The 115,343-nt window shown below is 64.8% G+C and carries 99 protein-coding genes, 2 tRNA genes, 1 other RNA gene and 1 pseudogene (2 of these 103 cut by a window edge); 63 read left to right on the top strand and 40 right to left on the bottom strand.

The window, feature by feature from the left end; translation table 11 throughout:
* A pseudogene (locus H6935_09545) lies at positions 1–447 on the top strand (2,3-bisphosphoglycerate-dependent phosphoglycerate mutase) (it extends 192 nt beyond the left edge of the window).
* Positions 448–466: 19 nt separating this feature from the next.
* On the opposite strand, the gene H6935_09540 reads toward H6935_09545, so the two are convergent.
* The 3 genes from H6935_09540 to H6935_09530 form a co-directional block, all read right to left on the bottom strand.
* Positions 467–1,201, bottom strand: a complete 735-nt coding sequence (locus H6935_09540; protein MCP5278590.1) for a glutamine amidotransferase — start codon at positions 1,199–1,201, stop codon at positions 467–469.
* A gap of 135 nt (positions 1,202–1,336) precedes the next feature.
* Positions 1,337–1,615, bottom strand: coding sequence for a hypothetical protein (locus H6935_09535; GenBank protein ID MCP5278589.1), 279 nt, complete (start codon positions 1,613–1,615; stop codon positions 1,337–1,339).
* Positions 1,616–1,733: 118 nt separating this feature from the next.
* Positions 1,734–5,108: a transglutaminase family protein gene (locus tag H6935_09530; protein ID MCP5278588.1), complete on the bottom strand. Its 3,375-nt coding sequence runs from the start codon at positions 5,106–5,108 to the stop codon at positions 1,734–1,736.
* A gap of 200 nt (positions 5,109–5,308) precedes the next feature.
* On the opposite strand from H6935_09530, the gene H6935_09525 reads away from it, so the two are divergent.
* Together H6935_09525 and H6935_09520 are read left to right on the top strand one after the other, a co-directional pair.
* On the top strand, positions 5,309–6,226 hold the full coding sequence (locus H6935_09525) for an ABC transporter substrate-binding protein (GenBank protein ID MCP5278587.1): 918 nt from the start codon (positions 5,309–5,311) through the stop codon (positions 6,224–6,226).
* On the top strand, positions 6,223–9,447 hold the full coding sequence (locus tag H6935_09520) for an EAL domain-containing protein (GenBank protein MCP5278586.1): 3,225 nt from the start codon (positions 6,223–6,225) through the stop codon (positions 9,445–9,447). Before H6935_09525 ends, H6935_09520 begins: the two co-directional genes overlap by 4 nt.
* A gap of 9 nt (positions 9,448–9,456) precedes the next feature.
* On the opposite strand, the gene H6935_09515 is transcribed toward H6935_09520, so the two are convergent.
* Positions 9,457–10,242 carry a peptidase gene (locus H6935_09515; protein ID MCP5278585.1) on the bottom strand — a complete coding sequence of 262 codons (786 nt, stop codon included), beginning with the start codon at positions 10,240–10,242 and terminating at the stop codon, positions 9,457–9,459.
* Between the two features lie 243 nt (positions 10,243–10,485).
* Here H6935_09515 and H6935_09510 point away from each other — a divergent pair, with 243 nt between their 5' ends.
* The gene (locus H6935_09510; GenBank protein MCP5278584.1) at positions 10,486–11,028 is read left to right on the top strand and encodes a hypothetical protein; all 543 of its coding nucleotides are present in this window, start codon (positions 10,486–10,488) and stop codon (positions 11,026–11,028) included.
* A 123-nt stretch (positions 11,029–11,151) separates the two neighbouring features.
* Here H6935_09510 and queD read toward each other — a convergent pair whose 3' ends face one another.
* The 4 genes from queD to H6935_09490 all read right to left on the bottom strand — a co-directional run bounded on the left by queD (position 11,152) and on the right by H6935_09490 (position 15,668).
* On the bottom strand, positions 11,152–11,514 hold the full coding sequence (gene queD, locus H6935_09505; protein ID MCP5278583.1) for a 6-carboxytetrahydropterin synthase QueD: 363 nt from the start codon (positions 11,512–11,514) through the stop codon (positions 11,152–11,154).
* Between the two features lie 58 nt (positions 11,515–11,572).
* Positions 11,573–13,489 carry an EAL domain-containing protein gene (locus H6935_09500; protein ID MCP5278582.1) on the bottom strand — a complete coding sequence of 639 codons (1,917 nt, stop codon included), beginning with the start codon at positions 13,487–13,489 and terminating at the stop codon, positions 11,573–11,575.
* A 10-nt stretch (positions 13,490–13,499) separates the two neighbouring features.
* Positions 13,500–14,627 carry a redoxin domain-containing protein gene (locus H6935_09495; GenBank protein MCP5278581.1) on the bottom strand — a complete coding sequence of 376 codons (1,128 nt, stop codon included), beginning with the start codon at positions 14,625–14,627 and terminating at the stop codon, positions 13,500–13,502.
* A 153-nt stretch (positions 14,628–14,780) separates the two neighbouring features.
* Positions 14,781–15,668 (bottom strand): phosphoribulokinase, encoded by an 888-nt coding sequence (locus H6935_09490; protein MCP5278580.1) that lies wholly within the window; start codon positions 15,666–15,668, stop codon positions 14,781–14,783.
* Between the two features lie 154 nt (positions 15,669–15,822).
* Here H6935_09490 and H6935_09485 point away from each other — a divergent pair, with 154 nt between their 5' ends.
* Genes H6935_09485 through H6935_09455 form a run of 7 tightly spaced genes read left to right on the top strand, consistent with a single transcriptional unit; the run spans position 15,823 to position 22,924 of the window.
* A complete protein-coding gene (locus H6935_09485; GenBank protein ID MCP5278579.1) occupies positions 15,823–18,585 on the top strand; it encodes a leucine--tRNA ligase in 2,763 nt (920 codons plus the stop codon).
* 9 nt (positions 18,586–18,594) lie between these two features.
* The gene (locus tag H6935_09480) at positions 18,595–19,077 is read left to right on the top strand and encodes a lipoprotein B transmembrane (protein MCP5278578.1); all 483 of its coding nucleotides are present in this window, start codon (positions 18,595–18,597) and stop codon (positions 19,075–19,077) included.
* Complete coding sequence (locus H6935_09475) at positions 19,074–20,105, top strand: DNA polymerase III subunit delta (protein MCP5278577.1); 1,032 nt, start codon at positions 19,074–19,076, stop codon at positions 20,103–20,105. The genes H6935_09480 and H6935_09475 overlap by 4 nt, the downstream gene beginning before the upstream one ends.
* A 39-nt stretch (positions 20,106–20,144) precedes the next feature.
* Positions 20,145–21,416, top strand: a complete 1,272-nt coding sequence (locus H6935_09470; GenBank protein ID MCP5278576.1) for a glutamate-5-semialdehyde dehydrogenase — start codon at positions 20,145–20,147, stop codon at positions 21,414–21,416.
* Between the two features lie 20 nt (positions 21,417–21,436).
* The gene (gene nadD / locus H6935_09465) at positions 21,437–22,144 is read left to right on the top strand and encodes a nicotinate-nucleotide adenylyltransferase (protein MCP5278575.1); all 708 of its coding nucleotides are present in this window, start codon (positions 21,437–21,439) and stop codon (positions 22,142–22,144) included.
* Entirely contained in the window at positions 22,137–22,496 is a 360-nt protein-coding gene (rsfS, locus tag H6935_09460) for a ribosome silencing factor (protein MCP5278574.1), read from the top strand. Before nadD ends, rsfS begins: the two co-directional genes overlap by 8 nt.
* A 53-nt stretch (positions 22,497–22,549) precedes the next feature.
* Positions 22,550–22,924, top strand: coding sequence for a hypothetical protein (locus tag H6935_09455; protein ID MCP5278573.1), 375 nt, complete (start codon positions 22,550–22,552; stop codon positions 22,922–22,924).
* A 61-nt stretch (positions 22,925–22,985) separates the two neighbouring features.
* Here H6935_09455 and H6935_09450 read toward each other — a convergent pair.
* Positions 22,986–23,061, bottom strand: a tRNA-Glu gene (locus H6935_09450).
* A 42-nt stretch (positions 23,062–23,103) separates the two neighbouring features.
* Positions 23,104–23,179, bottom strand: a tRNA-Ala gene (locus tag H6935_09445).
* 85 nt (positions 23,180–23,264) lie between these two features.
* Here H6935_09445 and H6935_09440 point away from each other — a divergent pair.
* The 4 genes from H6935_09440 (at position 23,265) to rng (ending at position 26,857) form a co-directional block, all read left to right on the top strand.
* Complete coding sequence (locus H6935_09440; protein MCP5278572.1) at positions 23,265–24,203, top strand: TIGR04348 family glycosyltransferase; 939 nt, start codon at positions 23,265–23,267, stop codon at positions 24,201–24,203.
* Positions 24,200–24,667, top strand: coding sequence for a 23S rRNA (pseudouridine(1915)-N(3))-methyltransferase RlmH (gene rlmH, locus H6935_09435; GenBank protein MCP5278571.1), 468 nt, complete (start codon positions 24,200–24,202; stop codon positions 24,665–24,667). Before H6935_09440 ends, rlmH begins: the two co-directional genes overlap by 4 nt.
* A 62-nt stretch (positions 24,668–24,729) precedes the next feature.
* Positions 24,730–25,338: a septum formation inhibitor Maf gene (maf, locus tag H6935_09430; GenBank protein MCP5278570.1), complete on the top strand. Its 609-nt coding sequence runs from the start codon at positions 24,730–24,732 to the stop codon at positions 25,336–25,338.
* Positions 25,339–25,405: 67 nt separating this feature from the next.
* Positions 25,406–26,857: a ribonuclease G gene (rng, locus tag H6935_09425; protein MCP5278569.1), complete on the top strand. Its 1,452-nt coding sequence runs from the start codon at positions 25,406–25,408 to the stop codon at positions 26,855–26,857.
* Between the two features lie 18 nt (positions 26,858–26,875).
* Here the strand turns inward: rng and H6935_09420 are convergent, their stop codons facing one another.
* From H6935_09420 to H6935_09400, 5 genes are read right to left on the bottom strand one after another with little or no spacing between them, the layout of a single operon-like run.
* Positions 26,876–28,843 carry a dynamin family protein gene (locus H6935_09420; protein ID MCP5278568.1) on the bottom strand — a complete coding sequence of 656 codons (1,968 nt, stop codon included), beginning with the start codon at positions 28,841–28,843 and terminating at the stop codon, positions 26,876–26,878.
* Positions 28,844–28,865: 22 nt separating this feature from the next.
* Positions 28,866–29,162: a DUF167 domain-containing protein gene (locus tag H6935_09415; protein ID MCP5278567.1), complete on the bottom strand. Its 297-nt coding sequence runs from the start codon at positions 29,160–29,162 to the stop codon at positions 28,866–28,868.
* Positions 29,156–29,734, bottom strand: a complete 579-nt coding sequence (locus tag H6935_09410) for a YggT family protein (GenBank protein ID MCP5278566.1) — start codon at positions 29,732–29,734, stop codon at positions 29,156–29,158. The genes H6935_09415 and H6935_09410 overlap by 7 nt, the downstream gene beginning before the upstream one ends.
* Entirely contained in the window at positions 29,734–30,624 is an 891-nt protein-coding gene (locus H6935_09405) for a pyrroline-5-carboxylate reductase (GenBank protein MCP5278565.1), read from the bottom strand. The genes H6935_09410 and H6935_09405 overlap by 1 nt, the downstream gene beginning before the upstream one ends.
* Positions 30,621–31,325: a YggS family pyridoxal phosphate-dependent enzyme gene (locus H6935_09400; protein MCP5278564.1), complete on the bottom strand. Its 705-nt coding sequence runs from the start codon at positions 31,323–31,325 to the stop codon at positions 30,621–30,623. The genes H6935_09405 and H6935_09400 overlap by 4 nt, the downstream gene beginning before the upstream one ends.
* Positions 31,326–31,370: 45 nt before the next feature.
* On the opposite strand from H6935_09400, the gene H6935_09395 reads away from it, so the two are divergent.
* Together H6935_09395 and H6935_09390 are read left to right on the top strand one after the other, a co-directional pair.
* Positions 31,371–32,411: a type IV pilus twitching motility protein PilT gene (locus tag H6935_09395; protein ID MCP5278563.1), complete on the top strand. Its 1,041-nt coding sequence runs from the start codon at positions 31,371–31,373 to the stop codon at positions 32,409–32,411.
* 13 nt (positions 32,412–32,424) lie between these two features.
* On the top strand, positions 32,425–33,552 hold the full coding sequence (locus H6935_09390; GenBank protein ID MCP5278562.1) for a PilT/PilU family type 4a pilus ATPase: 1,128 nt from the start codon (positions 32,425–32,427) through the stop codon (positions 33,550–33,552).
* An 18-nt stretch (positions 33,553–33,570) separates the two neighbouring features.
* Here the strand turns inward: H6935_09390 and H6935_09385 are convergent, their stop codons facing one another.
* From H6935_09385 to H6935_09375, 3 genes are read right to left on the bottom strand one after another with little or no spacing between them, the layout of a single operon-like run.
* Complete coding sequence (locus tag H6935_09385; GenBank protein MCP5278561.1) at positions 33,571–34,296, bottom strand: DUF3530 family protein; 726 nt, start codon at positions 34,294–34,296, stop codon at positions 33,571–33,573.
* A 37-nt stretch (positions 34,297–34,333) separates the two neighbouring features.
* Positions 34,334–35,134 carry a sulfite exporter TauE/SafE family protein gene (locus tag H6935_09380; protein ID MCP5278560.1) on the bottom strand — a complete coding sequence of 267 codons (801 nt, stop codon included), beginning with the start codon at positions 35,132–35,134 and terminating at the stop codon, positions 34,334–34,336.
* Between the two features lie 3 nt (positions 35,135–35,137).
* Positions 35,138–35,590 carry an EVE domain-containing protein gene (locus tag H6935_09375; protein ID MCP5278559.1) on the bottom strand — a complete coding sequence of 151 codons (453 nt, stop codon included), beginning with the start codon at positions 35,588–35,590 and terminating at the stop codon, positions 35,138–35,140.
* Between the two features lie 180 nt (positions 35,591–35,770).
* Between H6935_09375 and H6935_09370 the strand changes: the two genes are divergently transcribed.
* From H6935_09370 to H6935_09330, 9 genes are all read left to right on the top strand, one after another.
* Entirely contained in the window at positions 35,771–37,102 is a 1,332-nt protein-coding gene (locus tag H6935_09370; protein MCP5278558.1) for a tyrosine-type recombinase/integrase, read from the top strand.
* Between the two features lie 287 nt (positions 37,103–37,389).
* Positions 37,390–38,037: a hypothetical protein gene (locus tag H6935_09365; protein MCP5278557.1), complete on the top strand. Its 648-nt coding sequence runs from the start codon at positions 37,390–37,392 to the stop codon at positions 38,035–38,037.
* 72 nt (positions 38,038–38,109) lie between these two features.
* Entirely contained in the window at positions 38,110–38,370 is a 261-nt protein-coding gene (locus H6935_09360) for an AlpA family phage regulatory protein (protein MCP5278556.1), read from the top strand.
* Between the two features lie 3 nt (positions 38,371–38,373).
* Positions 38,374–38,625, top strand: coding sequence for a hypothetical protein (locus tag H6935_09355; GenBank protein ID MCP5278555.1), 252 nt, complete (start codon positions 38,374–38,376; stop codon positions 38,623–38,625).
* Positions 38,622–41,129, top strand: coding sequence for a DUF3987 domain-containing protein (locus tag H6935_09350; protein ID MCP5278554.1), 2,508 nt, complete (start codon positions 38,622–38,624; stop codon positions 41,127–41,129). The genes H6935_09355 and H6935_09350 overlap by 4 nt, the downstream gene beginning before the upstream one ends.
* Positions 41,126–41,488 carry a hypothetical protein gene (locus H6935_09345; protein ID MCP5278553.1) on the top strand — a complete coding sequence of 121 codons (363 nt, stop codon included), beginning with the start codon at positions 41,126–41,128 and terminating at the stop codon, positions 41,486–41,488. The genes H6935_09350 and H6935_09345 overlap by 4 nt, the downstream gene beginning before the upstream one ends.
* A 12-nt stretch (positions 41,489–41,500) precedes the next feature.
* Positions 41,501–42,073, top strand: coding sequence for a hypothetical protein (locus H6935_09340; GenBank protein ID MCP5278552.1), 573 nt, complete (start codon positions 41,501–41,503; stop codon positions 42,071–42,073).
* 136 nt (positions 42,074–42,209) lie between these two features.
* Positions 42,210–42,473: a hypothetical protein gene (locus tag H6935_09335; GenBank protein MCP5278551.1), complete on the top strand. Its 264-nt coding sequence runs from the start codon at positions 42,210–42,212 to the stop codon at positions 42,471–42,473.
* A gap of 225 nt (positions 42,474–42,698) precedes the next feature.
* Positions 42,699–43,820, top strand: coding sequence for a hypothetical protein (locus H6935_09330; protein MCP5278550.1), 1,122 nt, complete (start codon positions 42,699–42,701; stop codon positions 43,818–43,820).
* A gap of 16 nt (positions 43,821–43,836) precedes the next feature.
* Here the strand turns inward: H6935_09330 and argB are convergent, their stop codons facing one another.
* Complete coding sequence (gene argB / locus H6935_09325; protein MCP5278549.1) at positions 43,837–44,724, bottom strand: acetylglutamate kinase; 888 nt, start codon at positions 44,722–44,724, stop codon at positions 43,837–43,839.
* A 102-nt stretch (positions 44,725–44,826) separates the two neighbouring features.
* Complete coding sequence (locus H6935_09320; GenBank protein ID MCP5278548.1) at positions 44,827–45,261, bottom strand: Hsp20/alpha crystallin family protein; 435 nt, start codon at positions 45,259–45,261, stop codon at positions 44,827–44,829.
* Between the two features lie 261 nt (positions 45,262–45,522).
* Between H6935_09320 and H6935_09315 the strand changes: the two genes are divergently transcribed.
* The 7 genes from H6935_09315 (at position 45,523) to H6935_09285 (ending at position 54,151) form a co-directional block, all read left to right on the top strand.
* Positions 45,523–45,897, top strand: a complete 375-nt coding sequence (locus H6935_09315; GenBank protein ID MCP5278547.1) for a hypothetical protein — start codon at positions 45,523–45,525, stop codon at positions 45,895–45,897.
* 15 nt (positions 45,898–45,912) lie between these two features.
* A complete protein-coding gene (locus H6935_09310) occupies positions 45,913–46,773 on the top strand; it encodes a DUF692 domain-containing protein (GenBank protein ID MCP5278546.1) in 861 nt (286 codons plus the stop codon).
* Entirely contained in the window at positions 46,773–47,525 is a 753-nt protein-coding gene (locus tag H6935_09305; GenBank protein MCP5278545.1) for a putative DNA-binding domain-containing protein, read from the top strand. The genes H6935_09310 and H6935_09305 overlap by 1 nt, the downstream gene beginning before the upstream one ends.
* Positions 47,526–47,709: 184 nt before the next feature.
* Positions 47,710–52,191 carry a glutamate synthase large subunit gene (gltB, locus tag H6935_09300; GenBank protein MCP5278544.1) on the top strand — a complete coding sequence of 1,494 codons (4,482 nt, stop codon included), beginning with the start codon at positions 47,710–47,712 and terminating at the stop codon, positions 52,189–52,191.
* A gap of 17 nt (positions 52,192–52,208) precedes the next feature.
* On the top strand, positions 52,209–52,433 hold the full coding sequence (locus H6935_09295; GenBank protein ID MCP5278543.1) for an addiction module protein: 225 nt from the start codon (positions 52,209–52,211) through the stop codon (positions 52,431–52,433).
* Complete coding sequence (locus tag H6935_09290) at positions 52,430–52,723, top strand: type II toxin-antitoxin system RelE/ParE family toxin (protein ID MCP5278542.1); 294 nt, start codon at positions 52,430–52,432, stop codon at positions 52,721–52,723. Before H6935_09295 ends, H6935_09290 begins: the two co-directional genes overlap by 4 nt.
* A gap of 12 nt (positions 52,724–52,735) precedes the next feature.
* Positions 52,736–54,151 (top strand): FAD-dependent oxidoreductase, encoded by a 1,416-nt coding sequence (locus H6935_09285; protein MCP5278541.1) that lies wholly within the window; start codon positions 52,736–52,738, stop codon positions 54,149–54,151.
* Between the two features lie 129 nt (positions 54,152–54,280).
* Here the strand turns inward: H6935_09285 and H6935_09280 are convergent, their stop codons facing one another.
* The 4 genes from H6935_09280 to H6935_09265 all read right to left on the bottom strand — a co-directional run bounded on the left by H6935_09280 (position 54,281) and on the right by H6935_09265 (position 58,995).
* On the bottom strand, positions 54,281–54,751 hold the full coding sequence (locus H6935_09280) for a TlpA family protein disulfide reductase (GenBank protein ID MCP5278540.1): 471 nt from the start codon (positions 54,749–54,751) through the stop codon (positions 54,281–54,283).
* Between the two features lie 74 nt (positions 54,752–54,825).
* Entirely contained in the window at positions 54,826–56,322 is a 1,497-nt protein-coding gene (locus H6935_09275) for a DUF302 domain-containing protein (protein MCP5278539.1), read from the bottom strand.
* A 352-nt stretch (positions 56,323–56,674) separates the two neighbouring features.
* Positions 56,675–58,546 carry a PAS domain-containing protein gene (locus H6935_09270; GenBank protein ID MCP5278538.1) on the bottom strand — a complete coding sequence of 624 codons (1,872 nt, stop codon included), beginning with the start codon at positions 58,544–58,546 and terminating at the stop codon, positions 56,675–56,677.
* 56 nt (positions 58,547–58,602) lie between these two features.
* On the bottom strand, positions 58,603–58,995 hold the full coding sequence (locus tag H6935_09265) for a rhodanese-like domain-containing protein (GenBank protein MCP5278537.1): 393 nt from the start codon (positions 58,993–58,995) through the stop codon (positions 58,603–58,605).
* Positions 58,996–59,219: 224 nt separating this feature from the next.
* On the opposite strand from H6935_09265, the gene H6935_09260 reads away from it, so the two are divergent.
* The 5 genes from H6935_09260 to H6935_09240 all read left to right on the top strand — a co-directional run bounded on the left by H6935_09260 (position 59,220) and on the right by H6935_09240 (position 64,829).
* Positions 59,220–59,372 carry a hypothetical protein gene (locus tag H6935_09260; GenBank protein ID MCP5278536.1) on the top strand — a complete coding sequence of 51 codons (153 nt, stop codon included), beginning with the start codon at positions 59,220–59,222 and terminating at the stop codon, positions 59,370–59,372.
* An 84-nt stretch (positions 59,373–59,456) separates the two neighbouring features.
* Positions 59,457–60,809, top strand: coding sequence for an MBL fold metallo-hydrolase (locus tag H6935_09255; GenBank protein ID MCP5278535.1), 1,353 nt, complete (start codon positions 59,457–59,459; stop codon positions 60,807–60,809).
* 198 nt (positions 60,810–61,007) lie between these two features.
* Positions 61,008–61,892: a hypothetical protein gene (locus H6935_09250; protein MCP5278534.1), complete on the top strand. Its 885-nt coding sequence runs from the start codon at positions 61,008–61,010 to the stop codon at positions 61,890–61,892.
* Positions 61,893–61,912: 20 nt separating this feature from the next.
* The gene (gene dctP, locus H6935_09245) at positions 61,913–62,908 is read left to right on the top strand and encodes a TRAP transporter substrate-binding protein DctP (GenBank protein MCP5278533.1); all 996 of its coding nucleotides are present in this window, start codon (positions 61,913–61,915) and stop codon (positions 62,906–62,908) included.
* A 112-nt stretch (positions 62,909–63,020) separates the two neighbouring features.
* Positions 63,021–64,829: a TRAP transporter large permease subunit gene (locus H6935_09240; protein ID MCP5278532.1), complete on the top strand. Its 1,809-nt coding sequence runs from the start codon at positions 63,021–63,023 to the stop codon at positions 64,827–64,829.
* A gap of 114 nt (positions 64,830–64,943) precedes the next feature.
* Here H6935_09240 and H6935_09235 read toward each other — a convergent pair whose 3' ends face one another.
* The 5 genes from H6935_09235 to H6935_09215 form a co-directional block, all read right to left on the bottom strand.
* Complete coding sequence (locus tag H6935_09235) at positions 64,944–65,696, bottom strand: ABC transporter permease (GenBank protein MCP5278531.1); 753 nt, start codon at positions 65,694–65,696, stop codon at positions 64,944–64,946.
* 108 nt (positions 65,697–65,804) lie between these two features.
* Positions 65,805–66,731, bottom strand: coding sequence for an ATP-binding cassette domain-containing protein (locus H6935_09230; GenBank protein ID MCP5278530.1), 927 nt, complete (start codon positions 66,729–66,731; stop codon positions 65,805–65,807).
* Positions 66,722–67,321, bottom strand: coding sequence for an alpha/beta hydrolase (locus tag H6935_09225; protein MCP5278529.1), 600 nt, complete (start codon positions 67,319–67,321; stop codon positions 66,722–66,724). Before H6935_09225 ends, H6935_09230 begins: the two co-directional genes overlap by 10 nt.
* 67 nt (positions 67,322–67,388) lie before the next feature.
* A complete protein-coding gene (locus H6935_09220) occupies positions 67,389–67,712 on the bottom strand; it encodes an NAD(P)H-dependent oxidoreductase subunit E (GenBank protein ID MCP5278528.1) in 324 nt (107 codons plus the stop codon).
* A gap of 21 nt (positions 67,713–67,733) precedes the next feature.
* Positions 67,734–68,087 carry a nucleotide pyrophosphohydrolase gene (locus tag H6935_09215; protein MCP5278527.1) on the bottom strand — a complete coding sequence of 118 codons (354 nt, stop codon included), beginning with the start codon at positions 68,085–68,087 and terminating at the stop codon, positions 67,734–67,736.
* Between the two features lie 139 nt (positions 68,088–68,226).
* On the opposite strand from H6935_09215, the gene H6935_09210 reads away from it, so the two are divergent.
* The gene (locus tag H6935_09210; protein ID MCP5278526.1) at positions 68,227–70,239 is read left to right on the top strand and encodes a HAMP domain-containing protein; all 2,013 of its coding nucleotides are present in this window, start codon (positions 68,227–68,229) and stop codon (positions 70,237–70,239) included.
* Here the strand turns inward: H6935_09210 and H6935_09205 are convergent.
* Both H6935_09205 and H6935_09200 read right to left on the bottom strand, forming a co-directional pair.
* Complete coding sequence (locus tag H6935_09205) at positions 70,229–70,783, bottom strand: NUDIX hydrolase (GenBank protein ID MCP5278525.1); 555 nt, start codon at positions 70,781–70,783, stop codon at positions 70,229–70,231. The two genes, H6935_09210 and H6935_09205, sit on opposite strands and share 11 nt — an antisense overlap.
* 31 nt (positions 70,784–70,814) lie before the next feature.
* On the bottom strand, positions 70,815–72,656 hold the full coding sequence (locus tag H6935_09200) for a hypothetical protein (protein MCP5278524.1): 1,842 nt from the start codon (positions 72,654–72,656) through the stop codon (positions 70,815–70,817).
* Positions 72,657–72,853: 197 nt separating this feature from the next.
* Here H6935_09200 and H6935_09195 point away from each other — a divergent pair, with 197 nt between their 5' ends.
* The 10 genes from H6935_09195 (at position 72,854) to H6935_09150 (ending at position 84,547) form a co-directional block, all read left to right on the top strand.
* A complete protein-coding gene (locus H6935_09195) occupies positions 72,854–74,221 on the top strand; it encodes a TrpB-like pyridoxal phosphate-dependent enzyme (GenBank protein MCP5278523.1) in 1,368 nt (455 codons plus the stop codon).
* A 291-nt stretch (positions 74,222–74,512) separates the two neighbouring features.
* On the top strand, positions 74,513–75,589 hold the full coding sequence (gene aroG / locus H6935_09190; GenBank protein ID MCP5278522.1) for a 3-deoxy-7-phosphoheptulonate synthase AroG: 1,077 nt from the start codon (positions 74,513–74,515) through the stop codon (positions 75,587–75,589).
* A 110-nt stretch (positions 75,590–75,699) separates the two neighbouring features.
* Positions 75,700–75,797, top strand: an RNA gene (gene ffs, locus H6935_09185) — signal recognition particle sRNA small type.
* A 65-nt stretch (positions 75,798–75,862) separates the two neighbouring features.
* The gene (gene dnaX / locus H6935_09180; protein MCP5278521.1) at positions 75,863–77,482 is read left to right on the top strand and encodes a DNA polymerase III subunit gamma/tau; all 1,620 of its coding nucleotides are present in this window, start codon (positions 75,863–75,865) and stop codon (positions 77,480–77,482) included.
* Between the two features lie 15 nt (positions 77,483–77,497).
* Entirely contained in the window at positions 77,498–77,845 is a 348-nt protein-coding gene (locus tag H6935_09175) for a YbaB/EbfC family nucleoid-associated protein (GenBank protein ID MCP5278520.1), read from the top strand.
* Positions 77,846–77,913: 68 nt separating this feature from the next.
* Positions 77,914–78,510: a recombination protein RecR gene (gene recR, locus H6935_09170; GenBank protein ID MCP5278519.1), complete on the top strand. Its 597-nt coding sequence runs from the start codon at positions 77,914–77,916 to the stop codon at positions 78,508–78,510.
* 22 nt (positions 78,511–78,532) lie between these two features.
* A complete protein-coding gene (locus H6935_09165; GenBank protein ID MCP5278518.1) occupies positions 78,533–80,059 on the top strand; it encodes an HDOD domain-containing protein in 1,527 nt (508 codons plus the stop codon).
* 7 nt (positions 80,060–80,066) lie between these two features.
* A complete protein-coding gene (gene purB / locus H6935_09160; GenBank protein MCP5278517.1) occupies positions 80,067–81,446 on the top strand; it encodes an adenylosuccinate lyase in 1,380 nt (459 codons plus the stop codon).
* Between the two features lie 4 nt (positions 81,447–81,450).
* On the top strand, positions 81,451–83,541 hold the full coding sequence (locus tag H6935_09155; protein ID MCP5278516.1) for an EAL domain-containing protein: 2,091 nt from the start codon (positions 81,451–81,453) through the stop codon (positions 83,539–83,541).
* A gap of 91 nt (positions 83,542–83,632) precedes the next feature.
* A complete protein-coding gene (locus tag H6935_09150) occupies positions 83,633–84,547 on the top strand; it encodes an OmpA family protein (protein ID MCP5278515.1) in 915 nt (304 codons plus the stop codon).
* A gap of 58 nt (positions 84,548–84,605) precedes the next feature.
* Here H6935_09150 and H6935_09145 read toward each other — a convergent pair whose 3' ends face one another.
* Complete coding sequence (locus H6935_09145; GenBank protein ID MCP5278514.1) at positions 84,606–85,880, bottom strand: aminotransferase class I/II-fold pyridoxal phosphate-dependent enzyme; 1,275 nt, start codon at positions 85,878–85,880, stop codon at positions 84,606–84,608.
* A 33-nt stretch (positions 85,881–85,913) separates the two neighbouring features.
* The gene (locus tag H6935_09140) at positions 85,914–88,559 is read right to left on the bottom strand and encodes a PD-(D/E)XK nuclease family protein (GenBank protein ID MCP5278513.1); all 2,646 of its coding nucleotides are present in this window, start codon (positions 88,557–88,559) and stop codon (positions 85,914–85,916) included.
* A 307-nt stretch (positions 88,560–88,866) separates the two neighbouring features.
* Here H6935_09140 and grxD point away from each other — a divergent pair, with 307 nt between their 5' ends.
* The 12 genes from grxD to H6935_09080 all read left to right on the top strand — a co-directional run bounded on the left by grxD (position 88,867) and on the right by H6935_09080 (position 104,811).
* Complete coding sequence (gene grxD, locus H6935_09135; GenBank protein ID MCP5278512.1) at positions 88,867–89,187, top strand: Grx4 family monothiol glutaredoxin; 321 nt, start codon at positions 88,867–88,869, stop codon at positions 89,185–89,187.
* Positions 89,188–89,550: 363 nt separating this feature from the next.
* Complete coding sequence (locus H6935_09130; GenBank protein ID MCP5278511.1) at positions 89,551–90,507, top strand: chemotaxis protein; 957 nt, start codon at positions 89,551–89,553, stop codon at positions 90,505–90,507.
* Between the two features lie 37 nt (positions 90,508–90,544).
* Positions 90,545–90,910 (top strand): response regulator, encoded by a 366-nt coding sequence (locus H6935_09125; GenBank protein MCP5278510.1) that lies wholly within the window; start codon positions 90,545–90,547, stop codon positions 90,908–90,910.
* A 91-nt stretch (positions 90,911–91,001) separates the two neighbouring features.
* On the top strand, positions 91,002–93,425 hold the full coding sequence (locus tag H6935_09120; GenBank protein ID MCP5278509.1) for a chemotaxis protein CheW: 2,424 nt from the start codon (positions 91,002–91,004) through the stop codon (positions 93,423–93,425).
* Positions 93,426–93,449: 24 nt separating this feature from the next.
* Positions 93,450–93,932 (top strand): chemotaxis protein CheW, encoded by a 483-nt coding sequence (locus H6935_09115; protein MCP5278508.1) that lies wholly within the window; start codon positions 93,450–93,452, stop codon positions 93,930–93,932.
* 12 nt (positions 93,933–93,944) lie between these two features.
* On the top strand, positions 93,945–97,130 hold the full coding sequence (locus H6935_09110; GenBank protein MCP5278507.1) for a PAS domain-containing protein: 3,186 nt from the start codon (positions 93,945–93,947) through the stop codon (positions 97,128–97,130).
* A gap of 44 nt (positions 97,131–97,174) precedes the next feature.
* Complete coding sequence (locus H6935_09105) at positions 97,175–100,000, top strand: Tar ligand binding domain-containing protein (protein ID MCP5278506.1); 2,826 nt, start codon at positions 97,175–97,177, stop codon at positions 99,998–100,000.
* 84 nt (positions 100,001–100,084) lie between these two features.
* Entirely contained in the window at positions 100,085–100,933 is an 849-nt protein-coding gene (locus H6935_09100; GenBank protein MCP5278505.1) for a chemotaxis protein CheR, read from the top strand.
* Positions 100,930–101,544, top strand: a complete 615-nt coding sequence (cheD, locus tag H6935_09095) for a chemoreceptor glutamine deamidase CheD (GenBank protein ID MCP5278504.1) — start codon at positions 100,930–100,932, stop codon at positions 101,542–101,544. The genes H6935_09100 and cheD overlap by 4 nt, the downstream gene beginning before the upstream one ends.
* A 58-nt stretch (positions 101,545–101,602) precedes the next feature.
* A complete protein-coding gene (locus H6935_09090) occupies positions 101,603–102,652 on the top strand; it encodes a chemotaxis response regulator protein-glutamate methylesterase (GenBank protein MCP5278503.1) in 1,050 nt (349 codons plus the stop codon).
* A 62-nt stretch (positions 102,653–102,714) separates the two neighbouring features.
* On the top strand, positions 102,715–103,023 hold the full coding sequence (locus tag H6935_09085) for an STAS domain-containing protein (GenBank protein ID MCP5278502.1): 309 nt from the start codon (positions 102,715–102,717) through the stop codon (positions 103,021–103,023).
* 30 nt (positions 103,024–103,053) lie between these two features.
* Complete coding sequence (locus H6935_09080) at positions 103,054–104,811, top strand: fused response regulator/phosphatase (GenBank protein ID MCP5278501.1); 1,758 nt, start codon at positions 103,054–103,056, stop codon at positions 104,809–104,811.
* A gap of 27 nt (positions 104,812–104,838) precedes the next feature.
* On the opposite strand, the gene H6935_09075 is transcribed toward H6935_09080, so the two are convergent.
* The 4 genes from H6935_09075 to H6935_09060 all read right to left on the bottom strand — a co-directional run bounded on the left by H6935_09075 (position 104,839) and on the right by H6935_09060 (position 108,699).
* Positions 104,839–106,050 carry a diguanylate cyclase gene (locus H6935_09075; GenBank protein MCP5278500.1) on the bottom strand — a complete coding sequence of 404 codons (1,212 nt, stop codon included), beginning with the start codon at positions 106,048–106,050 and terminating at the stop codon, positions 104,839–104,841.
* A gap of 151 nt (positions 106,051–106,201) precedes the next feature.
* Positions 106,202–107,926, bottom strand: a complete 1,725-nt coding sequence (ptsP, locus tag H6935_09070; GenBank protein MCP5278499.1) for a phosphoenolpyruvate--protein phosphotransferase — start codon at positions 107,924–107,926, stop codon at positions 106,202–106,204.
* 103 nt (positions 107,927–108,029) lie between these two features.
* Positions 108,030–108,299, bottom strand: a complete 270-nt coding sequence (locus tag H6935_09065) for an HPr family phosphocarrier protein (GenBank protein MCP5278498.1) — start codon at positions 108,297–108,299, stop codon at positions 108,030–108,032.
* Positions 108,292–108,699 carry a PTS fructose transporter subunit IIA gene (locus H6935_09060; GenBank protein MCP5278497.1) on the bottom strand — a complete coding sequence of 136 codons (408 nt, stop codon included), beginning with the start codon at positions 108,697–108,699 and terminating at the stop codon, positions 108,292–108,294. Before H6935_09060 ends, H6935_09065 begins: the two co-directional genes overlap by 8 nt.
* A 132-nt stretch (positions 108,700–108,831) precedes the next feature.
* Here H6935_09060 and H6935_09055 point away from each other — a divergent pair, with 132 nt between their 5' ends.
* Both H6935_09055 and H6935_09050 read left to right on the top strand, forming a co-directional pair.
* Positions 108,832–112,641 carry a DUF3683 domain-containing protein gene (locus tag H6935_09055; GenBank protein MCP5278496.1) on the top strand — a complete coding sequence of 1,270 codons (3,810 nt, stop codon included), beginning with the start codon at positions 108,832–108,834 and terminating at the stop codon, positions 112,639–112,641.
* Positions 112,641–113,057, top strand: coding sequence for an HIT family protein (locus H6935_09050; GenBank protein ID MCP5278495.1), 417 nt, complete (start codon positions 112,641–112,643; stop codon positions 113,055–113,057). The genes H6935_09055 and H6935_09050 overlap by 1 nt, the downstream gene beginning before the upstream one ends.
* Before the next feature lie 7 nt (positions 113,058–113,064).
* On the opposite strand, the gene phoR is transcribed toward H6935_09050, so the two are convergent.
* The 3 genes from phoR to H6935_09035 form a co-directional block, all read right to left on the bottom strand.
* Positions 113,065–114,393 carry a phosphate regulon sensor histidine kinase PhoR gene (gene phoR / locus H6935_09045; protein ID MCP5278494.1) on the bottom strand — a complete coding sequence of 443 codons (1,329 nt, stop codon included), beginning with the start codon at positions 114,391–114,393 and terminating at the stop codon, positions 113,065–113,067.
* A 32-nt stretch (positions 114,394–114,425) separates the two neighbouring features.
* Positions 114,426–115,127 carry a phosphate regulon transcriptional regulator PhoB gene (gene phoB / locus H6935_09040; protein ID MCP5278493.1) on the bottom strand — a complete coding sequence of 234 codons (702 nt, stop codon included), beginning with the start codon at positions 115,125–115,127 and terminating at the stop codon, positions 114,426–114,428.
* A 143-nt stretch (positions 115,128–115,270) separates the two neighbouring features.
* Positions 115,271–115,343 carry the 3' end of an ammonium transporter gene (locus tag H6935_09035; protein MCP5278492.1) on the bottom strand. Its footprint extends 1,352 nt past the window's final position, so only the last 73 of its 1,425 coding nucleotides appear in the window; its start codon lies beyond the right edge, outside the window; it ends in the stop codon at positions 115,271–115,273.

Genomic DNA, 115,343 nt, shown 5'->3' with positions numbered 1-115,343 from the left:
TACGGTGAAGAGCAGGTGCACCTGTGGCGTCGCGGCTATGGCACCCAGCCTCCTCCCCTGAGCACCACGTATCCCCGCCATCCCCGCTTCGATCCCCGCTATCGTGGCATGGCGGCCCATCACCTGCCCGCAGGTGTATCCCTGGCCGATACCCTGGTGCGGGTGGTGGAGGTTTGGGAGAAAAGCATCCTGCCCCGCCTGAAGAATGGCAAGAAGATCCTCATCGCGGCCCACGGCAATTCCCTGAGGGCACTCCTCAAGCATCTGGAGCACATTTCTGGCGAGGAGATCATGTAGTTGAACATCCCCGCGGGGATTCCCCTGGTGTATGAGTCCAACACGGTGTTCCATGTGGTGGCCCGCTACTATCTGGCCGACGACGAGACCGTCCAGGCCGCCACCCACGCAGTGGCACACCAGGCCTCGGTGGCCAACGCCGCGGGCTAGGCCTGGAGGTGAATGTTGCTCAGTCGTGCTCGCCCATCGTCAGGCGTGCAAAGCGGGCGGTGATGAGGGCGGCCTCGGGGGTTTCCCGCACCTCGGCCTGGATGGCGTCCCAGTCCTGTTTGGGCGCGTGGGGCTTGTCGGACCAGCGCTTGACGTAGGCGCGCATGGATTCCGCGTCAAATTCCGGATGGAACTGTACTCCCCAGGCCCGGGGGCCGACGCGGAAGGCGTGATGGGGTTCCCGCTCGCTGGAGGCCAGGTGCACGGCATTGGCCGGCAGGCGGCTGGCGGATTGCACGTGGCTGGCGTGGGCGGGGAACCTGGGGGGCAGGCCCTGGAACAGGGGGTCATCCAGTCCGGCCTCGGTTAGTGCGACGCAGACGGTGCCTACTTCAGGTTCCGGCTCCAGGTTGGCCACTTCGCCGCCCAGGGCCTGGGCCAGGAGCTGGTGGCCGTAGCAGATGCCCAGCACGGGCAATCCGGCGGGCACGGCCTGGCGCAGCCAGCCGGCCAGGGATTCGCTCCATTCCGCACGGTCGGTGACCATGGCGTGGGAGCCGGTGATGATGGCCCCGCAGAGGTTTTCCGGCGGTGGCGGGGCCTCGCCTTCGGCGACGGAAACGACCACGACATTTGTGCCGGCATCGCCCAGGCTGCGGCGGAGCCAGTCGTCGAAATCGCCCCGGGCCTGGGCCATGGCCGGCCAAGTGGAACCTGTCTTGAAGATGGCGAGGGGTTTCTGTCGCTTGCCCATGATCGGATTAATGCGGTTACGTCGACCATGGTACCGGCCTTGCGGCTGGAAGGGCCCGCACTATGGTGCGGGGGAGCGCTGGCGGTGCCGGGGGTGTGGCGGGGGAGCCATGCCCCCTGGCGAGGCGGGGGGCTGTTAGTTGGAGACCACCAGCTTCGGGCCGGCGTCCTTCTTCTTCAGGGTCCGTATCACGCTGGACAGCAGGGCCTCCACGTCGCCGGCGCTGAGCTCCGGGTAGGCGGACTGCAGGCGCTGCATCACCAGGTACATCATGGTGTCGTTGGCGGCGGACCGCTCCAGCACGGGTTTCAGCATGGCCATGGCGGTCTCGAAGCGCTCCCGCTGCTGGAGGTTTGTGCGGCGTTCCACAATGGGGGGGCGCTGGCGTGCCCCGCCGGTCTGCTTGGTGATCATGTGTTCTCCATCCATCGATAGTCGTTATTGGCCTCTTCCATGCTCCATGATGGGGCGTGTCGTCGCACCGGAAATGGAAGGGTAGCGAAGAATTATGACAGTACATTGATACTAAGCATTAACTTTTTGTTGTAACCCGCAGATCGAGAGTGCATGGGTATTCCCCCGCGGGTTCCTCCGTGGGGGGCAACATGGGGCCTACACGGCGGTTGTCGGGGAGGAAGCGGGACAGGGTGTCCAGCCAGGGGGGCGGGGTGAAACTGCCCTGGGTATGTCCCCACTGGTTGAAGCGGATGTGGCGGCGGGCCTCGGCCTCGTAGGCGTTGACCGGGAAGTGGTCGTAGCTGCGTCCGCCCGGGTGCATGACGTGGTAGGTGCAGCCCCCCACGGAGCGGTTGTTCCAGGTGTCCACCAGATCGAACACCAGGGGGGCGTGCACGCCGATGGTGGGGTGCAGGGCCGAGGGCGGCTGCCAGGCCCGGTAGCGTACCCCGGCCACGTATTCCCCATGGGCGCCAGTGTTGCGCAAGGGCACCCGGCGGCCGTTGCAGGCCACGACGTAGCGGCCGTCGGTCATGCCCGTGACCTTTACCTGCAGGCGCTCCACGGAGGAGTCCACGTAGCGGGCCGTACCCTGGCTGGTGGCCTCCTCCCCCAGTACCTGCCAGGGTTCGATGGCGGCCCGCAGTTCCAGTTCGATGTCGCCGAATTGCAGGGTGCCGTAGCGGGGGAAGCGGAATTCCAGGAAGGGTCCGAACCACTCCGCCTGGAAGGGATAGCCGGCATCGTTCAGCTCCTTCACCACCTCCTTTATGTCAGCCCACAGGTGGTGGGGCAGCATCCAGCGGTCGTGCAACGAAGTGCCCCAGCGCACCAGGGGCTTGTCGTAGGGCTGGGCCCAGAAACGGGCCACCAGGGCCCGCAGCAACAGCATCTGGGCCAGGCTCATGCGGGCATGGGGCGGCATTTCGAAGGCGCGGAACTCCACCAGGCCCAGGCGGCCCGTGGCGCTGTCCGGGGAATACAGCTTGTCGATGCAGAACTCGGCCCGGTGGGTATTGCCCGTGAGGTCGGTGAGCAGGTTGCGGAACAGCCGGTCGGCGATCCAGGGCTGGTCGGTGCCGCCTTTGGGCACTTGGCCGAAGGCTATTTCCAGTTCGTACAAGGCTTCCGGCCGGCCTTCGTCCGCCCGGGGGGCCTGGCTGGTGGGGCCCACGAACAGGCCGGAGAACAGATAGGACAGGCTGGGATGGTGCTGCCAGTAGGTGACCAGGCTTTGCAGCAGGTCGGGGCGCCGCAGGAAGGGGCTGTCCGCCGGACTGGCGGCGCCCAGGGTGATGTGGTTGCCGCCGCCGGTGCCGGTATGGCGGCCGTCCAGCATGAATTTTTCGGTACCCAGGCGGGATTGGCGCGCTTCTTCATACAGCACGGTGGTGCGGGCCACCAGTTCGTCCCAGGTGCGGGCGGGGTGGATGTTCACCTCGATGACGCCCGGGTCCGGGGTCACCAGCAGCTTTTCCAGACGGCCATCGCTGGGCGGAGGATAGCCTTCCACGGCCACGGGCAGGTTCAGGGCGTCGGCGGTGTGCTCGATGGCGGCGATGAGGTCCAGGGCGTGTTCCAGCCGGTACAGGGGCGGGATGAACACGTGCAGGCAGCCGCCCCGGGCCTCCACGCATACGGCGGTGTGGGGCACTTCCACCTTTGTGCGCTGGCGGTCGGCCGGGGGCTGCTGCTTCACCTCTGGATGCCACTGGGGTTCGGGCTGGATCTTGCTGTAGCGGGCCGCCACTTCGCCCTGATAGTCAGGCAGGGGCGGAGTCGGCGCGAAGGGGTCCGCTTCCGCTTCAACATCCCGTTCCTCCTCCGCCACCCAGGGCAGGGATTCGAGGGGCAGGCGCAGACCCAGGGGAGAGTCGCCGGGAACCAGATACAGGCGCTCACGGCGGAACAGCCAGGGGGCCGAATACCAACTCCCTTTGTTTCCGTCCCAGGCCAGGGGCAGGACATATCCCGTCGGGGTATCCAGGCCCTGCGAGAGCTTGTTCGCCAGGTTTCGCCGCCCCAGGCCATCCTTGAGCTTGGCCTTGGACGGATCCAGGTTGGCGGGGACCTCCGCCTCCTTGATCAGGTAGTGGGCGGCATCTTCAAAGGCCGGCTGGACGTAGTGGGGAAACAGGCCCAGGGTGCGGGCCAGGGTGTCGGCGAACAGCTTGGCCTCCTTCACACCGTGGCCGTAGTTGCGCCAGGCCTCGGCCAGCAGGCGTTCATTCTTCCACACCGGCACCCCGTCCTTGCGCCAGAACACCCCCAGGGCCCAGCGGGGCAGGGGTTCGCCCGGATACCACTTGCCCTGGGCCGTGTGCAGCAGGGCGCCGGGGGCGAAATGGTCCTTGAGGCGGCGCACCAGTACCTCGGCCCGCTCCCGCTTGTGCTCCCCCAGGGCGGCCGTGGTCCATTCCGGCGCGTTCATGTCGTCGATGGACACGAAGGTGGGCTCGCCCCCCTGGGTGAGGCGCACGTCCATCTCCTCCAGGCGCTGGTCCACCATCCGGCCCAGGGCCTGGATGTGGGTCCATTCCTCGTCGCTGTAGGGTTTGGTGACCCGGGGATCCTCCCGGAAGCGGGTGACGGTGTTGCTGTAGCTGAATTTCACCTCGCATTTGTCGGAAAGGCCGTCTATGGGAGCGGCGCTGGAGGGATGGGGGGTACAGGCCAGGGGGATGTGGCCTTCGCCGGCGAACAGGCCGGAGGTGGGGTCCAGGCCGATCCAGCCCGCGCCGGGCACGTAGACCTCGGCCCAGGCGTGGAGGTCGGTAAAGTCGTGGTCCGTGCCCGAGGGGCCGTCCAGGGATTCCTCGTCCGGCGTGAGCTGCACCAGGTAGCCGGATACGAAGCGGGCGGCCAGGCCCAGGTGGCGCAGGATCTGTACCAGCAGCCAGCCCGTGTCCCGGCAGGAGCCCAGGGCCTTGTCCAGGGTCTCCTCGCAGGTCTGCACCCCCGGGTCCAGGCGGATTGTGTAGGCGATGGCCTTCTGCAGCATCTGGTTCAGTTCCACGAGGAAATCGACGATGTGCTTGCGCTGCCGGGGGATGCCCGCCAGGTAGACGTCCAGCAGGGGGCCGTTCTCGTGCGCTTCAAGATAGGGCGCCAGTTCCTGTTTCAGTGCATCGGGATAGGTGAAGGGCCAGTGCTCGGCATACTCCTCGACGAAGAAGTCGAAGGGGTTGATCACCGTCAGGTCGGCGATGACCTCCACGTCCACCTTCAACTCCCGTGTCTTGTCCGGGAAGACCAGGCGCGCCAGCCAGTTGCCGAAGGGGTCCTGCTGCCAGTTGATGAAATGCTTCTGGGGCAGGACCTTGAGGCTGTAGGACTGGATGGGCGTGCGGCTGTGGACGGCGGGCCTCAAGCGGATGACGTGGGGGCTCAGGTTGACCGGCCGCGCAAAGCGGTACTGGGTGGTATGCCGGATGGCGACGTGGATGGACATGCGGTCTATGCCGTGGGGTGGGTGCCAGATATCGAGCAATGATCATGGCGGCCCAGGCGTGGGCCGGACATGGCGGTTTTCCCATGTTCAAGGTAGGTAAACGACACGTATCGTGCATAATCCGGGCGAAAAAATAATCCAGATCCATGCCTGCCAATTCATCGAGACGCCAATTCCTGATTGCCTCCGGAGGAGTGGCATTGACCTGCCTGTCCGGTTGTTCCGGCCGGGAGCCCTTGCTGCGCATCGCCAGCCATGATTGGCTGGGATACCAGCCCCTCTTCCTGGCGCGTGAACTTGGCTACCTGGACGAAGAACGTGCCCGTCTGGTGGAGATGCCCTCCGCCAGCTACAGCCTGCAGGCCCTCTCCGCGGGCAACGTGGAGGGTGCCGCCCTGACCCTGGATGAAGTTCTGTCCTCCCGGGCCGAGGGTCTGGACCTGAAGGTCGTGCTGGTGTTCGACGTGTCCGCCGGGGCTGACGTGCTGATGGCCCATGCCGGCATCGGTACACTGCAGGAACTGGCCGGCAAGCGCGTGGGCGTGGAATCCACCGCTGTGGGCGCTCTGATGCTCAGCGAGGTACTGCATGCTGCGGGCCTGGCTCCCTCCTCGGTAGAACTGTTATCTCTCACCGCGGACCAGCATTATTCCGCCTACGCCAGTGGCCAGGTGGACGCGGTGGTGACCTTCGAGCCCATGGCCACGCGCTTGCTGCAGGCAGGGGCCAGGCGGCTGTTCGACAGCAAGGCCGTTCCCGGCCGCATCGTGGATGTGCTGGCGGTGCGCGCCGAGGCCCTGGAGGCTTCGCCCCAGGCCCTGGCCGGTTTGCTGGCGGCCTATTTCCAGGCCCTCGGGTACCTGCACCAACGGCCGGACGATGCCGCGCGTCGCATGACTGCGCGGCTGGGGCTGGCGCCCGACGCGGTGATGTCGTCCCTGAAGGGGCTGCATTTGCCGGACCTGGCCGAAAACCACGGGTGGCTGGAGGGGGACCATTGCCGCCTGGACCAGAGTGCCGCGACCCTGGAGCAGGTCATGCGCGCGGCCCATTTGCTGGTCCGGCCAGTCAGCCTGGACGGCCTGTCCGAACCACGCTTCCTGCCGGCAGGCCCATGAGGACATCGGCCGGATACTCCCTGCGCTGGGCACTGCCGGTGGGGCTGTTGACCCTGATGCTGGCCATCATGGCCCTGTCCCTGGTGAATGCGTATTGGAACCACCAGGGCGTCCTGCTCACGGAAGCACGCCAGAGCCTGCTGACCGAAGCCCACCGTCTTGCGCGGTTGGCAGCCGATGAAGGCACCCTGGGCCGGGGCCGGGTTGCCACGGAGCTTTCCCTGGCGGGCGCGGACGCACGTGTCCGTCACGCCCTGTTGCTGGACCCATCCGGGCGCATCCTGGTGGCCCAGCGCAAGGAATGGGTCGGGCGCATGGCCGGCGACGTGGTCCCGTCACTGGATATGGGCCGGCTGGAGCAGGCATTGGGCAATTCCCAGCCGGAATACCTGGTGGTACCGGGGGGGGAGGGCATGGACGTTCTTCTTTCCCATGCCAGAGCGGCGGACCAGGGGGTGCTCCGCGGCCATGACCGGGGTGCCGTCTATCTGTCCTACGATCTGAGGGCCGACCGGGCGGAGATTCTGCGCATCGTGATCCGGGACAGGATTCCTGAACTGCTTGGAATCCTGTTCCTGACCTTCCTGCTTTACCGGCTCATTTCCCGCCACGTGGTGCGCCATCTGGCCCGGGTGGAAGCCGCCAGTCGCCGCCTGTCCCAGGGCGAAGACGGGGTCCGTGTTCCGGAGTCGGGCCCGTCGGAACTGGCGGGCCTGGCCCAATCCTTCAACGCCATGGCCAAGGCGGTGACCGACGCCCGCAGGGATCTGGAAGCCAGCGAGGAGCGCCTGGCCATCACCCTGCAGTCCATCGGCGACGCCCTCATCGCCACGGACCTGGAGGGGCGCGTGACCTTGATGAACCCGGTGGCCGAGGTGTTGACGGGGTGGTCCCGGGAACAGGCCTTGGGAAAACCGGTGGAGATGGTGTTTCCCATCGAGAACGCCCAGACCGGCGCTCCCGCCGAGATCCCCGTGGAAAGGGTCATCCGGGATGGCCTGGTGGTGGGTCTGGCCAACCATACGGTGCTGGTGAGCAGGGATGGAACGCGTTACCACATCGCCGACAGCGCGGCCCCCATCCGCCACCGGGATGGAGGTCTCCTGGGGGTGGTCATGGTGTTCCGGGACGTGTCCGAGGCCTATGCCCTGCGCCATGCCCTGGAGGAGAGTGAGCAGCACTTCCGCACCCTGGCCAACGCCGGCCAGGCTCTCATCTGGACTGCCGGCCTGGACAAGGGTTGCGACTATTTCAACGAGACCTGGTTGTGCTTCACGGGCCGCAGCCTGCAGCAGGAACTCGGTGACGGCTGGGCCGAAGGCGTGCATCCGGACGACCTGCAACGTTGCATGGAGACCTATCTAAAAGCCTTCGACCAGCGTCAGCCTTTCAACATGACATACCGCCTGCGTCGCCATGATGGCGAGTACCGGTGGATACTGGACGAAGGCACGCCTCGTTTCGACAGCCAGGGCCAGTTCATCGGATACGTGGGCCATTGCCTGGACGTGACCGAGCGTATGGATCTTGAGGCGGAGGCCCTGCGGGGCCGGGCCGAACTGGAAGCCCTGTTCCACGCCCTGCCGGACCTGTTCTTCCGCCTGTCGGGCGACGGCATGACCATCCTGGACTATCGTGCCCGGGACGACAGCGAATTGTTTCTATCTCCCACCCATTTCCTGGGCAGGGATCTGCACACGCTGATGCCCGCGGAAATGGTGGATCGCCATCGTGTTGCCCTGGCGGAGCTGCGTCAAACCGGACTTCCCACAAGTTATGAATACTTCCTGCCCATGGAAGACGGCATGCGCTGGTTCGAGGCACGCCTCAATACCCTGGGCCACGGCGACGGGGTGATCGCCCTGGTGCGGGATATCACCCCGCGCAAGGTCAGCGAGGAAACCGTCCACCGCTTGGCCTTCTTCGACGCCCTCACCGGCCTGCCCAACCGTCGTCTGTTCATGGACAGGCTGGTCCAGGCCCTGGCCGCCGCCCGCCGAACCCACCAGATGGGTGCGGTGCTGTTCGTGGACCTGGACCAGTTCAAGCAGGTGAATGACGCCCGGGGCCACTCGGTGGGCGACCAGCTCCTGCGCCAGGTGGCGGACCGACTCACCCACTATCTTCGGGAAGAGGACAGCGTGGCTCGTCTTGGGGGCGACGAGTTCGTCATTCTGCTGGTGAACCTGGCGGCGAACCAGGACGATGCGGCGCGCCTGGCCCGCAGCGTCGCCGACAAGGTGCGCGCCACCCTGGAAAGCCCCTTCGAGATCGATGGCCAGAGCTACAGCAGCGGGGCCAGCATAGGCATCACGGTGTTTCCCAAAGGGACCGAAACCGTCGACGACCTTCTGCGGGAGGCGGATACCGCCATGTATCGCGCCAAGGAGGCAGGCCGCAACGCCGTGCGCTACTTCGAACCGGCCATGCAGGAGGCCGTGGCGAACCGATATGCCCTGGAAAGGGACCTGCGGGAGGCCGTGACGGCGGGAAGCCTGGAAATGTATCTGCAGACCCAGGTGGACCGCGCCGGAAATCCCACCGGCGCAGAAGCACTGCTGCGCTGGTCACACCCCGGGCGTGGCCAGGTGCCCCCATCCAGCTTCATCCCCGTGGCGGAAGACTCGGGCCTCATCGTGCCCCTGGGGGAATGGGTGCTGCGCGAGGCCTGTCGCGCCATCGCCCGGCTGGAAGCGGCGGACTTGCCCATGCGCATCGCGGTCAACGTTAGCCCGCGCCAGTTCCGGCAGCCTGATTTCGTGCAGCGTGTAAGGGCCGTCCTGGCGGATACCGGCGCCGACCCCACCCGCCTGACCCTGGAAGTCACGGAGGGGCTGCTCATGGAGCACGCCCAAGATCCGGTGGCCCCCATGATGGAGTTGGCGGACATGGGTCTTCGCTTTTCCATCGACGATTTCGGCACGGGTTATTCCAGCCTGTCCTACCTGAAGCGGCTTCCCATCCATGAGATCAAGATCGACCGCAGCTTCGTGCGGGATGTGCCGGACGACCCCAACGACGCCGCCCTGGTCCGTACCATCCTTTCCGTGGCGGAGAACCTGCACCTGCATGTGGTGGCTGAAGGGGTGGAGACCAGGGCCCAGGCCGACTTCCTCATCGGCCATGGCTGCGAGCAGCTGCAAGGCTACCTCTACGGCCATCCCCTGCCCGGGGAGGGCTGGCTGGAGGAAATCCTGAAGACAGGCGGCACGGATTCCTGAGCCGGGTGCTCAGGATTGGGCCGGGAAGGGGAAGACCCGGGATTCTTCCGCCGCGTCCTGGCCTTCGCTTTTCTCCCACTCGAAACGGGGCAGGCTGGTCAGGGCCAGCAGCAGCCCCTCGTTCCACTTCTCGGCCAAGGACTTGGCGAAGGGATCATCCTCCGTCAGCACCAGCTTGCGGCCTTCGCTCAGGCTGTCCCGTTCATAGATGAGCAGTTCCACGGGGGGACCCACGGTGACGTTGCTGCGGATGGTGGAGTTCATGGACACCAGGGCGCAGCGGGCGCAGCGTTCAAGAAAAGTGTCTCGCTTGATCACCCGGTCCAGTATGGGCTTGCCGTACTTGGTCTCGCCGATCTGCAGGAAGGGATGCTCGTTCGACTCGTGGATATAGTTGCCCTGGGGATACACCATGAAGATTTCCGGTGGCTGTTCACCGATCTGGCCGCCGAAGATGAAGGTGGCCTCGAAACTGGTGTTGGCGAGATCCCGGCTGGCGTGGGTGCGCTGGACGTGGGTGCTGGCAATGCCGATGTAGTCGGCCGCCTCGTGCATGGAACCCACCGAAAGCAGGTTGGGCACCAGGCCGGACTTGATGTCGTCGTTGAGCTTCTTCACCACCGCCTGGGTGGTGGCCAGATTGCCGGCGGAAAGCAGCACGAACACCCGTTCGCCGGGCCAGACGAAACTGTGCATCTTGGAATAGACGCTGACGCAGTCCGTGCCCGCGTTGGTGCGGGAGTCGGAGCAGAAAACCAGGCCTTCGTTGACGTTGATGGCTACACAATATGTCACTGTTCCAGCCTCGATAGGCAATCATTTTTTTCGGATCTTACATCATGGAGTTGGCAGCTCCCCCATGGGAAGGTTGCCGAGGGTGTTACGGAAGGACAGGAGGGTTGCTACCCGAAAGGTTTGTGCGTGCATAGGGCCATGTTTTTCCATATCCCGCTCTGTTCTAACAACAAGGTTTTGTATATGTTTCCTGCCATGACTGAACAAGGTGTAACCAGGGCGCCAGGATCAAAGGGGAGTGACATGAGTGCTGACCAAGCTGAAACCTTTCCATTCATGGAAATTTCCATGGCCTGTTCAAATCTGCTGGCCATGGAGACTTTCTGGCAGGAAATGTTCGATGGCAAAGTGATTTTCCGGGGCAGGATGATGAGCCAGCCATACAGCCGGATGATCGCCTGCGGCATTACCTTTGCCTTCAGGGAAGATCCGGACTTCGTTCCACCGCCGGGCCCTGGCCAGGAATTCATGTTCAGAAACCACCTGGGCTTTCGGGTGCGTGACCTGGAAGCTGCCATTCGCCAATTGGAAGCGCGGGGCGCCAGGTTTGTCTTGACGCCAGATATTGTCCGTCAGCTTCAGCAGTCCAAGCAGGGGGATGGACGGAAGTTTCTTGAAACGGACTTTGTCGCTGCGCCACTCACGACCGAGCGGATTGCCGCAGGCGAATTCAAGATAGACGTGGCGATCATGGCGGGTCCAGACAACTTGTGGATCGAACTTAACCAGATCAAGGAACCGGGCGACACGGGCTGGTTTCCCTACGGCGAGTTGGGGAGCCAGTAAAGCCAGGGCCTGCTTCGGCTGTGATGCGTATCGCAACAGCCCGGAGTTGATCCGGCCAAAGCGGGGTTGGTGGTCGTGGCGCCTTACCCTTTCAGGGAGTTGGTGATCAAGGCAACGCCCTGATCAGGCGGCCGGTCCCGTGTAGATACACCCGGATGCCGAGGTTTCCATCACTACCACCTTGCTCAGGCCCGGCAAACCCGGCTTGAGCCGGTCCCACAGCCAAATGGCCAGGTGTTCGCTGGTGGGGTTTTCCAGGCCCTGGATGTCGTTGAGGCAACGGTGGTCCAGGACATCGTGCAGTGGCCGCCAGGCCCGCTGGATGTCGGCGAAATCCAAGACCCAGCCTAGTCGGGGATCCAGGGGGCCTGCCACGTGCACTTCGATTTGGAAGGAGTGGCCGTGGAGCCTCGCACAAGGGTGGCTCAGGGGCAGCTCGGGCAGGCGACGGGCGCATTCGAGGTGAAAGCGGTTGAAGATTTCCATGGTGATGCAGGGCAGTGGGACATGAACAATAATTTTCCCCCAAACGTGCCAGGGCGCATCACGCCTTTTCGCCCAGCACTGGACCGGTAAGGCCGTCCAGTCCCAATTCCACCAGCTTGTCCAGTTCGGCCTGGCTTTCCACGCCTTCCGCCAGAACTTTCATGCCGATCTTGTGGGCCGTGTCCCGCAGGCCTGCCAGGAAGGCCTGATTGCCTGGGCTGGCCTGGATGTCGCGGATGAAGCAGGCATCCACCTTGAGAAAGTCCAGGCCCAGGCCGTAGAGGTCGCCGATGCGGCTGAACTGATGGCCGTAATGACTCAGGCCCAGGCGGCAGCCCAGGGGCTTGAGCATGCGGGCCATCTCCCGCAGGCCGTCCAGGCGGCGGATAGCGCCGATTTCGTGGACATCCAGCCACAATCGGTCCAGCAGTTCGTGCCGTGACATCAAGGCTTCCAGGAGGCGGTCGCGGAAGGAGCTATCCGCCATGGAACGGGAGGACAGGTTGATCCAGCTTGCCTTGCCATCCTGTCCCGCCTCGAGCCGATCCAGGGCCAGGGAAATGGCGGCCAGGTCCAAGTCCGGGGCTAGGCCGATGCGTTCGGCCTGGGGCATGAAGCGGTAGGCTGGTAGCCAGTCTCCTTCGCCCGCCAGCCTTATGCGCAAATGGCATTCGCATTGGGGATTGCCCTCCAGTGAAATAGGTTGCTGGACCAGTTTCAGATGGTCGGGATGGGTCAGCACATGACGGAGAGCCTGACGCCAGTCCTCGGTATTCGTAGGCGTCGGGGCCTGACAGCAGGGCGGTGCCTCCCGAACGGCGTCGTGGCCTTCGCTTTCAGCCTCGGCCACGGCCTGGTCGACGCGTGCCAGCAGGTCGGATTGGAGTTCTCCGGGGTAGTAGGCGCCGAAACCGATGTAGGAAGATGCCACCCGGTCCGCATAGGGTTCCGCAAGTTCTCCCAGTTTGTCCTGCAGGGTTTCCAGCACCGAGCGGGTGTCGCACTCGGCGGTGAGCATGAGGGCAAAGTCGGCTCCCTTCAGGCGCGCGGCGAAGATGCCCGGGCATGCCGCGCCCATGGCGCCCAGGGTCTGGCTGATGCGTACCAGCAGGGCGTCGGCGGCCTCCCGCCCGAACTGGCGGTTGATATGTTCCAGCCGGGCCACGCGGATGATGGCCAGGCTGCCGCCGGGGCTGTCTTCGGAGGTGAGGGCCTTGGTCAGGTTGGCCATGAAGAACGACCGGTTGGCCAGGCCTGTGAGGGGGTCGAAGTTGGCCTGCCGGCGCAGGGTCTCGAAGCGTGCAGCGTCCTCCTGGAATTCCTGGCCCAGGCGCGTGACCATGTCGTTCATGGCGGAGGCGAGCTGGCGCAGTTCCGGCACCTCGGGCTCCGGGATGGTGGCGAACCGGCGCTGGGAGATGGCGTTGGCCTGGTCGATGACCGCGCGCATGGGCTTGCGGATGCGGCGCAGCACCAATGTGCCGAGGCCGCCACCCAGGAGACCCGCGGCCAGCATGACGCCACACAGGGACAGGGCGCCGTCCCACAGGTCACGGTACGCGAACCTGCTCTGGCTCATGAGGACGATGCTGCCCACCTGCTGCCAGCCGCTGCTGATCTGGGCCACGCCGGGGGCGGGCCGGATTGGAAGCAGCCGGATGAACCAGCGAGGCACCTCCGGGTCGGCCCCGGGGGCGATGCGTTCGACGATGCTGCGGCCCTGGGGGTCGTTGATCTGGATGTATTCGTATTGGCCGCTGTTGAACTGGGCCGTGACCGCCACCACCAGGCCGTCTGCTCCCAGGTCCTGCTGGCCCATGGCCAGGGCCAGGGCGGCGGCGTTGTCCCGGTTCTTGATGCTGAGCTGCTTCTCCAGGTAAATGCGGCCATTGAACAGCACGGCGAAAAGGCTGGCCGCCAGCGCGATGAGCATGCTGACGAGAATGGAGGCCCAGAGTTGGCGGTAGAGCGACATGGCGACTCTCCTATTCGAAGCCTTCCGCCTGGGCGCGCTGAAGGATCTGCTGCCACGGCGGCTGGTTGTAGGTGGAGGTTTCCGTCTGCACGAAGACGTTCTGGCTGTTGAAGCTGTACACGGGTCGCAGCTCGGTGCGCTGGGACGCGGGCCGGATTTCAGGGAAATGGTCGTCCAGCACCAGGGGGTCGCCGGTGGGGGTGGCGTAATAGGCCAGCACCATGTGCACCGGGTCCTTGCGCTTGCCGCTGGGGTCGTTCAGGCGGGCGTAGACCAGGCGCAGGCGTTCCACGGGGATGTCCACGCTCAACAGTGTGAAGTATTTGGCGATGGCGATGTCCTCGCTGTCGCCGCGGGCGGCGCCCAAGGTCTCAGACGGCGTTGCCCAATAGTCCTGGCGACCCCAGGCCTGGCGGTCTTCCATGTGGCGCACCCGGCGGTTGAAGAAATCGTTGACCTCCTTCAACTTGTCCGCGTCCTGGACCGCAGCCAGTCGCTGCCGCAGGGCCTGCCATTGCTTGAAGGCATTGCTGCCGGCGGAACCGAAGCGGCGAGTGAGGGCGGATTCGAACTTGCCCTGGTCCATGGCATAAGTGAGCTTCACCACGCTGCCAGGCTTTTCTTTGCGCCATTCGTCCATGAAAGCCAGCAACTGGCTCTTGCGCAGCTGGCCGGGAATGAACATGACGATTTCCCCCGTGGGGTCGTACAGATAGGACGTAGGAAAATAGTCCACCGGCCCGACCTGGCGATAGGGGCTGTTGGGGTCCCGCCGTGAACCACCGGCCACCTGGGCGTGATACTGCATGGCGTGCTGGTCCACCGCCTCGCGGATGTTGCCCTCGTCGCCGCCATAGTCCAGGCTCACACCGATGACCACCAGGTCGTCGCGCTTGTTCAGGCCATTCAGGGAGGGGATGCCGATGCGGCAGATGGGGCACCAGTAAGCCCAGAAATTGACCAGTACCCATTTGCCCCGGAAGTCTTCCAGCCGGACTGGACGGCCGTCCAGGTCGGTGAACTGAAACTGGATGGCCTTCCTGGGCTCCGCGATGGCCGAGGTGAAAGCGGATACCAGCACCAGAACCAGCAGTCCGGCGGCAAGCAATGAATAGAGTGGGCGCCCGACCTGTCTCATGCCCGAAATCGAACCTTTCCGCACCTTTTGTCGAAACCCGGGAAGCCGGACCGACATCACAATGATAGAGGGGCAGGGGGATTTTTTCCCGGCGTCGGCCCGAACAAAAAAAAGCCGGGCGTAGCCCGGCTTCATTTTCGCTGAATCGAAAAATCACTTCTTGGCGCCGGACACCAGATCATGGATGCGGGGTTCCAGGATCAATTCCATGGCGAAACCCATCTTGCCACCGGGCACGACGATGTTGTTGCGACGGGACATGAAGGAGTCCGGGATCATGTTCAGCAGGTAGGGGAAATCCACGCCCTTGGGATCGCGGAAACGGATGATGATGAAACTCTCGTCCGGGGTGGGAATGTCACGGGCGATGAAGGGGTTGGAGGTATCCACCGTGGGGACCCGCTGGAAGTTGATGTCCGTGCGGGAGAACTGGGGGGTGATGTAGTGCACGTAGTCGGGCATGCGGCGCAGGATGGTATCCACGATGACTTCGGCGGAGTAACCCCGCTCGGCACCATCGCGATGGATTTTCTGGATCCACTCCAGGTTCACCACGGGCACCACGCCGATGGCCAGGTCCACATACTGTGCCATGTCCACCTTGTCGGAGACCACCATGCCGTGCAGGCCCTCGTAGAACAGCAGGTCGGTGCCGCCGGGCATGTCTTCCCAGGGGGTGAACTCGCCCGGCTTCAGGTTGGTGCCCAGGCGCTTGTTCAGGGCGGCCGCTTCCTCGTCACTGTGGATGTAATAGCGTTTCTTGCCGCCGCCGGTCTCGCCGTAGGTCTTGAAGATGTTGGCCAGGCCTTCGAAATCGTTGGCCTCGGGACCGAAGTGGGAAAAGGACTTGTTGCCCTGGGCTTCGGCGGCCTGCATGGCGGCCTTGAATTCCACGCGACCAAGGCTGTGCATGCTGTCGCCCTCGACCACGGCGGCGTTCAGGTTCTCGCGCTTGAAAATGTGCTCGAAGGCACGCTTGACGGTAGTGGTGCCGGCACCGGAAGAGCCGGTGACGACGACGACGGGATGCTTCTTGGACATGTGGGATCTCCCCTGGGTCAGACGAAATTTCAAGAAAATATCCGTTGGAGTATATACGGCGCGTCCCGGGCCTGTCACCCGAAGGACGGCTATAATCCACCGCTCCTTCAAGCAGTTAGACCCATTCCAAGTTCGCCCCCGGATAGACACAGCCATGGACGCCCAATACCGCCCGGAGATCATCGAGCCGGAAGCCCAGCAGCACTGGGAAGAAAAACAGGCCTTCAAGGCCGTGGAAGTCACCACCAAGCCCAAGTACTACTGCCTGTCCATGTTCCCCTATCCCTCCGGGAAGCTGCACATGGGCCACGTGCGCAACTACACCATCGGCGACGTGCTGGCCCGTTACCACCGCATGAAGGGCTTCAACGTGCTGCAGCCCATGGGCTGGGACGCCTTCGGCCTGCCCGCCGAGAACGCGGCCATGGCCAACAACGTGGCCCCCGCTGGCTGGACCTACGCCAACATCGACTACATGCGCAGGCAGTTGAAGTCCCTGGGCCTGGCCATCGACTGGTCCCGGGAACTGGCCACCTGCAAGCCGGACTATTACCGCTGGGAGCAGTGGCTGTTCACCCGCCTGTTCGAGAAGGGCGTCATATACAAGAAGATGGCCACGGTGAATTGGGACCCGGTGGACCACACCGTGCTGGCCAACGAACAGGTCATCGACGGCAGGGGCTGGCGCTCCGGCGCCCTGGTGGAAAAGCGGGACATCCCCATGTACTTCTTCCGCATCACCGACTATGCGGAAGAGTTGCTGTCCGAACTGGACAGCCTGCCCGGCTGGCCCGAGCGGGTGAAAACCATGCAGCGGAACTGGATCGGCAAGAGCTTCGGGGTGGAGATCCACTTCCCCCTGAATGAGCGCCACCAGGCCGGCCAGTCGGGTGAAAACAGCGTCCTGAAAGTCTTCACCACCCGGGCCGACACCCTGTTCGGGGTGACCTACGTGGCCGTGGCCGCCGAGCACCCCCTGGCCCAGCAGGCCGCCGCCAACAATCCTGAACTGGCCGCCTTCATCCACGAATGCAAGCAGGGCAGCGTGGCCGAGGCCGACATGGCCACCATGGAAAAGAAGGGCATGGACACGGGCCTGAAGGTCTACCACCCCTTCACCAATGAGCCGGTCCCCGTGTGGGTGGCCAACTACGTGCTCATGGGCTACGGCGAGGGCGCGGTCATGGCGGTGCCGGCCCATGATGAGCGGGATTTTGCCTTTGCGAAGAAATATGGCCTCCCAATCAAGCAAGTTATTCGTACAGCTGATGAAGAGGCTAGAAGCGATATCCAGACAGAAATTGACAAAGGCGAGTGGAACGAAAATGGTCTTGAGCAGCTTCAAAAAGCTTTTAAAGACAAGACCTTTGATTCGGGTGAATGGAAGTTTTGGTACGCAGATGCTGGAACTCTGTTCGACTCCGGCGATTTCTCCGGCCGAACCTCCCAGGACGCCATCGAGAAGATCGCCCTGGTGCTGAAGAACCTGGGCCTGGGGGACCGGCGCACCACCTGGCGCCTGCGGGACTGGGGTATCAGCCGCCAGCGCTACTGGGGCTGCCCCATCCCCATCATCCACTGCCCCGCCTGCGGCGACGTGCCGGTGCCGGAAAAAGACCTGCCCGTGGCGCTGCCCGAGGACGTGAAGATCGATGTGGGGTCCCCCATCAAGAAGATGCCGTCCTTCTACGAGTGCGCCTGTCCAAAATGTGGTGGCAAGGCAGAGCGGGAAACGGACACCATGGACACCTTCGTGGAGTCCTCCTGGTACTACGCCCGCTACGCCTGTCCCGATCTGGACAAGGGCATGCTGGACGGCCGGGCCAACTACTGGCTACCGGTGGACCAGTACATCGGCGGCATCGAGCACGCCATCCTGCACCTCTTGTACGCCCGCTTCTTCCACAAGCTCATGCGCGACGAGGGCCTGGTGAGCGGCAACGAGCCCTTCGCCAACCTGCTCACCCAGGGCATGGTGGTGGCGGAGACCTATTACCGTGACCAGCCGGACGGAAAAAAGCAGTGGATCAACCCCGCCGACGTGGAAGTGGAGCGAAACGACAAGGGCCACATCGTTGCGGCCAAGTTGGTAGCCGACGGCCAGCCCGTGGTCATCGGCGGCGTGGAGAAGATGTCCAAGTCCAAGAACAATGGCGTCGACCCCCAGGCCCTCATCGACCAGTACGGCGCCGACACCGCCCGCCTGTTCATGATGTTCGCCGCCCCGCCGGAACAGTCCCTGGAGTGGTCCGATGCCGGCGTGGAGGGGGCCCACCGCTTCCTCAAGCGTTTGTGGTCTTTTGCGTACGAAAACGCGTCCTCAATTGCGCAACATGTCGCGCATGAGAAGAACCCTCCTGAGCAATACGTATTTGATTGGTCACAAGCAACCGATGAATTTTCGGCCGCCCGTCGTGACATTCACGAAAACCTTAAACAGGCAAACATTGATATCAGTAAGTGCCAGTTCAATACGGTAGTTGCATCATGCATGAAGATACTCAACACGCTTTATCGCTTGCCTGACCCGGCCCTTAAGCAAGGTGTTTCCGCTCCAGTATGGTTCATACCCCGAGTGGCCCTGCGTGCGGAGGGACTTAGCATTTTGATTCGCCTACTTTCACCAATTACGCCCCATGTCACGCAGCAGTTGTGGCGAGATATTGGCTTCGGGAATGACATCTTGTGTTCCCCCTGGCCCCAGGCGGACGAATCCGCCTTGGTGCAAAATGAGGTCGAACTCATGCTGCAGGTGAATGGCAAGCTGCGGGGCAAGTTCAAGGTGGCGGCGGATGCGTCCAGGGACGCCATCGAGCAGGCCGCCCTGGCCAGCCCGGAACTGCTGAAGCATCTGGACGGCAAGGCCCCCAAGAAGGTGGTGGTGGTGCCGGGTCGTCTGGTCAACGTGGTGGTGTAAGGAGCGAGGATGGCGCGATTAGTGGGGATTTTCCTGGCGTTCTTGACGGTCCTGCCGGCCGGCTGCGGCTTTCAGCTGAGGGGCGAGGCCCGGTTACCCTTCGCCAGTGCCTACGTGGATGCGCCCGAAGCTTCCGTGCTGGCGCCTTTCCTGCGCCAGGCCCTGGGGGCCCAGGGCAAACTCGCTGCCCAGGCCAAGGATGCGCCGGTTCGAATTCGTGTCCTGGACGAGCGGCGCGAAAAAAACATCCTCTCCCTATCCGGCGGCGGCAAGGTGCGGGAATACCGCCTTGTCTATAGCGTGACCCTGAAGGTGACGGATGGCACGGGCAATGAGTTGATCGCCCCCGTGGAACTGCAGCAGTTGCGGGAGTTTTCCTACGACGACGCCCTGATCCTGCCCAAGGAGGCCGAAGAGGCCAGCCTCAACCGGGCCATGGAGCAGGAGGTATTGCGCCAGGCCTTGCGACGTCTGTCCTACGTGAAGCGCTGATGCGTATTCGTGGAGACCAGCTGGCCAGTGCCCTGAAGGGGTCCCTGGCCCCCGTGTGGCTGGTGAGCGGCGACGAGCCCCTGCTGGTGGACGAGACCGTGGCCCGGATCAGGGCAGTTGCACTGGCCCAGGGCTACGACGAGCGCCAAAGCGCACAGTCCGAGCCCGGCTTCGACTGGCGGGCCTGGTCCGGCGGCTTCGATTCCCTGTCCCTGTTTGCCAGCCGCCGCTTGATTGAACTGCGCCTGCCCACGGGCAAGCCCGGGGTGGAGGGGGGCAAGGTGCTGGAGGCCTGGGCCCTGCAGCCGCCCGCCGACACCCTGCTGCTGGTGACCACGCCCCGTCTGGACAAGGCGGCCCTGGCGGTGAAATGGGTCAAGGCCATGGAAGGTGAGGGGGTGCTGGTGCAGACCTGGCCCCCCACCCTGGACCGCCTGCCGGACTGGATCGGCGAGCGCCTTGGACGTCACGGCCTGCAGGCAGATCGGGAGACCCTGGCCTGGCTCACGGCCCGGGTGGAGGGCAACCTGCTGGCCGCCCACCAGGAGATCGAGAAGCTGGCCCTCCTCCTGCCACCCGGCCCCCTGGACCTGGCCACGGCCCGGGCATCCGTGGCGGATGTGGCACGCTATGATGTGGGAGACCTGTCCGAGGCCTTCCTAAAGGCGGACGCGGCGCGTTTTTGCCGGATACTGGACGGACTGAAGGCGGAAGGCGAGGGCCTGCCCCTGGTGCTGGCGGTGTTCGGAGGCGAGGTGCGGACCCTGTACCGGCTGGCCGCCGGCCTCTCCCGGGGCGAACGGCTCCAGGGCCTCATGGCTGCCCTGCGGGTCTGGGAAAGCCGCCAGGGTCTGCTGGAACGGGCCCTGAAGCGGGCTGACCCCGCCCGCCTGGCCTGGGCCATGGGAGGACTGGCCCGTCTGGACCGTGCGGCCAAGGGCCTGCTCCGGGAAGATGCCTGGGATGAGTTGAAGCAATTGGGCCTGGTCCTCATGCAACGGGGCCGGGCGCCGGCATTTGTATCGTAGGCGGCCCCGCGTCGGGCCGCACTCGCGTTGGAGCACCAAATGGACATCAAAGCCTACATGACAACCCTGGGCCAGCAGGCCCGTGACGCCTCCGCGGCCATGGCCCGCGCGTCGACCCGCGCCAAGGACGAGGCCCTTTCCGAACTGGCCCGACTGCTGCGCGCCTCGGGCGCGGTCCTCGCCGAAGCCAATGCCAGGGACATTGCCGCCGCCGAGGCCGCCGGCCTGTCGGCCCCCATGGTGGACCGCCTGCGCCTCACCGAGAAAGTCATCGCCACCATGGCGGAAGGTTGTGAGCAGCTGGCCGCCATGCCAGACCCGGTGGGCGAAATCACCGGCATCAAGCGCCGTCCCACGGGCATCAGCGTCGGCCAGATGCGCGTGCCCCTGGGCGTGTTCGGCATGATCTATGAAAGCCGTCCCAACGTGACCATCGAGGCCGCGTCCCTGGCCGTAAAGAGCGGCAACGCCTGCATCCTGCGCGGCGGTTCGGAAGCCATCCAGTCCAACCTGGCCTTGTGGCAACTGGTGGGGCAGGCCCTGGAAAGCGCCGGGTTGCCGCGCACCGCCGTGCAACTGGTGGAAACCACCGACCGGGCCGCCGTGGGCGATCTCATCACCATGCCCGCTTATGTGGACGTCATCATCCCCCGGGGCGGCAAGGGCCTGATCGAGCGCATCACCAACGAGGCAAAGGTGCCGGTCATCAAGCACCTGGACGGCAACTGTCACACCTACGTCGATGCCGAGTTCGACATGGACAAGGCCCTGCGGGTTACCGAAAACGCCAAGACCCAGAAATACAGCCCCTGCAACGCCACCGAATCCCTGCTGGTGCACGAGCAGGCTGCCGCCGGCTTCCTGCCCCGTATCGGCGAGGTCTTTGCCGCCAAGGGGGTGGAGATGCGCTGCGACGCGGCGTCCAGGGCCATCCTGTCCGCCGTGTCAGGCGCCCGGCTGATCGATGCCACGGAAGAGGACTGGTACACCGAATATCTGGCGCCCATCATCAGCGTGAAGGTGGTGGCCAGCGTGGCGGAGGCCATCGCCCATATCAACAAGTACAGTTCCCACCACACGGATGCCATCCTCACCACCAACCACCCCAACGCCATGCAGTTCCTGCGCGAGGTGGATTCCAGCTCGGTCATGATCAACGCCTCCACCCGCTTCGCCGACGGCTTCGAATACGGTCTGGGAGCGGAGATCGGTATCTCCACCGACAAGATCCACGCCCGGGGCCCCGTGGGCCTGGAGGGCCTCACCAGCCAGAAATGGGTGGTGCTGGGAGACGGCCATGTCAGGGGGTGATGAGTGATGAGCGATGAGTGATGGGGAAAGGCGCTAAGACCGGGGGGAGCCCATACCCCATACCCCATCCCCCCTCCCCGCAGGCCGTCGGCCTGCTCGGCGGTACCTTCGACCCCATCCACTACGGCCACCTGCGACTGGCGGAGGAAATGGCCGAGTTGCTGGGCCTGGCCGAGGTGCGCATCCTGCCGGCGGGTCTGCCTCCCCACCGGCGCCAGCCCCGGGCCGCTGCCCACCACCGCCTGGAAATGGCACGGCGGGCCGTGACGGGAAATCCACGCTTCGTGCTGGACGAGCGGGAGATACAAAAGGCCAGCCCCAGCTACAGCGTGGAGACCCTCAAAGCCCTGCGCAAGGAGTTGCCTGGCGGCACGCCCCTGATCCTTTTCATGGGTGGCGATGCCTTCATGGGCCTTACCACCTGGCACCGCTGGGAGGAACTGCTGGACCTGGCCCATCTGGCAGTGGCCCATCGTCCTGGCTTCACCTCGGCGGTATGGGAGGACGCTTTGCCTGAGCCCCTGCGCAGGCTGCTGGCCACCCGCCGTTGTGAACAGCCTGGCGAACTGTCGGAAAAAACCGCCGGGCTGATCCATCTACATGCCATCACCCAGCTGGACATCTCAGCCAGCCAGATCCGGGAACGGGCTCTGCGGGGCAAGAGCCTGCGCTACCTGTTGCCGGACTCCGTCATCGATTACATCAACGAGCACCATTTATATGTCTGAACACCTCACTCCCGATCAACTGGTCAAGATCGCCGTCGCCGCCCTGGAGGATATCAAGGGCAAGGACATCACCGTCATCAACGTGAGCCACCTGACCTCCCTGTTCGACCGCATGATCATCGCCAGCGGCGATTCCACCCGCCAGGTGAAGTCCCTGGCGGACAATGTGCTGGAAAAGCTAAAGGCGGCCGGCGCGGACATCATCGGCACGGAAGGCGCCGAGGTAGGGGAATGGGTGCTGGTGGATGCCAGCAGCCTGGTGGTGCACGTCATGCACCCCGCCGTTCGGGCCCACTACAACCTCGAGGAACTATGGGGCGCCGCCCAGCATGCCCGCCAGGCAGCCAGGTAGCCCACTGAAAGGAAGAGGCCATGCAGGACGAATTGAAGCCCCAAGCCCAACTGATGCCCCGGGACGGCATGGTCACGATGACCCATGTGATGTACGGCCTCCATGCCTTCAGCGCACTCACCGGCCTGGTCAGCGCCGCTTTCATCGTCACCGCATTTCTCAGCGGCTGGCCGTCCATCATCGCGGTGGTGCTGAATTACATCAACCAGCGTGAGGTGCGGGGCACCTATCTGGAGTCCCACTTCCGCTGGCAATTGCGCACCTTCTGGTATGCCCTGCTGTGGGTGGTCATCGCCATGGCCCTGGCCTTCACCCTCATCGGCATCCCCGTGGCCGTGGCCCTCATGCTGGTTGTGGGAATCTGGGTGCTGTACCGCCTGGTCCGGGGCTGGAGCGCCCTGGCAGGAGAGAGGCCCATGGAACCCTGAGCCTCAGTCGGAGGAGGCACAAAAGAAAACGGCTTGCATCGCTGCAAGCCGTTGATTTGTCTGGCGTCCCCACGGGGATTCGAACCCCGGTTACCGCCGTGAAAGGGCGATGTCCTAGGCCTCTAGACGATAGGGACTTATGAGGCCGAAAGCCCGGATTTCCGTGCTTTCTCGATTCCTGGTGGAGGTAAGCGGGATCGAACCGCTGACCTCTTGCATGCCATGCAAGCGCTCTCCCAGCTGAGCTATACCCCCACACGAGAGTCGCGCATTTTATTGAGGGTTTATCGCCTTGTAAAGAGGGAAATCGCGCTTCTGCTTAATGCACTATAGTCGCGTCATGCGTATCGCCCTGATCAGTCCTTACTTGCCCCGGGGCCGCAACGGCAACGCGCATACAGCCGTGCGGTGGAGGGCGTTCTTACGCCGGGACGGACATCGCGTGGATACGGCGATGGAATGTGATGGTTCCCCCGTCCAGGCCATGGTCGCCCTTCACGCACGCCGCAGCCATGCGTCCATCGCCAGATTCGCCCGGGCCCATCCGGACAGTCCCCTGATCCTGGTGCTCACCGGAACGGACCTGTACCGCGACATCCGTTTCGACGTGGATGCCCAACTCTCCCTGAAGCTGGCCCATAGGCTGATGGTTCTGCAGGAGGAGGGCGTGGCAGAAATCCCGCAGGCCTACCACCACAAGACAGTGGTGGTTTTTCAGTCTGCGCCCACCTTGGTGCCCCAGCCCCGGCCGGTGCGGCATTTCAGCGTGGGTGTGGTGGCCCACCTGCGGGACGAGAAGGATCCCTTCCGCGCCGTTCTGGCCTTGCGGCATCTGCCCCCACCCCGCCGCATCCACGCCTGGCATGTGGAGGGTGAGTTGCAGCCCGGCCTGGATTTGGAAGCAGATGCCCTGGATCGCCTGGAATTTCGCTGGAAGTGGCTGGGTGGGCGTCCCCATGGCCAGACCCGACGCCGCATCGCCCGCAGCCACCTGCTGGTGGTGCCTTCCCGCATGGAGGGGGGCGCCAATGTCATTTGCGAGGCGGTCACGCTTGCCACGTCTGTCCTGGCGTCGGATGTACCAGGCAACGTGGGCATGCTGGGCCGGGACTACGCGGGCTATTTTCCCGTGGGTGACGATCGTGCCCTGGCAGGGCTGATGCATCGCGCCAAAACGGATGCCGGATTCTATGAACTACTGGCCCGCCAATGCGCCATCCGCGCACCCTTGTTCGCCCCGGAGCGGGAAGCGGCCGCCGTGCAGGCCCTGGTGCCATGAAACTCACCCTGCTGGCGGTGGGGGACAAGATGCCCGCATGGGCGGAGGACGCCACCACGGAGTATCTGAAGCGCCTGCCGCGGGAGGCGCGCATGGTCTTGGTGACGGTGAAGCCGGAGAAGCGCGCAGGCCAGTCTGCTGACGCCATCAAGCAGGCGGAGGCTGCGCGCTTGCTGGAGAAGGTGCCGGCGGCCAGCCGCCTGGTGGCCCTGGACGAGCATGGCAGGCAGGTCAGCACCCGGGAACTGGCGGATCTGCTTGAGCGCTGGCTGGAGTCCGGCAAGGACACGGTGCTGGTCATCGGTGGTGCCGATGGCCTGGCGCCGGGGTTGCTGGAGCGCGCGGAAACCAGTCTGGCCCTGTCCCGCCTGACGCTCCCCCACGCCATGGCCCGGGTACTGGTGGCGGAACAGGTCTATCGGGCCATGAGCCTGCTGCACAACCATCCCTATCATCGGGATTGAGTCCACCCTGCGGTCGGGTGGTGAACGTAAAGCGGATGGAAAAATGTCGGACAATACCGGTCATGTCCCGCAATCTGTACCTCGCCTCCCAAAGTCCGCGCCGCCTGGATTTGCTGCGCCAGGTGGGCCTGAGCCCCATGGTGCTGCCACTGCGCGCCAGCCCGGAGCGTGCAGACGTGGACGAAACTCCACTGGCGGACGAGCCAGGCATCGATTACGTGCAGCGCCTGGCGCGCATGAAGGTGAAGGCGGGGATGCTGGCCCAGCAGGCACGCCATCTGCCCGCGTGGCCCATTCTGGCAGCGGACACCACCGTGACCCTGGACGGCCGTATCCTGGGAAAGCCCGGAGACGCGGAGGAAGCCGTCGCCATGCTGCGCCTCTATGCCGGACGCACCCATACGGTGCTGACCGCCGTGGCCGTTGCCTACCAGGGGCGGATCAGGGTGGGGCTCAGCGAGAGTCAAGTCACTTTCAAGACCCTGACCGAGGCGGAGATCGCCGCCTATGTGGCCAGCGGCGAGCCCTTCGACAAGGCGGGCGGCTATGGCATCCAGGGTCGCGCGGCCATCTTCATAGAGCACCTCTCGGGCAGTTATTCCGGGGTCATGGGCCTGCCCCTTCACGAGACCGCAGAGTTGCTGCGGGAGGTGGGTTTCGAGGTTTTTTGAAGGGAAGTGGGGAGCGGGAAGTGGGGAGCGGCTCCCCATTTCCCACTATCCATTACCCATGAATGCCATGAGCGAAGAGATTCTCATCAACGTGACGCCCCAGGAAACCCGGGTGGCGGTGATCTACCTGGGCGCGGTCCAGGAACTGCACATCGAGCGCAGTACCCAGAGGGGGATGGTGGGCAATGTCTACCTGGGAAAGGTGTCCCGGGTGTTGCCCGGCATGCAGTCGGCCTTCGTGGATATCGGCCTGGACCGGGCGGCGTTCCTCCACGTGGGGGACATCATAGAGGCCCGTTGCGACAACTGCCCGCGTCCCATAGAAAAGGTGTTGCACGAAGGCCAGAGCATCCTGGTGCAGGTCATCAAGGATCCCATCGGCGCCAAGGGAGCACGGCTTTCCACCCAGATCAGCATGGCGGGGCGCTTTCTGGTGTACCTGCCCCAGGAGACTCGCATCGGCATTTCCCAGAAGATCGAGGACGAGGCGGAACGGGAACTCCTGCGCGAACGCCTGAACCGTGTACTGCCTGAGAACGGCAAAGGGGGGTTCATCATTCGCACCATGGCCAACATGGCGGAGGAATCCGAACTGGCGGCCGACGTGGAATACCTGCACGCCCTGTGGGATGCCATCCAGGCACGTTCCGAGAATACGGCCGCCCCGGCAGCCATTTACCAGGAACTGGACCTGGCCCACCGGGTGCTGAGGGATTTTTCCAGCGATGAAACCGACCGCATCCTGGTGGACTCCCGGGAGACCTATGCCCGCATGAAGGGCTTCGCCGAGGAATTCACCCGCAACGTGGCGGAAAAGGTGAGCCATTACGTGGCGGAGCGTCCCCTGTTCGACCTCTATGGCGTGGAGGACGAGATCGAGAAGGCCCTGGGGCGGCGCGTGGACCTGAAGTCCGGCGGTTACCTGATCGTGGACCAGACAGAGGCCCTGACCACCATCGACGTGAACACCGGCGGCTTCGTCTCCGGGCGCAGTTTCGACGAGACCATCTTCAAGACCAACCTGGAGGCGGCCCAGGCCATCGCCCGCCAGCTGCGCCTGCGCAACCTGGGCGGCATCATCATCCTGGACTTCATCGACATGGACAGCGCGGAACACAAGGAGGCCGTGCTGGGGGAACTGACCAAGGCCCTGGCCCGGGACCGCACTCGCATGACCATCAACGGGTTTACCTCTCTGGGCCTGGTGGAGATGACCCGTAAACGTACCCGTGAAAGCCTGAGCCACGTGCTGTGCGAGGCCTGCCCCACCTGCCAGGGCCGGGGCCAGATCAAGACCGCCCAGACCACCTGCTACGAGATCCTGCGGGGCCTGATCCGGGAGGCTCGCCAGTTCAACGCCAAGGAGTACCGCATCCTGGCCTCCCAGGCCGTGATCGACCTGTTTCTGGACGAGGAGTCCCAAAGCCTGGCCCAGCTGTCTGACTTCATCGGCAAGCCGATTTCGCTGCAGGTGGAAAGCCTGTTCACCCAGGAGCAGTACGACATCATCCTGCTCTAGGGCGGGTAAGCCCGGGAATCAGGCTGCCTTGACGGGGGCGGGCGTGCCCAGCTGCTCCAGGGGGCGAACCGGCAGGCCGGTGAGGATGGAGAATTCCTTGACGATGGCCTCGATGGATTCCAGCTGGTGTCGCAGCTTGATGATCTCGTTGTTCACCAGGGCGCTGCGCTCCTGCAGGGAACCCAGGTTGGCGTGCACCTTGTTGAGGTTCTCCAGGCGGCGCTCCAGTTGGGACTTGTGCTCATGGATGCGGGCCACGATGGGGTCCAGGGTGAGGCGCAGCCAGGTTTCCGTCTCGATCTGCACCTGCTGGAACACCAGGCGGGCCTGAGCCACCAGGGCGATGTAGAACTTCTTAATCATGAATCGCTTTTCCAGCATGATGTTGAGGGGGTCGGCGCAGAATTCCTCCGTGCTCACCATCAATTCGTCCAGTCGGGCGCGGTAGCGGTTCAGTTTCAGCAGAGGCGGCACCGCCTCCTCCAGACCATGGACTTCGTGGAAGCGATGGTAGGCCGTGTTGAGCAGCTGGGTGATGGCGGCGCACTGCTTGTTGGCGAAATCGAATTCCGCGCCCATGCGCTGGATCAGGGTCTGCATGCCCTTGATCAGGCTGGCGGTGGTCCAGCTGCCGCTGATGGTCAGCATGGACTCCTCGATGATCTTTTCCAGGCGCTGCTCTTCCAGGTGGGTGAGGAGCTCCTGGCCCTGCTCGCCGATGATCTTGCGCGTGACGTTGAAGTTGCGCATGGTCACGTCATAGTTCTGCTTGTCCGCCAGCATCTTCTCCCGCAGCTGACCGATGATCTGCTGGTTCTTGCCGGACAGGGCCTGCAGGTCTTGCAGGCTCTGGTGGGCGGTCATGAGGCGGTGGTAGGCCGTTTCCCGTGCCTCGTTGATGAGGGGGCCCATCTCCCTGATCACCGACTCGCGCATGATCTTTTCCCGGGAGGGGATGATCTCCCGGGCCAGCAGCACTTCCAGGGCCTGGATGCCTGAACGCTTGAGCAGATCGTCGTCGCCGCGCACCTTGCCCACCAGGGCCTTCTGGGCAGATATGGCCAGCACGCTGGAGGGGGAGATGTTCAGCTGGGTGGCTGTGGATTCGATCTGACGCTGTATGGTGCGGCCGATGTCCTCGGGGCTCTTGAGGTCGTCCCAGAGCATGTCGATCTTGTTCAGCACCGCGTAGTGCTGGCCAGCGTGCTTGGACACCAGCTTGTTCCAGATCTCGTAGTCCGACTGGGTCACCCCCGTGTCCGTGGCCAGCAGGAACAGCAGGGCGTGGGCATTGGGGATGGCGGACAGGGTCAGTTCCGGTTCCGCGCCCATGGCGTTCAGGCCCGGGGTGTCCAGGATGGCCAGGCCGGATTCCAGCAAGGGGTGGGGGTAGTTGATCATGGCGTAGCGCCAGGCGGGGATTTCCACCCGGTCCTGGTCCTTCACCATGTAGGACAGGTTGGGGTCGTTCTCGTCCCAAAGCCCCAGGGCCCGGGCCTCCACCTTGAACACCACCTTTGTCTCGGCCAGCTTGCGCAGGGCGGAGGTCATGGCATTGGGGTCCGTCACGTCCAGCTTGACGGTGTTCCACTCCACCGGCAGCCGCTTCAGGGCCGTGATGCTGTCGTCCCGGAAGCGGGTCTCGATGGGCAGCAGACGGATGTAGGGTTCGGTGCCCGGCTCGTAATAGATCTCCGTGGGACACATGGTGGTGCGACCAGCGTCCGAAGGCAGCAGGCGCTGCTTGAAGTCGGAGAAGAACAGGGCATTGATGAGTTCCGTCTTGCCCCGGCTGAATTCCGCCACGAAGGCCAGCATCAGCCGGTCCCGCTTCAGGTTCTCGCTCAGGTCGAAGATGCGCAGCAACAGGTCGGGTTCAAACTCGGTGTGGCTTTCGATCCAGTCCTTGAAGTCGCTGATGATCTTGACGAGACGGTCGCGCCGGTTCTTATACCGGGAGATCCCGCTTTCCAGCCCGAAATTCATGAACTCTCTCCCACCCTGACTTTCACAGTCGTCCAGTCAAAATTGCTGCTACAGCATCCACCGGCAATGGAGTTTCCAATACTTTCCGGCGGGATTTGTCACCGCGAAGGATTTTAACCTCCCGTAGCGGAACGCCAAGGGTCCCGGCGATGAATTTCAGCAGTGCGGCATTGGCGGCGCCTTCCACTGCGCGAGCGGGTATCCTCACCTTCAGGGCATCGCCGTGCAGGCCCACGACCTCGCCATGGGCGGCTCCGGGCTGAATGTGCACGGTGATTTCCGTGCCCTGAGGCGTGGCGCGCAGGCAGGGAATCACCACACCAGGGCACGGGCCAGGCGTTCCAGCGTGGCCACGGGCGCCACAAGGAGCAACTGGATGGCGATGAGGGCGGCCAGGGGCGTCAAGTCCACGCCTCCTATGGGGGGGATGAGCCTCTGGAAGGGGGCCAGTACGGGGCGGGACAGGGCGTAGAACACGGGGGCGTGGGGCGAGAAGGGGTTCACCCAGGAGAGGATGGCCTGAAGGACGATGAGCCCCATGAGTACGTAGAGGCCTAGACGCAATGACGCCACCAGGCCAAGAGCCAGGAACCCGGGCACCACCTTGGTGCCCGCGGCGGCGAAGGGGTAGCTCATGAGCCAGTGGATGGCCACCACGGCCAGGATTTTGGTAACCAGCAGCAGCAGCAGGCTGGCCCAGTCCATGCCAAAGAATCCCGGCACCGCCCGCCGTAACGGGCGCACGGCGAAATCCGTCACTTTCATCAGGAATTGGGAGAAGGGGTTATGCACGGGTACCCGGGCCCATTGCATCCAGAAGCGCAGGAAGAAGGCGCAGGCCAACAGGTCCAGGCCGGTGCGGATCAAAAACTGCAAGGCATCCGTCAGCATCAAGTTCGCCCCCAGGTCAGAGATGCGCCCGGCCCGCCCCCCGAGGGGGACAAGAAAACTTGGGACTGCCCTTCGTTTTCTTGAGAGTTCCCCAGCTGGTCGCCCATCTCCCGGGCACGTTCCGCCGCCGCCCGGGCGGCCTGGAGTATGGCGGCGTGGACCCCTCCCTCCACCAGGGCCTGGATGCCCCGTTCGGTGGTGCCACCCTTGGAGGTGACCCGGGCCCGGAGCTCCGCCGGGGCTGCCGGATCCTGCACGGCCAAAGTGGCTGCCCCCAGGAAGGTCTGCAGCGTCAGTTGGCGGGCCACCTGGGGTGTCAGGCCAAGTTCGATGCCCGCTTGTTCCAGGGCCTCGATGAAATAGAACACATAGGCGGGGCCGCTGCCAGAAAGGGCCGTGACGGCGTCGATCTGGGATTCTTCCTCCACCCAGACCACCATGCCCACGGCCTCCATGACCTGGCTGGCCCAGTCCCGCTGAGCGGCGCTCGTGCCGGGGAGGCCAAACAGCCCCGTGGCCCCTTCCCCCACCAGAGCCGGGGTGTTTGGCATGGCCCGGGCCACGGCGGCGTGGCCCTTGAGCCAGCGGCTGATGTCCGCCGCACGCACGCCTGCAGCCACGGAAAGCACCAGTTGGCGCGCTTGCAGGGTGGGCAGGACGGTCAGTGCTTCCTTGAGTTGCTGGGGTTTCACCGCGAGGACGATGACGTCGGCATCCAGGCACGCTGCCGCGCTTTCCTCGACCCCGATGCCGAATTCCCGGATCAACCAGGCCCGCCGCCCGGCGATGGGCTCGGCCACGGTAATGTCGCTGGCCATGAAGCCTTTGCGCAGCAGGCCGCCCACGATGGCGGCTGCCATGTTGCCGCCGCCTATGAATCCAAGTTTCATGTTGCTGCATCCTTTGTATATTGACGCGTGCCGAAAATGGCCGTGCCCACTCGCACCAGGGTGGACCCCTCGGCGATGGCCGTTTCCAGGTCGGCGGACATGCCCATGGAGAGGGTGTCCAGTTCCAGTCCTGCCCCACGGGCCTGGGCCAGCAGGTCCGCCAGGCACCGGAACCTGGCATGTTGTACAGCCGGATCGGGCGAAGGTTCCGGAATCGCCATGAAGCCCCGCAGGCGAAGGTTCTGCAAGCCTGCCACCTGCCGGGCCAGGTCCAGGGCCCCCCGGGGGGGCACGCCGTGCTTGCTGGCCTCGCCGCTGACGTTCACCTGGATGCAGGCCTGCAGGGGGGGCTGGTGCCCTGGTCGCTGCTCCGAGAGACGCCGGGCGATTTTCAGGCTTTCCACGCCATGAACCCACTGGAAACGCTCCGCCACTGGGCGGGTCTTGTTGCTTTGCAGGGGCCCGATGAAATGCCATTCGATGGACAGGTCGGCCAGATTGTCCATCTTGCCCACGGCTTCCTGCACGTAGCTCTCGCCAAAGCAGCGCTGGCCCGCATCCCAGGCCTCCCGGATGGCCGTTGCGGGAAAGGTCTTGCTAACCGCCAGCAGAGTCGCGCAGGATGCATCCCTGGCGGCCTGCCTGCACGCGCCCGATATGCGGTTCTGGCAAGCTTGCAAGGCGGCGGCGATTGCGCCCATAATGGGCTGAACTCCCTACAAAATCACGTAAGTCAGGGAATTATAATGGAAATTTCCGAGCTTCTTGCCTTCTCGGTCAAGAACAAAGCGTCCGATTTGCACCTCTCCGCGGGCCTGCCTCCCATGATCCGGGTGCACGGCGATATCCGTCGCATCAACGTGCCCGCGCTTTCCAACCAGGAAGTGCGCGCCATGGTGTACGACATCATGAGCGATGCCCAGCGCAAGGTGTACGAGGAGTTCCTGGAGGTGGACTTCTCCTTCGAACTGAGGGACGTGGCCCGGTTCCGGGTGAACGCTTTCAACCAGGAACGGGGCGCAGGTGCCGTGTTCCGGACCATTCCCAGCGTGGTGCTCACCCTGGAGGAACTGGAGGCGCCCAGGATCTTCAAGGAAATCTCCGAAAACCCCCGGGGTCTGGTCATCGTCACCGGCCCCACGGGCTCCGGCAAGTCCACCACCCTGGCGGCCATGGTGGACTACGTCAACGAGAACCAGTTCAGCCACATCCTCACCATCGAGGACCCCATCGAATTCGTGCACAAGAGCAAGAAGTGCCTGATCAACCAGCGGGAGGTGGGCCCCCATACCCACGGCTTCGCCCAGGCCCTGCGCTCCGCCCTGCGGGAGGATCCGGACGTGATCCTGGTGGGCGAGATGCGGGACCTGGAAACCATCCGCCTGGCCCTCACGGCGGCCGAGACCGGCCACCTGGTGTTCGGCACTCTGCACACCTCGTCGGCCGCCAAGACCATCGACCGGGTGGTGGACGTGTTTCCGGCGGCGGAAAAGGAAATGGTGCGCTCCATGCTGTCCGAATCCATCCGGGCGGTCATTTCCCAGACCCTGCTCAAACGCAAGGACGGCAGCGGTCGGGTGGCAGTGCACGAGATCATGATCGGCACCCCCGCCATCCGAAACCTCATCCGGGAAAACAAGATCGCCCAGATGTATTCCTCCATCCAGACCGGGCAGAACCTGGGCATGCAGACCCTGGACCAGGGCTTGACGGAACTGGTGCGGCGCAACGTTATCTCGGCCCAGGATGCCCGGGCGGTGGCCGTCAACAAGGACGCGTTCTTCTAGGCGTGGGGTCCGTATGAATACCCTTGAGAATGTTCACGAGTGGCTGCGTTTCATGGTGGCGCGCAAGGCGTCCGACCTGTTCCTGACGGCGGGATTCCCTCCGGCCATCAAGCTGAACGGGAAGGTGACGCCCATCTCCAAGCAGACCTTCACTCCCACGGATACCTTGCTGTTGTCCAAGGCCCTGATGACAGAGCGGCAGCAGAAGGATTTCGATGCCACCCATGAATGCAACTTCGCCATCCATGTGGGTGACGTGGGCCGTTTCCGGGTGAACGTCTTCATGCAGCAGACCCGGGTGGGCGTGGTGCTGCGCCACATCAACACGCAAATCCCCATGCTGGAAGAACTGCATTTGCCCATGAACCTGCGGGACATCACCATGATGCCCAGGGGCCTGGTCATCGTCACGGGGGCCACGGGTTCGGGCAAGTCCACCACCCTGGCGGCCATGGTGGGCTATCGCAACCAGCACTCCCAGGACCACATCGTCTCGGTGGAAGACCCCATCGAATACGTGCACGAGCACGGCAAGAGCATCATCACCCAGCGGGAAGTGGGCATGGATACCGAGAGCTGGGAATCCGCCCTGAAGAACACCCTGCGCCAGGCCCCGGACGTGATCATGATCGGCGAGATCCGGGACCGGGACACCATGCAGTACGCCATGACCTACGCGGAAACCGGCCACCTCTGCTTCTCCACCATCCACGCCAACAACGCCAACCAGACCCTGGACCGCATTCTCAGCTTCTTCCCCAAGGAAAGGCGGGAGCAGTTGCTGTTGGATCTCTCCCTGAACCTGCGGGCGGTCATTTCCCAACGGCTGCTGCCACGGCTGGACGGCAAGGGGAGGGTGCCGGCGGTGGAGATCATGCTCAACTCGCCCCTGATCTCCGACCTGATCCTCCAGGGCCGCCTGGACGAGATCAAGGACATCATGACCCGGTCCCGGGACCTGGGCATGCAGACCTTCGATCAGGCCCTGTTCGACCTGTTTGCCAAGGGCGACGTCAAGGCCGAGGACGCCCTGCGCAACGCTGATTCCTTCAACGACCTGCGCCTGAAGATCAAACTCCACATCAAGGGCGAAAAGGGGGATGCCCCCTTGTCAGGCCTGGACCACCTGGGCCTGGTTTGATCCGGGCCGCAGGTCCGATTACAGGTTTTTCCCCAGATAGGCGTTCACGGCTTCCAGCAGTTCCGCGTCCTGGCCGGTGAAGAAATGGTCTGCATTGGGCAGGCGCTGCTGGGCGGAGCCCGGTTGCTTCAGCCCGGGAGCCCGCGTCCTGGCGTTCTGCAGCACCCCGGGCAGGTCGTTCTGGCCATAGAGGTCCAGCACGGGCAGTTTCAACTTGTTCCAGTCCTCGGCACCCGGGGAGGATAGGGCCACCCAGGTCTTGACGGCGTCGTCCGGCTTGCCGCTCAGGTAGCGGTAACTCATGCGGCAGCCCAGGCTGTGGGAGACGATGGCGACCTTCCCGTAGCCTTTCTGCTTCAGGAAGGACGTGGCCTTGGCAAGGCGTCCCGCCGCATCATCGAAGGTGGGGGCGTAGGCCTCGGCCTTGGCGTCCGCCGCCAGCACCGGGAACTGTATTGACAGGGTGGTGTAGCCCTTCTCCGCCAGGCTCTGGCGCAGCATGCCGATGAGACCCCAGTCCGGGTGCACGCCGATGCCGTGGCCCAGGATGACGGCTCCCTTGGCGTTGGGGGCCTCCGTGTAGATGCCCAGGAACCTGTGGTCCTTCTCGCCTTCCAGCCAGACCGGGTCGCCCACCAGCACGGCGGGCAGGATTTCGTCCGCCCACTTCTGCTCCCGGGCGTAATCGCTGGCCACGGCAAGCCCGGTCAGCAGCAGGCCCAACAACAGGGCAATCCAACGCATGGTTTTTCTCCTATTCAGGGGGTGGAGAATTGTCGCCTCAGGAAAACCAGACGCTATAGGTCATCCGTACCGCCAGCAGGTACAGCAGGCCGGCGAAAATCTTCTTCAGCCTTGCCACCGGCAGGCGGTGGGCCAGCCTGGCCCCCAGGGGCGCAGTCAGGCCGCTGCCCAAGGCAATGCCCAGGAAGGCGGGCAGGTAGACGAAGCCCAGGCTCCAGGGGGGCAGCCCCGCCGCAGCCTGGCCGGAAAGCATGTAGCCCGCCATGCCCGCCAGGGCGATAGGCAGGCCGATGGCCGCCGAAGTGCCGATGGCCCGGTGCAGGCCCACGTTGCACCAGGTCTGGAAGGGCACTGACATCGTGCCGCCGCCGATGCCCACCCAGCTGGAAACCAGGCCGATGATGCTCCCCGCCAGGGTCATGCCGGCTGGGCCGGGCAGTCCTCGCTGTGGTTTCGGCCGGAAGCCCAGGAGCATCTGGGTGGCGGCATAGAGCAGGAAGGCAATGAAGAACAGCTTCAGGTTCCGGTCCGGCATAAGCACCGCCATTCCCCCGCCCAGGAGGGTGCCCAGGAGGATGCCCGGGGTGATGCGGCGTACCAGCAGCCAGTCCACGGCGCCATGGGCATGGTGGGCGCGCATGCTGGACACGGCGGTGGGTACGATGACCGCCAGGGAGGTACCCAGGGCCAGGTGGATGTTGAAGTCCGCAGTGAAGCCCTGCTGGGCATAGGCCCAGGTGAGCACCGGCACCATCACCAGCCCGCCGCCCACGCCCAGCAGGCCGGCGATCACGCCGGTCACCAGGCCCAGGGCCAGGTAGGCCAGCAGCCATTCCACTTGTTAACCCAGCTTCTTCAGGATGAAGTTCCACTCGTCCGGGTCCACCGGGGTGATGGACAGGCGGTTGCCCTTGGCCAGGATGCGCATGTTGGCCAACTCCGGGTACTGGCGCAGCTCGGCGATGGGCATGAGCCGGGTCTTTTTCCTGAATTTCACCTCCACGTTGAACCAGCGGGGATTCTCCCGGGTTGCCTTGGAGTCGAAGTATTTGCCCTCCTTCTCGAACTGGGTCTCGTCCGGGTAGGCGGCTACGGAGACCTCGGCGAGGCCGGCGATACCAGGCTCGTCACAGGAGGAGTGGTAGAACAGCACCTTGTCGCCCACCCGCATCTGGTCACGCATGAAATTGCGGGCCTGGTAGTTGCGCACGCCGAACCAGGCCACGTGGCCCTCCCGGTGCAAATCGTCGATGCTGAATTCCGATGGTTCGGATTTCATCAACCAATAACGCATAAGTAATCTACTCCGATCTATTCAAGTCTATAAAATCAACGTCATACAGTTATGGGCGGGGTTTTTGTGTCTTGTGAAGTCCCACCCAATTTCATACAATCCCACCCAGAAACCCACCCAAAACCCCACCCAGATAAGTCCCACCCAAGCTTTTCAAAAGTCCTCACCAAGGAGAACCAAATGGGCAAAACCGCATCGGCCACATACGACAAGGCCCTCCCGAATTTGAAGGGGGATCGGATGCTGGGGGATGGGGATGGGCTGTTCATGCGCATCCGCCCCCATGGGACGAAAACCTGGGTCATTGAGTACGAGCTTATGGGCCGGCGGACAAAGTACACCATTGGCCAGTATGACCGGGACGGCGCTCCCGGCGCCAGCCTGGAAGACTGGCTACGACATGGCCGCCAGTCCCTTACCCAGGCCCGCGCCATCGCCGGGGAATGGCGGGCGATGCGCAAGGCGGGCCATGACCCGGTGGCAGCATGGGAAGACAAGCTGGCCCAGGAACGGGCGGAGGAAGACGCCAGGAAGACCGCCGAAGCGGCCGAGATCGCGGCGCCTACCGTCGCCAAGGCCGTCGAGGTCTTCATGGAGAAGATCATGGACGGCAAGAAAAGCGCGGGCGCCATCCGCTACCGGCTGGATCGGCTGGCCGCCTTCATCGGTGACAAGAAAATCCGCGACGTCACCCGCCAAGACCTGTTGGACGCCCTGGACAAGATCGCGGAAGGGCACCACGAAGGCCGCACCGCCAAGCTGATGGCCGGTGAAGTCCTGGCCCAGGCCCGGCGGCTCTGGCGCTTCGCCCTGGTGCGGGAATGGGTCACGGGCAACCCCCTGGAAGGCGTCACGCGGCGGGATATGGACGCCTCCCCCAGGAAGCGGGAGACCACCCTGCGCATGGATGAACTGGCGGCCCTGTGGCGGGTGCTGGAAGACCCCCGCCGCTGCAAGTCCGATCCCGTCACCATCGCCGCCTTGAAGCTGCTGATCCTGACGGGGCAGCGGGAAAACGAGGTTTGCGGCGCGGCCTGGGCCGAATTCGACCTGGCCGGGGGGCTCTGGCGCCTCCCGGCGGAGCGCACCAAGAAACAGCGCGCCCATCTGGTCCACCTGGCGCCCCAGGCGGTGGCGGTACTCCAAGACCTGAAAAGGCTCACGGGCGAAGAGCGATTCGTCTTTGCTTCCCCCCTGCGCAAGGATCAGCCCATCTTCGGAAGGTCCGTCAACAATGCCTTGCTGACGCTGTTCAAGCGCGGCGTCCTGCCTGGCGTCACGCCCTGCCACGTCCATGATTTGCGTCGCAGCCTGATAACCCGCCTGCCCGACCTGGGTTTCGAGGCCTTCGTGGGGCACAAGATCGCCAACCATGTCTTGCCCGGCGTCCTGGCCCATTACAACCACGCGGAATATCTGGACCTGCGAGAGGCCGCCTTGAAGGCCTGGGCGAAGCGAATCGAGGCCCAGGGGAGAGGGGGGAACGTGGTGCCACTGCACAGGGCGGCATGATGCGAGACCCGAAAAACCTTGCGAATCCTGCGAATCCCGCGAAAGTCCGCATGGCGACTGGGTTCCGGCGTGCGAATCCTGTGCGAATCGCTTGCGAATCTGTGAGTTGAGGCGCGGCGACTTGGCTCCCGCGTCGTAGGAGCTGGGCACTTTTCCGGTTGCAGGCCCATCGCAACGAGAACCGGAGCTTTACGGGGGCGGCTAGGTTTGGCCGCCGAAAACCGGGGACCCTCAACCCGGAACGCCGCCCCCACCTTCTTTTGGGGGCTGGCGCATGAGGGGCGCAAATGGATCTGATATCAGACCCGGACCGATTCGAGGATGCCATTCGCGCGCTTCGCGAATTGGCTGCGGAAGGGCAGGCGTACAGGCGCGGCGGCTCGCTGGATCACCTGCTTGAAGGGCTGATCGGCGCGGCGCTTTCCGAGTTTGGCCCCGACAAATTCGACATGCCCAGGCGCGCCGGAGACCTGGCCGACGCCGATGGAATCCGTCACCTGCTGGCCGACTACGGCCCCGCGTTTCTGAATGCCCGAGAGGAAGCGGCCGCGAGCTTGGCCCTCAAGCTGTTCCTGGCGCGGGACTTCCTGAAACTGGGATTCGGCCTTCCGGATGAAACCATCCGCGAGATCGAGGGAACGGGCCGAACGCTGCTTTCCTGGCGTCAGGATAGCCGGGTCCACACCCTGGAACCGCTTGCGGAACGGGGCCAGGCCGAGCTTGATCGGCTGGCAGATATGCGCGAAAGGGCCGCCGGAGAAAGCACCATCTATTCCGAACAGGCCAAAGAGGACTGGCGCGCACATGACACAGACCAGACCCCCAAGGCGGCGCGCAAACTCAATCAAGCGGATCGAATCCGGTCTGTTCTGACGAAGTTCAAGCTGCCGGAGTCAGCGTATCGAACCGTTTCGCGGGCATTGTTTGGGAGATAGTTTGACAGCGCTCTAAGCCTGTCAAAAAGGGGGCAGGCAGGATGCGGGCACACTGTTCAGCAGGAGCCCAGCATGTCCCGTAAGACACTCTCCCCCGCCACCCTGGTCCATCTTGAGAAGCACGGCCAGGCCCGCGCCGTCACCCTCCCCGCTACCGGCTTCGTCAGGCTCTCCACCATCCTGCAAATCCTGCCCATCGGGCGCAGCACATGGTGGCACTGGGTAAAGACTGGAAAGGCCCCGGCCGGCGTCAAGATCGGCGCCAATACCACGGCCTGGACGGTGGAATCCATCCGCGAGCTTCTCGCCCAATACCAGCATCCCAAGGCCTGAGCCATGGCCCGCCGTACCAAGGTGGCGGCCGCCTGCGTCGTCTGTGCCGCGAAGATTCCCCCTGGTAGCCATACGGGCGGGGACGTCTCCATCACCATCAACCTTCTGACCGCCGGCAAGGCGACAATTCAGGCGCCCATCTGCATGGCGTGCGCCGATGTCGGGGCCGCCGATCCATCCAAGGCCATGGCCATCCTCATCCGCGCCGGGCGCGGCGTGCTGGGACTGGAAAAGCGGGACAAGCTGCTTTCATGAGCGCCCCCGACCTGTACGGCGCTTTGCGCAAGGCTTGCGACGAGGTGGGCATCGTCTTCAAGCCGGTCCCCACCGATGGCCGTTGGCATGAAACCGATATCGAGGGCGACCGGCGCGGCAAGGGCGATGGGCGAATCAAGCTCTTCGCCGATGGCCAGGGCGGGACTGTCGCCAACTGGAAGACCGGCGGACCTGTGACTTTCTTTGTGGACGATGGCCGCGAGCTGTCCGACGCGGAACGCCAGGAGCGGGAGCGCAAGCGGCGCGAGGCCATCCGCCAGGCGGAACAGGCAGAGGCCCGGCGCCGGGAGGAAGCCGCGAAAAAGTCCCTAGCCTGCTGGAAGGCGGGCAGCCAGGTAGGCGAAGCCCACCCCTACCTGGGCCGAAAGGGCGTGCAACCCACCGCCACCCTACGCGAGATCGAGGCCACCCGCGCGGCGGGGCTGCTGGGCTACACACCCAAGGCCGAAGGCCAGCCGTTAACCGGCCGCCTACTGCTGGCCCCGGTGAAGATCGGCGGCAAGCTCACCAGCTTGGAAATGATCGACGAGACCGGCCGTAAAAGCGCCCTGGCCGGCGGCGCCAAGGCGGGCGGATTCTGGGCAACTGAGGCCCTGCCAAAAGGCGACGGCGAAGGCGTCACCATCCTGATCGGGGAAGGGGTTTCCACCTGTTTATCGGCCAGCCAGGCGACGGGCCACCTTGCCATGGCCGCCCTGAGCTGCAACAACCTGGGCGCCGTGGCCCAGGCCATGCGCGCGCGCTACCCGAAAGCCCGGCTCTGCATCCTGGCGGACCTGGGCAACGGCCAGGAGCACGCCGAACACGCCGCGCGCCTGGTGGGCGGCGCCCTGGCCCTGCCCGACTTCGGACCCGAACGGCCGGAGGGGGCGACGGACTTCAATGATTTGCACCAGCTTGGGGGCGCCGAGGCCGTCGCGGGCCAAATAGGCCTCGCTTTGGCCCAGGTGAATACCAAAGCCCCACCCCAGCCCAAAAAAACGAACCTGGGCGATTCTGGAAGGCCGTTCATCAAGACCCAGGAACGCCGGCTGGAGTTTCGGCCATTGCAGCGGGAGATTGACCCCGCCACCCGCTACCCGGCGGAGGCCCTGGGCGAGCTGCTGGGCGGCGCTGCACGCGTCCTGCATGAAACCGTGCGCGCGCCCCTGGCCATATGCGCCCAAAGCGTGCTGGGCGCGGCGGCCCTGGCCGTGCAAGCCCATGCAGACGTGAAGCTGGATGGCCGGCGCATTCCCCTATCGCTGTTCCTGGCCAGCCTGGCGGAGAGCGGAGACCGCAAAAGCGCGGTGGATCGCCTGGCCCTCTACCCCGTCTTGAGGCGCGAGAAGCGCCTGATCGACGAATACGAGCCCCGGCGCCGGGACTACGACCGCGAGCTGGATGCCTGGAAGGCTTCCCGCGCCGATGCCCTGCGCAGCGGCGGCAAAGAGCGGAACAAGGCCGCCATTGCCCACGCCCTGGCGGAGGTAGGCGACGAACCCGAACCACCCCTGGCGCCGGTCCTGTTGTGTGGCGAGCCCACGCTCGAAGGCCTGGCGAAGCTGCTGATGGTGGGCCAGCCCAGCATGGGCCTGTTCAGCGCGGAAGGCGGGCAGTTCATCGGCGGGCATGGCATGAACGCGGATAACGCCCTCAAGACGTCGGCCGGACTCTCTTCCCTTTGGGATGGCACCCCCCTGGACCGTGTGCGCGCGGGGGATGGCGCTTCCAAGCTCTACGGCCGGCGCGTATCCGCCCACCTGATGATGCAACCCCGTGTGGCGGCGGCCCTGCTGGGGTCCGAACTGATCAACGAACAAGGGCTGTTGGCCCGGTTCCTGATTTGCCAGCCCGATAGCCTGGCCGGTAGCCGGGCGTATGTGGAGGGCAACCCCGAAGACGCCCCGGAGATCAGGACCTATACCGGCCGCCTGCTGACGCTGTTGGAAGCGCCCCTTCCCATTGGCGAGGGCGCGCGCAATGAGCTGGCGCCCCGAGACCTGCCCCTATCCCCACCCGCCCGGCGGCTCTGGATCGAGTTCCACAACGCGGTGGAAGTTGAGTTGGTGGGCGAGTTCGCCCCCATCAAGGCCTTCGCCGCCAAGGCCGCCGAACATGTGTTGCGCCTGGCCGGCGTGCTGGCCCTGGTGGAAGACCTGGGGGCGGCGGAGATTGACGAAGAAACCCTGGGCCGGGCAATCGTGCTGGGCCAGTTCTACCTGGCGGAGGCCTTGCGCCTGGTGGGCAGCGCCCAGGCGGACCCGGAGCTGATGGCCGCCCAGCGGCTCTATGACTGGCTGATCCAGCACGGCAAAGGATCCATAACCCTGGTGGAAATCTACCGCAACGGCCCCGCCCACGTGCGAAGCGCATCGCGGGCGCGGGAGCTGTTGCGGGTGTTGGAACTGCATGGCCACGTTTCCGCCTTGCCCGGCGGCCTGGAGTACGAAGGCACCACACGCCGCGAAGCCTATCGCGTGCATCGGGAGGGCGAGGCATGAAATTCCGCTTCCAGCCCGCCACGCCCCCCGGATTCGCACAGGATTCGCAGACATTCGCAAAAGATTCGCACGCTGAAACCCAGTCGCCATGCGGACTTTCGCGGGATTCGCAGGATTCGCAAGGTTTTTCGGGCGCGCACACGGCAAATGCCCTTTCCCCGATGTTCAAGGTCCGCATTCTCAGGATGGCGGAACGCTGGGGCTATTCCGCCGAAGAGCTGAATCAAGCCCTGGCCCTGGCCAGGACAGACCCCGAAGGCTGGCTGAAAGTAGTCGAGGCCGATGAAGCCCTGGGCTTCGACCCCAAAGAATTGCCCGCGCCTTGCGGGCATACATCGCCCGCAAGGGCCTTCACTTGAGAGAGGACTCACATGAAAAATATCGGCATCCGCCAGCTGGACACACACCCGCAAGTTGCCGCTCTGTTGGAAAGAGAGCGTGCCCTGATGATTGAAGCGCATACCCTGCGAATCGCCCTGCCCCCGCTGAGCCCGGCGGAGCTACGCCAGAGAGAAGCCAGCGCCCTGCTGGGCGACGAACAGCAGCCCAGCGCCATGACCCCGGCCGAGCGGGATGAGCGCCTTCGCACGATCCAGGCTGCCCTCGGGCTGTTGCGGGACCGGCTTGCGACGGCGCGCCAGGCCGCGCGGGGAGAGATTAGAGCCGAGTTCAAGTTGCCTGAGCTGGCCAGGCGCCAACGCCATGCCGTAGCCCTTGCCCTGCAAGCGTTATGCAGCAGGTTGCAGGAAGCCCAGGACCTGCAGGACGAGATCGAATTTTGTGAGGTCGGGGATTTCAGCACGTGGCCGGGCGGCGACAAGGGGTTCTATGCAAGCTGTCTGCAGCGGCTCGCTCGTCTGGGGGAGACCGGGGTCCCTGTTGACCTGAGCCTGGAGCAGCTGCACGTGGCCGGGATAGTGGTACAGGCGGAGACGTTTGTTTGACGTGCGTGGAGGGCGGCCGGGGGGGCGCGGAAAGTCTATGACCCATGCGCCCGCGACCGCTCCCTCCCTTTCGCTCGCAACACCGCGAAATGGGTAGGGGGGAGGGGGGGGAGAAATTCACTTCATAGGAGAAATCATGTCGAACTGCATCAAGTGCAATGCCGAACTTCCCAAGATCGAAGGGCCTGGCCGCCCTAAGGGCTACTGTTCCACTGCCTGCCGAAGGGCGGCTGAGCATGAAGTCCGCCGCCTGGATCGCCGCATAGACGAACTGGAGAGCCGCCTTAGCTACATCCGCACAGGCGGCTTTGCCCTGCCCGGCGAGGTGGATAGGGTCAGCGCCGAATTGCAGCGCCTGGAACGCCGTATGCTCATGCTGATGGGTACAGAAGTTTCATAGTCCCACCCAAAACCCCACCCAAGCGGCCGCCGTATCTAGGCACGTAAGAGCGGGGATGCGCCAAAAGCCAGTAACCATGCGGCTTACAAGCCTGCTAGGCTGATAGATCAATTTTCATCAACCAGTAACGCATGTTGTTCCTTTGTAAAAAACGCCGGCGCATAATCCGACAAAATTGCTCAACAATTCAAGGAGCCGGCCATGGGCGCCTCGTGTATGACAGACTTGAACCTGGGGGCCATCGTCAACGCCGTGCAGACAAATTGTCACATCTCCGATGCCCAGTTTGCCGGCGATCTGACCATGTGCACCTTCCTTTTGAAGATGCGTGAACTCTACCGCTGGGAAAACGACCTGGGCTTCACCCAGGAAATGCCCAAGGCTGCCATTGGCGACTGGATGAACGAGCGGGAAAAGCTTTGGGAAGGTGTCGAGACCTCGCCCTATGTGCCGCTGCCAATGCCCGGCGGCGAGATGGACCCTTTCGAAGTGGAGGCCATCAACCTCACCCTGGCCCCCATGGGCTACATCTACTCCGGCGGCTACGGCCGGGCCTGCAAGCCCCACTTTTTCCTTGCAAACCTGCTGCATCGGGAGGAACGGCATGGTTTCCAGGTCTACGTGTCCGATTGCGAATACGCCCGGGACCTGGACGCCCCCCCGGGCATGATGCTGGAACATGTCACCACCCCCGGCACCTCCCTTCGGTCGGCCCCGCCCCCCGGGGGTGGCGGAAAACACTTGGGGCGACCCGGCGTGTTTTCCGCCAGCATCTTCGTGCGCACCGAGGCCCTGCGCCGCTGGCTGTGGGAACGCTTCGAAGAATGGACCTGGAACAAACGCAACGCGGCCCTTGGCCGTGCACTGGCCTGCTACGACTTCGCACGTGAGACGGAACAGGCCCTGGATGCCATGACGGGTGTGGAAACCGAGTCCGTCATCCTGCACGAGATCGGCGAGGCCCGGGTGGGGGCTGAACTGGGCGAGCCCTGGTCTGCCATGCTGGCGGACCTGATGCGATCCCGGGCGGAGATCATGGCCCGGGCCGTGCGGGACATCTACGCGGATTGCCTGTCCACCCTTCCGGGCCTGCTGGAGCGGGGCGAACCGGCGGCAATCCACTTCTATTTCGCCAACTTCATCGGCATGCGACGCAAGCTGTTCCCGGAACTGGCCGTAGCCTACGAACACTGGGTACAGGAGGGAGGCCTGGCACCCCTGCGCCAGGTTGCGGAATCTGGCCGGCAGCAGTGGCTGGACAAGGCCATGGCCATCCTGGACCTGCATCGGGGCCGGGGCGATTCCGCCGGCAAGGCCATCGAGGCCCTGCTGGAAGCCGCCCACTAAGCGTTCGGGAGGTTGTTCAGGAAGACTTGATCAGGGTGCCCACGCCCTGGTCGGTCATGATCTCCAGCAACAGGGCGTGTTCCACCCGGCCGTCGATGATGTGCACGTTGGGCACGCCGCTGTTGGCCGCGTCCAGGGCAGAGGCGATCTTGGGCAGCATGCCGCCGGACAGGGTGCCGTCCGCCACCAGTTCGTCGATCTTCCTGGGGGTCAGCCCGGTAAGCAGGTTACCTTCCTTGTCCAGCACGCCGGGGGTGTTGGTGAGCAGCACCAGTTTCTCCGCCTTCAGCACTTCCGCCAGCTTGCCCGCCACCACGTCGGCGTTGATGTTGTAGGTCTCGCCCTCTTCCCCCACGCCGATCGGGGCGATGACGGGAATGAAGTCGCCGGAGTCCAGGAAGGCGATCAAGGAAGGGTCGATCTTGGTGATCTGGCCCACCTGGCCGATGTCGATCACGTCCCCGGGCTTCTCCCTGGATTCCATCATCAGCTTCCTGGCGCGGATGAAGCGGCCATCCTTGCCCGTGAGGCCCACGGCCTTGCCGCCGGCCTGGTTGATGAGGTTCACCACCTCTTTGTTCACCTGTCCGCCCAGCACCATTTCCACCACTTCCATGGTCTCGGCGTCGGTGACGCGCATGCCCTGGATGAATTCCCCCTTCTTGCCCACTCTTTTAAGCAGGTCCTCGATCTGGGGGCCGCCGCCGTGGACCACCACCGGATTCAGGCCCACCAGCTTGAGCAGCACCACGTCCCGGGCGAAGGCCGCCTTCAGGGTGGGGTCGGTCATGGCGTTGCCGCCGTATTTGATGACCACGGTCTTGTCCCAGAAACGCTGGATGTAGGGCAGGGCCTCGGCAATGACCTTGGCTTTGGTGGCGGGGGAGAGGTCGGCGATGGACATGACGTGTTCCCGAGTGGCAAACGCCGGAATTCTACCCGGCCGCGGGTGAGATGAAGAAAGGGCGGCCAAGGCCGCCCTTCGGGAGTTTCGGGAAATTACCTGCTAGTGGACGCTCACCCTGCGTGCCGCGGCCTCGGCCTTCTTGGGCAGCATCAACTCAAGCACGCCGTCCTTGAAAGTGGCGTTGGCAGCTTTCTCGTCCACTTCATGATCCAGCGCGAAGCTGCGGGACATCCGCCCGTGGAAGCGTTCGCTGCGCAGGACCTTTTCGCCCTCCTTCTCCTCGCTGGTCTTCTTCACCTCGGCGGAGATGGAAACCATGTTGCCGTCGATGGTCACCTGGATGTCTTCCTTGCTCACCCCCGGCATCTCGGCGTGCACGGTATAGGTCTTCTCGTCCTCCTTCATGTCCATGCGGATGGATTGCATATCGGGCAATTCCTTGGGCCAGCGCATGGGCCTGACCCAATAACCTTTCATCAGGTCATCGAAAAGCTCGTCCATGGCGAATGGATCGCGTCTGACGATATTGCTCATCTCAACCTCCTTTCCTCTTGTCTTCTCCAGGCAAGATGCATTTTCACTTTCAATATGGACCACATCGAGCACGATGCAAGAGATACTCAAGACAATCGTATCTTATTAATTCATAAACAAAAATTTACTTGCCGGGCATTGTTGCGATCCCTAAATTTCAAACCGCCGATACCCACGGAACACCTTCAGCGACACCTGCAAGCAACCCCAAGGGCCATCGCAAAAAGCACAAAATCCTGAATGACATCGAGAGGAACGACCATGAAACGCAATCAAAAAACCGCCCTGACCCTGGCCCTGGGTTCCGCCCTGGCCGCCACCCTGGCTGCCGCTCCTGCTGCCGCGGAGAATCCCTTTGGTTCCCAGTCCATGGGCAAGGGCTACATGGTGGCCGCCATGGACGGCAAGTGCGGTGGCGCCAAGGCCAAGGATGGTAAATGCGGCGAGGGCAAGTGCGGTGGCGCCAAGGCCAAGGACGGCAAGTGCGGCGAGGGCAAGTGCGGTGGCGCCAAGGCCAAGGACGGCAAGTGCGGCGAGGGCAAGTGCGGCGGCGCCAAGGCCAAGGACGGCAAATGTGGCGGCGCCAAAGCCAAGGATGGCAAGTGCGGTGAGGGCAAATGCGGTGGCAAGAAGTAAACGGATGAGCCTGTCATGACCCACCCGCGCCAACCACAGGGCGCGGGGCTCGGATTCCGGCGCGACCTGATTCCCGAACTCAAGGTCGCGCTGGACTCCGGCCTCCCCAAGGTCATCGATTTCTTCGAGCTGGCGCCCGAGAACTGGATCGACCAGGGCGGACGTCACGCCCGGGACCTGCGCGCCTTCACCGAGCGGGTGCCCTTCGTCTGCCATGGGCTGTCCCTGTCCCTGGGGGGCATGACGCCCCTGGACCAGGTGCTGCTGAAGAAGATCAAGACATTCATGGCCGACCACGGCATCACTTTGTATACGGAACACCTGTCCTACTGTTCCGACCACGGCCACCTGTATGACCTCATGCCCATACCGGCCACCTGGGAGGCGGTGAAATACGTGGCGGGCCGTATCCGCCAGACCCAGGACATCCTGGGCCAGCGCATCGCCATCGAGAACGCCAGTTATTACGTGGCCGCCCCCATCAACGAGATGAGCGAGCCGGAATTCGTCAACGCCGTGCTGGCGGAGGCGGACTGCTGGCTGCACCTGGACGTGAACAACGTCTATGTGAACAGCGTCAACTTCGGTTTCGACCCGGTGGCCTACCTGAAGCGGATGCCTGCCGAACGCATCGTCTATATGCACATGGCCGGCCATTACCAGGAAGCCGAGGACCTGATCATCGACACCCACGGCGCCGACGTCATCGATCCCGTCTGGCAGCTCCTGGAAACCGCCTATGACCTGTTGGGCGTCCATGCCACCTGCCTGGAGCGGGATTTCAACATTCCTCCCCTGGCCGAACTGCTGCCCGAGGTGGAGCGCATCGCCGCCATCCAGCGGGCCTGTAAACCCAAAGCCCAGGCCGTGGCCTAATGGACTTCCAACGCTACCAGCGCGCCTTCACCGCCCGCATCCGGGATCCCAAGGCCAACGATCGCCCCCAGGGCGCACCACCCAAGCGCATGAAGGTGTACGAGGAACTCCTCTACAACAACCTGGAAGGCTTCCTGCTGGCCTGCTTCCCCGTGTGCCGCAAGATTCTGGGCGTGCGGCGCTGGAACCGGCTGGTGCGGGCCTATTTCCGCGAGCACACCAGCCACTCTCCATATTTCCGTCAAATACCCGAGGAATTCCTGAAATACCTCCAGGACGAGTGGACGCGCCCCGAGGATTACCCCCCCTTCCTGCCGGAACTGGCCCACTACGAATGGGTGGAACTGGAGTTGGATACCTCTGACAAGGACCGGAGCTTGCCTGCCCACGACCCTGTGGGAGACCTGCTGGCGGGAAGTCCCCTGGTAAACCCCGTGTTGCGGGTACTGGCCTACCGCTGGCCCGTGCAGCGACTGTCTGTGCGTTTCAAGCCTGAAGAACCTCCCCTGGAGCCCACTTTCCTGGCGGCATGGCGGGACAGGGGCCTGGACATCCGCTTCAGCCAGCTCACCCCGGCCACGGCCCGGTTCCTCAATCTGCTCCAGGAGCATCCCGGGTTGACGGGAGAACAGGCGCTTCAGCAGTTGGCAAGGGAACTCCAGCACCCCGATCCGGACGCCTTGCGGGCCTACGGCCAGGCTTTGCTCAAGGGCTGGGGCAGTGATGGCATTTTGCTGGGCACCCTCAGCTAAGTCCTTGGTCACAAAAGCACTATTGCCATTGCTGTTGGCGATGCATGGGCCTTCGCGATAAAATCCCCGCCCTTTGTCTAAATGCATGAACGAAAAAGGCGTACCCAAGCGCCGCGTTGCGGTATCTGCCCCCCTGGGGGGCAAGAATACTTGGGGCGGCCCTAAGTATTCTTGAGAGATCGCGATGGATGACCGTCAGCGCCGCCTTTGCGGCACGCTCTACAGCCCGGATTTCGAGCAGGACAGCTGCGGCTTCGGCCTCATTGCCCAGCTGGACAACCAGCCCTCCCACAAGCTGGTGCGGAACGCTATTTCCTCCCTGGCCTGCATGACCCACCGGGGCGCCGTGGCGGCGGATGGCAAATCCGGTGACGGCTGCGGCCTGCTGTTCAAGATGCCCGAGGACTTCCTGCGCACCGTGGCGGAGGAGGCGGGCATCCGGCTGGCCCCCCGCTTCGCCGCCGGCCTGGTGTTCCTGAACCAGGACCCCGCCCTGGCCCGGCGCGCCCGGGACCTGCTGCTCCAGGAACTCCATGCCGAGGGCCTGGAACCTGCCGGTTTCCGCCCGGTGCCCACGGACAACTCCGCTCTGGGTGAATACGCCCTCAAGAGCCTGCCGGTCATCGAGCAGCTGTTCGTCAACTGCCCGGATGCCATCGATGCCGATATCTTCGAGCGCAAGCTGTATATCGCCCGCCGCCGGGTGGAGAAGGCCGTCGCCGGCGCGGATTCCACCTTCTATATGCCCACCCTGTCCGGCCGGGTCATTTCCTACAAGGGCCTGGTGATGCCGGCCTGGCTGCCGGTGTTCTACCCGGACCTGAACGACGCGCGCTTCGAGTCCGCCCTGGCCGTGTTCCACCAGCGCTTTTCCACCAACACCTGGCCCGAGTGGCGCCTGGCCCAGCCCTTCCGCTACCTGGCCCACAACGGCGAGATCAACACCGTGCAGGGCAACCGCAACTGGTCCCGCGCCCGGGAGCAGAAGTTCCAGAGCCCCCTGATCCCCAACATGGACGACGTGCGGCCCATGGTGGGCTTCAACGGTTCCGACTCCATGAGCTTCGACAACATGCTGGAAGGACTGCTCATGGGCGGCGCCGGTCTGTTCCGCGCCATGCGCATGATGGTGCCGCCGGCCTGGCAGAACGTCACCAACATGGACCCGGACCTGCGGGCCTTCTACGAATACAACTCCATGCACATGGAGCCCTGGGACGGCCCCGCCGGCATCGTCATGACCGACGGCCGCTACGGTGTGTGCATGCTGGACCGCAACGGCCTGCGGCCCGCGCGCTACGTGATCACCAGGGACCGCTTTGTCACCATCGCCTCGGAGGTGGGCGTGTGGGACTACGGCGGACCCGACAACATCGTCGCCAAGGGCCGCGTGCGCCCCGGCCAGATGGTGGCCGCCGACCTGGAGACCGGCCGGTTCCTTCTGCCCGAGGACATCGACAACCAGCTCAAGTCAGCCCGGCCCTACCGGGAATGGCTCAAGGCCCACGGCAAGCGGGTCGAGTTCGGCCTGGAGCAGGATACCGGCTACCCGGCCATGGATGCCGCCAGCGTCGCCATGCACCAGAAGCTGTTCAATGTCAGCTTCGAGGAACTGGATCAGGTGCTGCGCGTGCTGGCCGAGGACGGCCAGGAGGCGGTGGGCTCCATGGGTGATGACACGCCGATGGCCGTTTTGAGCCAGAAGGTGCGCTCCCCCTTCGACTACCTGCGCCAGCAGTTCGCCCAGGTGACCAACCCGCCCATCGACCCGATCCGCGAGGCCATCGTGATGAGCCTGAACACCGTGTTCGGGCGCGAGCGGAACCTGTTCGAGGAGACGCCGCAACACGCGCACCGCATGGAACTGAACAGCCCGGTGCTGTCCCACGACGCCTTCAAGGCGGTGACCACCAGCAGCGATCCGGCCTATGCCGTGATCTATTTCGACCTGCAATATGACCCGGCCGCCACCGACCTCAAGGCGGCCCTGGAGAAGCTGGCCGCCGACGCGGTGGCCGCCGTGCGCTCCGGCAAGGTGGTGGTGGTGCTGAGCGACCGCATGATCGAGCGCCACCTGCTGCCCATCCCCGCGTTGTTCGCCACCGGCGCCGTGCACCATGCCCTGATCCATGCCGGCCTGCGCTGCGACGCCAACATCGTGGTCAAGACCGGCGCCGCCCGGGACCCGCACCAGATCGCCGCCCTCATCGGCTACGGCGCCACCGCCGTTTACCCCTACCTGGCCTACCAGTCCATCCTGGAGATGGTGCGCAGCGGCGAGGTCAGGCTGGCGCCGGAAAAGGCCCTGCACAACTACCGCAAAGGCATCGACAAAGGCCTGCTCAAGGTCATGTCCAAGATGGGCATCTCCGCCATCGCAAGCTACCGGGGCGCCCAGCTGTTCGAAGTGGTGGGCATGCACGAGGAGGTGGTGGACCTGTGCCTGAAGGGCAGCGTGTCCCGGGTGTCCGGCGCCAACTTCGCCGACTTCGAGGCGGACCAGAAGCAGCTGGCCCGGACCGCCTTCAATCCCCTGAAGGCCATCCCCGCCGGCGGCCTGCTGAAATTCATGCACGGCGAGGAATACCACGCCTACAACCCGGACGTGGTGCAGGAGTTGCAGAAGGCCGTGCAGACCGGTTCCTACGACGCCTACAAGCAATACGCCGCCACGGTGAACAACCGCCCCGTGGCCATGTTCCGCGACCTGATGAAACTGAAGCTGGCGGACCAGCCCCTGGCCGTGGACGACGTGGAGCCCATCGAGGCCATCCTCAAGCGCTTCGACTCCGCCGGCATGTCCCTGGGTGCCCTCTCCCCCGAGGCCCACGAGGCCCTGGCGGAAGGCATGAACCGCATCGGCGGCCGTTCCAACTCCGGCGAGGGCGGCGAGGACCCGGCCCGCTACGGCACGGTGAAGATGTCCAAGATCAAGCAGGTGGCCTCGGGCCGCTTCGGCGTCACCGCCCACTACCTGGTGAACGCCGAGGTCCTGCAAATCAAGATCGCCCAGGGCGCCAAGCCCGGCGAGGGTGGCCAGCTGCCCGGCAAGAAGGTGGAGCCCCACATCGCCAGGCTGCGCTGCACCAAGCCCGGCATCTCCCTGATCTCGCCGCCGCCCCACCACGACATCTATTCCATCGAGGACCTGGCCCAGCTCATCTTCGACCTGAAGCAGGTGAACCCGGAGGCCCTGGTGTCGGTGAAGCTGGTGGCCGAGCCCGGCGTGGGCACCATCGCCGCCGGTGTGGCCAAGGCCTATGCCGACCTCATCACCATCTCCGGCTATGACGGCGGCACCGGCGCCAGCCCCCTGACCTCCGTGAAATACGCCGGCACCCCCTGGGAGCTGGGCCTCACCGAGGCCCAGCAGGTGCTGCGCGCCAACGGCCTGCGCGGCCGGGTGCGGGTGCAGACCGACGGCGGCCTGAAGACCGGCCTGGACGTGGTCAAGGCCGCCATCCTGGGGGCCGAGTCCTTCGGCTTTGGCACCGCGCCGATGATCGCGCTGGGCTGCAAGTACCTGCGCATCTGCCACCTGAACAACTGCGCCACCGGCATCGCCACCCAGGACGCCCGCCTGCGCAAGCAGTTCTTCATCGGCCTGCCGGACATGGTCATCAACTACTTCACCTTCGTCGCCCGGGAGACCCGGGAGTGGATGGCCGCCCTGGGCATCAGCCGCTTCGAGGACCTCATCGGCCGCACCGACCTGCTGGACCTGCTGCCCGGCCAAGATGGTCAACTAAGCGACAAACAGGGCAAGCTCAAGCTGGGCGTGCTGCTCTCCCAGGGCGGCATCGATGCCGCCGAGCCCCGCTTCTGCGTCGAAGCCCGCAATCCCTCCTTCGACAAGGGCGAGCTGGCCGAGCAGATGGTCAGGGACGCACTGCCGGGCATCAAGGGCAAGACCCCCCAGCGCCTGGAATACGCGGTGCGCAACGTCAACCGTTCCATCGGCGCCCGCCTGTCCGGCGAGATCGCCAAGGCACACGGCGCCGAGGGCCTGCCCCCCGACTGCCTGCACATCAAGCTCAACGGCTCCGCCGGCCAGAGCTTCGGCGTGTGGAACCACAAGGGCCTGACCATGGAGATCGAGGGCGACGCCAACGACTACGTGGGCAAGGGCATGTCCGGCGGCCGGCTCATCGTCTACCCGCCCAAGGTCTCGTCCTTCGAGGCCCACAAGGCCAGCATCATCGGCAACACCTGCCTGTACGGCGCCACCGGCGGCGAACTCTACGCCGCGGGCATGGCGGGTGAGCGCTTCGGCGTGCGCAACTCCGGCGCCCTGGCGGTGGTGGAGGGCGTGGGCGAACACTGCTGCGAATACATGACGGGCGGCTGCATCATCGTCCTCGGCAACACCGGCCTCAACGTCGGCGCCGGCATGACCGGCGGCTTCGCCCTGGTCTACGACGAGGGTGATCAAACCAGCGGCCACTTCGCCGACAAGATCAACAACGAACTGGTGGACATCAACCGCATCAACGACGAGAAAACCGGCGAACACCGCGCCTTCCTGCGCGAGAAGCTGGAGAAGCACCTGCTCTACACCGGCTCCGCCCGGGCGCGCTGGATGCTGGAGCACTTCGACGACGTGGTGAACCGGTTCTGGCTGGTGAAGCCCAAGGCTTTGACGCTAGATAGTTTGTTGAAGGACTGAAAGTAATGGAGGTTGAGATGGGCCCGATAACCATTGAGCAGCTCAAACAGCTTTCCTATGCGGAAAAAATCCAGTTGGTGGAAGACCTTTGGGACGCCATCGCGGCCGAAGCAGCCTCACAGCCGGTCAGCGATGAGGTCAAGGCGGAAATGCAGCGCCGTTTGGCGGAACACCGAGCGCACCCCGGAACGTCAATGCCTTGGGATGCTGCCAAGGCGGAACTGGAACGTCGGTTTTCATGAAACTGTTGTTCCGTCCCGAGGCGGTTGAGGAACTGGCCGAGATTCGTGCCTGGTACGAGTCCCAGGGCCGTGGTCTGGGGAATGACTTCATGCGTTCGATTGAAGTGGCCTTGGCGCAGATCGCCCGTTTTCCATCCGCTGCCTCTGGGGTGCAAGGTGATGTGCGGCGGACCTTGGTGCGAAAGTTTCCTTATTCACTTTTTCACGCAGTCGAAGGCGACTTCGTGGTCATTTTGGGTTGCATACACCAGCACCGGGCCCCTATCCACTGGCCCCAGCTGGACCATTAATCAGGAATTCCCATGTCCGACGTATTCCAATTCCTCAACATCGCCCGCCGGGACGGCGACAAGACCCCGGCCGAGGTGCGCAAGGTCGAATTCAAGGAAATCTACGCCCCCTTCGGCGCCGACCAGGCCCGGGAACAGGCCGGCCGCTGCCTGGCCTGCGGCAACCCCTACTGCGAGTGGCGGTGCCCGGTGCACAACTACATCCCCAACTGGCTCAAGCTGGTGGATGAAGGCCGCCTGTTCGAGGCCGCCGAGCTGTCCCACCAGACCAACTCCCTGCCCGAGGTCTGCGGCCGGGTCTGTCCCCAGGACCGCCTGTGCGAAGGCGCCTGCACCCTCAACCAGGTGGCGGCCGGGGCCGTCACCATCGGCGCCGTGGAGAAATACATCAGCGACACCGCCTTCGCCCAGGGCTGGCGCCCGGACATGAGCAAGGTGGTGCCCACCGGCAAAAGGGTCGCCGTCATCGGCGCCGGCCCCGCCGGCCTGGGGGCCGCCGATGTGCTGGCCCGCAACGGCGTGCAGGCGGTGGTCTTCGACCGCTATCCGGAAATCGGCGGCCTGCTCACCTTCGGTATCCCCGAGTTCAAGATGGAAAAAAGCGTCATGGTGCGCCGCCGGGAGATCTTCGAGGGCATGGGCATCGAGTTCCGCCTGAACACCGAGGTGGGCAAGGACATCACCATGGAGCAGCTCGTGGCGGAGTTCGATGCCGTGTTCCTGGGCATGGGCACCTACACCTACATGCAGGCCGGCATCCCCGGCGAGGACCTGCCCGGCGTGATGCCCGCGCTGCCCTTCCTCATCTCCAACATCAACCACTGTCTGAGCCTTCCCCAGGCGGAGTTCATCGACATGAAGGGCCTCGGGGTGGTGGTGCTGGGCGGTGGCGATACGGCCATGGACTGCAACCGCACTTCCATCCGCCAGGGCGCCGCCAGCGTCACCTGTGCCTACCGCCGGGACGAGGCCAACATGCCCGGCTCCAAGCGGGAAGTGGCCAACGCCAAGGAAGAGGGCGTGCAGTTCCTGTGGAACCGCCAGCCGGTGGAGATCGTGGGTAATGGCAAGGTGGAAGGCATCAAGCTGGTCACCACCGAGCTGGGCGCCCCCGATGCCCGGGGCCGCCGCACCCCCGTGGTCATCGAAGGCTCCGAGGAGATCATCCCCTGCGACCGCGTGGTGGTGGCCTTCGGCTTCCGCCCCAATCCCCAGCCCTGGTTCGCCGACCTGGGCATCACCACCGACCAGGGCGGCCGCGTTGTTGTCAACAGTGTGGCCAAGGACCAGAAGTATGCCTACCAGACGGCCAATGCGAAGGTGTTTGCAGGTGGCGACATGGTGCGGGGCTCCGACCTGGTGGTCACTGCAGTGTACGAAGGCCGCGAAGCGGCCAAGGGCATGCTGGAGTTCCTTGGCGTCTGGTAAGCCGGTTTTTCCCCGTTATCTGGTGAACGGGCCTCGCCTATGCGCGGGGTTCGTTTTTTATGTCCCCCTCTCCATCGTGCGGGACGAGCGGGGACGGTTGCGGTAGCAGAGGCAGTTTCCGCCCTGCCTTCACTTTCCACGTTGCGCTGAGATGTAATCCTCAAGGTCCTGACGCGACACCAGCCCCACTTCGCCTGCGACTGTCTTTCCCGTGGGGTCGATGATGTAGGTGGTGGGCAGGGCCGGCACGGGGCCGAGGGGGGTACGGCGCTCCGGCGCGCTTTGCAGCACGGGGTAGGGGATGTGCTGCCTGGCAACGAATTCCTTCAGGTCCTTCCTGTCAATGGCCTCGAAGTTGATGCCCACCACGACGATGTTTCGATTGCCACGCCTTTCGTGCAGGGCGGCCAGGTCAGGCAGTTCCTTGCGGCAGGTGCCGCACCAGGTGGCCCAGTAATTCACCACCACCCATTTGCCCCGATATTGGTCCAGGGACTGCATGCGGCCGTCGAGGTCCGGCAGGACGTAGTCGATGGCCTGAGCCTGGTTTCCAAGGCCCAGCAGGAGGGCGGCAATCAATCCGGGAAGACACTTGTTCATGGGCTCGCGCGCCAAAAAAACTCCCTGACGGATGCTTGCCTGCCAGGGAGCGGAGGAAAGACAGGCAGGCCAGCTCAGGGTAGCATGTCGTAGCTGATCTGCTCGCCGGGATTCAGGGCGATGCCAGCATTGACGCTCAGCGCGGCCGCTACGATCTTCTGCAGGTCATCCATGATGTTGCCCGGGATGGACGCGAAGTTGAGCTTCTCTACCTCGGAGATGTCGGCGAACAAGGCATTCAGCATGAAGTGGGGGTCCAGATAGCTGACCACCAGCGTCTCCGTGCTGCCGTTGCCGTCCCGGTCGACGATCTGCACGGTGATCTCGCAGGGCAGGGCGGTCACGTGGTGCAGGCCGGTGCTCATAGCCATCTTGGCGTACTTGGGCGAGCAGGCCTCGATGACATGGTTGTTTCCGGGCAGGGTCAATGGGGTGGCGCGGGCCGAACGCCAGCTCGAGCCGGGGCTGAGGATGCTGTCCAGGGGGGCGCCATCGACAAGTGTCGGATGCGTGCCTTCGTCCGGCTGCCCATGGATGCTCATGGTGTTGATGATGGCCTGGGTCACCGCCGTGGAGTTGGCCGCCGTGAAGGCGGTGCCGTCGGCCTTGGTGTAGCCGACATGCTTGTAGGGCGACTGGTAGGGCGAATCGGCCACCACCTCCAGCACCTGGTCCATGCTCCTGTATTTCGGTCCGAGCTGCTGGTCGACGGCCTTGGTCTTGGCATCGAACGCGTTCATGGCATGCAGCACCACCGCGCGGATCTCCGCTTTCACCTGGGGCGGCAGGGCGGTGATCGCCTCGGCGAAGGCCGGGTCGGTCATGTCGTCGCTGGACAGCACGTCGGTGAAGAACAGCGAGAAGATGGCGTTCGGGTCGAGCATGTCCACGTAGATGTGCTCGTCGTCGTTCCAGATGGCGACCTCGCAGGGCAAGGCGGGGGTGTGACTGTAGCCGTTGACCACCTTCTTGGTGCCGACGATGGAGGCGACACCCAGGGCCTGCTTGGCGTAGTGCTCGTTGCAGAAATCCAGCACGCTGGCCTTCTTGGTGTTGGCCGGGGTCACCGTGCCGGTGGTCATGTAGGTGATGTCGTTGGGGTCGATGGGCTCGGGGGAGGGGATTTCAATGATGGCCTTCTTGATTTCATCGTCGGTGCAGGACCAGCTCTTGCGGCAGTTCGCCGAAGTGCCGCCCAGCACCCAGTCGTCGCCTTTGATGACATCCATGCTCAGCTCGGCCGAGTCCCTGTAGCGGGCGACATAGTCGGCCAGCGCCAGGGCCGCCGCCTTGCCTTTGGCATAGGTGGCCTTGTGGTCCACCTCGCCGTAGGCATCCCGCACCACCGGCAGCCTCGCTACCCGGTTGAAGGGGGTGATGGTCGCAAAACCGTCGTTGCCATAGGCATTCGCATGGGCATGTCCATACGCATAGGCATGGCCCTTGCCGGCGAATGCGGGCTGCATGCCCATGGTCATGGCCAGTCCCAGGGCCGCCCCGCCGTACAGGGCCTTTCTGATCCAGCCGTTGATGGGGGCCTCAGCCGTTCTGTTCACGAATCCACGCTTCATTCTTCTGTCTCCAGGGTTGGTTGACGTCACTTCGAGACGGCCGATGCCGGGTTTTCCGGCTGATGCCGATCCCCGCCATTCCCGACCGGGATACGCCGTCCGGTGTGGTCATTTCCGCCTTGGCGAGCCAGCGAACAAGATGGCCGGCAACCCGTATCCGCCATCAAAACTAACAGCCCGACGGTGGAGCGCCAGTCCCTTGTTCGTCGATATTCGTAAGCTTCCGGAAGAAATAATTTCCAATAGAATCAGATTGATGCAAGCGCGCGCGGGTGCATTTCAACGAAAACCGACGCAGGCCGCGGACGAGATGCCCGGGGAGGAGGGGGGGACAGCGCGGCAGGAGGGGGGGTCAGTCCCCGGAGGGCCGGATACCCGAGACAAGCAGGCGGAAATCGTTCAGGGCCTGCTGCAGCTTCTTGCGCTCCAGGCTCGACCTGCGGCCGAGCTGCTTGAGTACGAACTCGGCGGTATCGATGACGCGCTGGGTGCGGGGGTTTCTGGGACAGGTCTCCAGGTTCAGGTACTTGTCCAGGGTCCGGGTGGTGGGCGTCGACTTGTCAATGTAGACCGGCCAGATCCGGCTCTCCTCGGCCAGGTCGATCTTGCTCTTGTCCAGGTCGTGCTCCCAGCAGGCCAGGGCGCAGAGCATGAGGTTGACCGCCTGCTCGCGGATGGCCGGGCGTTCGGTGCCTGTTTCCGCGCTTTCGCCGCCGGCCGGGACGGCGCCGGCGACGGCCGGCACGTGGCCCGGCGAGTTGCGGGTCAGCTCCAGCAAGCTGTTGAGGGATTCCTCCACCGCATTCATGCGCTGCTCGTTGCGCTGGAAGCTGGTGACGACCTCCTCCGCGGAGAGAAATCTGCCCAGGCCCTCCGTGGCATTCACCACGATGGCATAGCCATGACCGCCCTGCACATGCAGGGGGCGGACCACCGCATCCCGCTCCAGGCGGCCGCCGTCCTTGCGGATGCAGGTGAGGCGTGCCTGCAGGCTGCTCCCTGCCGATGCGCCGGCAAGGCCGGCCTCCCGCAGCATGCCGGCGATGTCCTCGACGAACAGGTCGCCCAGGTCCAGGTCGCCGATTTCGTCAGGCGCATAGCCGAACACCGCCGCCGCACCGCGGTTGAAATACACCGCTTCCTGATCGTTGCCGAAGCACAGGATGGCGCTGTCATCCAGGTCAAGCAGCCGTTCCAGGTCGCTTGTCCGCTGCCGAACCTGTTGCGCCATGGCATTGAAGGTCTCGGCGAGGACGGAAAAATCCCGCAGGCCGCTCTTGTTCACGGTCAGGTCGAGCTTCCCGGCGGCCATCTGCTTCATGTCCCGCACCATGCGTCGGACCGGCACGAAGAGGAAGCGGTTGAACAGCCAAAGGGCGAAAAGCAGGGTGCCGAAGGTCAGCAGCAGGAAGCCACTGATGGTGAAGATGCGCGCCTTCTCCATTTGCGCGTTGAGCTTGCCGACATCCTCGTAGCCTACGATCTTGAAGGCGGGCAAGCCGTCCGAAGCATGCAGCATGTATTCGATGGGCAGGTGGCTGTCCGCAAGGTGTTGCGTACCGGCAAGGATGGGCTGGCCGCGAGGCGTGAATATGCTGATGGGCGTGCGGGTGATGGTGCCGATGTCCGGCAGGTTGAAGGCCGGGTTGATGATGATTTCCAGGTAACCCACCAGGCGCAGGCCACCGATGGGCACGAGGGTGGAATGCAACGGCCCCTGGGGTGAAATCCAGATCGCATCTATGGCCTTCAGACGCTCGACGCCGGAACGCCCCGCCAGGTCCTGTGCCAGATGCGCGGCGAGCTTTCCATCCAGGCCGATGATGCCTTTCGTGCTCTCGGCGACTGGCCTCAGATTGAGATCGTGGATGCGGATCTTCTCCAGGTTGATGTTGGCAAAGCCCACGAAACCATTGATGAATGGATCGTCCAGCAGCCTCACCAGGCGGTCGTGGCCGCCGGGCCTGCCTGCATCACGGAGGCCCTGGATCACCTCCTCGCTATGGGCCAGGCGCATGCCCAGGTCGAAGGTATGGCCCCTGACGGACTTGAGCATTTCCTGGGAGGCCACCTCAATGACCCGGGACAGGCTGTTGACCTGGGCGTCCAGGGCCGCCTGGCGGAAGTAGCTGCCGGCCCACAGGGAAAGGACGCTGGCCACGATGCCGATCATCAAGATGATGATCACCGTGACGGAACGGATGGACAGGGTCTCAATGTGCATGGGGGAATGGGCGCGCCTTGCCGCGGGGCCTGGCTGTCATTGTTTTCATGCAGGGTTCAATCCGTGATGACCGGCAGGCGCTTGTCGGTCCATTCCTTCCAGCCGCCGCGGAACCAGAATACATTCCTGTAGCCCCAGTCCATGGCCTTGCGGATGGCATCGGAGCTGCGCAGGCAGCGAATGCCGTTGCAGTAGAAAATGATGGGGGCGGTCTTGTCGGGCACGAGGCGCTCCAGGTCCTCCCGCCGCATGGCGGTGTTCAGCAGGTTGGCGGCCCCCTCGATATGGCCCTTGCCGTATTCGGACTTCTTGCGTGCGTCGATGATCACCAGTTCAGGACGGGACAGGGTCAGCTCCACCACCTGTTCGGCGGTAACGATGACGGCCCCCGGCACGCCTTCCGGGGCATAGGGTTTTTCGGCGGCGAAGAGGCTGGACGAAAGCAGCATGAGCAGGCCAAGCAGAAACCCGAGTCTGGATCGTTGCGGGCGATTCCACGGTTGGCTCAGTTTGGATGGCAAGGCATTACCCTCATCGCCGGGTCAAAATGGGTGCCAATGATGCGACAGGCTGGGGGAATCGCCAAACGGCGGGGTGACAGGGGCCCCCCACGCAAGCGAGGGTGGATCAGCTTGTGCTTTGGCCAATGGCGCGGTTGTCACGTAAGGCTGGAATGTTCAATGGGGGCGCCCCCCATGCCCGGGGCCGCCGCACCCCCGTGGTGATCGAAGGCTCCGAGGAGATCATCCCCTGCGATCGCGTGGTGGTGGCCTTCGGCTTCCGCCCCAATCCCCAGCCCTGGTTCGCCGACCTGGGCATCTGGTAAGCCGCTGGTAACGCCCTACCATTCCGCGCCGCCACTGGGCGGCGTAGCCTTGGCCGTCCCGGTGCAGATGGCAAGGCAGTTCCCATGAAATCGCTTCTTCTTCTGTTGTGCTGTCTGCTGGCCGCCGCCTCCGCCAAGGCCCAGAACCTGGCGGCCGTGCAATATCCCATCCCCGAAGCCCCACCCCTTTCCCAGGCCGCCCAGGCGGTGCTGGACGACGTCATGGCCCGGGTGCCCCAACTGGATACGGCGGGCCTGGCAGCCCAGTTGAAGGAACGGCCGGATACCATGGTGATCGACGTGCGCATGCCCCAGGAGCTGGCCATCCTGGGTGGCCGCATCGACGCTCCCCGCTTCGCTAACCTGGTGCGGGGCTGGCTGGAGTTCCAGGTCGAGACCGCCGTGCCCGACAGGAACACCCCCATCGTGGTGTATTGCGGCGTCAGCCAGCGCAGCCCGTTGGCCGCCGAGACCCTCATCAAGCTGGGCTACACCGACGTGAGAAACTATCGGGACGGTTTCTTCAACTGGAAGCGGGCCGGGCTGCCCATCGTGCCCACGGACGCCGCGCCTGCCTCCTTCCTCTATGACCTCCCCCGGGAAGTGGCCCCCGGTGTCTGGTCCGCCATTGGCGCCACCGCCCCCGGCACCTACGAGAATTCAGGCCACAACAACAACCTCTCCTTCGTGATCACCGAGGCGGGCGTGGTGGTGGTGAACGCCGGCGACAACTACCTGCTGGCCCAAAGCCTCCACGACGAGATCAGGAAGCGGACCGACAAGCCGGTTAAGTACGTGGTGCTGGAAAACGGCCAGGGCCACGCCATGCTGGGTTCCAGCTACTGGAAGGAACAGGGCGCAAAGATCGTCGCCCACCGTGATACCGCCAGGTACATGGAAAAGAACGGATACGAGGCCCTGGCCGGCATGCGCGCCCGCCTGCGGGACAAGGCCTGGCGCACGGAGTTCGTCATGCCCGACATGGTCTACGACGACCAGCTGGACCTCTCCATGGGCGGCGTGAAGATCGAGGTGCTGCACCTGGGCAACGCCCACCACCACGGCGATACCATGGTCTGGCTGCCGCAGAAGAAGCTGGTCATCGCCGGCGACACCGCCTTCCACGTGCGCATGCCCCCCATCTTCGAGGACACCGACACCGCCCGCTGGATTCGCATCTGGGACCGGTTCGAGGCCCTGGGTGCCGAGACCGTCATCCCCGGCCACGGCGGCCCCACCGACATGGCCACGGTCACCAAATGGACCCGGGGCTACCTGGTCCACCTGCGCGCCCGCATCGCCGAGGTCATCGAGAAGGGCGGCACCCTGGAGGACGCCTACAAGGTGGACCAGTCCGCCTACCTGCACCTGCATACGGCGGACGAATTGGCTCGCCTCAATGCCGGGCGGGTGTTCCGGTCCATGGAGTTCGAATAGGGGGCGGGCTGACCGGGTTTCCCTCTCCTTCTCCAGCGGGACTGGGGAAGGAGTCGGTTTTGGGTTTGCCAGGCGGTTAGAGCGCAAGCCCAGGGCGATTGGCCGGAGAGGCCGGGGGCTCGAGTCGTTCCAACGTCATGCCGCTGTAAAGAAGGCCGGTTAGATTGCCACGTTTTTGGCCTCGGCTTGAACGGCGACATGAACGATTGGCTGCGCGGCGCCCTTGTAGTCTCGGTGATACTGCTCCTGGCCGCCTGCTCCCCCCGTCAGATGGTCATGGGCCACCTGGCCGACGGCCTGGCCACACAGGGCCAGCAGACAGAAGACGACCTGGACCTGGCCCGCGAAGCCAGCGCCTTTTATCTCAAGCTGTCGGAGTCGGTGCTGCGCGAACGGCCGGGGCACGCGGCCCTGGCGGAATCCGTGGCCGCCGGCTTCACCCAGTACGCCTATGCCTTCGTCGCCTTCGAGGCGGACCGGGTGGAGGAACGGGACGTGGCCGAGGCGGAGCGTTTGCGCCAGCGGGCGGCCCGCTTGTACCGTCGCGCCCACCGGCATGGGATGACGGCCCTGGAACAGGCCCACCCCGGCTTGCGCGCGGCGTTGGCCGGCGACCCCGCCGGCTGGCCGAAACTGGACCGGGAGGACGCCGGGCTGGCCTACTGGGCGGCGGCCGCCTGGGGCGGCTGGATTTCCCTCGGCAAGGACAACCCCGATCTGGTGGCCGACCTGCCCCTGGCGGCGCGGCTGGCCCGCCTTGCCTGGCAGGCTGATCCGGAATGGGGCCAAGGCAGCCTGACCAGCCTGCTGGCCACCTTCGAGGCGGCACGACCCGGCGGCGACCGCAAACAGGGCCTGGCCTGGTTCGATCAGGCCATCGCCCAGGCCAATGGCAAATCCGCCGGGCCGCTGCTGGCCAAGGCCGAAGGCCACGCCCTGCCCCTGGGGGACCGGGCGCTGTTCGAGTCCCTGTTGCAGGCAGCCCTGGCCATCCCCGATGCGGGCGATGGCAATTCCCTGCAAAACCAGGTTGTGCGGAAACGTGCACGCTGGCTGCTGGAAAAATCTCCCGACCTGTTCTGATACCCCATCGAGGCATTCCCATGCGTTTCTTCACCCTGCTGCTGGCCGCCCTGTTGATCGCCGGAGAGGCCCTGGCCGCCAGCCCCTTGCGCATCGGCACCCTGGCGCCGAAAAACTCCCTCTATCACCGTCAGCTCATGGAACTGGGCGAGGCCTGGCGCAAGGCGGAAGGCGGCGGCAAGTATCTCGTATATCCGGACGGCAGTCAGGGTGGGGAAGTCGACATGGTCCGCCGCATGCGCATCGGCCAGTTGCAGGGTGGCCTGCTCTCGGTGGCCGGTCTGGAGGCCATCGAACCGTCCATCGCCGCCTTGCAGCTCATGCCCCTGATGTTCCGCGGCTGGGACGAGGTGGACCACGTCCGGGAAAAACTCCGTGCCGACATGGAAAAACGCTTCCTGGACAAGGGGTTCGTCATCCTGGCCTGGGGCGACGCCGGCTGGGTGCGCTTCTTCACCAAGCAACCCGCCGCCTCGCCCAGGGACTTCCTGGGCATGAAATTCTTCGCCTGGGGCAGCGAAGCGGCGCAGCAGGAGATCATGAAGAGCCTGGGCTACACCCCGGTGCCCCTGGAGGTGTCCGACATCCTGCCGGCCATCCAGACCGGCATGATCAACGCCGTGCCGTCCACCCCCTACTTCGCCCTGGCAACCCAGATCTACACCAGCGCCCCCTACATGCTGGATCTCAACTGGGCCCCCATCGTCGGCGCCCTGGTGGTAACCCGCAAGGCGTGGGAGTCCATGAGCCCGGCCGCCCAGACGGCGGTGAGGGAGGCCGGCGCCCGCGCCGGCGACAAGATCCGCGCCCAGGCACGCAAGGAGGTGGATGAAGCGGTGGCGGCCATGCAGAAACGGGGCCTGACCGTGACCCGGCCCACGCCCCAGCAACTGCAGGCATGGCAAAAGCTGGCCGACGAGCTGCATCCCCGCATCCGGGGCAGGCTGGTCCCGGAGGAGACCTTCGACGCCGTGGTGGGGCACTTGAAGGCCTACCGGGCGGGCAAGGGGAAGTAAGCCTGGCGCAAGCCCCCCCTGCCCATGGCGATGGTTGGGAGCCGGCGGGCCGGGATGCGCGGCGTCTTGCCTGGCCGGCCATGAGTACCGCAAACCTGTTTCCCGAGCCCCCATGTACACAGCCCTGACCCGCTTCGACGCCATCCTCGCCGGTGGCGCCCTGGCCCTCATGCTGATCATCCCCGTGGTGGAGATCGTCCTGCGGCCGCTGTTCGGCCGGGGGGTCGAGAACGCGCCGGTCCTGGTTCAGCACCTGGGGCTCGTGCTGGCCATGTTCGGCGCCCTGGTGGCGGAGCGGGGCGGGCATCTGACTTCCCTGGGCGCGGGCCTGGCCGCCGCCGAGCATCCCCATCTCCGCCGTTTTGCCCAGGTCTTTGCCGGCGCCAGTTCGGCCCTGATCTGCGGCCTGCTGGCCCAGGCAAGCTGGACCTTCGTGGCCAGCGAGATGGAAGCGCCCCATGCCCTGGCCTACGGCATCCCTGGCTGGATCATCCAGGCGGCCATGCCGGCGGGTTTCATCCTGCTGGGGCTGAAGATCGGCTCCCGTCTGGCCGAGACGCCCGCCTGGCGCATACCGCCCGCCCTGCTGCTGCCCCTGGCCGGCTGGCTGCTCGCCGGCCATTTCGACGGCGAAACCCTCCACCTCTGGCCCTTCGTCCTCTGGCTGGCGCTGATCCTGTTCTGCGGCGCCCCCATCTTCGCCGTGCTGGGCGGCCTGGCCCTGGCCCTGTTCTGGCAGGAAGGCCAACCCCTGGCGGCCGTACCGCTGAGCCACTACCAGATCACGGTGAATCCTTCCCTGCCGGCCCTGCCGCTCTTCACCCTGGCCGGCCTCATCTTCGCCCGCACCGGGGCGGCGGTCCGGCTCGGCACGCTGTTCACCACCCTGTTCGGCGGCGGTGCCCTGGGCACGGCGGTGGCGGGCGCCGTCCTGTGTTCCTTCTTCACCGCCCTGACCGGCGGCAGCGGTGTCACCATCCTGGCCCTGGGCGGCCTGCTGCTGCCCCTGCTGACCCGGGCGGGGTTTGCGGAAAAGCGGGGCATCGGCCTGGTCACCAGCGCCAGCGCCCTGGGCGTGCTGCTGGCCCCCTCCGTGCCCCTCATCATGTACGCCATCATCGCCCGGGTTCCCATCAACACCATGTTCCTGGCCGGCGTGCTGCCGGCCCTGGTCATGGTGGCCTTTCTGCTCCTGGCGGGGGGCTTCCTGCGCCGGGACGGCCTGGCGCCAGTCGAACCGGTCGAACCGGCGCGACGGACTTCCCGTCGCGCGGCGGCCTGGGCCGCCAAGTGGGAGCTGCTGGCCCCCGTGGTGGCCATCGGTTCACTGGTGAGCGGTCTCGCCACCCCCATGGAAAGCGCCGCCCTCACCGCCGCCTATGCCCTCTTCACCCAGAGCGTGGCCCATCGCGAACTGGACCTCCGGGGCCTGGGGCTCGCCCTGGCGGAATGCGTGCAGGTCATCGGCGGCATCATGCTCATCCTGGGCATGGCCCTGGGGCTGACCAATTTCCTGGTGGATGCGGGCATCCCCGACCTGGCGGTGGAATGGGTCCAGTCCGTGCTGCCCAACAAGTACGCCTTCCTGGTGGCCCTGGTGGTTTTCCTGATCGCCGCCGGCGCCCTCATGGAAATCTACGCCGCCATCGTGGTCCTCGTCCCCCTGTTGCTGCCGGTGGCCCTGGCCTACGGCATCGATCCGATCCACTTCGGCATCATCTTCCTGGCCACCCTGGAAATCGCCTTTCTCTTCCCCCCGGCGGGACTGAACATCTATTTCGCCTCCGCCATGTTCCGCAAGCCCTTGCGCTACGTAGCTGTCTCCGTGCTGCCGGCGGTGGGCGCCATGTTCCTGGGCGCACTGACCATCTCCCTGCTGCCCTTCCTGTCCACCTGGCTGCCCGGGCTGCTGGGTCAGTAGCCGCCGCTGTTTCAATACCAGCTTGGGTGGCATCGCCGAATCGGCGTACCTGGGCCATCAACCGCCGCTGGAATCACCCCTGCCCCCCTTTGGTAAAGGGGGATAAGGCAACGATCAGCGCAGCAGCCGCCGCCGCGTCAGCACCAGCGACGCGCCAAACCCCGCCACCCCGTAAGCCACCAGCACCACACCGTGCCACAAGGGCTTCTCCGGCCAGTGCCCCAGCACCAGCGGCCGGGCCAGCTCGATGGCGTGGGTGAGGGGCAGCCAGGCGGCGGCCGTGGCCAGCCAGCCGGGCAGGGCGGTGGGGGGGTAGAAGACACCGCCCAGCAGCACCATGGGGGTGATGGCCAGGGTGAAGTAGTAGAGGAAGAAGTCGTAGTTGGGGGAGATGGCGTTGACGGCGAGCCCCAGGCCGGCGAAGCAGAAGCCGGTGAGCAGGACCACGGGGATGAGGGCCAGGCTCAGGACGAAATCCCCCTGCAAACCCAGCACCCAGATGACCAGCATGATGGCGGCGCCGGAAAGCATGCTCTTGAAGGTGGCCCAGGCCAGTTCCCCCAGCAGCACGTCCTTCAGGCCCAGGGGGGTGTTGAGGATGGCCTCCCAGGTTTTCTGCACGTGCATGCGGGAGAAGGCGGAGTAGAGGGTCTCGAAGGTGGCGCTGTTCATGACGCTGTAGCACAGCATGCCGGCGGCCAGGAAGTTGAGGTAGGGCACGCCGTCCACCTGTTGCAGCAGGCCCCCCAGGCCGTAGCCCAGGCCCAGCATGTAGAGCATGGGGTCGGCCAGGTTGCCCAGCAGGGAAGGGCCCGCCAGCTTCTTCCACACCTTGAAGTTGCGCAGCCAGACGGGGAACCAGTTCATGGGCGCTGCCTCCGCGCCTGGCGGTCATTCCGGCTTTCGCCGGAATCCAGAAGATCAAAATCCCTGGACCCCGGCTTTCGTCGGGGTGATGGGTTGGGTATGGGGGACTCAGTCACGCAAATCCCTCCCGGTGAGCTTGAGGAACACGTCTTCCAGGTTGGCGGGCCGATGCAGGTAGCGCAGGCCGGCGGCCCGGGCGGTGTCGCCTTCCAGGTCCGCCACCACGGCCTGGGGGTCGTCCGTGTAGCAGAACAGGGTTTCCCCCGCGGTCTCGCAGCGGCGGCAGAAGCGGGAGGCGCATGTGTTCCATTCCAGCAGGCCCTCGCCGAAGACCTCCACCACGTGGGGTTCGATGTGGGTGGCGATGAGTTCCCGGGGCGTGCCCTGGGCGATGATGCGCCCCTGGTCCATGACGCTGATGACGTCGCACAGGCGCTCCGCCTCCTCCATGAAGTGGGTGGTGAGCAGCAGGGTCTTGCCCTGGGCGATGAGCCGGCGCAGGCCCTGCCAGATGAGGTGCCGGGCCTGGGGGTCCAGGCCGGTGGTGGGCTCGTCCAGGAAGACGAGCTCCGGGTCGTTGATGAGGGCCCGGGCCAGGGTGAGGCGGCGCTTCATGCCGCCGGACAGGTTGGCGATGGGGGCGTCGGCCTTGGCCTCCAGGCCGGCGAAGGCCAGGAGGGCGGGGATGCGGGCGGCCATCTCGGCCCGTTTCAGGCCGAAGTAGCGGCCGTAGGTGAGCAGGTTCTCCCGCACGGTGAAGTCCGGGTCCAGGCTGTCGGCCTGGGGCACCACCCCTACACGCCGCCGGGCGGCGGCGCCCTCCGCCGGCATGGGGTGGCCCATGAGATGGATGTCGCCCGCGTCCGCGCCGACGAGGCCCAGGGACAGGCGCAGGGTGGTGGTCTTGCCGGCGCCGTTGGGGCCCAGCAGGCCGTGGCAGCGGCCGGGGGCCAGTTCCAGGTCCAGGCCGTCCACCACGGCGGTGGCGCCGTAGCGCTTGGTGAGGCGGCGGATGGAGAGGGGGGCTAACGGCACAGGCTTTCAACCAGGGCCTGGAGGGGCTTCAGCCTGCCGTGGAAGAAATGCCCCGCCCCCTCGATCTCGTGCAAGGGGATGCCGTGGGCATGGGCATATTTCCTGACGGCGGCGATGGGGATCAGCTCGTCCTCCACGCCGTGGATGATGTGGGCGGAGATGGCGGGGCCGGCGAAGTCGTACATGGTGACCGCCGGGCCCACCATGATGAGGCGCTCGGCATTCAATTCCGCCGCGACCCGATGTTGCACGTAAGCGCCGAAGGAGAAGCCCAGAAGGGTCCAGGGCAAGCCAGGGTAGTGGGGGGCGATGCTGGCGGCCAGGCCCAGCAGGTCCTCGGTCTCGCCGATGCCGTGGTCAAAGGTTCCCTCGCTCTCCCCCACGCCGCGGAAGTTGGGGCGGATAGCCACCAGGCCCCGGTTCACCGCGGCCCTGGCCAGGGTCCAGGCCACCTTGTTGTCCAGGCTGCCGCCATGGAGGGGGTGAGGATGGGCGATGAGGGCCAGTCCCCGGCGGCCTTCCTCCGGGTCCTCGATGACGGTCTCGATCCTGCCGACCGGGAGCTTGATGCGCAGCTTGTGGCGTTTCATATGGGTGTGCAGGGTATGGATGCCTTGTTCCCTCACCCCATCCCTTTCCCGGGGGGAGAGGGAGGGACTAGATCTTCAGCCGCTCCACCACCTTGCCGTCCCGCAGGTGGGACTCCAGGATCTCGTCGATGTCCGCCTCGTCCACGTAGGTGTACCAGGTGGCGTCCGGGTAGACCACGCACACGGGGCCCTGGTCGCAGCGGTCCATGCAGCCGGCCCGGTTCACCCGGCAGTCGCCCCCCTTGCCGTGCAGGCCGAGCTTCTTGGCCTTCTTCTTGGCGTGTTCGAACAGGGCCTCGGCGTTGTGGTCGGCGCAGCAGGCGCCGCCGTCCTCCCGCTGGTTCAGGCAGAAGAACAGGTGGTGGCGGTAGTAGGGCTTTGGGTCGCTCATGGTGGGGTCGGGATCGGTGGGTCAGAGTTCGTGGGACTTCGCGCAGGAACCCTTGGCCTTCTCCACGGGGTACTTGCGCGCATTGATGGCCAGCTTGTCCTCGGCGGCCTGGAGGAGATCGATGTCCAGGCAGTTGGCCAGGCTCACCAGGTAGATGAGCACGTCCGCCATTTCCTGGCGCACGGCCTCCCGCTTGGGCTCCGGCAGTTGAAGGCTTTGCTCCGGGGTGAGCCACTGGAAGGGTTCCAGCAGTTCCGCCGCTTCCACGATGAGGGCGGCGGTGAGGTTCTTGGGGTCGTGATACTGGTGCCAGTCCCGCTCGCGGCCGAATTGCCGCACGGCGGCGGAAAGATCTTCGAGGGTGCTGATCGGCATGACGGAGGAGGGCAGGGCGAAACCGTCGGCATGTTACCACCCGGACCCGGCGGCCGCTGTCCGGCCTGCGGTGCGGGCGGCCTCAAGTTGCGATGGTTTTGTCCGATAAAGGCCCATTGTCCGTGGCCATGAGACCACCATGCTGAAGCCCATCATCGCCCTGCTAAACCGCCTGAGTTTTTCCGGGAAATTTCTGTTGACGGTGGGAATAGCCCTGATCCCCATCCTCTATCTCCTGGCCATGGCCATTCCCAACCTGATCCAGGCCTATGCCATCGCTGACCGGGAGGTGAAGGGCATCAGCTTCCTGCAGACCATGCAGCCCGCCCTCATCGCCACCCAGAAACACCGGGGGCTGTCCAATGCCTGGCTGTCCGGCGATGCCGCCGCGGAACCCAAGGTGCGCAAGGCGGCGGCGGACATGCAGGCGGCCCTGGTGGCGTTGAACGCCCGCGCCGCGGAGAATGTCAATGCCTTCGGCGAGGCGGAGGGCATCAAGACCATCGGCGAGCAATGGTCGCCCCTGGCGGCCCAGGGGGCGGATACGCCGGCGCCCCAGAGCTTCGCCACCCACACGAAGCTGGTGGACCACATCCTCGACCTGGCCCAGGACATGGCCTTCCGTTCCGGCCTGACCCTGGACCCGGAGGCGGACAGCTTTTATCTCCAGGACAGCATCGTCAACCAGGCCTGGCCCCTGATCGAGCTGCTGGGCAAGACCCGGGGCAAGACCGCCGGCATCCTGGCGCGCAAGGCCATCACCCCGGACGAGAAGGCCCAGGTGACTGCTCTCACGGCCCAGATCCGGGTGTATGCGAAAAACCTGGCCAACAACCTGGCCTATGCCATGGAGGTCAACCCCAGCCTGCGGGAGCGCCTGGCGCCTTTGAGCGAGGCCATGCAGGAAGAGGTGCGGCGCGGCGTGGAACTGACCATGAGCGAGGCGGTGGCGGAAGGCTTTACCCTGCCCAGCACCGAATATTTCGCCGCCGCCACCCGGCCCATCGACGCGGCCATCCAGTTTACTGACGTCGCCACAAAAGCCCTCACCCACATTCTGGAAGGGCGCAAGCAGTCCAACCGCGAGCACATGGTGTTCAGCATCGCCCTCACCCTGGTCATGCTGGGCCTCACGGGCTACATCGTCTTGGGCATGCACGCGGGTATCCTCCAGGCCGTGGGGGAGGTGAACCTCACCTCCACCGCCCTGGCCGCCGGCGATTTGAGCCGCCCCGCCCGGGTGGCCAGCCGGGATGAGCTGGGGCGTATCGCCACCGACGTGAACCGGGCCCGGGAGGCCCTGGCCCAACTGATCCAGAGCGCCAAGGACGCGGCCGACCAGGTGGACATCGCCTCCCATGAGGTGGCCGCCGGCTCCAATCTCATCGCCCAGGCCACCACCCGGCAAAGCGAGGCGATTTCCTCGGCGGCAGCTTCGGTGGAGGAACTGACCGTATCCGTGTCCCACACCGCGGACCAGACCCAGGACGCCAACGCCACCGCCGATGAGGCGGGACGCATGTCCGACCAGGGCCAGAGCGTGGCCAACGAGGCCAGCCGGGAAATGATCGTCATCGCCCAGGCGGTGCGGGACGCGGCCCGGCAGATCGAGGGCCTCAACGTCCGCGCCGACGAGATCAGCGGCATCGTCCAGGTGATCAAGGACATCGCCGACCAGACCAACCTGCTGGCCCTGAATGCCGCCATCGAGGCGGCCCGGGCCGGGGAGCAGGGCCGGGGCTTCGCCGTGGTGGCGGACGAGGTGCGCAAGCTGGCGGAGCGCACCTCCGGCGCCACCACCCAGATCACCGGCATGATCAGCGCCATCCAGCAGGAGACCCGCCAGGCGGTCACCAACATGGATGCCAGCAGCCAGCGGGCCGAGGTGGGGGAGCGCAGCGTGGGCGAGACCGCCCGGGTGCTTACCGATATCCATGGCGCGGCGGAACTGGTGCGGGAAAAGGTGGACGAGATCGCCAGCGCCTCCAGGGAACAGCGCATCGCCAGCACGGAGATCGCCCAGAACGTGGAACGCATCGCCCAGATGGTGGAGGAAAACAGCGCTTCCTCCGAGCAGGTGTCCACCACCGCCGCCCACCTGGGGGACCTGGCGGCGCGCCTCAAGTCGGAGCTGGATCAGTTCAAGGTTTGAGTGCTGTCAGGGCGAAGCGCTCGTACCACAGCAGGCCCATCACGGTCTTGGCCTCGTCGATGCGGCCGTCGCCGATCATGGCGATGGCCTCCGGGAGGGGCACCCGCAGGATCTCCAGGAATTCGTCCTCGTCCATGTTCTCGCCGCTGTATTCCAGGCCCTCCGCCAGGAAATAAACCAGGCGCTCGTTGGCGTAGCCGATGCAGGGGTAGAAGGTGGGCAGCTCCGACCAGCTTTGGGCCAGGTAGCCCGTTTCCTCCTGGAGTTCCCGCCGGGCGCAGGCCAGTTCGGTTTCGTCCGGGTCGAACTTGCCGGCGGGCAGTTCGATGAAGTCCCGCCGCAGGGGATAGCGGTGCTGGCGCTCCAGCAGGATGTCGCCGTTCTCGAACACCGGGATGATCACCGCCGCGCCGGGGTGGACGATGTATTCCCGGGTGGATTCGGCGCCGTCCGGCAGGCGCACCCGGTCTTTCTTCACGTGCAGCAGGCGGCCCCGGTATTCGTCGCGGGAGTCCAGGGTGTGTTCTGTGAGGTCGGCTTTCATGACGGAGGCACGGGCGGAAGCGGAAGGGGTCTCATTTTCCCTTATTCCGGCGGCCTCCTGTCACTGGCGGTTGCGCCACCGGCCGGAAGGCACGACCTTCACCCCGCAGGAAGCGGATGAAGAACTCGAACAGCACCAGGCGGGTGGTCTGCACGAACACCAGCAGCCCCTCCAGGGCCAGGGCGAAGAGGTTGCCCAGCACCATGACCAACCACCAGCCCCAGGAGCAGTCCGTGGCCTCGGCCAGGGTGAGCACGGCCTGGGAAAGGGCGGCGTGGCCCAGGGCGAAGGCCCCCACCCGCAGGAAGGACAGGGTGTTGATGCTCAGCTCGAAGATCCCCAGCAGCAGGTCTCCCACCAGGATGGGCAGGGCGGCGCGCCGCCCACCGGCAGGGGCCTGATGAATTCCGGCGCCGAGGAACTGCAGGGCGGCTGCTCCGGCCAGCAGGAAGGCGGGGGGATAAACCAGACCCAGCAGGACGGCCAGGTACAGCACCGCCATGGCCCCTTCTTTCCAGAACCATGGACGCCCCTCGCCTCGCCAGTGGGCCTGGACGCCGGCGAAGACCAGTCCCAGCAACATCAGCAGGGCGCCGAAGACCATGGGGATGGCCAGCACCAGCAGGGGCGCATCCAGGGGGGGCTGCCATAGCGGCGGGATCAGGTCGTGAAGGCCGAACACATCCCCGGCAAGCAGGCCGAAGATCATCGCCGATATGCCACAGGGGATGAGGAACCTGACCTTGGGCCAGCGTGGCGAGAGGGCCAGGGCGGCCACGGCCAGCACCAGGCCATGGCCCAAGTCGGGGAACATGTAGCCGAACAGCAGGGGCACCACCAGGGCCAGCAGGCCCGTGGGGTCCACCTCCTGACGCCCCGGCGGGCCCAGCATCTCCACCAGGGGCCGGAAGGGCTGGGCCCACCAGTCGGCGGCGCTGGCCACGGGTGGGGCCGCCTTGGCCGGGGGCCGGGGGCTGCGGATGATGGCCTGGATGCCCGCTTTGGCCAGGGCGTCCCGCAAGGCATCCGGCCGGACCGTGGTCCAGCCGCAGATCCGGTTGAGCGGGCCGGCTCCCAGGGTGTCGGGGGCATGGTTCAGGTACCACCGCAGGGTGCCCACGTCCGCCCTGTCCTGGGCCACCTGGACTTCCTCCCGGAGGGTGCGCAGCTCAATCTTGCGATGGGCCAGCTCCCGGTGGGCGTCCGCCAGGCGGTGCTGCAATGCCCGGCGCTGGTCCTCCGGCCCGCCGGCCAGCCAGGCGGGGATCGCGATCTGCTCGCAGCCGTGCTCCACCGCCAGTTGGCGTATCAGGTGGCGTTTCTCCGGGAGCCCCGCCACGTAGAGGAAATCCCAGTCCTGGCCGTGCAACACCTCCTCGACTCCTTCCCTGGGCAAGGGAACCTGGGCCGCCTGCTTGGGACAGGCAAAAAGGCATTTGCACAGGAACCGGGATTTGCTGAACACCCGGTCAAGATCCACCGCGTCCCGGGCCATGGCCTCCACGCACTCCCGCAGCAGCATCAGGTGGTGGATTTCGGCCTCCAACTGGTCCATGCGGACATGGGCCAGATCCACCCTGTCGCACCAGTGCCGCAAGCGATGCAGGGCCTGGTTGGCAAGGTGGATGGGATCACCCACCAGGTGGGAGGCCTGGGCACCGATGTGGGGCATGTCCGCCCCATGGGCCCTGGCCAGATGATGGAACTGGTCCACGAAGTAGCGCAGCCTGGACGTTTCCGTGGCGTCCACGGGGCGGGGGTAGGTCTCCAGTTCCACCGCGCCCGTGCGGGCCAGCACCTCCACACCCTGCACCGTCTGACTGCGGGGCAGGTAGGTTTCGAACCAGCGGGCCTGGGCGGGGCGGAGGGGCATATGGATATTGTGTATCTCCTGGTTTCATCTTGGCATATCGGCCCAGGGACTGCTCTACCCTGTCCTGGGTCATGTATTTGACTGCCCTGGAAAGGTAGGATGCCAACTTTCGCCGCTGATTCAAGTTGTGCCAGGGCCGCTGTCGGACGGTCCGGGCACGACTTGAAACCTGAACTGACCACTAGGAGAACCTGACCATGCCCCAGACCAAGATCCTGCTGGACGAGAGCGACATCCCCACCCATTGGTACAACGTGGTGGCGGACATGCCCAACAAGCCGGCGCCTCCCCTGGGGCCGGACGGCAAGCCCGTGGGCCCGGAGGCCCTGGCGGCAATCTTCCCCATGACCTTGATCGAGCAGGAAGTCTCCGCCGAGCGCTGGATTCCCATTCCCGAGCCGGTGCGGGAGGCCTACCGCATGTACCGGCCCAGCCCCCTGTTCCGCGCCCACAAGCTGGAAGCGGCCCTGGGCACCCCGGCGAAGATCTATTACAAGTACGAGGGTGTCTCACCGGCCGGCTCCCACAAGGTCAACACCTCCATCGCCCAGGCCTATTACAACGCCCAGGCGGGCATCAAGCGCCTGGCCACCGAGACCGGCGCTGGCCAGTGGGGCTGTTCCCTGGCCCTGGCCGGGCAGATGTTCGGCATCGACGTGCGCGTCTACATGGTGAAGGTGTCCTACAACCAGAAGCCCTACCGCCGCTCCATGATGCAGACCTGGGGCGCCGAGGTGTTCGCCAGCCCCACACCCAACACCGTGTCCGGCCGCAAGATCCTGGAACTGGACCCGGAATCCAACGGCAGCCTGGGCATTGCCATCTCCGAGGCCGTGGAAGAGGCCGCCAATCGGCCCGACACCAACTACGCCCTGGGGTCCGTGCTGAACCACGTCTGCCACCACCAGACCGTCATCGGCCTGGAAGCCAAGAAGCAGTTCGAGAAGGTCGGCGACTACCCGGACATGGTGTTCGCCTGTTGCGGCGGTGGCTCCAACTTCGCCGGCACGGCCTTCCCCTTCCTGGCGGACAAGGCGGCGGGGGATGCCAAGGCCCGGAACACGCGCCTGGTGGCGGCGGAGCCTACCTCCTGCCCCACCCTCACCAAGGGCCACTATGCTTATGACTTCGGCGACGCGGTGGGCCTGACCCCCCTGATGCTCATGTACACCCTGGGCCACGACTTCATGCCCCCGGGCATCCATGCCGGCGGCCTGCGCTACCACGGCGACTCGCCCCTGGTGTCCCAGCTCTACCACGAGAAGCTGATCGAGGCGGTGGCCGTGCCCCAGGTGGCCACCTTCGAGGCCGGCGTGGCCTTCGCCCGGGCCGAGGGCATCATTCCCGCGCCGGAGTCCTGCCACGCCATCCGCGCCTGCATGGACGAGGCCCTGCGCTGCAAGGAAACCGGCGAGCCCAGGACCCTGTTCTTCAACCTCTCCGGCCATGGCCACTTCGACATGTCCTCCTACGACCGCTATTTCTCCGGCCAGCTGGAGGATTACGCCTATCCGGAACACGAGATCGAGGCGGCCCTGCATCGCCTGCCGAAGGTGGCTGCCTGAAATTCAGGTTTTGGCTGGGCTCTCAAGTCGTTCGCTGGGCCGACCCAAGAACGACTTGGCCCCCTCGGGGGGCGGCAACGACCGAAGAGAGATGGCGGGGGCCGTGCCATGTCAGCCAAGGTCTGATAGCATCCTGCCCCATGAATACCACTGCGCGCTATTTTCGATTTAGCCAACCCCTCCTCCCGGCGGTTGGGAAGCACGCGCGCAGTTAATCGACGTTGTCCCCGAAAAACCGCCAGCCTGGCGGTTTTTTTGTTTGGGCTGGCACCACGACAGGAGTAGTGAACCATGACGGGCTACCGTACCGATGACACCCGGATCGAACAGGGCGATGAACTGCTGGCCCCCATGCAGGTCATGCGCGAGCTGAAGGCCTCGGAGACGGCCCTCAAGACCACTTTCGACGGGCGCAAGCAGATACATGACGTGCTGCGGGGTGCCGACGACCGTCTGGTGGTCATCGTCGGGCCCTGCTCCATCCACGACACCAGGGCGGCCATGGAGTACGCCCACAAGCTCAAGGCCCTGGCGACGGAACTGGCCCGGGAACTGGTGGTGGTCATGCGGGTGTACTTCGAGAAACCCCGCACCACCGTGGGCTGGAAGGGGCTCATCAACGATCCCCACCTGAACGAGAGCTTCGACATCAACGAGGGCCTGCGCCTGGCCCGCAAGCTGCTCCTGGAGATCAACGAGCAGGGCCTGCCCTGCGGCACCGAGTTCCTGGACCTGATCTCGCCCCAGTACATCGCCGACCTGGTGTCCTGGGGGGCTATCGGCGCCCGCACCACGGAATCCCAGTCCCATCGCCAGCTGGCCTCGGGCCTGTCCTGTCCCGTGGGCTTCAAGAACGGCACCGATGGCAACATCCGTATCGCCGTGGATGCCATCAAGGCCGCCAACGCCCCCCACCACTTCGTGTCCATCACCAAGTCCGGCCATGTGGCGGTGTTCAGGACCGCCGGCAACGAGGACTGCCACGTGATCCTGCGGGGGGGCAAGAAACCCAACTTCGATGCCGAGAGCGTCAGCCAGGTATGTACCGACCTGGCCGCCGCCGGTTTGCGCCCCCAGGTGATGATCGACCTGTCCCACGCCAACTCCAGCAAGCAGTTCGAGCGCCAGATCGAGGTGGGCCAGGACGTGGCCCGGCAGATCGCTGCCGGCGACGAGCGCATCATGGGGGTGATGATCGAAAGCCACCTGAGCCCGGGGCGCCAGGACCTGGTGCCTGGAAAGCCCCTGGCCTACGGCCAGTCCATCACCGACGCCTGCATCGGCTGGGATGCCACCGAGCCTCTGCTGCGGGAACTGGCAGCGGCAGTCCAGGCGCGCAGGCTGGCGGAGCCCCGGAGAGACGAGTGACGTGAGCCCCCGGCGCTGACCCTCGGTCTGCGCTGCCCCCGAGGGGGCAAGCCGTCCTTGGGGCGGCCCAGCGGACGACTTGGCGGCCCTGCTCGTGTAGAATCCGGGGCGGCGGGCCTCCCCGCATGGTCAAGCCGTGAATCTGGTCAGGTCCGGAAGGAAGCAGCCACAGCGGTCCATGCCAGTGCCGGGGGTCAGGCTCGCCACCTCATTCATATCGCCCAGTACGCACCCGTTGAGACCCCGCATGACCAGACTGGCCTTGTTCGCCTGATGAGCCATCAAGTCCTTGCCCGCAAATGGCGGCCCCGCACCTTTGAGCAACTGGTGGGCCAGGAGCATGTGGTGCGCGCCCTGTCCAATGCCCTGACCCAGGGGCGCCTGCATCACGCCTACCTGTTCACCGGCACCCGGGGGGTGGGCAAGACCACCCTGGCCCGCATCCTGGCCAAGTGCCTGAACTGCGAGAGCAGCGATACGCCCACCGCCCAGCCCTGCGGCCAGTGCGGCGCCTGCACCCAGATCGACAGCGGCCGCTTCGTGGACCTGATCGAGCTGGACGCCGCCTCCAACACCGGCGTGGACAACATGCGGGAGATTCTGGAGAACGCCCAGTACGCCCCCACCGCCGGGCGCTACAAGGTCTACATCATCGACGAAGTGCACATGCTCTCCCGCAATGCCTTCAACGCCATGTTGAAGACCCTGGAGGAGCCCCCGGGCCACGTCATCTTCATCCTGGCCACCACGGACCCCCAGAAGGTGCCAGTGACGGTACTGTCCCGCTGCCTGCAGTTCAACCTGAAGCAGATGCCCCCCGGCCATGTATCAGGTCACCTGAAGCACGTGCTGGAGGCGGAAGGGGTGGAGTTCGATACCGGCGCCCTGCACCTGCTGGCCCGGGCGGCCGCCGGCAGCATGCGGGACGCCCTATCCCTCACGGACCAGGCCATCGCCTACGGCCAGGGGGCCTTGAAGGAGGAGGAGGTGCGGGGCATGCTGGGGGTCATAGACCAGGCCTACCTGCTGCCCATCCTTTTTGCTCTCGCCGACGGCGACGGCCCCCGGTTGATGAAGGAGGCGGACGAACTGGCGGCCCGGGGCTTCTCCTTCGACGCGGCCCTCCAGGATCTGGCGGGCCTGCTGCACCAGATCGCCCTGGCCCAGACCGTGCCCGAGGCGGTGGACGAGGACGCCCCCGAGCGGGAACGCCTGTTCGAGCTGGCCAGGAGCCTGGACCCGGAGACTGTTCAGGTCCAATACCAGATCGCCACCCTGGGGCGCCGGGACCTGGAATGGGCCCCGGATGAATTCGCCGGTTTCTCCATGACCCTGCTGCGCATGCTGGCCTTCATGCCGGGAGAGCCCCCTTCCGTGCCGCCGCCGGGCAGGCGCTCAGGCAATGAAAGCCGTCCAGCTGCGGGGGGCGCGGCCGCCCCTCACCCCGGGGCGGCTGCCAAGGTGCATGCCGTCCCGGCCAGCCCAGTGGCGGCCAACGAGCCCCTGGAGGGCTTCGACGGCAACTGGCGCCGCCTGGCCGAAGGCCTGCCGGGCCTGGTGCGCCAGTTGGCCATGCAATGCGAACTGGCCGGGTACGACCCGCGCAGCCTGCGCCTGCGGCTGCCGGAAGGACAGAAAACATTGCTGGCCGGTTTCGGCGACAAGCTCAAGGCCGCATTGGCGGAACGCCTGGGGGCAGGCGTGCGGGTGGACATCGAAGTGGTGGAGCAGGTCGGCGAGGCCTCTCCCGCGGCCCTTCGCGCCCGGGAACAGGCCAATCAGCAGAGCGAGGCGGAAGCGGCCATCCGCGCCGATCCCTTCGTGCAGACCCTCGTGCGGGAGTGCGAGGCCTCCATCAACAACATTCGCCCCCTGACGGGCACCGGCAACTAGGAACAGGACAGAGACATGATCAAAGGCGGAATGGGCGGCATCGGCAACCTGATGAAGCAGGCCCAGCAGATGCAGGAAAATATGCAGAAGATGCAGGCCAGGATCGCGGAAATGGAGGTGGAAGGCGCCTCCGGCGCGGGGCTGGTGAAGGTGGTCATGACCGGCAAGCACGACGTGAAGCGGGTCACCATCGATCCCAGCCTCCTGGCCGATAGCGGTGACGACGCGAAGGAGATGCTGGAGGACCTCGTCGCGGCAGCCATGAACGACGCGGTGCGCAAGGTGGAGGATATGGTGCAGGAGAAGATGGCCGGCGTTACCGCGGGCCTGCCCCTGCCTCCAGGCTTCAAGCTACCCTTTTAATATGGGATGGGGGATGAGGGATGGGTGATGAGAAACCCCATCCATCATTCCCCATTCATCCTTCCCGAATGCTTCTTCCTTCCTCCCTCGACGCCCTCATCGACGCCCTGCGGGTGCTGCCCAGCGTGGGCCCCAAGTCTGCGGCGCGTATGGCCTATCATCTGCTGCAACGCAACCGCCCAGGCGCCGCCCGCCTGGCGGGTGCCCTGACCAACGCCCTGGAGCGCCTGCACCACTGCCAGCGCTGCAACAACTTCTCCGAAGCCCCGGTGTGCGACCTGTGTCGCAACCCCCGGCGGGACCCGCGCACCCTGTGCGTGGTGGAAATGCCGGCCGATCTCAACCGCCTGGAAGAGACCCAGGCCTATCGGGGCCTGTACTTCGTGCTCATGGGGCGGCTGTCGCCCCTGGACGGGGTTGGGCCCCGGGACATCGGCCTGGAGCAACTCATCTCCCGGGCCCAGGACGGGGAGACGGAGGAGGTAATCCTCGCCACCAACTTCACGGCTGAAGGGGAGGCCACGGCCCATTACGCCGGCGAGATTCTGAAGGCCAAGGGACTGAAGGTCAGCCGCATCGCCCGGGGGCTGCCGGCGGGCGGTGAACTGGAGCACGTGGACGGCATGACCATCGCCCAGGCCCTGCAGGATCGCAGGCCTGCCTGAACGTGCCCAGGGCAAACACGAGATGAGCACGGATACCGCACTGGAAACCCTGCTTCAGCGCATGAACCAGGGGGGGGATTTCCCCGCCCTGTCCCATACCATCAGCGAGCTCAACAAGGCGGTCAGCGACGAGAACGGCCACTCCAGCGCCCTGACCGAGATCATCCTGCGGGACGTGTCCCTCACCAACAAGCTGCTGCGCCTGGTGAACGCGGCCTACTACGGCTCCTTCAGCGTGCAGCCCATCAGCACCATCTCCCGCGCCGTGGTCATCCTGGGTCTGGATGCGGTACGGGACGCGGCGATCTCCCTGCTGCTGTTCGAGCACCTGGAGAACCACGCCCAGGCGGAAGAGCTCAAGGCGGAGGCGGTGGACAGCTTCTTCTGCGGCACCCTGGGACGCATGCTGGCTTCCAGCGCCGGCGTGCGTGACAGCGAGGAAGCCTTCATCAGCGCCCTGTTCCGCAATCTGGGGCGGCTCATGGCGCGCTTTCATTTCTACGAAGAAACCGTGCAGGTCGCTGAACGCATGGAGGCGGACCAGCTCAGCGAAGCGGCGGCGGCAAGGGTGGTGCTGGGGGTGGACTACGAGCAGCTGGGCCTGGCCATCGCCAAGCAATGGCACTTCGCCCCCAACATCCTGCATGCCATCACGCCCGTCGGCGAGGGCCCCGTGCGGGCGGCGAGCTCCCTGGACGGGCGTCTGAGGGTGGTGGCCAACCTGGCCCAGGAACTGCACCAGACCTATGCCAGGAACCTGCCGCCTGACCAGCAGCGGCAGGCCATCAACGCCTTGTGCGAGCGCTACAAGGACGCCGCCAAGGTGAGCGTGGAGTCCCTGGCTGAGACGGCCCACAAGGCCGCCCAAACGGTGCAGCGGGAAGCCCACATCATCCGTACGGACGCCAGGCGCAGCCCCTTGATGCAGCGCCTGCTCAAGCCTGGCCAGGCGGAGCAGGAAGCGGCGGCGGGGCAGGAAGCCGGGGAGGAGGAGGAGGTCATGGCAGGGCTCGACACCTCCCGGGAAGGGGAGTCCATGGACCCCACCAGCATCCTGGCCCAGGGCATGCAGGACCTCACCAGCCTGATCCTGGGGGAATACCAGCTCTCCGACGTGCTTAAGATGGTGGCGGAACTGTTCTACCGCAGCGGCAGCTTCGACCGGGTCCTCGTCAGCACCCTGGACCGGGGCAGCCAGTGCCTGCTGGGGCGTGTGGCCTTCGGGCCCAATGCGGAGGCGCTGCGCCGGGCCTTCCGCATCCCCCTCTCCTTTGCCCCGGACGTGTTCCATGCCGCCCTGTCCAAGGGCCAGGACATCCTCATTTCCGATGCCACGGCGGACAATATCCGTGATCGCATCCCCCCCTGGTACCGGGACAGCACCAACGCCCACGCCTTCCTGCTGCTGCCCATCGCCATCAACGGCAAGTCGGTGGCCATGCTCTACGCCGACCGGCAAGCCCAGCCCCTGGAACTGACGGGCCAGATGCTGGGCATGCTGAAGGCCCTGCGCAACCAGGCCACCCTGGCCATACGCCAAAAACTGTGAGTTCAACATGGACCTGAATACCCTCACCGCGCTTTCCCCCCTGGATGGTCGTTACCGCCGCAGCGGTGCCAAGCTGGCGCCCTATTTCAGCGAGTTCGGCCTCATCAAGTATCGTGTGAAGGTGGAGATCGAATGGCTCAAGGCCCTGGCCGCCGAGCCGGCCATCGTGGAGGTGCCCGCCTTCTCTGCCGCCACCATCGCAGAACTGGACGCCGTGGCCGACAGCTTTTCCCTGGCTGACGCTGAGGCAGTGAAGGCCCACGAGAAGGTCACCAACCACGATGTGAAAGCCGTGGAATATTTCCTCAAGGACCGGCTGGGGGCCAATGCCGAGGTGATGAAGGTGGCTGAATTCATCCACTTCGCCTGCACCTCCGAGGACATCAACAACCTGTCCCATGCCCTCATGCTTCGGGATGCCCGCCGGGACGTGCTGCTGCCCGCCCTGGGTGCCGTGGAGGAACGTCTCACCGCCCTGGCCGTGGAACTGGCGGACCTGCCCATGCTTTGCCGCACCCACGGCCAGCCTGCCAGCCCTTCCACCCTGGGCAAGGAGATGGCCAACGTGGTGCACCGGCTGCGCCGGGCCACGGCCCGCTTTGCCGGCGTGGAGATGCTGGGCAAGATCAACGGCGCCGTGGGCAACTACAACGCCCACCTGTCGGCCTACCCGGACTTCGACTGGGAAGGCTTCGCCCGCCGTTTCGTGGAGAGCCTGGGCCTGGCTTTCAATGCCTACACGATCCAGATCGAACCCCACGATGCCATGGCGGAGATGTACGACGCCTGTGCCCGGGCCAACACCCTGTTGATCGATATGGACCGGGACGTGTGGGGCTACATCTCCCTGGGTTACTTCAAGCAGAAGTTGAAGGAGGGGGAAGTGGGCTCCTCCACCATGCCCCACAAGGTGAACCCCATCGATTTCGAGAATTCCGAGGGCAATCTGGGCCTGGCCAACGCCCTGTTGCGTCATCTGTCTGAAAAGCTTCCCATCTCCCGCTGGCAGCGTGACCTGACGGACTCCACCGTGCTGCGCAACATGGGCACGGCCTTCGGTTTCGCGCTGATCGGTTACGAGAGCTGCCTGCGGGGCCTGAACAAGCTGGAGGCCAATCCGGCAAAGCTGGCGGAAGACCTGGACGCCAACTGGGAAGTGCTGGCGGAGCCCATCCAGACGGTGATGCGTCGTTATGGCCTGGATAAACCCTATGAACAGCTCAAGGCCCTGACCCGGGGCAAGGAGGGCATAACCCAGGCCTCCCTGGCGGCCTTCATCCAGGGCCTGGCTCTTCCCGACGAGGCCAAGCAGCGTCTGCTGGCCATGACGCCGGGCAGCTATACGGGCAAGGCCGCCGACCTGGCCAAGCGCATCGGCGAGCGCTGACGGCATGTCCGTCGGCACGCATGACCTTCCTCAGGAACTTGCGGCTATCGTCCTGGAGAACATCCGGGACGGCATGATGGTGACGGATGCGGACAACCGCATCCTGTACGTTAACGAGGCCTTCTGCGAGGTCACGGGCTATGCGCTGGAGGAGGTGCTGGGCCAGACGCCAAGCATGCTCAAGTCCGGCCGTCATGGCCCGGAGTTCTACGCCCGGATGTGGCATGCCCTGAAGACGGAAGGACGTTGGCAGGGCGAGATCTGGGACCGGCGGAAATCCGGCGAGGTCTATCTGGAGCGGCTGAGCATCACCGTCGTGAAGGACGGGCAGGGGGAGCACAGCCACCATGTGGCGGTGTTTACCGACATCGATGCCCTGCACAGTGCCCAGGAGCGTTTGCAGCGCATCGCCCATTTCGACATCCTCACCGAACTGCCCAACCGTGCCCAGTTGACCGAGCGGCTGCACAAGATGGTGGAGAGGGCCCGTCGGGACAATCAGCTGCTGGCCCTGGTGTTCCTTGATCTGGACGGTTTCAAGCTGCTGAATGACCGCCACGGGCATGCCATGGGGGACCGCATCCTGGTGATGGTGGCCCAGCGGCTGAAGCAGGTGGTACGCAGCACGGACGTGGTGGCCCGGTTGGGCGGGGACGAGTTCGCCATGGCCCTCAGCGGCCTGCCCAACATGGACGAGATCGAGTGCGTGGCGGAACGGGTGCTCAGCCTGTCCGCAGCCCCCTTCGAGATAGACGGCCAGCAGTACACGCTCACGGCCAGCCTCGGCGTCACGGTATTCCCCTTCGACAGTGCCGACACGGAAACCCTGCTACGCCACGCGGACCAGGCCATGTACCAGGCCAAGCAGGCCGGACGCAACCGGTTCCACCTGTTCGACGCCGAACAGGACCAGCAGGCCCAGACCAGGCGCCAACTCCTGCACCGGTTGGGCGAGGCCCTGGGTCGTGAAGAACTGGTGCTGCATTACCAGCCCAAGGTCAATTTGCGCACAGGCCAGGTCATGGGCATGGAAGCCCTGCTGCGCTGGCAGCACCCCGAGCGCGGCCTTCTGTCGCCGGGCGAATTCCTGCCCCAGGCGGAGCATGACGAACTCATCGTCGATATCGGTGAGTGGGTCACACGAAAGGCTTTGTCCCAGATCATGGCCTGGGACCGCATGGGCTGTGCCCTTTCCATCAGTGTCAACCTGGCCGCGCGCCAGTTGCTGCGGAAGGATTTCGTGGATTGCGTGCGGGCCTGCCTCAACGACTACCCGGAGGTGAAGCCGGGTCGTCTCGAAATGGAAATCCTGGAATCCGCCGCCCTGGAGAACACGCGCCATGTGCGTGAGGTGATCGAGGCCTGCCGGGAGATGGGCGTGGGTTTCGCCCTGGACGATTTCGGCACGGGCTATGCCTCCCTGGCCTACCTGCGGGACATCCCGGCGGACGTGATGAAGATCGACCAGTCCTTCGTGCGGGATATCCTGGAAGACAGTGACGACCTGACCCTGGTGGAGGGCGTCATCGGCCTTGCCACGGCGTTCCGCCGCACCGTGGTGGCCGAAGGTGTCGAGACCGCGGAACAGGGCGTGCTGCTCATGCGCCTTGGGTGTGACATCGTCCAGGGCTACGGCATCTCCCGTCCCATGCCCGCCGAGGACGTGCCCGCCTGGGTGGCAGCCTACCGGCCGGATCCCCAGTGGGCTTTATGGGCGGATACCCAATGGGAAATGAACGACTTTCCCCTGCTGGTGGCCCAATATGACCACGTCAAGTGGGTCAAGGGGGTGCTCGATCATCTGGAGGGCGCTTCCCTGCAACTCTCCGCCAAGGAATTGAGCGACCACCATCAATGCCGCTTTGGCCACTGGTACTACGGGCACGGTTCGAGACGGTATGGCCAACTCCAGGCCTTCGTCGAACTGGAACCCATCCACGCGGCGGTGCACCGGCTGGGCCCGGAGATCATCCGCCTGCGCCAGGCTGGCGACATGGAAACTGCCCGGGCCAAGGTGCGTGAGCTGATGGAATTCAAGGACCAGATACTGGAAAAACTGGCGGATCTTCAGGCCTGCGTGGCTGGCCAGCCCTGATGGAAAGTGGCTTGAGCAGTGGCCGTGCTGTTCTTGCATCAGGTGCCATACTGAAAGTGTTCCCAGTTTTTCCAGCCGATCAGGAGGTAGCATGAATAGGACTGCATTGGCCTTTTCGGTGGTGATGGTCCTCGCGGGTTGTGCCAGCCAGGAACCGGTGAAGATCGTCGATGCCGCATGTGAGAGCGCCACTTGCCAAGGGCAACTCGCTCTAGAGCGCCAGAACCTTGCCACAGCCCAGGGGGACTGCAACCGGGCAAGGCAGGAATTGCAGGAATGTATTCGGGGCAGGGACGCGGCCATGGGGCAGGTTCAGGCCGAGAAGGAAGGTCGCTCGCGAGCCGAGAAGGCCTTGGCCGAGAGGGCGGGTGAACTTGTCCGCTGTCAGGGCGACTTGTCGACGTTGAGGCAACAGGCCCAGGCTGACGCGGCGTCCTGCGCGGAGATGCGCGAGGATTTGCAGAAATATGCCAAGGCAGCGGAAACCCGGGACAAGCAAGGCCAGCGCATGCGGGAACTGGAAAAGGGTCTGCGCCAGCGCCTCCAGAGCGAGATCGGCAACCGGGATGTGGAGATCGACCAACTTCGTTCCCAACTGACGGTGAGGGTGCTGGACCGCATCCTGTTCGAGTCCGGCAGCGCGGACATTCTCCCCGGTGGCCGCCGGGTGCTGGACGCCGTGGCCGCAGCCCTGGCTGGAGGCGACGAGACCATCCGCATCGAGGGCCACGCGGACACCGTGCCCATTGGGCCCAGCCTGAAATCTAAGTATTACTCCAACTGGGAACTGTCCACCGGCCGATCCTCCAGTGTGGTGCGCTATTTCGAGGACCAGCATGGCGTCGCTCCCACCCGCATGGAAGCCGTGGGCTTTTCCAAGTATCGTCCCATTGCTTCCAACGATACTGAGGAGAACCGCCAGCGCAACCGGCGCGTGGAGATCGTGCTGACGCCTTGGAAGCCTGACGAGGCGGAGGCCATCCCCATTCCCAACCCCAACCCATAGCCGGCACCCAAACAGGAACGGCCAGCTATTGCTGGCCGTTCCTGTTTCAGGAAGCCGCTTACTGCGCGGCTGCCAGGGCCTGGTCGATGTCCGCCATGAGGTCGTCGATGTGCTCGATGCCGATGGAAAGTCGCACCATGTCCTCGGAGACACCGGCCCTGGCAAGTTCCTCCGGAGAGAGCTGGCGGTGGGTGGTGCTGGCGGGGTGACAGGCCAGGGACTTGGCGTCGCCGATGTTCACCAGACGCACGATGAGTTGCAGGGCATCGATGAATCTGGCCCCCGCCTCGCGTCCTCCCTTGATGCCGAAGGAAACGATGCCCGAGGCCTTGCCGCCCATGTACTTGTCCGCCAGTGGCTTGCTGGGGGAGTCCGGCAGGCCGGCATAGTTGACCCAGCTCACCTGGGGGTGGTTCTTCAGCCACTGGGCCACGGTCAGGGCGTTGTCGCAGATGCGGTCCATGCGCAGGTGCAGGGTCTCGATGCCCTGGAGGATCAGGAAGCTGTTGAAGGGGGAGATGGCGGCGCCCATGTTGCGGAGGGGTACCACCCGGGCGCGGCCGATGTAGGCCGCCGGACCCAGGGCCTCGGTGTAGACCACGCCGTGGTAGGAGATATCCGGTTCGTTCAGGCGGGCGAAACGGGTCTTGTGCTCGGCCCAGGGGAACTTTCCGGAATCCACGATCATGCCGCCGATGCTGTTGCCGTGGCCTCCCAGGTATTTTGTCAGGGCGTGCACCACGATGTCGGCGCCGTGGTCGAAGGGCCTGCACAGGTAGGGGGTGGGCACGGTGTTGTCGACGATGACGGGCACGCCGTGGGCATGGGCCAGTTGCGCCAGTTTCTCGAAGTCCGTGACGTTGCCCAGGGGGTTGCCAACGGACTCGCAGAAAACCGCCTTGGTGCGGGCGTCGATGAGCTTCTCGAAGCTGTCCGGCTGGCGGTAGTCGGCGAAGCGCACCTCGATGCCGTAGCGGGGCAGGGTGTGGGCGAAGAGGTTATAGGTGCCGCCATACAGGGTGGAGCTGGTGACGATGTTGTCCCCCGCCTCGGCGATGGTCATGACGGCGTAGGTGATGGCTGCCATGCCGGAGGCCAGGGCCAGGCCACCGATGCCGCCCTCCATTTCAGCCACCCGCTTCTCCAAAACGTCGGTGGTGGGATTCATGATGCGGGTGTAGATGTTTCCCGCCACCTTGAGGTCGAACAGATCTGCACCGTGCTGGGTGGAGTCGAAGGCGTAGGACGTGGTCTGGTAGATGGGGGGCGCCACGGCCTTGGTGGTGGGCTCAGGGCTGTAGCCGCCGTGGACTGCGATGGTCTCGATTTTCAATGTTGTCTCCTGGGTGTTGGTACCGCCTTGGGATTATGGCATCGCCAAGTCCCTGTGGGCACGCCTGCAAAGGCCCTGCATTTCGCACCAGGCGCAGGTGGAGAGGGCACCGTGGGCCGGCAGGCCGGCGCCGGCGGCCATCTCCGCCATGGTCTTGGCGATGCGCCCCTCCTCGGCGCCGGCCCGCAGGGCCAGGTCGTCGCCTGCCTCGGCCTGGAGCAGGACCACCTGTTTTTCATCCACGCTGACGAAACCGGCCTGGGTGGCATCCGCCAGCCAGGCATAGGCCGCCAGCTGCACATCCTCGCCACCCGGCTCCAGTTTGGCGCGCAGGGTCTGGCGGGACTGGGTCTTGTAGTCCAGCACAGCCACGTCACCGTCCTTGTGGTCCAGGCGGTCCGCCCGGCCGTATAGCAGGGTCTGGTCGCCATCGCCCCAGGCCACGGCCTTTTCCAGGGGCGTTTCGGCCGCATGGAATCGCCATCCCTCGACCTCCCGGCCCAAGGCCCAGGCAACGTAGTCCGGAATGTGGCGTTCCCAGCGCAGGCGCCAGGCCACGGCCTGGAAATGCCTGTGCTCCGCGACGTCAAAGACGGCGGCGGACAGGGTCTTCAGTTCGGCCTCCCAGTAAGGGGCGGTTTCGTTTTCCAGGCTGGGGTGGGTGCTGTGGAAGCGGGCCAGGATGCGGTGCACCAGGCTGCCGTATTCCGCCTTGTCCATTTCCTCCGGCATGTCGTCCGGTTCGTTCAGGCCCAGGACATGGCGGGCGAAGAACTGGTACGGGCAAGCCACCAGGCTCTGCCAGGCGCTCACGCTGAGCCGCCGGGGAGGTCGAGGCGCAGAGGGCGGGTCAGCGGGCATGGCTCCCGGGCCCTCGGCCAGCGGCAAGGGAAGCTCCAGCGTGCGGATCAGGCGCTGTCCCCATGCCGCCTGGTGGAACGCCTCTAGGTGCACCAACCAGGGCGACAAGGGGGCGGGGTCGCCATCCGCCTCGGCCTGCCAGATGAATGCAGCCCGGGGCGTGCGGGCCAGGAGGTCCATGAGCATGTCCTGGGTGGCAGCCTCCTTTTCCTCACGGCCTGGCAGGCCCAGTTGCCGCAGGGTGGCGTCGTTGAACACCGTGGCCTTGGCGCCGCCCGGCAGATGGGCCGCGCCGGCCCCCAGGATGATCACGCCCTCCAACTCCCGGTGGTGGGCGGCGGCCAGATGGGTCAGGCGCAGGGGGCTTTCCACCGAGGCTTCGCTAAAGGTGGTCTGCTCCAGGTGCAGGAACAGCCAGCGGCGCCAGTCCCCCTGGTCGAAGCCTTGAGACATGCCAGCTACTTCCTGTTCCAGCCGCTGCAACAGCTCCAGCAATTGCCGGCCGATGGGGTCGGCGGCCAGGGCCGGCCGTGCGCCCAGCAGGTCCATGGCCTCCAGGAGTTGACGGGTCCAGGCCGCCAGGGGCTGGCGGCGACGGGTAAACAGGGACTGGGCGGCCGCCAGGCGTGAAAGGATGGATTGGGCCTCGGCGAGTCCTTCCTGGCGCGCCAGGGCCTGGTAGCCCGCCAGGTTGGCCGGAGCACCATGGCGCCTCAGGGCGGCTTCCAGGCCGTGGGCCGCCGCCGTGCGCCCCGCAGGATCGTCCGCGAACAGGAAGGGGGACTTGAGCAGGTCCAGCAGGTCCCCGTGCCAGACCCGCTCCCCGGACATAGCCAGCCAGCGTTCCACCACATGGCTCACTGCGGAGGTGGACAAGGTCCATCCGGTTTCGTCCTGCACCAGGATCCGGCGCCGCTCCAGCAGGGCTCGCAGGCGCCGGGCCAGAAGACGGTCCAGGGCCACCAGGGCGATGCGGCGCCGGCCCTCGGCCAGCCAGTCCAGCAGCACCCGTTCCGCCGTGCGAGCTGCGGTTTCCAGGTTGTGGGCAGGGTGGATGGCCAGGGCACCCGCAAGCGGAGAGGTGGCCTGCTGGCGGGCATGGTCACCAGCTCTACGTTCCAGGGGTGGGGTCTGGGTGCGCCAGGCATCCACCAGCAGGGCATGGCGTTCCGGATAGGGCACGGGTGCCGGCAATGCGAGTACGGGCTGGCGCTCTGCCCAGCTCCGCAGGAAGTCATCCTCCTGCGCTGCCAGGTCCATGAGTCCCAGGGTATACAAGGGCTGCTGGGCCCGGTTTGCCAGCCAAGCCAGACGCAGGCCATAGGCCCGGGCCCTGCCCGGCGCATCCTGGCCCAGGGCCTGCCATACACCTCGGGCAATGGTGGCCTCCAGCCCCAGGTAGGGGTTGCCCCGCCCCTGATCCAGGGCCCGATCTGCGGCTGCGCCGTCCAGGGTGACCTGGGCCCTGTCCATTTCTTCCAACAGATCCAGGAGTTCACGGGCGGCCTGCCACAAACCCTCCCGGGGCAGATGGCCAATGTGGGCGAGGAAGTCATGCAATTCCGCCAACCGCTTGCTGTCGGGTTCCGCCGTCGTGTCCACGGTCGCGGTCCGGGCCAGGTCCGGGAGCGTGAGCAGGCGAGGCGGCAGAAACACGGGATCCGGCATGGACCGCCGCAGGGCCAGGCGAAAATCCACACCCATGTGGTGGTGGGGAATGAGGACGATGCAGCCGGAAAAATCCGGACGATGCGAAGCTTCCAGTTCCAGGAAGCGTGTGGCTGCAGGCAACAGGGATGGATCGGGGGGGGTGTCCATGGGGCCATTGTCCCCAGCCACGGGGCAAAAAAAAACCCCGGTTAGTTACCGGGGCGAAGAGAGGAGGAGGATGTCAGCCGCGCCGGTGCCGGCACGCGACCAACATGCCCCACTGGTCGCCAGATGGCTCAAAGCTGCCAGTGGGTTACGACATGAAACGCGTTGCGCGACACACGCAAAGACACATTTCAGATATCAATGTATTAAATCAACCCCATTTGGTCAATCTGGTCTTGTCATTATTTTCTTGACCTGGCCCCTGGGTGTAATAAAATACCCGACAAATTTACTCTGGTAAGAGGCTCCCATGGATGTCAAGGAATTGATTCACAAACAGGTCACTGAAAATCCGGTCGTGCTGTACATGAAGGGCACACCCCAGTTTCCCCAGTGCGGCTTTTCCGCCAATGCCGTCAATCTGCTCAAGGCATGCGGTGTTACACAGTTTCTGGCGGTGAACGTACTGGAGGATGCTGAGATCCGCCAGGGCGTGAAGGATTACGCCAACTGGCCCACCATTCCCCAACTGTATGTGCGTGGCCAGTTCGTTGGCGGCTCCGACATCATGCGGGAACTCCACCAGTCGGGCGAATTGCAGCGGTTGCTGGCCGTGGATACGGTGCAGTAGCTGCCCCTACAGGGTTCTTTCAACCGGCGTAAGCCGGTTTTTTTTTGCCCGGGGCGTCTGGCACCCACCTAAAGATTTAGGCCGGTGTGCCGATATGGGGCACGCAAGCTGCCAGCCCGAGGCAGGACTTACACGTACAAGGAGCCCTGGTTGTCGTCCAGATATTTCACGACCTTGATTGCCATCGCCGCGATCCTGGCCGCGTTGGTGGCAGTGTTCGCGGAGCCTGTATGGCGCGTGCTCGCCATCGCCGTGGGCGCGAGCGTGGCGTGGTACCTGGCCCTGCGTCACGGCGTGGCCAGCGGTCATGTCATTGACGCGGACCAGGCCGGCGACTTGCATCGGGATGAAATCGGGGCGTTGATGAACGGCCTGGCCAGCGAGAGCCGCGTCCAGTGCGACAACAGCATCGCCGACCTGAATCGCGTGAAGGACCTGCTGCACCAGGCCATCGAGCAGCTCATCTCCAGCTTCGGCACCATGAATACCCATATCCAGGCCCAGAGGGATCTGGCCCTGTCCATCGTGTCCGGCATGGCTGGTCAAGGCGGAAGCGAAGGGGAGGGGGGGTTTTCCCAGTTCGTCCTGGACACCTCCAAGACCCTGGAAACCTTCGTGGACAACACCGTTTCCACCAGCAAGATCGCCATGAGCCTGGTGGAAACCATGGACGTCATCAGTACCGAGGTGGATGCCATCCTGGCCATACTCGGAGAAATCGAAGCCATCGCCAAGCAGACCAACCTGCTGGCCTTGAATGCGGCCATCGAGGCGGCCAGGGCCGGAGAAGCCGGACGAGGCTTCGCCGTGGTGGCGGATGAAGTACGGGCCCTGTCCCAGCGGACCAACCAGTTCTCCAGCCAGATCCGTGGCCACATGGACAGCGTGCATGGCTCCCTGGCCCTGGCCCACACGTCCATCCATACCGTGGCCTCCATGGACATGAACCATGCACTCAGTTCCAAGAAGCAGGTGCAGGACACCATGGCCCGGATAGAGCACGTCAACGGTGAAATGGCCGATGCCGCAAGAACCATCGATCACCATGCTGAAAGCGTGGGCAGGGAAGTGAACGCCGCCGTGACTGCCCTGCAGTTCCAGGACATGACCAGCCAGTTGATCTCGCATGCCCAGGCCGGCATCGAAGCCCTGCGCGTCGCGGCGGAGGAATCAGCCACCGCCTTCGTCGGCGCTGAAGAGGTGGCCAAGGGTCTTATGCATGCCAAGGAACGCATGCATGCCCTGGCGGAAGTGGACCGCGTGCGTTTGAACCCCGTCAAGCAGGAAAGCATGGATTCCGGGGATATCGAGTTGTTTTGAATGAGTAGTCCTGATCACGTACTGAAGAGGTTTCGCCATGGGGAAAGTTGTACTGACCGTTGATGATTCCGCCTCCATCCGCCAGATGGTGGCCTTTACCCTCAAGAGCGCAGGCTATGAGGTGGTGGAGGCCGTGGACGGCGAGGACGGACTGAACAAGGCAAAAGGAAAATCGGCCAATCTGATCCTAACCGACCAGAACATGCCCAAGATGGATGGACTCACGCTGATCAAGAGCCTGCGGGGACTGCCCCAGTACCGTTCGGTACCCATCCTCATGCTCACCACGGAGTCCTCCGATGCCATGAAGGCAGCCGGCAAGGCTGCTGGCGCCACGGGGTGGCTGGTTAAGCCCTTCGATCCCCAGAAGTTGCTCGAAGTGGTGAAGAAGGTCATTGGCTAAATCGAGAAGCAGGCCAAAGTCGCCATTCTGTCCATCGATCCAGCCAAAGATCGCCTGGCGCCCTGCCCAGGCCAAGTGATGTGAGACGCCTATGTCCATAGACATGAGCCAGTTCTACCAGGTGTTTTTCGAGGAGGCCTCGGAACACCTGGCGAACATGGAGAGCATGCTGCTCGATCTGGATGTGGAGACCCCGTCCCTGGAGGACTTGAACGCCATTTTCCGTGCGGCCCACTCCATCAAGGGGGGCAGCGGGACCTTCGGGTTCACGGACATGACGGAGGTTACCCACGTCCTGGAAACCTTGCTGGACCGGTTGCGCAAGGAGGAACTGGGCCTGAGGCCGGAGATGGTGGATGCCTTTCTGGCCGCGGGGGATGTGCTGCGCGCCCAGCTTGAACACCACCAGGGTGGGCCCGAGGCGGACGAGGCTGAAATCAGGAACGTATGCGAGCGCCTGAATCAATTGGCGAGCGACGAGGTGCCCGCCGCCCCTGGCCGGGAGGCGGAGGACGCGCAGCCCGCCGAACCCCGCACCCTCAGTCTGTACTGCGGGCTGCCAGCGGAGGTCGCGGAGGATGGCCAGGCGGTGGACAACCTGTTGTCCGCCCTGGCCGAGATCGCCGCCCTGGATGTCAGGCATCGTCCCGATGCCGCCATGCCCCATCTCGAGGCTTTGCTTACCACGGCCAGGACTGACGCCGAGATCCAGGATGCCCTCGCCTTTTACGTGGCCGCAGAGTCCATCCATCTGGCGCCCGGCTCGGCCGGCAACGGCGGCCAGGTGGACGAGGCCTTCGGTTTTTTCGAAGATGCCCCAGGGACCGCGCCGGCCGAGGAGTCCGCCTACGGCTTCTTCGACGACGTGGTCGACCCCGGCCAGGTCCCCGCCGAGGATCCGGGGTACGGTTTGTTCAGCGACGAACCCGACGCCCCCGCTCAAGACGCCGGCCAGGAAACCAAACCCGTGCGGGAAGAAAAGGATGCCGATGGGGCCTATGGCCTGTTCGAGGATGCCCCGGGCAAACCCGAGAACCTCCCTTCCCGCGACGTCACGGCCGCTGATGCGCCGGCTGCCCTGGAGGGCCAGGGTTACGGCATCTTCGTGAACGCCCCTGGCGGCCTGGGCCTTTTCGATGGCGCGCCGGGCAGCCAGGAGGTGACCACGGCGCTGAAGGAAGATACGCCCAAGCCGGATAATCCAGGCCAATCGCCCGGCCGCAGGGTGATGGACCAGCCCGGCGTGGAGACCACCAAGGCGGGGCGCCGGGGCACGGACAAGACGGTCACCGCTGCCGCGGCGGCCGACACGAGCATCCGCGTGTCAGTGGAAAAGGTGGACCAACTCATCAACCTGGTGGGAGAACTGGTCATTACCCAGGCCATGCTGGCGGAGGCCGCCAGCGGCCTGGATCCGGTCAAGGCCGAAAAACTCATGTCCGGCATCGACCTGCTGTCCCGCAACACCCGGGACCTGCAGGAATCGGTCATGTCCATCCGCATGCTGCCCATGAGCATGGTGTTCTCCCGTTTCCCCAGGGTTGTACGGGACCTGGCGGGCAAGCTGAACAAGCAGGTGGAAATGAAGACCGTCGGCGACAACACCGAACTGGACAAGGGCCTCATCGAGAAGATCACCGACCCCATGACCCACCTGGTGCGCAACAGCCTGGACCATGGCATCGAGACCCCGGAGAAACGTGTGGCCGCGGGCAAGAATCCCAAGGGCACCCTGACCCTGAAGGCCAGTCACCAGGGCGGCAACGTGGTCATCGAAGTCATCGACGACGGCGGCGGCCTCAATCGCGACCGGATCCTCGCCAAGGCCAAGGAAAAGGCCATCCCCGGCGTGCATGACGGCATGAGCGACCACGAGGTCTGGCAACTCATCTTCGCCCCGGGCTTCTCCACCGCCGACCAGGTCACCGACGTGTCCGGGCGGGGCGTGGGCATGGACGTGGTGAAGCGCAACATCGAGGGACTGGGCGGCAAGGTGGAGCTGGAGTCCTCGCCCGGTTTCGGCACCCGCACCATCATCCGCCTGCCCCTCACCCTGGCCATCCTGGACGGCATGTCCGTGGGCGTGGGGGGCGAAACCTTCATCATCCCCCTCACCGCCATTGTCGAGTCCCTGCAGCCCAGGCTGGAAGACATCCGCACCATGGCCGGCGACAGCCGCATGATGCACATCCGCGGCGAGTACCTGCCCTTCGTTTCCCTGGGGGAGGTGTTCGGCCTGGCGGGGGTGGAGGACCTCACCCAGGGCATCGTCATGGTGATCGAGAGCGAGGAAGGCAAGGCCGCCCTGTTCGTGGACGAACTGCTGGGCCAGCACCAGGTGGTCATCAAGTCCCTGGAGGCCAACTACCGCAAGGTGCCCGGCATCTCCGGCGCCACCATCATGGGGGACGGCAGCGTGGCCATGATCCTGGATCTGTCCGCGGTCACCCGCATGGGGTTGAGCAATCCGCAACGCACCCGCCCCGATCAAGCCGACGGGCGCATGGCGGCTTGAAGCCGCAGGACGAGGAGTCGAGCAATGGAAAACTTGGAAAGCACGGGCGTCGTGGCCTCCGGCGAATACCTCACCTTCACCCTGGGGTCGGAGGAGTACGGCATGGACATCCTCAAGGTGCAGGAGATCCGGGGATATGACGCCGTGACCAAGATCGCCAACTCGCCGGAGTTCATCAAGGGCGTCATCAACCTGCGGGGGGTCATCGTCCCCATCGTGGACCTGCGCATCAAGTTCAGGCTGGGCGAGCCCACCTACGACCAGTTCACCGTGGTGATCATCCTCAACATCGGCAAGCGGGTGATGGGCATTGTCGTGGACGGTGTTTCCGATGTGATCCAGCTCAATTCCGACACCCTGCGCCCCGCCCCCGAGTTCGGTTCCATCCTGGATACCCGCTACATCCTGGGCCTGGGCACCGTGGATGAACGCATGATCATCGTCGTGGATATCGAAAAACTAATGTCCAGCCAGGAAATGGCCCTGGTGGAAGCCGCCGCCGAATAAGGAGATAGGAACATGCGCATCAACATGCCTGTGACCAACGTCGAACAAATCATGCGGGACGATGAGTACATCGTCTCCCGCACCGACACCCGCGGCATCATCACCTATGTGAACCCCTACTTCCTGGAGATCAGCGGCTTCAAGGAGGATGAATTGATCGGGGCGCCCCACAACATCGTGCGCCATCCGGACATGCCCGCCGAGGCGTTCAAGGACCTGTGGGACACCCTGGCGGCGGGCAAGCCCTGGACCGGCTACGTGAAGAACCGCTGCAAGAACGGCGACTACTACTGGGTATTGGCCAACGCAACCCCCATCCTGGAAAACGGCCAGGTCGCCGGTTATCTCTCGGTGCGCAGCAAGCCTGACCGGGCCACGGTGGATGCCGTGGGCAAGATATACGCCCGCTTCAAGGAAGGAAAGGCAAAGGGCCTGATGGTCAAGGAAGGAAAGGTGGTCAGCAGCACCCCCTGGGGCCGACTGCGCGCCTTTCTCGTCAACGTTTCCCTGAAGGCCCGCCTGGTCTCGACTCTAGTTCTGATGCTGGCCATGATCGCCCTCGTCGGGGGTATGTCCCTGTGGGGAATGAGCGATACAGCGGATGGCTTGCGCAGCGTCTACGCGGACCGCGTGGTGCCGATGAAGCGCCTTAAAACCATCAGTGACGATTATGCCGTGGCCATCATTGACGCAGCGAACAAGGCCAATGCCGGGCTGATCAGCGCAGAGGAGGCCGCCAGCCAGATGCGGGAGGCCAGGCAGCGCATCAGCGACTTCTGGGGGCCCTACCGGGAGGGCATCCATGATGCCGACGAGAAGATACTTGCCGATGAGACCGAAAGGTTGATGCAAGCGGCGGACACTGAAGTCGAGAAGGCCATCACCCTGCTATCTGGAGTGAAGGGTTTGGCAGTCGGGCAGCTGAACGCCGTCGACGGTCCGCTCTACGCGGTGATCGACCCCGTGAGCTCCAAGGTTTCGGAGTTGATCGATACGCAAATGCGCCTCACGGCCGTGCGATACGCAGCTTCCGAAGAGCACTATGGCTCGGTGCGCAACAACAGCATCGCGATCGTACTCATCGGGACGCTGCTTTCCATCTTCCTGACCTTTCTGGCGGTACGTGTCATCAAGCGTCCCCTGGCACGCGTGGGCGGGCTCATGCGTGAAATCGCCCAAGGCAATTTCAACGTCACGGTGGATACCGAGCGCAGCGATGAGGTGGGGGACATGACTGACGCCTTCCGTTCCCTCTACATCCGCCTGGGTTTTGACCTGGCCGAATCCCGGCGCCAGGCCCGGGACGCCACCCGCATCCAGGTGGCCCTGGACAACTCCACCGCCGCGCTGACCATTTCCGGCCCGGATGGCAACCTGATGTATATGACCCCCACTGGCAAGCGGCTGATGAATTCCATCGGTGGTCAGGGCTTCGACGCGGACAAGCTGCTAGGGCACAAGCTGACAGAGCTGTTTAACGAACCGGAGGCCGCAGCCAAGCTGGAGGCGGCCCAAAGCCAGGCCAACGATGTGGATTTCCTGTTCAAGGGGCATCACTTGCGTCTCGCTGCACGGCCCATAGTGGACGCCAGGGGCGAACGTCTCGGTCGGGTCAGTTCCTGGATGGATCGCACCGCCGAGGTGGCGGTGGAGCACGAGGTGGCCGACCTGGTGCAGTCCGCGGCCGCGGGGGATTTCAGCCAACGAATCAGCCTGGAGGGCAAGGAAGGCTTCTTCCTGCAACTTGCCCAGGGCATCAACAACGTGGTGGAGACCTCGGAGCGGGGCATCAACGACGTGGGCGAGGTGCTCAAGGCCATGGCCGAGGGCGACCTCACCCATAGCATGACCGGCAACTATGAAGGCCGCTTCGCGGAACTGCGGGACGACACCAACGCCACGGTGGAGAGGCTGAAGGAGATTGTGACGCAGATTCGGGAAGCGACGGACGCGATCAACACGGCGGCGCGGGAGATCGCGTCGGGGAACACGGACCTGTCGAGCCGGACGGAGAGCCAGGCCAGCAGCCTGGAAGAGACGGCCAGCAGCATGGACGAGCTGACCAGCACGGTGAAGCAGAACGCGGACAACGCCCGGCAGGCGAACCAGCTGGCCAGGGGCGCCAGCGACGTGGCGGTGAAAGGGGGAGAAGTGGTGGGGCAGGTGGTGCACACCATGGGCGCCATCGCGGATTCGTCGAGGAAGATAGCGGACATCATCAGCGTCATCGATGGCATAGCCTTCCAGACCAACATACTGGCGCTGAACGCCGCGGTGGAAGCGGCGCGGGCGGGGGAGCAGGGTCGAGGCTTCGCGGTGGTGGCCGGGGAAGTGCGTTCGCTGGCCCAGCGTTCAGCGGCGGCGGCGAAGGAGATCAAGGAATTGATCTCCGACTCGGTGGACAAGGTAGGCAACGGCTACAAGCTGGTGGAGCAGGCGGGATCCACCATGGACGAAGTGGTGAACGCGGTGAAGCGGGTGACGGACATCATGGGAGAGATCACGGCGGCGAGCACGGAGCAGAGTCAGGGGATCGAACAGGTGAACTCGGCGGTGTCGCAGATGGACGAGATGACGCAGCAGAACGCGGCGCTGGTGGAAGAAGCGGCGGCGGCGGCGGAGTCGCTGCAGGACCAGGCCGGCAGCCTGAGCGAGGCCGTCAGCGTGTTCAAGATCCAGGGCGGCCCAGGGCGCATGGTCGGTCCGTCCCCAAGACAGGCACGTATAAGCGGCCCGGACAGGACAGCGGCGCTGCCTTCCGCGGCCTCGTCGTCGGTGGATTTCGATGCCATCGTCGAAGCCCATAACGGTTGGAAGAAGCGCCTGCGCGAAGCCATTTCCAATGACGCGGAAGCCCGCCGGCTGATGCCCGAGGAAGTCTGCAAGGACAACCTTTGCGCATTGGGTAAATGGATCTACGGGCCGGGACGGAAGTTCGAGGGCGATCCCGCGTATTCGCCCCTGCGCCACTCCCATGCCGAGTTCCACAAGTGCGCTGCCGACGTGATCCGCCTGACCCAGAAAGGGGACAAGAACGGCGCGGAAAACCTGCTGATCAACCGCTTCTTCGACCTTTCGCGGGAAACGGTGCAGCACATCCAGACCATGAAGCGCAAGCATACGGAGGCAAGCCGCAAGGCCAGCCGCGCCCTGCCCAGGGCTTCCTCCGCGGCAGAGGACGAGTGGGAAGAGTTCTGATGCCCCCCGCCAACCACGAATTACGTCAAGGATAAAGATCGACCATGCGAGTCAACATGCCTGTCACCGGTGTGGAGCGAATGATGCAGGAGGGGGAGGAGATCACCTCCACCACCGACCTGCGCGGAGTCATCACCTCTGTCAATCAGTCATTCCTGGACATCAGCGGCTTCACAGAGCAGGAACTCCTGGGGGCGCCACAAAATGTCGTGCGCCACCCGGACATGCCGCCGCTGGCCTTTCAGGATTTGTGGCAGTCCATCCAGGCGGACCGGCCCTGGACCGGGATGGTGAAGAACCGCTGCAAGAATGGCGACCATTACTGGGTGGAAGCCCATGTCACGCCCATACGCCAAGGGGGCCAGGTCACAGGATTTCTTTCCGTGCGGCGCAAGCCCAGTCGGGAAGCGGTCAGCCGGGCGGAGGCCCTGTACAAGGACATCCGCGACGGAAAGGTGAAGGCTCTGCACAAGTCCGGGATGCTCCAACGCCTGACCATCAAGGCCCGCCTGGCAGGCATCATGGGCATGGTGGTGGCCATGATCCTGGTGGGTACGGCCATAGGCATGGGCGGTCTGGCCATCACCAGCAGCGACATGGGGCGCATGTATCAGAGTGACCTGCAACCCATCCGCATCCTGGGGCAGGTCGTGCGCCTGATGAGCGAGAACCAGACCCAGGTGGCCCTGGCCGTGCAGCACGCGCCGGGCAGCCCGGCGGCGAACCAGCATGACCATCCCGTGGACAGGCACACGGAGACCATCCTCGCCAACCGGGACAGGATCACGGCTCTCATCGAGGAGTTCAACAAAATCGAGTTGCCCGGGGAAACGGTGGCCGCCACGCAAGTTTTTGCCGAGGCCCGCAACCGCTACGTCAAGGAAGGCTTGCAACCAGCCGTCCAGGCCCTCAAGGCTGGCGATTATGTCACCGCCACCCAGGTGCTGCTGACCAAGGTCAATCCACACTATGCGGATGCGCGGGACAAGATGGAGGCTCTGCGCCAGGGATTGCAGGAAAAGGCCAAGAGCGAGCACGAGCACGCGGATACGCGATATCGCACTCTGCTGTCCATCGGCCTGGTGGGCATGGCCCTGGGCATATCCCTGGCTATCTGGTTTGCCTGGCTGCTGGTCCGGGACATTGTCAAACCCCTGGATCGCACCATCGGTTATTTCCGCAACATCGCCGAGGGAAACTACAAGTCGGACATCCACATCGATCGGCACGACGAGGTGGGCAAGGTGCTGGAGGCTCTGGAATCCATGCAGACCAAGCTGGGGTTCGACGTTTCCGAGGCCAAGCGGGTTGCGGACGAGAACCTGCGCATCCGCCAGGCGCTTGATTCAGTCTCCACCAACGTGAGGATCGCGGACAACCAGGGGCGCGTGTTCTATGCCAACAATGCCTTGCTGGCGACGCTTAAGCGTACCGAAAAGGCCATCCAGAAAACCATCCCGGATTTTTCCGCCGACAAGTTCATCGGATCGTCCATCTGCGTTTTCTACGCCGACCCGCAGGCCGCCATGGACCGGCTGGCGTCCCTGACCACCACCGCGCGCTCGGAAATCGTGATCGGCGAGCGGCTTTATGCTTTGACCACCAACCCCATCTTCAACGCCGCAGGGCAGCGTCTGGGTTCGGTGGGGGAATGGCAGGACCGTACCGATGAGGCGGCCACCGAGAAGGAAATCGCGCAGATCGTTAATGCGGCTGCCTCCGGCGACCTTAGCCAGAGGCTGGACACGGCAGGCAAGGACGGCTTCTTCCTGCAATTGGCGGAAGGCATCAACAAGTTGGTGGAGACCAGCGAACGGGGCATGAACGACGTGGCTATGGTCCTGCGGGCCCTCTCCCAGGGGGACCTGACCCAAGGAATCGACGCCGACTACCAGGGGTTGTTCGGGCAGCTGAAGGACGACACCAACGCCACGGTGGAGAGGCTGAAGGAGATTGTGACGCAGATTCGGGAAGCGACGGACGCGATCAACACGGCGGCGCGGGAGATCGCGTCGGGGAACACGGACCTGTCGAGCCGGACGGAGAGCCAGGCCAGCAGCCTGGAAGAGACGGCCAGCAGCATGGACGAGCTGACCAGCACGGTGAAGCAGAACGCGGACAACGCCCGGCAGGCGAACCAGCTGGCCAGGGGCGCCAGCGACGTGGCGGTGAAAGGGGGAGAAGTGGTGGGGCAGGTGGTGCACACCATGGGCGCCATCGCGGATTCGTCGAGGAAGATAGCGGACATCATCAGCGTCATCGATGGCATAGCCTTCCAGACCAACATACTGGCGCTGAACGCCGCGGTGGAAGCGGCGCGGGCGGGGGAGCAGGGTCGAGGCTTCGCGGTGGTGGCCGGGGAAGTGCGTTCGCTGGCCCAGCGTTCAGCGGCGGCGGCGAAGGAGATCAAGGAATTGATCTCCGACTCGGTGGACAAGGTAGGCAACGGCTACAAGCTGGTGGAGCAGGCGGGATCCACCATGGACGAAGTGGTGAACGCGGTGAAGCGGGTGACGGACATCATGGGAGAGATCACGGCGGCGAGCACGGAGCAGAGTCAGGGGATCGAACAGGTGAACTCGGCGGTGTCGCAGATGGACGAGATGACGCAGCAGAACGCGGCGCTGGTGGAAGAAGCGGCGGCGGCGGCGGAGTCGCTGCAGGACCAGGCCGGCAGCCTGAGCGAGGCCGTCAGCGTGTTCAAGATCCAGGGCGGCCCAGGGCGCATGGTCACCACCAGGAGCGCCGCGGCGGCGAAATTGCCACCCGTTGCGCGATCGGCCCCAGCCAGGGCGCCCGGCCCGGTGAAGGCTGCGGCACGCATGGCCCCCTCCGGCACAGGTTCCGATGATGAATGGGAAGAATTCTGAACCAGCATGAAAAAGAGGCACAGGCCGTGGACATAGGCATGTCCACGGCCGCGCCGGCGCAACACCAAACAGGCGGATAACTACATGGCCGAAGCCCAGAGCAGGGAAAGGGAGTTCGAGTTTGCCAAGCGGGATTTCGAGGAAGTCCGCAAGATGATCTATGACCATGCCGGCATCGCCCTCTCCGATGCCAAGGAGGACATGGTTTACAGCCGCCTGGCCCGGCGCCTGCGGGCCACGGGCATCCGTTCCTTCCGCGAATACCTCGCCTTCCTGCGCGCCGGTCATGAGGAGGAGTGGGAGGCCTTCGTCAATTCCCTCACCACCAACCTGACGGACTTCTTTCGCGAGGCACATCACTTCCACATCCTCAAGGATTTCCTCAAGACCCGGAGAGACCGGCCCATCACCATCTGGTGTTCCGCTTCCAGCACGGGGGAAGAACCCTATTCCATCGCCATGACGGCGGTGGAGGCCCTGGGGGGGTTCCATGCGCCCGTGAAGGTCCTGGCATCGGACCTGGACACCAATGTGCTCAAGAAGGGACGGGAAGGCGTCTATCCCCTGGACCGCCTGAAAAAGCTGAGCGAGTCCCAGCAAAGGCAGTTCTTCCTGAAGGGCACCGGCGACAATGCGGGCATGGCCCGGGCCAAGCCGGAGCTGCGCACCATGGTGGACTATTTCCAGCTGAACCTGCTGGATGCCCGCTATCCCATACGGGATCCGCTGGACGCCATTTTCTGCCGCAACGTCATGATCTACTTCGACAAGCCCACTCAGTACACCATCCTCAAGCGCATGAAGCCCTTGCTGAAGCCGGATGGCCTGTTGTTCGTGGGCCATTCCGAGGCGCTGTACCACGCCACGGACTTGTTCCACCTGCGGGGACAGACCGTGTACGAGCATGCCGAGATGCGAGGGGGAGGCCAGTGAGTCAGCACGGATTCGAGGAAGTCCTCGCCCCCAACCACTATTTTGACCGCAATTTCGACATCGAGGCAGCCAAGATCCTGCCCGGTGAGTACTACGTCACCGGGCGGGAGATGCTGCTGGTGACGGTGCTCGGCTCCTGCGTGTCCGCCTGCATCCGGGATCCTCGCAGCGGCATCGGCGGCATGAACCATTTCATGCTGCCCGAGGGCGGCGGGGACGAGCACAACCCCCTGTCCACCTCGGCCCGCTATGGCGGTTATGCCATGGAGGTGCTCATCAACCAATTGGTGAAGCTGGGTGCCAACCGGGCCAGCCTGGAGGCCAAGGTGTTCGGCGGGGCGGCGGTGCTGCGCGGGTTCACCACGGTGAATGTGGGGCAGAAGAACAGCGAGTTCGTGCTGGAATATCTGCACAACGAACGCATCCGCGTGGTGGCCCAGGACCTGAAGGATCTGTATCCCCGCAAGGTCTATTATTGGCCCACCACTGGGCGGGTTCTGGTGCGCAAACTCAAGAGCGTGCACAACAACACCATCATCGAACGGGAAAAGGACTATGGACAGCGCTTGCAGTCCTCTTCCATCGCCGGAGACGTGGAACTGTTCACGTGACGGGAAAGAGTCGAGCGCCCTCCTGGGTCAGCCCGCATATGGTTGAAAAAGAAAGCCTATGGCAAAAATAAAGGTCCTCGTCATCGATGATTCCGCACTGATCCGCAGCGTCATGCGGGAAATCATCAACAGCCAGCCGGACATGGAGGTGGTGGGCCAGGCCCCCGACCCGCTTGTGGCCCGGGAACTCATCAAGCAGTTGAATCCCGACGTGCTGACGCTGGACGTGGAAATGCCCCGCATGAACGGGCTGGAGTTCCTGGAAAAGCTCATGCGCCTGCGTCCCACCCCGGTGGTCATGGTGTCCACTCTCACCGAGCTCGGTTCCGACGCGACCCTGAAAGCCCTGGAACTGGGCGCCGTGGACTTCATCTCCAAACCCAGGCTGGGGGTGCGGGAGTCCATGAACGAACTGGCGGCGGAGCTGGGTGACAAGATTCGTGCCGCGGCCAGGGCCCGCATACGTCGCCATGCGCTCAACACAACCCCGGTCGCCATGCCAAAGCCCCTGGCGGGCCATTTTCTAAGCACGACGGAAAAGATCATCTTCATCGGCTCTTCCACGGGGGGAACCGAGGCCCTGAAGGAGGTCCTGACGCGCATGCCGGCCAATTCCCCGGCGGTGCTCGTCACCCAGCACATGCCCGAAGCCTTCACCAAGTCCTTCGCCCAGCGTCTGAACAGCCTGTCGGCGCTGACGGTGAAGGAGGCGGAGCACAACGAACGGGTCGTGCCCGGCCACGCTTACATCGCGCCGGGCCATTCCCATCTGCTGGTGAAGAAGAGTGGCGCCTATTACTACACCGAGCTGTCCAGGGCCGAGCCCGTTAATCGCCACCGGCCGTCCGTGGACGTGCTGTTCAACAGTGCCGCCGATGTCGCCGGCCCCAACGCCGTGGGCGTGATGCTCACGGGCATGGGCAAGGACGGCGCCCAGGGCATGCTGGCCATGCGCCAGGCCGGCGCCTACAACATCGCCCAGGACGAGGCCTCCTGCGTGGTCTTCGGCATGCCCAAGGCGGCCATCGAGGTCGGCGCCGTGCACGAGGTGACTCCCCTCGCGGAAGTGGCGGGCCGGGTGCTGGGACGTCTTGCCGAACGTGGCTAGCAGGGGCTCAAGTTTCCGCCCGGGGAACCGATAAATGCCGTAACCAAGCACGGAGCCGGATAATGCAGATCGCCAGAACGGAGGATGTAGGCCGTCAGACCCTCAAGCTGAGTGGCCGTTTCGATTTCAATTCCCACCGGGACTTTCGCTCGGCCTATGAACAGGCCCTGGAATCCGGTAGTGCGAAGACGATCGTGGTGAACTTTGAAGGCGTGGACTATCTGGACAGTTCCGCCCTGGGCATGCTGCTGCTGCTCCGGGAGAAGGCGGAAGCAAGTGGCAAGCAGGTTGAACTGGCCGGCCTTCGGGGCACGGTCAAGCAGGTACTGGATGTGGCCAATTTCGGCAAGCTGTTCACCATCAGGGCCTGACGGGCGTTCCCTCCGCCCAGGAGTTCATTCGTGCCGGGCGACAGCCTGAAAATCCTTATCACCGACGACAATCCCATCAACGTCAAGCAGGTGGAGGCGGTGGTACGGCGACTCGGCCATGTGCCCCTGGTGGCGGCCGATGGCCGTGAAGCCATCGAGGTTTTCCGGCGGGAGTGTCCCGACCTGGCGTTCATGGACGTCATGATGCCCAACATGGACGGCATCGCCGCTGTCCGGGCCTTACGCGCGCTACCCAGCGAAAAATGGGTGCCCATCATCTTCTATTCTGCTCTGGACCGCATGGAGGACATCGTCCGCGGCCTGGAATCTGGCGCCGACGATTACCTGGTCAAGCCCGCCTCCTTGCAGTTGCTGCGGGCCAAGATCAACATCTACGCCAACCTGCTCAGGTTCCAGCGGGAAGCACGGGAGTATTCCAGGGAACTGGAGAACTGGCGCGACGATGCCGAGGAGCAGTCCCGTCTTGGCGCCCACGTGATGTCGCGGCTTACCGATGCGGAAGGCCTGCGGGATCCCATGTTGCAGTATTTCAATATTCCAGCGGAAACCTTCAGCGGCGACCTGCTGTGCGCGGCCAGGGCCCCGGGGGAGGTGATGAACGTGATGTTGGCGGATGCCGCCGGCCATGGCCTGCCGGCTGCCCTGACCGCCATGCCCCTCACCCAGGCTTTCTACAGCATGACGACCAAGGGTTTCCCTCTTTCCACCATCGCCGAGGAACTGAACGAGAAACTCAAGGCCATCCTGCCTGCGGACCGTTTCGTGGCGGCCACCCTGGCCTCGGTGGACGTGCGCAACCAGACCGTGGAGGTCTGGAACGGCGGCAACCCGGATGCGCTGTACGTGGACCGCAGCGGCGAGGTCCTGAATACCTGGGTTTCCCGGCATCCACCCCTGGGCATCCTGCCGTCGGGCCTGTTTTCAGGCATGACAGAGACCGTCGTGTTCAACGAGCCGGGAGACCTGGTGTTGTGCTCGGATGGCCTGGTGGAAGCGGAAACACCCCAAGGGGAATGGCTGGGACTGGAGGGAGTCACCAGGCTGGTGGGAGGGGCTGAGTCGGGGAAGGCGCGTGTCGAGCATCTGATCCGGGGATTGAAGGCGCATTTGCAGTCGGAATCCGGCCGGGACGATATTTCCTGCATGGTGCTCCACGTGCCCATCGAGCGCCGCCGCCAAATACGATTCGCCCCGCCCAGCATGGTGAGCCAGGCTTCCGTGCAGGATTGGCGCCTGGACATTTCCTACGCCTCCCAGGAATTGCGCTACATCGACGTGGTGCCGGCGGTGCTGGGCTTCGTCACGCAGATTACATTGCTCAAGCCCCATCAGGGCGCCCTGTTTCTGATCGTCTCCGAACTGTTCAACAACGCCCTGGACCATGGCGTGTTGGGCCTGGAGTCCGGCATGAAGGCGGAGGAGGGTGGCTTCGAGCGGTACCTGCAGTTACGCATGGATCGACTGGCGTCATTGCGGGAGGGCCATGTGAGCCTGGCCTTCCACCTGCATCAGGAGCACACCCAGGCCGTGCTCGACATCTTCGTGCAGGACAGTGGTCCGGGGTTCGATTACGGCACCCTGATCAACCAAATGGAGGGCGATGCGGCCCACATGGATCACGATCGCCCCAGTGGACGTGGCATCGGCCTGGTGCGCAGCCTGTGTTCCCAACTCGTCTATTCCGGTACCGGCAACAAGGTGTGGGCGCGCTACGTGCTGGGTGAACTGGCCTTGCCCGGACCCTTGTTGGAGGCCGATGCCGCCTGAGGGGCGGATGTTCGGCAGGCTCCCGTGTCAGGGGAACTGCCGGCCTGCCATCCCTACCCGGTTGCGGCCCCCATGCTTGGCCGCGTACAGGGTCTGGTCCGCCTGATTGATCAGTTCCTCGGCCTCGTCCCAGGCCGGGAAGGCGGCAATGCCGGCGGACAAGGTGGTGTGGAAGGTGCGCTCGCCGGCGATATGGACGATGGCCCCGAAGCTCATGCGTATGCTGTCCAGTACGCGAAAGGCGTCTTCCTCCCTGGTTTCCGGGAGGGCCACGGAGAATTCCTCTCCACCGTACCGGCCGATCACGTCCGCGCCCCTCAGTCGCTGCTTGAGCAGACGTGCCAGGCTCTTGATCACGCGGTCGCCGACAGGATGGCCGTAACCGTCGTTGACCTTCTTGAAGAAATCGATGTCGATGAGGGCCACGGACAAGGGCTTGTCCAGCCGCTTCATGCGCGCTACCTCGCCCCGCAGTCGCTCCTTGAAGCTGGTATGGTTGAGGAGGCCCGTGAGGCTGTCCCGCACCATGAGGGCGCGCAGGGCCCGGTAGCGGATGATGCGGCCCTTGACCGCCGAGATGAGGTGCTGGGGCTGGATGGGCTTCTGCAGGAATTCGTCTCCTCCCAGGCTCATTGCCTCCCGCTGGCGGGTGATGTCGCTCTCGGCCGACAGGAACACGATGGGGATGGAGAGGTAGGCGTCCTGCTGGCGGATGGCCTTGGCCAGTTCCTCGCCGCTGGCCCCGGGCATGTGCATGTCCAGGAGGATCAGTTCCGGCCTCATCTCGTCCAGGGTGTCCAGGGACTTGAGCGGGTCGGTCACCACCTGGCAGATGAAGCCGGCATCGGCAAGGGTGGCCGAATAGAAGGCCGCAGTGGAGGGAGAATCGTCCACGATGAGCACCTTGCCGGCCTCCGCCTGGGAGGGCGCGGTAATGCGTTCCAGGGTGTCCAGCAGGCTGGTCATGTCCAGGGGGCGGGTGAAAAATGCGTGCCACCCCATGCGCACGGCCATGAGCCGCCTGTCGATGCCGTGGTCGTTGGACAGGGCGGCAATGGGCACCTTCTCGCTCAAGGCCCGCAACGCAGTCTTCTCGCTGTCTGTAAGGCGGGTGGCGGCGTCACAGTCCAGCAGCACGCCCAGGTAGGCCGTATCCTGGTGAGACAGCAGGTCTTCAAGACGACCACATAGCTCCACCCTGTGGCCAAAGTAGCCGAGCTGCCTGGCGATTTCGGCCATGTCCGGTGCCGTGGCCGGCCAGAGGTATATCCGGCGCCCCTGGGGTTGGGGAGGTGAGAGGATATTCACGGCATGGACGTTTGCTTGAGGGGCATAAGCCCATATCGGCTGCCCCAGCCTATTACTTTAGTTCAGTTGGCCGAGGGGCCGTTCAGGCGTTGATGCGTTCCAGCAGTTCCTGTATGCGTTCCGGCCTGCCGGCCCGCAACAGGCGGCGGGCAATGGGACCCAGCTCGCCGATGTGGCTGCGCAGTACCTGCTGCTTGACGGACAGGATGTGGGCAGGGTGCATGGAGAAGCTGGTGAGGCCCAGGCCCAGCAGCAGCCGGGTCAGACGTGGATCGCCGGCCATTTCACCGCAGACCGACACGGGCTTGTTCAGCTTCCTGCCCACCGCCAGGGTGTGGAAGACCAGTTGCAACACAGCGGGGTGCAGCGGGTCGTAAAGATGGGCCACGGCGTCGTCCGTGCGGTCGATGGCCAGGGTGTACTGGATCAGATCGTTGGTGCCCAGGGACAGGAAATCCAGCTTGCGGGCGAACCATTCCGCCGCCAGGGCAGCGGCGGGCACCTCGATCATGCCGCCCATGGGGGTGTCGTCCCGGAATGGAATCTTCTCTTCCTTGAGCCCTTCCTTCGCCGCCTGGATGAGGGCCAGGGCCTGGTCCAGCTCCGTGAGGCTGGCCAGCATGGGCAGGAGGATCTTGAGGGGGCCGACATGGCTGGCCCGCAGCAGGGCCCGGATCTGGGTGACGAAGATGTGGGGCTCGGCCAGGCAGAGGCGGATGGCCCGCAGGCCAAGGGCGGGGTTGACGCTGGTGTCTTCCAGCCAGGCGGCGGACTTGTCCGCGCCGATGTCCAGGGTGCGGATGACCACGGACCGGCCGGCCATTTCCTGCACCACGTGGCGGTACGCCTCGAACTGCTCCTCTTCCGAGGGCAGGTCGTCCCGGTTCAGGTAGAGAAACTCGCTGCGGAACAGGCCGATGCCGCTCACGTTCTCCGCCAGGGCCAGGGTCACGTCGGCGGGCAGGTCGATGTTGGCCAGCAGTTCCACTTCCCTGCCGTCCAGGGTGGTGGAGGGAGAGGTCTTGAGGCGGCGCAGTTTCTTCTGTTCCAGGCGCCACTGGTTCCGCCGCAGGCGATATTCCTCCAGGATGGCCTGGTCCGGATCCACGATGACCACGCCGGCCACGCCGTCGACGATGAGCCAGTCCCCTTCCCGGACAAGGGCCCGGGCGTTGTGCAGGGCCATCACCGAGGGCAGGCTCAGGCTGCGGGCCAGGATGGCGGTGTGGGAGGTGGTGCCGCCCAGGTCGGTGATGAAGCCGGCGTAGTCGTGGCGCTTGAACAGCACCATGTCCGAAGGGGACAGGTCGTGAGCCACCAGGATGGTCTCGCCCTCGTCGGCGGGCTTCAAGGGGGCATGGCCCGGGTGGCCCATGAGGGCCTTGAGCACCTTCTCGGCCACCTGGCGCACGTCATGGCGGCGTTCCCGCAGGTACTCGTCCTCGATGGCCTCGAACTGGGCGATGAGTTCCTCGGTCTGCTGGGACAGGGCCCACTCGGCGTTGCAGCGCTCCACGCGCATGCGCCGCTTGGGAGCCTCCGACAGCATGGAATCCCCCAGGATCAGGATCTGCACATCCAGGAAAGCAGAGAGTTCGCTGGGCGCGCCCTCGGGGATATGGGCCTGGAGGTCGAGCAACTCCTGGCGCACCGCTTTGATCGCCTCGTCGAAGCGCTCGATTTCCGCCGCCACGTGCTCCAGGGCCAGGACGTAGTGGGGAGCCTCGAGGCGGTCGTGGGAATACAGCTGGGCCCGACCCAGGGCATAACCCCCGGAAACGCCGATGCCGTGGAGGGAAAAAGTCATGGGGCGGTGATGGGGGATGAGGGATGGGGAATGGGGCAAGGCGGCTGTCGTGGGTTTCCCGTGAATTTTCCCATCCCCCATTCCCCATCCCTCATCCCCATGATCATTCCCCTTCCCCGAACTTGTCGTTGATCAGGCCCACCAGGGCGGCCAGGGCGGCCTCTTCGTCCGGGCCGTGGGTTTCCACGTGGATCTGGGTACCTTTTGCTGCCGCCAGCATCATCACGCCCATGATGCTCTTGCCGTTTACCCGGCGGCCGTTGCGGGACAGCCAGACCTCGGATTCATACTGGCTGGCAGTCTGGGTCAGCTTGGCGGAAGCCCGGGCATGGAGACCGAGTTTGTTGGAGATTTCCACGTCCAGTTCAGGCATGGGTGGCTACCGGTTCCGATTGGATGTGGAAGATGCCGCCCTGACCACCTGTAACGGTCTTCTCCAGGAGGGCCGGCATGCCCTGGTCCCGGTAGGTGAGGGCCTTGAGCAGCATGGGCAGGTTGACACCGGCCACTGCTTCGACCTGGCCGGTGGTCACCAGCTTGCAGACGGTGTTGCAGGGGGTGGCACCATAGATATCGGTCAGTACCAGGACGCCCTCTCCCTGGTCCAGGTCGGCCAGCAGGGACCGGGCCTTGTCCAGCATGACGTTGGGATCCTCGCAGGCGGCGAGGTCCAGGTTTTCCAGGGCTTCCGGCCGCTTGCCCAGGACGTGGGCGGCACATTGGATGAGGCTTTCGCCCAGGTTGCCGTGGGCGATGATGAGGAGGCTGATCATGGCGCAACAGTTTGAAGGATCAGCGGATTTTACGCCCTGGCCCTACCGCGGAAATAGGCTCTTTAGGCCAAGGGGACGGGTAAAATCGGACGCCTGACTCATTTTGGCCACAACGTCCCCGTCCCCTGTCCCATGACTGCCGAGCGCATCCGAGAAATCCCCTACAACTACACCTCCTTCTCTGACCGGGAGATCGTCATCCGTCTACTGGGTCAGCAAGGCTGGCGCCTGGTGGAGGAACTGCGGGGGGAGCGCAAGACCGGGCGCTCCGCCCGCATGTTGTTCGAGGTGCTGGGGGACATCTGGGTGGTGACCCGCAATCCCTACCTGGAGGATGATCTGCTGGCCAACCCGGAACGCCAGCGCCTGCTGGTGGAGGCACTGCGTCACCGCCTGGCGGAGATCGAAAAACGGCGCCAGGGCAACGAGCGGGTGGGACGCTTGCTGGAGTTCGCCCACAAGGCGGTGGACGGTTTCGCCGCCGGGTTTCCCGCCACACGCCAGTTGCGTGCTGCCGTGGTGCAACGCCTGTCGCGCCACACCCGCAAGGACAACATCGCCTTCGACGGCCTTGCCCGGGTGAGCCACGTCACCGACGCCACGGACTGGCGGGTGGAATATCCCTTCGTGGTGCTGAACCCGGATCACGAGGACGAGATTCCGGGCCTCGTGGCCGGTTGCGTGGAACTGGGCCTGACGGTCATCCCCCGGGGAGGCGGCACCGGTTACACCGGCGGTGCCGTGCCCCTAACCCCCTTGTCCGCCATCATCAACACGGAAAAGCTGGACCAGCGCGGTGCCATCGAGGAAATGCTGCTGCCGGGGCATGAGGCACAAAATCGCGCGCCCACCCCCGTCATCACCTGCGGTGCCGGCGTGGTGACTCGCCGGGTCATGGAGGACGCAGAGGCCGCCGGCCTTGCCTTCGCCGTGGACCCCACCAGCGCCGATGCGTCCTGCATCGGCGGCAACGTGGCCATGAATGCGGGGGGCAAGAAGGCGGTGCTGTGGGGCACGGCGGTGGACAACCTGGTGTCCTGGAAGATGGTGACGCCGGACGCCGACTGGCTCACGGTGACGCGTCTGGACCACAACCTGGGCAAGATCCACGACGTGGACGTGGTGCGCTTCGAGATTGCCCGGGCCCAGGCCGACGGCAGCCCCAAGGGAAAGCCGGAAATCCTGGAGATCCCCGGCGCGGCCTTCCGCAAGCAGGGCCTGGGCAAGGACGTGACCGACAAGTTCCTGGCGGGCCTGCCGGGCATCCAGAAGGAAGGTTGCGACGGCCTCATCACCCAGGCCACTTTCGTGCTGCACCGCATGCCCCACCATGCGCGCACCGTGTGCCTGGAGTTCTTCGGCCAGGTGGCGGAGGCGGTGCCGGCCATCGTGGAGATCACCCGCCACTTCAACGCGGGGCAGCAAGAGGTGTTGCTGGCGGGTCTGGAACACCTGGACGCCCGCTACATCAAGGCCGTGGGCTACGCCACCAAGGCAGACCGGGTGGGCCGGCCCAACATGGTGCTGTTGGCGGACGTGGCCTCCAACGACCTGGCCGCCGTGGACCGGGCTGCTGCCTGGATCGTGGAGCGGGCCAGGGCAAGAGGGGGCGAGGGCTTCATCGCCGTCTCCGCCGAGGCGCGCAAGAAGTTCTGGCTGGACCGGGCCCGTACCGCCGCCATCGCCGCCCATACCAATGCCTTCAAGGTCAATGAGGATGTGGTCATTCCCCTGGACCGGCTGGCGGATTATTCCGACGGGGTGGAGCGCATCAACATCGAGCTGTCCATCCACAACAAGCTGGCCCTGCTGGCGGGATTGATCGCCTTCTTCCAGGGCGCGCTGCCCCTGGAGGAGGATGAGGAGTCCGTGGCCGATCCGGCCCTCACCGAGACCCGCCGGGCGCGGGCACTGGAGTTGCTGGCTGACGTGCACAGGCGCTGGCGCGGTTACCTGGATGCGCTGCTGTCCGACCAGCCCCAGCAGGCCACGGATGCCGAAGCCACCTTCCGCAGCCTGCAGAGCAAGTCAACCCGGGTGTCCTGGAAACGGGAGGTGCGGGCCGAGTTGCGCCAGATCTTCACCGGCCGGGAATACGAGCCCGTGCTGGCTGCCTGCGACGCCATCCACAAGCGTATTCTGAAGGGCCGGGTATTCGTGGCTCTGCACATGCACGCCGGCGATGGAAACGTGCACACCAACATCCCGGTGAACTCCGACGACTATGCCATGCTGCGGACGGCCAATGCCGCCGTGGCCCGCATCATGCACCTGGCGGAGGACCTGGGGGGCGTGATCTCCGGCGAGCACGGCATCGGCATCACCAAGCTGGAGTTCCTCTCCGACCAGACCTTGTCCGCCTTCGCCGCCTACAAGAACCGGGTGGACCCGGAGGGGCGCTTCAACAAGGGCAAGCTCCTGAAAGGGGCGGACCTGGCCAACGCCTACACGCCTTCCTTCAGCCTGCTTGAACTGGAGTCCCTGATCATGGAACAGTCGGAGATCGGGGCCATCGCCGACTCCATCAAGGACTGCCTGCGTTGCGGCAAGTGCAAGCCCGTGTGCAACACCCATGTGCCCCGGGCCAACCTGCTGTACTCGCCCCGCAACAAAATCCTGGCCACGTCCCTGCTCATCGAGGCCTTCCTGTACGAGGAGCAGACCCGGCGCGGCATCTCCCTGCGCCATTTCGACGAGTTCGACGACGTGGCCGACCACTGCACCGTATGCCACAAGTGCAAGAACCCTTGTCCCGTGGACATCGACTTCGGCGATGTCACGGTGGCCATGCGCAACTTCCTCAATGCCGCCGGCAAGAAGAAGGCGGCTCCCGCCACCAAATTGGCCCGGGCTTTCCTGGATACCACGGACGCGGACGCCATCCACATCTTGCGCAAGGGGGCCATCCAGCTGGGCTACCTGGGGCAGAGGATGGGGGCCATGGTGATGCGCCAAGTGCCCATGGTGAAGGAGGCCATGCAGCATCCCCCCGCCAGCGTGGGCAAGCCGGACGCCAAGACCCAGGTCATCCACTTCTTCAACCGCAAGCTGCCTGACAGCCGCATGCTGCCCGCCAAGACGGCTAGGCAGCTCCTGAACCTGAATGACCCCAAGGTGGTGCCCGTGCTGCGGGATCCGGCCAAGGTCAATGAGGACTCCGACGCCGTGTTCTACTTCCCGGGCTGTGGGTCCGAGCGCCTGTTCTCCCAGGTGGGCCTGGCCACACTGGCCTGGCTATACGAGCTCGGCGCCCAGACGGTATTGCCGCCCACCTACCTGTGCTGCGGCTATCCCCAGATCGCCACCGGCGACCGGGCCAAGGGGGAGTCCATCACCATGCAGAACCGGGTGCTGTTCCACCGGGTGGCCAACACCCTCAACTACCTGGACATCAAGACCGTGCTGGTGTCCTGCGGCACCTGCCTGGACCAGTTGGAGGAATACCAGTTCGACAAGATATTCCCCGGCTGCCGGGTCATGGATATCCACGAGTACCTGAACGAGAAAGGCGTGAAGCTGGAAGGGGTGCCGGGAGTCAAATACCTGTACCACGACCCCTGCCACACGCCCCTGAAGCAACAGAACCCCATGACGACCGTGAAGGCCCTGGTTGGCAGCGATACCCGTCTGGCGGAACGCTGCTGCGGCGAGGCCGGCACATTCGCCGCCAGTCGGCCGGACATCGCCAGCCAGGTACGCATGCGCAAATCAGAGGAGCTGGACAAGGGCGCCGAGGCCCAGCGCGAGGCCGGTGCGGGGCAGGTGAAAGTGCTCACCACCTGCCCGTCCTGCCTCCAGGGCCTCAACCGCTACACCGAGGACAACGGCGTGGCGGCGGACTACATCGTGGTGGAACTGGCCAAGGCCCGCCTGGGGAACGACTGGTTGCAGGAATTCGTCCGGCGCGCCAACGGCGGCGGCATCGAGCGGGTGTTGCTGTAATGGCCTGCCCCCTGTGCGACAGCGATGGTGGCGAGGTGCTTTGGCAGGATGACTTCTGCCGCGTGGTCTGGGTGGAGGATGCTCACTATCCGGGATTCTGCCGGGTCATCCTCAACCGCCATGTGAGTGAGATGAGCGACTTGCATTCCTCCGATCGGCTGCGCCTCATGGAGACGGTGTTCACGGTGGAGGTTGCCGTGCGGGAAACCGTGCGACCGGACAAGATCAACCTCGCCAGTCTGGGCAATGTGGTGCCCCACGTGCATTGGCATGTGATTCCCCGATGGACCGAGGACGTGAACTTCCCGGATGCCATCTGGGCGCCACCGCGGCGGGAGGGGGGGATCGCCAACCCCATGGCCAGCCGAGACATACAGGCCCGCCTGGCGGACAGGCTTGCTGCCCTGCTGGGCTGAAACTGGGTCATGACTCCAGGGTTTGTGCGGCAAGATTGGTAGACGCCGGGATCAGCCGGTCCGGGGGAAAGGCGGCGGTGAAGGTGCTGCCCTTGCCCACGGTGCTGTCGACGCGCAGCCGCGCCTGGTGCCTTTGCAGGATGTGCTTGACGATGGCCAGGCCCAGGCCCGTGCCCCCCGTGGCCCGGGAGCGGCCCCTATCCACGCGGTAGAACCGTTCCGTCAGGCGGGGGATGTGCTGGGCCTCGATGCCTTCGCCCGTATCCGTGACCGAGAACAGTCCTGAGCCCCGGGGCCCGATGTGCCACTTCAGGGCGATATGGCCGCCGGCGGGGGTGTAGCGCACGGCATTGGAGACCAGGTTGGCCAAGGCGCTATACAGTTCCTGGGGACTGGCCAGAAGACGCAGGTTTGAGTCGATGTGTACCTGGATATCGTGCTTGCCCTGGCTCATGGTACGGGCCTCGTCCGCCAGTCGGTGGGTGAGGGCGGCGATGTCCACGGCCTCCTCCTTGCTTTCCGGTTCCGTTTCCAGTTTTGCCAGGGTGAGCAGATCGTCCACCAGGCTGCGGATGCGGTCGCTCTGTTCCCGCATGAGGGGAATGTGCTTCTTGAACTCGGTCGGGTCCGGGTTTTCCATCTCGTCGAAGACTTCCAGGAAGCCGACGATGACGGTGATGGGGGTACGCAGCTCGTGGGAGACATTGGCCACGAAATCCCGGCGCATGGCTTCCACCCTTGCCAGTTCCGAAATATCCCGGGCCAGCAGCATCTTCTGGTCCTTGGGCAGGGGCACCAGCTGAAGTTCCAGGGTTTTCTGGGGCTTCACGGGGGATTCCATCTGCAGTGTGCGGGAGAAATCCTCCTCCTGGAGCCAGCCGATGAAACGGGACTGGCGCAGCAGGTAGGGCACGAACTGGCCCACGTCTCGCAGAGGGGAGAGGCCCAGCAGCCGCTCGGCGGCGTCGTTGAGCCAGAGGATGCGACTCTCCCGGTCCAGGATCACCACGCCATCCGGCAGGTTGCGGGTGGCTTCCAGCATGCGTTCCAGCTCGGCCACTGCCTTTTGCTGGTCTCCCTGACCGGCTCGCAGCAGTTTCTCCAGACGGTAGAGCACGTCGCCCCACACCCCGTCGCCCACCATGGGGCGCTGACCGGGTACACCCAGCCAGCTGTTCAGCTTGCTGAGCTGGCGCAGGTGATAGATCAGATAGGCCAAGAGGCCCATGGAGAAGAGGCCCCAGCCGGTGCCCGGCGGGCTCTTCACGGAAAGGGCGAGTGCCAGGGCGCCCAAGCCGACCACGGTCAGAAACGGGCGCCACCAGAATGACAGCATGGAGGCTTCAGTAAGTGGACGGTGTGTCCATTCTACTTGGAGCCGGTCTCCGTGGCGGAAAGTCTGTAACCGGCCCCCCGCACGGTTTGGATCAGGCGATCATGGTCCGTGGGTTCCAGGGCGGATCGCAGTCGGCGGATGTGCACGTCCACTGTCCGTTCTTCCACGAACACATGGTCGCCCCACACCTGGTCCAGCAGTTGGGAGCGGGAATAGACACGCTCCGGGTGGGTCATGAGGAAGTGAAGCAGGCGAAATTCCGTTGGGCCCATGTCCAGGGCCTGCCCGTCCCCGATGACTCTATGGGCGGCGGGGTCCAGGCGCAGGCCGGCGATGTCCACCACGTCCTCGGTCATCTGGGGGGCGCGACGGCGTAGCACGGCCTTGATGCGGGCGTTGAGTTCAGCCGGGCTGAAGGGTTTGGTGAGGTAGTCGTCGGCACCGGTGTCCAGGCCCATGACCTTGTCCCGCTCCTCGGTGCGGGCGGTAAGCATGATGATGGGGACGGTCTTCAGCCGGGCATCGTCCCGGACGCGCCGGGCCAGTTCGATGCCGGAGATGCCAGGCAGCATCCAGTCCAGCAGGATCAGGTCGGGCAGGATCCCCTTCAGCAGGCCCAGGGCCTCCTCGCCGCTCGCGGCCACCGAGACGTGATGGCCGTGGTGCCCCAGGTTGAACTTGAGAACCTCCTGAATGCCCGGTTCGTCCTCCACTACCAGTATGTTCGCGGCCATGGCAGGCTCCAATAAGAACTGATGGGATGTTATGACGGTTTGGTGACGTTTTAATGACAGCCGCGCCGGGAGGCGCAAATGAAAAAAGGCGCCAGGGGACGCCTTTTGCAGGGCCGGCGGGCTAGCCCGCCGGGGTGCTGAGATTACTCCACGCGCTCGCCGTGGAGGGCGATGTCCAGACCTTCCCGCTCCTGCTCCTCGGTGACGCGCAGGCCC

Origin of the sequence: Thiobacillus sp. (assembly GCA_024235835.1) — a bacterium.
In the GTDB taxonomy this organism is placed as follows: Bacteria; Pseudomonadota; Gammaproteobacteria; order Burkholderiales; family Thiobacillaceae; genus PFJX01.
The sequence above is the reverse complement of the archived record's forward strand: the minus strand, read 5'-3'. Positions and strand labels throughout refer to the sequence as shown.

Bases quoted from the DNA above. Each gene is read 5' to 3' on its own strand.
- H6935_09540 (MCP5278590.1), bottom strand. From the start codon at position 1,201: ATGGGCAAGCGACAGAAACCCCTCGCCATCTTCAAGACAGGTTCCACT.
- H6935_09535 (MCP5278589.1), bottom strand. From the start codon at position 1,615: ATGATCACCAAGCAGACCGGCGGGGCACGCCAGCGCCCCCCCATTGTG.
- H6935_09530 (MCP5278588.1), bottom strand. From the start codon at position 5,108: ATGTCCATCCACGTCGCCATCCGGCATACCACCCAGTACCGCTTTGCG.
- H6935_09520 (MCP5278586.1), top strand. From the start codon at position 6,223: ATGAGGACATCGGCCGGATACTCCCTGCGCTGGGCACTGCCGGTGGGG.
- H6935_09510 (MCP5278584.1), top strand. From the start codon at position 10,486: ATGAGTGCTGACCAAGCTGAAACCTTTCCATTCATGGAAATTTCCATG.
- queD (MCP5278583.1), bottom strand. From the start codon at position 11,514: ATGGAAATCTTCAACCGCTTTCACCTCGAATGCGCCCGTCGCCTGCCC.
- H6935_09500 (MCP5278582.1), bottom strand. From the start codon at position 13,489: ATGTCGCTCTACCGCCAACTCTGGGCCTCCATTCTCGTCAGCATGCTC.
- H6935_09495 (MCP5278581.1), bottom strand. From the start codon at position 14,627: ATGAGACAGGTCGGGCGCCCACTCTATTCATTGCTTGCCGCCGGACTG.
- H6935_09490 (MCP5278580.1), bottom strand. From the start codon at position 15,668: ATGTCCAAGAAGCATCCCGTCGTCGTCGTCACCGGCTCTTCCGGTGCC.
- H6935_09485 (MCP5278579.1), top strand. From the start codon at position 15,823: ATGGACGCCCAATACCGCCCGGAGATCATCGAGCCGGAAGCCCAGCAG.
- H6935_09480 (MCP5278578.1), top strand. From the start codon at position 18,595: ATGGCGCGATTAGTGGGGATTTTCCTGGCGTTCTTGACGGTCCTGCCG.
- H6935_09470 (MCP5278576.1), top strand. From the start codon at position 20,145: ATGGACATCAAAGCCTACATGACAACCCTGGGCCAGCAGGCCCGTGAC.
- nadD (MCP5278575.1), top strand. From the start codon at position 21,437: ATGGGGAAAGGCGCTAAGACCGGGGGGAGCCCATACCCCATACCCCAT.
- rsfS (MCP5278574.1), top strand. From the start codon at position 22,137: ATGTCTGAACACCTCACTCCCGATCAACTGGTCAAGATCGCCGTCGCC.
- H6935_09455 (MCP5278573.1), top strand. From the start codon at position 22,550: ATGCCCCGGGACGGCATGGTCACGATGACCCATGTGATGTACGGCCTC.
- H6935_09440 (MCP5278572.1), top strand. From the start codon at position 23,265: ATGCGTATCGCCCTGATCAGTCCTTACTTGCCCCGGGGCCGCAACGGC.
- rlmH (MCP5278571.1), top strand. From the start codon at position 24,200: ATGAAACTCACCCTGCTGGCGGTGGGGGACAAGATGCCCGCATGGGCG.
- maf (MCP5278570.1), top strand. From the start codon at position 24,730: ATGTCCCGCAATCTGTACCTCGCCTCCCAAAGTCCGCGCCGCCTGGAT.
- rng (MCP5278569.1), top strand. From the start codon at position 25,406: ATGAGCGAAGAGATTCTCATCAACGTGACGCCCCAGGAAACCCGGGTG.
- H6935_09420 (MCP5278568.1), bottom strand. From the start codon at position 28,843: ATGAATTTCGGGCTGGAAAGCGGGATCTCCCGGTATAAGAACCGGCGC.
- H6935_09410 (MCP5278566.1), bottom strand. From the start codon at position 29,734: ATGCTGACGGATGCCTTGCAGTTTTTGATCCGCACCGGCCTGGACCTG.
- H6935_09405 (MCP5278565.1), bottom strand. From the start codon at position 30,624: ATGAAACTTGGATTCATAGGCGGCGGCAACATGGCAGCCGCCATCGTG.
- H6935_09400 (MCP5278564.1), bottom strand. From the start codon at position 31,325: ATGGGCGCAATCGCCGCCGCCTTGCAAGCTTGCCAGAACCGCATATCG.
- H6935_09395 (MCP5278563.1), top strand. From the start codon at position 31,371: ATGGAAATTTCCGAGCTTCTTGCCTTCTCGGTCAAGAACAAAGCGTCC.
- H6935_09390 (MCP5278562.1), top strand. From the start codon at position 32,425: ATGAATACCCTTGAGAATGTTCACGAGTGGCTGCGTTTCATGGTGGCG.
- H6935_09385 (MCP5278561.1), bottom strand. From the start codon at position 34,296: ATGCGTTGGATTGCCCTGTTGTTGGGCCTGCTGCTGACCGGGCTTGCC.
- H6935_09375 (MCP5278559.1), bottom strand. From the start codon at position 35,590: ATGCGTTATTGGTTGATGAAATCCGAACCATCGGAATTCAGCATCGAC.
- H6935_09370 (MCP5278558.1), top strand. From the start codon at position 35,771: ATGGGCAAAACCGCATCGGCCACATACGACAAGGCCCTCCCGAATTTG.
- H6935_09365 (MCP5278557.1), top strand. From the start codon at position 37,390: ATGGATCTGATATCAGACCCGGACCGATTCGAGGATGCCATTCGCGCG.
- H6935_09360 (MCP5278556.1), top strand. From the start codon at position 38,110: ATGTCCCGTAAGACACTCTCCCCCGCCACCCTGGTCCATCTTGAGAAG.
- H6935_09355 (MCP5278555.1), top strand. From the start codon at position 38,374: ATGGCCCGCCGTACCAAGGTGGCGGCCGCCTGCGTCGTCTGTGCCGCG.
- H6935_09350 (MCP5278554.1), top strand. From the start codon at position 38,622: ATGAGCGCCCCCGACCTGTACGGCGCTTTGCGCAAGGCTTGCGACGAG.
- H6935_09345 (MCP5278553.1), top strand. From the start codon at position 41,126: ATGAAATTCCGCTTCCAGCCCGCCACGCCCCCCGGATTCGCACAGGAT.
- H6935_09340 (MCP5278552.1), top strand. From the start codon at position 41,501: ATGAAAAATATCGGCATCCGCCAGCTGGACACACACCCGCAAGTTGCC.
- H6935_09335 (MCP5278551.1), top strand. From the start codon at position 42,210: ATGTCGAACTGCATCAAGTGCAATGCCGAACTTCCCAAGATCGAAGGG.
- argB (MCP5278549.1), bottom strand. From the start codon at position 44,724: ATGTCCATCGCCGACCTCTCCCCCGCCACCAAAGCCAAGGTCATTGCC.
- H6935_09320 (MCP5278548.1), bottom strand. From the start codon at position 45,261: ATGAGCAATATCGTCAGACGCGATCCATTCGCCATGGACGAGCTTTTC.
- H6935_09315 (MCP5278547.1), top strand. From the start codon at position 45,523: ATGAAACGCAATCAAAAAACCGCCCTGACCCTGGCCCTGGGTTCCGCC.
- H6935_09310 (MCP5278546.1), top strand. From the start codon at position 45,913: ATGACCCACCCGCGCCAACCACAGGGCGCGGGGCTCGGATTCCGGCGC.
- H6935_09305 (MCP5278545.1), top strand. From the start codon at position 46,773: ATGGACTTCCAACGCTACCAGCGCGCCTTCACCGCCCGCATCCGGGAT.
- gltB (MCP5278544.1), top strand. From the start codon at position 47,710: ATGGATGACCGTCAGCGCCGCCTTTGCGGCACGCTCTACAGCCCGGAT.
- H6935_09295 (MCP5278543.1), top strand. From the start codon at position 52,209: ATGGGCCCGATAACCATTGAGCAGCTCAAACAGCTTTCCTATGCGGAA.
- H6935_09290 (MCP5278542.1), top strand. From the start codon at position 52,430: ATGAAACTGTTGTTCCGTCCCGAGGCGGTTGAGGAACTGGCCGAGATT.
- H6935_09285 (MCP5278541.1), top strand. From the start codon at position 52,736: ATGTCCGACGTATTCCAATTCCTCAACATCGCCCGCCGGGACGGCGAC.
- H6935_09280 (MCP5278540.1), bottom strand. From the start codon at position 54,751: ATGAACAAGTGTCTTCCCGGATTGATTGCCGCCCTCCTGCTGGGCCTT.
- H6935_09275 (MCP5278539.1), bottom strand. From the start codon at position 56,322: ATGAAGCGTGGATTCGTGAACAGAACGGCTGAGGCCCCCATCAACGGC.
- H6935_09270 (MCP5278538.1), bottom strand. From the start codon at position 58,546: ATGCACATTGAGACCCTGTCCATCCGTTCCGTCACGGTGATCATCATC.
- H6935_09265 (MCP5278537.1), bottom strand. From the start codon at position 58,995: ATGCTGCTTTCGTCCAGCCTCTTCGCCGCCGAAAAACCCTATGCCCCG.
- H6935_09260 (MCP5278536.1), top strand. From the start codon at position 59,220: ATGTTCAATGGGGGCGCCCCCCATGCCCGGGGCCGCCGCACCCCCGTG.
- H6935_09255 (MCP5278535.1), top strand. From the start codon at position 59,457: ATGAAATCGCTTCTTCTTCTGTTGTGCTGTCTGCTGGCCGCCGCCTCC.
- H6935_09250 (MCP5278534.1), top strand. From the start codon at position 61,008: ATGAACGATTGGCTGCGCGGCGCCCTTGTAGTCTCGGTGATACTGCTC.
- dctP (MCP5278533.1), top strand. From the start codon at position 61,913: ATGCGTTTCTTCACCCTGCTGCTGGCCGCCCTGTTGATCGCCGGAGAG.
- H6935_09240 (MCP5278532.1), top strand. From the start codon at position 63,021: ATGTACACAGCCCTGACCCGCTTCGACGCCATCCTCGCCGGTGGCGCC.
- H6935_09235 (MCP5278531.1), bottom strand. From the start codon at position 65,696: ATGAACTGGTTCCCCGTCTGGCTGCGCAACTTCAAGGTGTGGAAGAAG.
- H6935_09225 (MCP5278529.1), bottom strand. From the start codon at position 67,321: ATGAAACGCCACAAGCTGCGCATCAAGCTCCCGGTCGGCAGGATCGAG.
- H6935_09220 (MCP5278528.1), bottom strand. From the start codon at position 67,712: ATGAGCGACCCAAAGCCCTACTACCGCCACCACCTGTTCTTCTGCCTG.
- H6935_09215 (MCP5278527.1), bottom strand. From the start codon at position 68,087: ATGCCGATCAGCACCCTCGAAGATCTTTCCGCCGCCGTGCGGCAATTC.
- H6935_09210 (MCP5278526.1), top strand. From the start codon at position 68,227: ATGCTGAAGCCCATCATCGCCCTGCTAAACCGCCTGAGTTTTTCCGGG.
- H6935_09205 (MCP5278525.1), bottom strand. From the start codon at position 70,783: ATGAAAGCCGACCTCACAGAACACACCCTGGACTCCCGCGACGAATAC.
- H6935_09200 (MCP5278524.1), bottom strand. From the start codon at position 72,656: ATGCCCCTCCGCCCCGCCCAGGCCCGCTGGTTCGAAACCTACCTGCCC.
- H6935_09195 (MCP5278523.1), top strand. From the start codon at position 72,854: ATGCCCCAGACCAAGATCCTGCTGGACGAGAGCGACATCCCCACCCAT.
- aroG (MCP5278522.1), top strand. From the start codon at position 74,513: ATGACGGGCTACCGTACCGATGACACCCGGATCGAACAGGGCGATGAA.
- dnaX (MCP5278521.1), top strand. From the start codon at position 75,863: ATGAGCCATCAAGTCCTTGCCCGCAAATGGCGGCCCCGCACCTTTGAG.
- H6935_09175 (MCP5278520.1), top strand. From the start codon at position 77,498: ATGATCAAAGGCGGAATGGGCGGCATCGGCAACCTGATGAAGCAGGCC.
- recR (MCP5278519.1), top strand. From the start codon at position 77,914: ATGCTTCTTCCTTCCTCCCTCGACGCCCTCATCGACGCCCTGCGGGTG.
- H6935_09165 (MCP5278518.1), top strand. From the start codon at position 78,533: ATGAGCACGGATACCGCACTGGAAACCCTGCTTCAGCGCATGAACCAG.
- purB (MCP5278517.1), top strand. From the start codon at position 80,067: ATGGACCTGAATACCCTCACCGCGCTTTCCCCCCTGGATGGTCGTTAC.
- H6935_09155 (MCP5278516.1), top strand. From the start codon at position 81,451: ATGTCCGTCGGCACGCATGACCTTCCTCAGGAACTTGCGGCTATCGTC.
- H6935_09150 (MCP5278515.1), top strand. From the start codon at position 83,633: ATGAATAGGACTGCATTGGCCTTTTCGGTGGTGATGGTCCTCGCGGGT.
- H6935_09140 (MCP5278513.1), bottom strand. From the start codon at position 88,559: ATGGACACCCCCCCCGATCCATCCCTGTTGCCTGCAGCCACACGCTTC.
- grxD (MCP5278512.1), top strand. From the start codon at position 88,867: ATGGATGTCAAGGAATTGATTCACAAACAGGTCACTGAAAATCCGGTC.
- H6935_09130 (MCP5278511.1), top strand. From the start codon at position 89,551: ATGAACGGCCTGGCCAGCGAGAGCCGCGTCCAGTGCGACAACAGCATC.
- H6935_09125 (MCP5278510.1), top strand. From the start codon at position 90,545: ATGGGGAAAGTTGTACTGACCGTTGATGATTCCGCCTCCATCCGCCAG.
- H6935_09120 (MCP5278509.1), top strand. From the start codon at position 91,002: ATGTCCATAGACATGAGCCAGTTCTACCAGGTGTTTTTCGAGGAGGCC.
- H6935_09115 (MCP5278508.1), top strand. From the start codon at position 93,450: ATGGAAAACTTGGAAAGCACGGGCGTCGTGGCCTCCGGCGAATACCTC.
- H6935_09110 (MCP5278507.1), top strand. From the start codon at position 93,945: ATGCGCATCAACATGCCTGTGACCAACGTCGAACAAATCATGCGGGAC.
- H6935_09105 (MCP5278506.1), top strand. From the start codon at position 97,175: ATGCGAGTCAACATGCCTGTCACCGGTGTGGAGCGAATGATGCAGGAG.
- H6935_09100 (MCP5278505.1), top strand. From the start codon at position 100,085: ATGGCCGAAGCCCAGAGCAGGGAAAGGGAGTTCGAGTTTGCCAAGCGG.
- H6935_09090 (MCP5278503.1), top strand. From the start codon at position 101,603: ATGGCAAAAATAAAGGTCCTCGTCATCGATGATTCCGCACTGATCCGC.
- H6935_09085 (MCP5278502.1), top strand. From the start codon at position 102,715: ATGCAGATCGCCAGAACGGAGGATGTAGGCCGTCAGACCCTCAAGCTG.
- H6935_09075 (MCP5278500.1), bottom strand. From the start codon at position 106,050: ATGGCCGAAATCGCCAGGCAGCTCGGCTACTTTGGCCACAGGGTGGAG.
- ptsP (MCP5278499.1), bottom strand. From the start codon at position 107,926: ATGACTTTTTCCCTCCACGGCATCGGCGTTTCCGGGGGTTATGCCCTG.
- H6935_09065 (MCP5278498.1), bottom strand. From the start codon at position 108,299: ATGCCTGAACTGGACGTGGAAATCTCCAACAAACTCGGTCTCCATGCC.
- H6935_09060 (MCP5278497.1), bottom strand. From the start codon at position 108,699: ATGATCAGCCTCCTCATCATCGCCCACGGCAACCTGGGCGAAAGCCTC.
- H6935_09055 (MCP5278496.1), top strand. From the start codon at position 108,832: ATGACTGCCGAGCGCATCCGAGAAATCCCCTACAACTACACCTCCTTC.
- H6935_09050 (MCP5278495.1), top strand. From the start codon at position 112,641: ATGGCCTGCCCCCTGTGCGACAGCGATGGTGGCGAGGTGCTTTGGCAG.
- phoR (MCP5278494.1), bottom strand. From the start codon at position 114,393: ATGCTGTCATTCTGGTGGCGCCCGTTTCTGACCGTGGTCGGCTTGGGC.
- phoB (MCP5278493.1), bottom strand. From the start codon at position 115,127: ATGGCCGCGAACATACTGGTAGTGGAGGACGAACCGGGCATTCAGGAG.